General features: G+C 71.0%; 101 protein-coding genes, 4 tRNA genes and 1 pseudogene (2 of these 106 cut by a window edge). 55 read left to right on the top strand and 51 right to left on the bottom strand.

Annotation, left to right across the window (positions count from 1 at the left end; translation table 11 throughout):
• The 6 genes from ABD817_RS14720 to ABD817_RS14695 form a co-directional block, all read left to right on the top strand.
• On the top strand, positions 1–589 hold the 3' portion of the coding sequence (locus ABD817_RS14720) for an AAA family ATPase (protein WP_344918442.1). The gene continues 1775 nt to the left of window position 1, outside the view; 589 of the gene's 2364 nt are visible here — the last part of the coding sequence; the start codon falls outside the window, past its left edge; it ends in the stop codon at positions 587–589.
• A 313-nt stretch (positions 590–902) separates the two neighbouring features.
• Positions 903–1886 carry an ABC transporter permease gene (locus tag ABD817_RS14715; RefSeq protein WP_344918441.1) on the top strand — a complete coding sequence of 328 codons (984 nt, stop codon included), beginning with the start codon at positions 903–905 and terminating at the stop codon, positions 1884–1886.
• Between the two features lie 7 nt (positions 1887–1893).
• Entirely contained in the window at positions 1894–2802 is a 909-nt protein-coding gene (locus tag ABD817_RS14710) for an ABC transporter permease (RefSeq protein ID WP_344918439.1), read from the top strand.
• Between the two features lie 39 nt (positions 2803–2841).
• Complete coding sequence (locus ABD817_RS14705; protein ID WP_344918600.1) at positions 2842–5031, top strand: ABC transporter ATP-binding protein; 2190 nt, start codon at positions 2842–2844, stop codon at positions 5029–5031.
• Between the two features lie 139 nt (positions 5032–5170).
• A complete protein-coding gene (locus ABD817_RS14700; protein WP_344918438.1) occupies positions 5171–6856 on the top strand; it encodes an ABC transporter family substrate-binding protein in 1686 nt (561 codons plus the stop codon).
• 327 nt (positions 6857–7183) lie between these two features.
• Entirely contained in the window at positions 7184–8272 is a 1089-nt protein-coding gene (locus ABD817_RS14695; RefSeq protein WP_344918437.1) for a DNA glycosylase AlkZ-like family protein, read from the top strand.
• A gap of 86 nt (positions 8273–8358) precedes the next feature.
• Here ABD817_RS14695 and ABD817_RS14690 read toward each other — a convergent pair whose 3' ends face one another.
• From ABD817_RS14690 to ABD817_RS14670, 5 genes are all read right to left on the bottom strand, one after another.
• Complete coding sequence (locus ABD817_RS14690) at positions 8359–9360, bottom strand: 5-oxoprolinase subunit C family protein (RefSeq protein WP_344918436.1); 1002 nt, start codon at positions 9358–9360, stop codon at positions 8359–8361.
• A complete protein-coding gene (locus ABD817_RS14685) occupies positions 9357–9983 on the bottom strand; it encodes a 5-oxoprolinase subunit B family protein (RefSeq protein WP_344918435.1) in 627 nt (208 codons plus the stop codon). The genes ABD817_RS14690 and ABD817_RS14685 overlap by 4 nt, the downstream gene beginning before the upstream one ends.
• Positions 9980–10735, bottom strand: coding sequence for a LamB/YcsF family protein (locus ABD817_RS14680; RefSeq protein WP_344918434.1), 756 nt, complete (start codon positions 10733–10735; stop codon positions 9980–9982). The genes ABD817_RS14685 and ABD817_RS14680 overlap by 4 nt, the downstream gene beginning before the upstream one ends.
• A 7-nt stretch (positions 10736–10742) precedes the next feature.
• Positions 10743–12254 carry a hypothetical protein gene (locus ABD817_RS14675; RefSeq protein ID WP_344918599.1) on the bottom strand — a complete coding sequence of 504 codons (1512 nt, stop codon included), beginning with the start codon at positions 12252–12254 and terminating at the stop codon, positions 10743–10745.
• A 206-nt stretch (positions 12255–12460) separates the two neighbouring features.
• Complete coding sequence (locus ABD817_RS14670; protein WP_344918433.1) at positions 12461–12745, bottom strand: hypothetical protein; 285 nt, start codon at positions 12743–12745, stop codon at positions 12461–12463.
• Between the two features lie 554 nt (positions 12746–13299).
• Here ABD817_RS14670 and ABD817_RS14665 point away from each other — a divergent pair.
• The 3 genes from ABD817_RS14665 (at position 13300) to ABD817_RS14655 (ending at position 18374) form a co-directional block, all read left to right on the top strand.
• The gene (locus ABD817_RS14665; protein WP_344918432.1) at positions 13300–15393 is read left to right on the top strand and encodes a SpoIIE family protein phosphatase; all 2094 of its coding nucleotides are present in this window, start codon (positions 13300–13302) and stop codon (positions 15391–15393) included.
• 244 nt (positions 15394–15637) lie between these two features.
• Positions 15638–17299 carry an RNA polymerase sigma factor gene (locus ABD817_RS14660; RefSeq protein ID WP_344918431.1) on the top strand — a complete coding sequence of 554 codons (1662 nt, stop codon included), beginning with the start codon at positions 15638–15640 and terminating at the stop codon, positions 17297–17299.
• Between the two features lie 109 nt (positions 17300–17408).
• On the top strand, positions 17409–18374 hold the full coding sequence (locus tag ABD817_RS14655) for a hypothetical protein (RefSeq protein WP_344918430.1): 966 nt from the start codon (positions 17409–17411) through the stop codon (positions 18372–18374).
• A gap of 36 nt (positions 18375–18410) precedes the next feature.
• Here ABD817_RS14655 and ABD817_RS14650 read toward each other — a convergent pair whose 3' ends face one another.
• A complete protein-coding gene (locus ABD817_RS14650) occupies positions 18411–19151 on the bottom strand; it encodes a YaaA family protein (RefSeq protein WP_344918429.1) in 741 nt (246 codons plus the stop codon).
• Positions 19152–19197: 46 nt separating this feature from the next.
• Here ABD817_RS14650 and ABD817_RS14645 point away from each other — a divergent pair, with 46 nt between their 5' ends.
• Positions 19198–19929, top strand: a complete 732-nt coding sequence (locus ABD817_RS14645) for a GNAT family N-acetyltransferase (RefSeq protein WP_344918428.1) — start codon at positions 19198–19200, stop codon at positions 19927–19929.
• A gap of 17 nt (positions 19930–19946) precedes the next feature.
• On the opposite strand, the gene ABD817_RS14640 is transcribed toward ABD817_RS14645, so the two are convergent.
• The gene (locus tag ABD817_RS14640) at positions 19947–20177 is read right to left on the bottom strand and encodes a DUF7455 domain-containing protein (protein ID WP_344918427.1); all 231 of its coding nucleotides are present in this window, start codon (positions 20175–20177) and stop codon (positions 19947–19949) included.
• Between the two features lie 240 nt (positions 20178–20417).
• Between ABD817_RS14640 and ABD817_RS14635 the strand changes: the two genes are divergently transcribed.
• Complete coding sequence (locus ABD817_RS14635) at positions 20418–22490, top strand: DNA gyrase/topoisomerase IV subunit B (RefSeq protein ID WP_344918426.1); 2073 nt, start codon at positions 20418–20420, stop codon at positions 22488–22490.
• Positions 22491–22636: 146 nt separating this feature from the next.
• Here the strand turns inward: ABD817_RS14635 and ABD817_RS14630 are convergent, their stop codons facing one another.
• A complete protein-coding gene (locus ABD817_RS14630; protein ID WP_344918425.1) occupies positions 22637–23131 on the bottom strand; it encodes a beta-class carbonic anhydrase in 495 nt (164 codons plus the stop codon).
• Positions 23132–23296: 165 nt separating this feature from the next.
• On the opposite strand from ABD817_RS14630, the gene ABD817_RS14625 reads away from it, so the two are divergent.
• Both ABD817_RS14625 and ABD817_RS14620 read left to right on the top strand, forming a co-directional pair.
• Complete coding sequence (locus ABD817_RS14625; protein WP_344918423.1) at positions 23297–23614, top strand: hypothetical protein; 318 nt, start codon at positions 23297–23299, stop codon at positions 23612–23614.
• A gap of 167 nt (positions 23615–23781) precedes the next feature.
• Positions 23782–24147, top strand: coding sequence for a VOC family protein (locus ABD817_RS14620; RefSeq protein WP_344918422.1), 366 nt, complete (start codon positions 23782–23784; stop codon positions 24145–24147).
• A 314-nt stretch (positions 24148–24461) separates the two neighbouring features.
• On the opposite strand, the gene ABD817_RS14615 is transcribed toward ABD817_RS14620, so the two are convergent.
• Positions 24462–26954 (bottom strand): DNA gyrase/topoisomerase IV subunit A, encoded by a 2493-nt coding sequence (locus tag ABD817_RS14615; protein ID WP_344918421.1) that lies wholly within the window; start codon positions 26952–26954, stop codon positions 24462–24464.
• Positions 26955–27222: 268 nt separating this feature from the next.
• Positions 27223–27837 carry a GNAT family N-acetyltransferase gene (locus ABD817_RS14610; RefSeq protein ID WP_344918420.1) on the bottom strand — a complete coding sequence of 205 codons (615 nt, stop codon included), beginning with the start codon at positions 27835–27837 and terminating at the stop codon, positions 27223–27225.
• 177 nt (positions 27838–28014) lie between these two features.
• On the opposite strand from ABD817_RS14610, the gene ABD817_RS14605 reads away from it, so the two are divergent.
• Positions 28015–30084: a RecQ family ATP-dependent DNA helicase gene (locus tag ABD817_RS14605; RefSeq protein ID WP_344918598.1), complete on the top strand. Its 2070-nt coding sequence runs from the start codon at positions 28015–28017 to the stop codon at positions 30082–30084.
• A 177-nt stretch (positions 30085–30261) separates the two neighbouring features.
• On the opposite strand, the gene ABD817_RS14600 is transcribed toward ABD817_RS14605, so the two are convergent.
• Positions 30262–33066, bottom strand: coding sequence for an ABC transporter substrate-binding protein (locus ABD817_RS14600; protein ID WP_344918419.1), 2805 nt, complete (start codon positions 33064–33066; stop codon positions 30262–30264).
• 96 nt (positions 33067–33162) lie between these two features.
• On the bottom strand, positions 33163–34056 hold the full coding sequence (locus ABD817_RS14595; RefSeq protein WP_344918418.1) for a carbohydrate kinase family protein: 894 nt from the start codon (positions 34054–34056) through the stop codon (positions 33163–33165).
• A gap of 211 nt (positions 34057–34267) precedes the next feature.
• Here ABD817_RS14595 and ABD817_RS14590 point away from each other — a divergent pair, with 211 nt between their 5' ends.
• Positions 34268–36886 (top strand): bifunctional acetate--CoA ligase family protein/GNAT family N-acetyltransferase, encoded by a 2619-nt coding sequence (locus ABD817_RS14590; protein ID WP_344918417.1) that lies wholly within the window; start codon positions 34268–34270, stop codon positions 36884–36886.
• On the opposite strand, the gene ABD817_RS14585 is transcribed toward ABD817_RS14590, so the two are convergent.
• On the bottom strand, positions 36883–37431 hold the full coding sequence (locus ABD817_RS14585) for a hypothetical protein (protein ID WP_344918416.1): 549 nt from the start codon (positions 37429–37431) through the stop codon (positions 36883–36885). The two genes, ABD817_RS14590 and ABD817_RS14585, sit on opposite strands and share 4 nt — an antisense overlap.
• Positions 37432–37910: 479 nt before the next feature.
• Between ABD817_RS14585 and ABD817_RS14580 the strand changes: the two genes are divergently transcribed.
• Genes ABD817_RS14580 through ABD817_RS14570 form a run of 3 tightly spaced genes read left to right on the top strand, consistent with a single transcriptional unit; the run spans position 37911 to position 40497 of the window.
• Positions 37911–38501 (top strand): DUF5998 family protein, encoded by a 591-nt coding sequence (locus tag ABD817_RS14580; protein ID WP_344918415.1) that lies wholly within the window; start codon positions 37911–37913, stop codon positions 38499–38501.
• On the top strand, positions 38498–39613 hold the full coding sequence (locus ABD817_RS14575) for an alkaline phosphatase family protein (protein ID WP_344918414.1): 1116 nt from the start codon (positions 38498–38500) through the stop codon (positions 39611–39613). Before ABD817_RS14580 ends, ABD817_RS14575 begins: the two co-directional genes overlap by 4 nt.
• Before the next feature lie 47 nt (positions 39614–39660).
• Positions 39661–40497, top strand: coding sequence for a sulfurtransferase (locus ABD817_RS14570; RefSeq protein ID WP_344918413.1), 837 nt, complete (start codon positions 39661–39663; stop codon positions 40495–40497).
• A gap of 60 nt (positions 40498–40557) precedes the next feature.
• On the opposite strand, the gene ABD817_RS14565 is transcribed toward ABD817_RS14570, so the two are convergent.
• The 4 genes from ABD817_RS14565 to ABD817_RS14550 are packed head-to-tail and all read right to left on the bottom strand — an operon-like array spanning position 40558 to position 45210.
• The gene (locus ABD817_RS14565; protein ID WP_344918412.1) at positions 40558–43038 is read right to left on the bottom strand and encodes a CHAT domain-containing protein; all 2481 of its coding nucleotides are present in this window, start codon (positions 43036–43038) and stop codon (positions 40558–40560) included.
• Positions 43039–43503, bottom strand: coding sequence for a hypothetical protein (locus ABD817_RS14560; protein WP_344918411.1), 465 nt, complete (start codon positions 43501–43503; stop codon positions 43039–43041).
• The gene (locus ABD817_RS14555) at positions 43500–44099 is read right to left on the bottom strand and encodes an RNA polymerase sigma factor (protein WP_344918410.1); all 600 of its coding nucleotides are present in this window, start codon (positions 44097–44099) and stop codon (positions 43500–43502) included. The genes ABD817_RS14560 and ABD817_RS14555 overlap by 4 nt, the downstream gene beginning before the upstream one ends.
• 43 nt (positions 44100–44142) lie before the next feature.
• Positions 44143–45210 carry a S8 family peptidase gene (locus ABD817_RS14550; RefSeq protein WP_344918408.1) on the bottom strand — a complete coding sequence of 356 codons (1068 nt, stop codon included), beginning with the start codon at positions 45208–45210 and terminating at the stop codon, positions 44143–44145.
• Between the two features lie 205 nt (positions 45211–45415).
• On the opposite strand from ABD817_RS14550, the gene ABD817_RS14545 reads away from it, so the two are divergent.
• Complete coding sequence (locus ABD817_RS14545) at positions 45416–45910, top strand: DUF3145 domain-containing protein (protein WP_344918407.1); 495 nt, start codon at positions 45416–45418, stop codon at positions 45908–45910.
• Positions 45911–46386: 476 nt separating this feature from the next.
• Here ABD817_RS14545 and ABD817_RS14540 read toward each other — a convergent pair whose 3' ends face one another.
• The 15 genes from ABD817_RS14540 to ABD817_RS14470 all read right to left on the bottom strand — a co-directional run bounded on the left by ABD817_RS14540 (position 46387) and on the right by ABD817_RS14470 (position 60625).
• Positions 46387–47808, bottom strand: a complete 1422-nt coding sequence (locus ABD817_RS14540) for an acyl-CoA carboxylase subunit beta (RefSeq protein WP_344918406.1) — start codon at positions 47806–47808, stop codon at positions 46387–46389.
• Between the two features lie 12 nt (positions 47809–47820).
• Positions 47821–49053, bottom strand: coding sequence for a beta-ketoacyl-ACP synthase II (gene fabF / locus ABD817_RS14535; RefSeq protein WP_344918404.1), 1233 nt, complete (start codon positions 49051–49053; stop codon positions 47821–47823).
• A gap of 57 nt (positions 49054–49110) precedes the next feature.
• Positions 49111–49350, bottom strand: a complete 240-nt coding sequence (locus tag ABD817_RS14530) for an acyl carrier protein (RefSeq protein ID WP_329084217.1) — start codon at positions 49348–49350, stop codon at positions 49111–49113.
• 73 nt (positions 49351–49423) lie between these two features.
• On the bottom strand, positions 49424–50380 hold the full coding sequence (locus ABD817_RS14525; protein WP_344918403.1) for a beta-ketoacyl-ACP synthase III: 957 nt from the start codon (positions 50378–50380) through the stop codon (positions 49424–49426).
• A 7-nt stretch (positions 50381–50387) separates the two neighbouring features.
• A complete protein-coding gene (locus ABD817_RS14520) occupies positions 50388–51299 on the bottom strand; it encodes an ACP S-malonyltransferase (RefSeq protein WP_344918402.1) in 912 nt (303 codons plus the stop codon).
• A 117-nt stretch (positions 51300–51416) separates the two neighbouring features.
• Positions 51417–52526, bottom strand: a complete 1110-nt coding sequence (locus tag ABD817_RS14515; RefSeq protein ID WP_344918597.1) for a PucR family transcriptional regulator — start codon at positions 52524–52526, stop codon at positions 51417–51419.
• A 346-nt stretch (positions 52527–52872) separates the two neighbouring features.
• The gene (locus tag ABD817_RS14510) at positions 52873–53355 is read right to left on the bottom strand and encodes a DUF350 domain-containing protein (protein WP_344918401.1); all 483 of its coding nucleotides are present in this window, start codon (positions 53353–53355) and stop codon (positions 52873–52875) included.
• Between the two features lie 22 nt (positions 53356–53377).
• Positions 53378–54538 (bottom strand): glutathionylspermidine synthase family protein, encoded by a 1161-nt coding sequence (locus tag ABD817_RS14505; protein ID WP_344918400.1) that lies wholly within the window; start codon positions 54536–54538, stop codon positions 53378–53380.
• 44 nt (positions 54539–54582) lie between these two features.
• On the bottom strand, positions 54583–54990 hold the full coding sequence (locus ABD817_RS14500) for a hypothetical protein (RefSeq protein ID WP_344918399.1): 408 nt from the start codon (positions 54988–54990) through the stop codon (positions 54583–54585).
• A gap of 142 nt (positions 54991–55132) precedes the next feature.
• On the bottom strand, positions 55133–56269 hold the full coding sequence (locus tag ABD817_RS14495; protein ID WP_344918398.1) for a sensor histidine kinase: 1137 nt from the start codon (positions 56267–56269) through the stop codon (positions 55133–55135).
• Positions 56266–56919, bottom strand: a complete 654-nt coding sequence (locus ABD817_RS14490) for a response regulator transcription factor (protein WP_344918397.1) — start codon at positions 56917–56919, stop codon at positions 56266–56268. The genes ABD817_RS14495 and ABD817_RS14490 overlap by 4 nt, the downstream gene beginning before the upstream one ends.
• A gap of 205 nt (positions 56920–57124) precedes the next feature.
• A complete protein-coding gene (locus tag ABD817_RS14485) occupies positions 57125–58330 on the bottom strand; it encodes an ABC transporter permease (protein WP_344918396.1) in 1206 nt (401 codons plus the stop codon).
• Complete coding sequence (locus ABD817_RS14480; RefSeq protein ID WP_344918596.1) at positions 58327–59007, bottom strand: ABC transporter ATP-binding protein; 681 nt, start codon at positions 59005–59007, stop codon at positions 58327–58329. The genes ABD817_RS14485 and ABD817_RS14480 overlap by 4 nt, the downstream gene beginning before the upstream one ends.
• A gap of 68 nt (positions 59008–59075) precedes the next feature.
• Positions 59076–60122: a peptidoglycan-binding protein gene (locus tag ABD817_RS14475; RefSeq protein ID WP_344918395.1), complete on the bottom strand. Its 1047-nt coding sequence runs from the start codon at positions 60120–60122 to the stop codon at positions 59076–59078.
• Positions 60119–60625 (bottom strand): hypothetical protein, encoded by a 507-nt coding sequence (locus tag ABD817_RS14470; RefSeq protein WP_344918394.1) that lies wholly within the window; start codon positions 60623–60625, stop codon positions 60119–60121. The genes ABD817_RS14475 and ABD817_RS14470 overlap by 4 nt, the downstream gene beginning before the upstream one ends.
• 178 nt (positions 60626–60803) lie before the next feature.
• Between ABD817_RS14470 and ABD817_RS14465 the strand changes: the two genes are divergently transcribed.
• A complete protein-coding gene (locus ABD817_RS14465; RefSeq protein ID WP_344918393.1) occupies positions 60804–62624 on the top strand; it encodes a bifunctional serine/threonine-protein kinase/glutamate ABC transporter substrate-binding protein in 1821 nt (606 codons plus the stop codon).
• A 117-nt stretch (positions 62625–62741) separates the two neighbouring features.
• Here ABD817_RS14465 and ABD817_RS14460 read toward each other — a convergent pair whose 3' ends face one another.
• The gene (locus ABD817_RS14460; protein ID WP_344918392.1) at positions 62742–64328 is read right to left on the bottom strand and encodes an alpha/beta hydrolase; all 1587 of its coding nucleotides are present in this window, start codon (positions 64326–64328) and stop codon (positions 62742–62744) included.
• A gap of 93 nt (positions 64329–64421) precedes the next feature.
• Positions 64422–67169 (bottom strand): pyruvate dehydrogenase (acetyl-transferring), homodimeric type, encoded by a 2748-nt coding sequence (gene aceE, locus ABD817_RS14455; RefSeq protein ID WP_344918391.1) that lies wholly within the window; start codon positions 67167–67169, stop codon positions 64422–64424.
• Positions 67170–68358: 1189 nt separating this feature from the next.
• Between aceE and ABD817_RS14450 the strand changes: the two genes are divergently transcribed.
• The 8 genes from ABD817_RS14450 to ABD817_RS14415 all read left to right on the top strand — a co-directional run bounded on the left by ABD817_RS14450 (position 68359) and on the right by ABD817_RS14415 (position 72848).
• The gene (locus ABD817_RS14450; RefSeq protein ID WP_344918390.1) at positions 68359–68766 is read left to right on the top strand and encodes a secondary thiamine-phosphate synthase enzyme YjbQ; all 408 of its coding nucleotides are present in this window, start codon (positions 68359–68361) and stop codon (positions 68764–68766) included.
• 123 nt (positions 68767–68889) lie between these two features.
• Positions 68890–69318: a DUF3052 domain-containing protein gene (locus ABD817_RS14445; protein WP_329084203.1), complete on the top strand. Its 429-nt coding sequence runs from the start codon at positions 68890–68892 to the stop codon at positions 69316–69318.
• 83 nt (positions 69319–69401) lie between these two features.
• A complete protein-coding gene (locus ABD817_RS14440) occupies positions 69402–69860 on the top strand; it encodes a peroxiredoxin (RefSeq protein WP_344918389.1) in 459 nt (152 codons plus the stop codon).
• A 62-nt stretch (positions 69861–69922) separates the two neighbouring features.
• On the top strand, positions 69923–70234 hold the full coding sequence (locus ABD817_RS14435; RefSeq protein WP_344918388.1) for a hypothetical protein: 312 nt from the start codon (positions 69923–69925) through the stop codon (positions 70232–70234).
• 469 nt (positions 70235–70703) lie between these two features.
• Positions 70704–71825 carry an ROK family protein gene (locus ABD817_RS14430; protein WP_344918387.1) on the top strand — a complete coding sequence of 374 codons (1122 nt, stop codon included), beginning with the start codon at positions 70704–70706 and terminating at the stop codon, positions 71823–71825.
• A gap of 32 nt (positions 71826–71857) precedes the next feature.
• Positions 71858–71932, top strand: a tRNA-Val gene (locus ABD817_RS14425).
• A 242-nt stretch (positions 71933–72174) separates the two neighbouring features.
• Positions 72175–72540 (top strand): type II toxin-antitoxin system RelE/ParE family toxin, encoded by a 366-nt coding sequence (locus ABD817_RS14420; RefSeq protein ID WP_344918386.1) that lies wholly within the window; start codon positions 72175–72177, stop codon positions 72538–72540.
• Entirely contained in the window at positions 72540–72848 is a 309-nt protein-coding gene (locus tag ABD817_RS14415) for a helix-turn-helix domain-containing protein (protein WP_093890583.1), read from the top strand. The genes ABD817_RS14420 and ABD817_RS14415 overlap by 1 nt, the downstream gene beginning before the upstream one ends.
• A 407-nt stretch (positions 72849–73255) precedes the next feature.
• Here the strand turns inward: ABD817_RS14415 and ABD817_RS14410 are convergent, their stop codons facing one another.
• Together ABD817_RS14410 and ABD817_RS14405 are read right to left on the bottom strand one after the other, a co-directional pair.
• Positions 73256–73585 carry a helix-turn-helix domain-containing protein gene (locus tag ABD817_RS14410; RefSeq protein WP_344918385.1) on the bottom strand — a complete coding sequence of 110 codons (330 nt, stop codon included), beginning with the start codon at positions 73583–73585 and terminating at the stop codon, positions 73256–73258.
• A pseudogene (locus tag ABD817_RS14405) lies at positions 73582–73890 on the bottom strand (type II toxin-antitoxin system RelE/ParE family toxin); the annotation flags it as partial. The gene ABD817_RS14410 and the pseudogene ABD817_RS14405, both read right to left, overlap by 4 nt.
• A gap of 252 nt (positions 73891–74142) precedes the next feature.
• Between ABD817_RS14405 and ABD817_RS14400 the strand changes: the two are divergent.
• Together ABD817_RS14400 and ABD817_RS14395 are read left to right on the top strand one after the other, a co-directional pair.
• Positions 74143–74634, top strand: a complete 492-nt coding sequence (locus ABD817_RS14400) for a DUF2975 domain-containing protein (RefSeq protein WP_344918384.1) — start codon at positions 74143–74145, stop codon at positions 74632–74634.
• Positions 74634–74879, top strand: coding sequence for a helix-turn-helix domain-containing protein (locus tag ABD817_RS14395; protein ID WP_344918383.1), 246 nt, complete (start codon positions 74634–74636; stop codon positions 74877–74879). Before ABD817_RS14400 ends, ABD817_RS14395 begins: the two co-directional genes overlap by 1 nt.
• A gap of 413 nt (positions 74880–75292) precedes the next feature.
• Here ABD817_RS14395 and ABD817_RS14390 read toward each other — a convergent pair whose 3' ends face one another.
• A complete protein-coding gene (locus ABD817_RS14390; protein WP_344918382.1) occupies positions 75293–76303 on the bottom strand; it encodes a glycoside hydrolase family 113 protein in 1011 nt (336 codons plus the stop codon).
• 116 nt (positions 76304–76419) lie between these two features.
• Here ABD817_RS14390 and ABD817_RS14385 point away from each other — a divergent pair, with 116 nt between their 5' ends.
• From ABD817_RS14385 to ABD817_RS14370, 4 genes are all read left to right on the top strand, one after another.
• Positions 76420–77052, top strand: a complete 633-nt coding sequence (locus ABD817_RS14385; RefSeq protein ID WP_344918381.1) for a TetR/AcrR family transcriptional regulator — start codon at positions 76420–76422, stop codon at positions 77050–77052.
• Positions 77053–77335: 283 nt separating this feature from the next.
• Positions 77336–77935: a hypothetical protein gene (locus ABD817_RS14380; protein WP_344918380.1), complete on the top strand. Its 600-nt coding sequence runs from the start codon at positions 77336–77338 to the stop codon at positions 77933–77935.
• Between the two features lie 404 nt (positions 77936–78339).
• Entirely contained in the window at positions 78340–78966 is a 627-nt protein-coding gene (locus ABD817_RS14375; RefSeq protein ID WP_344918379.1) for a ClpP family protease, read from the top strand.
• Complete coding sequence (locus ABD817_RS14370; RefSeq protein ID WP_344918378.1) at positions 78963–79553, top strand: ClpP family protease; 591 nt, start codon at positions 78963–78965, stop codon at positions 79551–79553. Before ABD817_RS14375 ends, ABD817_RS14370 begins: the two co-directional genes overlap by 4 nt.
• 27 nt (positions 79554–79580) lie before the next feature.
• On the opposite strand, the gene ABD817_RS14365 is transcribed toward ABD817_RS14370, so the two are convergent.
• Together ABD817_RS14365 and ABD817_RS14360 are read right to left on the bottom strand one after the other, a co-directional pair.
• On the bottom strand, positions 79581–79937 hold the full coding sequence (locus ABD817_RS14365; protein WP_344918377.1) for a helix-turn-helix domain-containing protein: 357 nt from the start codon (positions 79935–79937) through the stop codon (positions 79581–79583).
• Between the two features lie 152 nt (positions 79938–80089).
• Complete coding sequence (locus ABD817_RS14360; RefSeq protein WP_344918376.1) at positions 80090–80818, bottom strand: LysR family substrate-binding domain-containing protein; 729 nt, start codon at positions 80816–80818, stop codon at positions 80090–80092.
• Positions 80819–80884: 66 nt separating this feature from the next.
• On the opposite strand from ABD817_RS14360, the gene ABD817_RS14355 reads away from it, so the two are divergent.
• From ABD817_RS14355 to ABD817_RS14345, 3 genes are all read left to right on the top strand, one after another.
• Positions 80885–81256, top strand: a complete 372-nt coding sequence (locus ABD817_RS14355; protein WP_344918375.1) for a DUF5997 family protein — start codon at positions 80885–80887, stop codon at positions 81254–81256.
• Positions 81257–81750: 494 nt separating this feature from the next.
• A complete protein-coding gene (locus tag ABD817_RS14350; RefSeq protein WP_344918374.1) occupies positions 81751–82341 on the top strand; it encodes a TetR/AcrR family transcriptional regulator in 591 nt (196 codons plus the stop codon).
• A 50-nt stretch (positions 82342–82391) separates the two neighbouring features.
• Positions 82392–83360 (top strand): TAXI family TRAP transporter solute-binding subunit, encoded by a 969-nt coding sequence (locus ABD817_RS14345; protein ID WP_344918373.1) that lies wholly within the window; start codon positions 82392–82394, stop codon positions 83358–83360.
• A gap of 83 nt (positions 83361–83443) precedes the next feature.
• Here ABD817_RS14345 and ABD817_RS14340 read toward each other — a convergent pair whose 3' ends face one another.
• The gene (locus tag ABD817_RS14340) at positions 83444–84925 is read right to left on the bottom strand and encodes a sensor histidine kinase (protein WP_344918372.1); all 1482 of its coding nucleotides are present in this window, start codon (positions 84923–84925) and stop codon (positions 83444–83446) included.
• A gap of 6 nt (positions 84926–84931) precedes the next feature.
• Positions 84932–85615, bottom strand: a complete 684-nt coding sequence (locus ABD817_RS14335) for a response regulator transcription factor (RefSeq protein ID WP_344918371.1) — start codon at positions 85613–85615, stop codon at positions 84932–84934.
• Between the two features lie 173 nt (positions 85616–85788).
• Here ABD817_RS14335 and ABD817_RS14330 point away from each other — a divergent pair, with 173 nt between their 5' ends.
• Genes ABD817_RS14330 through ABD817_RS14320 form a run of 3 tightly spaced genes read left to right on the top strand, consistent with a single transcriptional unit; the run spans position 85789 to position 88815 of the window.
• On the top strand, positions 85789–86826 hold the full coding sequence (locus tag ABD817_RS14330) for a tripartite tricarboxylate transporter substrate-binding protein (protein WP_344918370.1): 1038 nt from the start codon (positions 85789–85791) through the stop codon (positions 86824–86826).
• Position 86827: 1 nt separating this feature from the next.
• A complete protein-coding gene (locus tag ABD817_RS14325; RefSeq protein ID WP_344918369.1) occupies positions 86828–87289 on the top strand; it encodes a tripartite tricarboxylate transporter TctB family protein in 462 nt (153 codons plus the stop codon).
• Positions 87290–87309: 20 nt separating this feature from the next.
• The gene (locus tag ABD817_RS14320; protein ID WP_344918368.1) at positions 87310–88815 is read left to right on the top strand and encodes a tripartite tricarboxylate transporter permease; all 1506 of its coding nucleotides are present in this window, start codon (positions 87310–87312) and stop codon (positions 88813–88815) included.
• Positions 88816–88855: 40 nt separating this feature from the next.
• Here ABD817_RS14320 and ABD817_RS14315 read toward each other — a convergent pair whose 3' ends face one another.
• Positions 88856–89689: a hypothetical protein gene (locus tag ABD817_RS14315; RefSeq protein WP_344918367.1), complete on the bottom strand. Its 834-nt coding sequence runs from the start codon at positions 89687–89689 to the stop codon at positions 88856–88858.
• Between the two features lie 801 nt (positions 89690–90490).
• Here ABD817_RS14315 and ABD817_RS14310 point away from each other — a divergent pair.
• A complete protein-coding gene (locus ABD817_RS14310) occupies positions 90491–90868 on the top strand; it encodes a CU044_2847 family protein (RefSeq protein WP_344918366.1) in 378 nt (125 codons plus the stop codon).
• Positions 90865–94452, top strand: coding sequence for a trypsin-like peptidase domain-containing protein (locus ABD817_RS14305; protein WP_344918365.1), 3588 nt, complete (start codon positions 90865–90867; stop codon positions 94450–94452). The genes ABD817_RS14310 and ABD817_RS14305 overlap by 4 nt, the downstream gene beginning before the upstream one ends.
• Before the next feature lie 103 nt (positions 94453–94555).
• Here the strand turns inward: ABD817_RS14305 and ABD817_RS14300 are convergent, their stop codons facing one another.
• On the bottom strand, positions 94556–95125 hold the full coding sequence (locus tag ABD817_RS14300; RefSeq protein WP_344918364.1) for a chloramphenicol phosphotransferase CPT family protein: 570 nt from the start codon (positions 95123–95125) through the stop codon (positions 94556–94558).
• A 192-nt stretch (positions 95126–95317) separates the two neighbouring features.
• Here ABD817_RS14300 and ABD817_RS14295 point away from each other — a divergent pair, with 192 nt between their 5' ends.
• From ABD817_RS14295 to ABD817_RS14285, 3 genes are all read left to right on the top strand, one after another.
• A complete protein-coding gene (locus ABD817_RS14295; RefSeq protein ID WP_344918363.1) occupies positions 95318–95758 on the top strand; it encodes a helix-turn-helix transcriptional regulator in 441 nt (146 codons plus the stop codon).
• A 10-nt stretch (positions 95759–95768) separates the two neighbouring features.
• On the top strand, positions 95769–96179 hold the full coding sequence (locus ABD817_RS14290) for a VOC family protein (protein ID WP_344918362.1): 411 nt from the start codon (positions 95769–95771) through the stop codon (positions 96177–96179).
• Positions 96180–96392: 213 nt separating this feature from the next.
• Positions 96393–96707 carry a hypothetical protein gene (locus tag ABD817_RS14285; RefSeq protein WP_344918361.1) on the top strand — a complete coding sequence of 105 codons (315 nt, stop codon included), beginning with the start codon at positions 96393–96395 and terminating at the stop codon, positions 96705–96707.
• 312 nt (positions 96708–97019) lie between these two features.
• Here the strand turns inward: ABD817_RS14285 and ABD817_RS14280 are convergent, their stop codons facing one another.
• Both ABD817_RS14280 and ABD817_RS14275 read right to left on the bottom strand, forming a co-directional pair.
• A complete protein-coding gene (locus ABD817_RS14280; RefSeq protein WP_344918360.1) occupies positions 97020–97958 on the bottom strand; it encodes a MerR family transcriptional regulator in 939 nt (312 codons plus the stop codon).
• Positions 97959–98015: 57 nt separating this feature from the next.
• Positions 98016–98168 (bottom strand): hypothetical protein, encoded by a 153-nt coding sequence (locus ABD817_RS14275; RefSeq protein ID WP_344918358.1) that lies wholly within the window; start codon positions 98166–98168, stop codon positions 98016–98018.
• A 196-nt stretch (positions 98169–98364) separates the two neighbouring features.
• Here ABD817_RS14275 and ABD817_RS14270 point away from each other — a divergent pair, with 196 nt between their 5' ends.
• Both ABD817_RS14270 and ABD817_RS14265 read left to right on the top strand, forming a co-directional pair.
• Positions 98365–100620 (top strand): alkaline phosphatase family protein, encoded by a 2256-nt coding sequence (locus ABD817_RS14270; RefSeq protein ID WP_344918357.1) that lies wholly within the window; start codon positions 98365–98367, stop codon positions 100618–100620.
• A 272-nt stretch (positions 100621–100892) separates the two neighbouring features.
• Positions 100893–101237 carry an MmcQ/YjbR family DNA-binding protein gene (locus ABD817_RS14265; RefSeq protein ID WP_344918356.1) on the top strand — a complete coding sequence of 115 codons (345 nt, stop codon included), beginning with the start codon at positions 100893–100895 and terminating at the stop codon, positions 101235–101237.
• A 415-nt stretch (positions 101238–101652) separates the two neighbouring features.
• Here ABD817_RS14265 and ABD817_RS14260 read toward each other — a convergent pair whose 3' ends face one another.
• The 4 genes from ABD817_RS14260 to ABD817_RS14245 form a co-directional block, all read right to left on the bottom strand.
• The gene (locus ABD817_RS14260; RefSeq protein ID WP_344918355.1) at positions 101653–102102 is read right to left on the bottom strand and encodes a hypothetical protein; all 450 of its coding nucleotides are present in this window, start codon (positions 102100–102102) and stop codon (positions 101653–101655) included.
• Positions 102103–102558: 456 nt separating this feature from the next.
• Positions 102559–102813, bottom strand: coding sequence for a hypothetical protein (locus tag ABD817_RS14255; RefSeq protein ID WP_344918354.1), 255 nt, complete (start codon positions 102811–102813; stop codon positions 102559–102561).
• A gap of 344 nt (positions 102814–103157) precedes the next feature.
• A complete protein-coding gene (locus tag ABD817_RS14250; RefSeq protein ID WP_344918353.1) occupies positions 103158–104606 on the bottom strand; it encodes a pyridoxal phosphate-dependent decarboxylase family protein in 1449 nt (482 codons plus the stop codon).
• Between the two features lie 38 nt (positions 104607–104644).
• Positions 104645–104902 carry a hypothetical protein gene (locus ABD817_RS14245; RefSeq protein WP_344918352.1) on the bottom strand — a complete coding sequence of 86 codons (258 nt, stop codon included), beginning with the start codon at positions 104900–104902 and terminating at the stop codon, positions 104645–104647.
• A gap of 317 nt (positions 104903–105219) precedes the next feature.
• Here ABD817_RS14245 and ABD817_RS14240 point away from each other — a divergent pair.
• The 5 genes from ABD817_RS14240 (at position 105220) to ABD817_RS14220 (ending at position 109102) form a co-directional block, all read left to right on the top strand.
• Positions 105220–105288, top strand: a tRNA-Gly gene (locus ABD817_RS14240).
• Between the two features lie 87 nt (positions 105289–105375).
• Positions 105376–105445, top strand: a tRNA-OTHER gene (locus tag ABD817_RS14235).
• Positions 105446–105656: 211 nt separating this feature from the next.
• Positions 105657–105734, top strand: a tRNA-Asn gene (locus ABD817_RS14230).
• A gap of 186 nt (positions 105735–105920) precedes the next feature.
• Positions 105921–107501, top strand: a complete 1581-nt coding sequence (locus ABD817_RS14225) for a TROVE domain-containing protein (protein ID WP_344918351.1) — start codon at positions 105921–105923, stop codon at positions 107499–107501.
• A gap of 344 nt (positions 107502–107845) precedes the next feature.
• Positions 107846–109102, top strand: a complete 1257-nt coding sequence (locus ABD817_RS14220) for a hypothetical protein (RefSeq protein ID WP_344918350.1) — start codon at positions 107846–107848, stop codon at positions 109100–109102.
• Positions 109103–109254: 152 nt separating this feature from the next.
• Here the strand turns inward: ABD817_RS14220 and ABD817_RS14215 are convergent, their stop codons facing one another.
• The gene (locus ABD817_RS14215) at positions 109255–110118 is read right to left on the bottom strand and encodes an NAD(+)/NADH kinase (protein WP_344918348.1); all 864 of its coding nucleotides are present in this window, start codon (positions 110116–110118) and stop codon (positions 109255–109257) included.
• Positions 110119–110250: 132 nt separating this feature from the next.
• On the bottom strand, positions 110251–110685 hold the full coding sequence (locus ABD817_RS14210) for a hypothetical protein (protein WP_344918347.1): 435 nt from the start codon (positions 110683–110685) through the stop codon (positions 110251–110253).
• A 317-nt stretch (positions 110686–111002) separates the two neighbouring features.
• On the opposite strand from ABD817_RS14210, the gene ABD817_RS14205 reads away from it, so the two are divergent.
• The 3 genes from ABD817_RS14205 to ABD817_RS14195 all read left to right on the top strand — a co-directional run.
• Positions 111003–111803, top strand: a complete 801-nt coding sequence (locus ABD817_RS14205) for a sulfotransferase family protein (protein WP_344918345.1) — start codon at positions 111003–111005, stop codon at positions 111801–111803.
• A gap of 77 nt (positions 111804–111880) precedes the next feature.
• Positions 111881–113044 (top strand): glycosyltransferase family 4 protein, encoded by a 1164-nt coding sequence (locus tag ABD817_RS14200; RefSeq protein ID WP_344918344.1) that lies wholly within the window; start codon positions 111881–111883, stop codon positions 113042–113044.
• A 477-nt stretch (positions 113045–113521) separates the two neighbouring features.
• A protein-coding gene (locus tag ABD817_RS14195) for a family 2B encapsulin nanocompartment shell protein (RefSeq protein WP_344918343.1) crosses the window boundary here: on the top strand, positions 113522–114814 show its 5' portion. It continues 93 nt past the right edge of the window; only the first 1293 of its 1386 coding nucleotides appear in the window; the start codon lies at positions 113522–113524; its stop codon lies beyond the right edge, outside the window.

Below are 114814 nucleotides of genomic sequence, written 5' to 3'. Positions count from 1 at the left end.
GGCCGACCTGGTCGGCCAGCACCTCGGCGCCACCGCGATCAAGACGAACGAGCTGGTCGACCGGGCGCTCGGCGGGGTGCTGTTCGTCGACGAGGCGTACAGCCTGGTCAACTCCGGCTACAGCGGCGGCGACGCCTTCGGCGCCGAGGCCGTGCAGACGCTGCTCAAGCGGGCCGAGGACGACCGCGACCGGCTGGTGATCATCCTGGCCGGATACGAGAAGGAGATGAGCGCCTTCCTGTCGTCCAATCCCGGCCTGGGCAGCAGGTTCAACCAGCGGGTGCTGTTCCCCTCGTACGCGCCGGGGGAGCTCACCGAGATCGCGGTGCTGCTCGCCGACTCCTCGGGCGACAGGTTCGACGACGACGCCCGCCGCGACCTGGCCGAGGTCTTCACCTGGGTCTGCGACGAGGGCCTGATCGACGGCCTCGGCAACGGCAGGTTCGCGCGCTCGCTCTTCGAGCGCGCCGCGATGCGCAGGGACGTCCGCCTGGCCGCCCTCGGCGGCGCCACCGCCAGCGCCGCCGACCTGACCACCATCACCAGCGCCGACCTGCGCGCCGCCGTCGACGAGCTCGCCGGGAAGTGACCCCGGCTCCCGGGAAGGCGCCCCCGGCCGCGCGGGCGGTGTCTTCGCGGTTCTCCGGAAAAGGCTCCCGGTCCTCCGGGAGGGGCTCCCGGTTCTCCGGGACGTGACCGCGGGCCCGCCCGGCCGTCTCCAACGCCCGCGCGGCCGTCCCCGGTGCGCGGCCGGTCGTCCTCCGGGCCGGGTCGGCTGACCCGCGGGCCCAGCGGCGCCGTCTCTCACCGAGATCCCTCCGATTCGGTACGCTATGCAGCCCACCGGTCGCCGAGTGTAGCAAGATGGTCACTGACAGCGGCGGGGCTCCGGAGGAGGAAAGATGGCGGGATTCCTTGCCCGCAGGCTGCTCAACTACCTGGTGCTGATCGCCGTGGCCACCAGCCTGGCCTACATGCTGGCCGCCTCGGCCCTCAACCCGCGATCCAACTACGAGGGCCGCAACCCTCCGCTCCCCCCGGCCGTCGTCGACGCGCGCCTCACCGAGCTCAACCTCAACGACCGCACCCCGCTGTTCGAGCGCTACCTGACCTGGGCGGGTGGCGTCGCGCGCGGCGACTTCGGCAAGACGGCGGCCGGAGGCTCGGTCAACGACGACCTCGGGCGCCGCGTCGGCGTCACCCTGCGCCTGATCACGAGCGGGCTGGTCCTCGGCAGCGTCGCCGGTGTGCTCATCGGCGCCTACGCCGCGGTCAGGCAGTACGGCCTCTTCGACCGGGTGGCGACCGGCCTGTCCTTCGTGGTGCTCGCGATCCCCACGGTGGTGCTGGCCAACGTCCTGATCATCGCCGCGATCCGGCTCAACGAGGCGGCAGGCACCCAGATCCTCCTCGTCAGCGGCGAGGCGACCCCCGGCCTCCCGGGAGGGTTCGCCGCCGCAGCGCTCGACCGGATCCGGCACCTGGTGCTGCCCACGCTGTCGCTGTCGCTCGGGCTGGTCGCCGTCTACAGCCGCTACCAGCGCAACATGATGCTCGACGTGCTCGGCGCCGACTTCATCCGCACGGCCATGGCCAAGGGGCTGAGCCGCCGCGCCGCGCTGACCCGGCACGCGCTGCGCACCGCGCTCATCCCGGCGGTCACCTACTTCGCCTTCACTTTCGGGGCACTGCTGGTCGGCACCACCTTCACCGAGAAGATCTTTGGCTGGCACGGCATGGGGGAGCAGCTGGTCGACTCGATCTCCACCAACGACGTCAACACCGTCGCCGCGATCAGCTGCTTCGCCGCGCTGGCCGTGCTGCTGGCCGCGCTCGCCTCCGACGTGCTCCACGCCGTCCTCGACCCTCGCGTCCGGGTGGGGTGAGCCGGAGATGACCATCGCCGACGAGGAGCTCGCCGAACAGCGGGCGTCCGTCGACAGGATCAAGGCGCCCTCGCGGCTGCGGGTGGTCATGGGCCGCCTCCTGCGCTCGGGCCGGGGCAGGACCGGCTTCACGCTGCTCGTGCTGATCTTCCTGCTGGCCTTCGCCGGGCCGTACCTCACCCGCTGGACGTACGTCTCGAAGGACTTCACGGCCTTCATGGCGCCGCCCTCCACCGAGCACTGGTGGGGGACCCTGCAGACCGGCGCCGACGTGTACGCGGTCACGCTGCGCGGCCTGCAGCGGTCCCTGATCGTCGGCCTGCTCGCCGCGGTGGTCGGCACCGCGCTCGCGGCCGTGGTGGGGGCCTTCGCCGGATACTTCGGAGGCTGGACCGACCGGGGGCTGACCTGGCTGACCGACCTGCTCCTGGTGCTCCCGGCCTTCCTGATCCTGGCGATCATGTCCCCGCTCTTCGTCGGGGGACAGTGGCCGGTGTTCGTGCTGGTGCTGGCGCTCTTCCTCTGGATGGTCACCTCGAAGATCGTCCGGAGTATGACCATCTCGCTCAGGGAGCGGGAGTTCATCCACGCGGCCAGGTTCATGGGCGTGCCCCCGACGAGGATCATCTTCCGGCACGTGATCCCCAACATGTCCTCGCTGCTGGTCGTCGACGCCACCCTCAACGTCAGCGCCGCGATCCTCACCGAGACGTCCCTGTCCTACTTCGGCTTCGGTATCCAGCCGCCCGACGTCTCGCTGGGCAGCCTCATCGCCGACGGCGCGCGGACGGCCCTCTACGCCCCCTGGACGTTCTGGTTCTGCGCGGGCCTGCTGATCGTCACCGTGCTCGCGGTGAACCTGGTCGGCGACTCCCTGCGCGACGCCTTCGACCCCACGTCCCACAGGGGTGGGTGACCGGTGAAGAGCGAGTGGCCCTCGGGCGCGACACCCCGGATCGGCCGGACCGGCGGGCACGCGCCCGCGCCGGACCCGGTCGCCCCCGTGCTCGAGGTGCGCGACCTCGACGTCACCTTCGGCTCGGGCCCCGGCGCGGTCCGCGCGGTCAGGGGCATGGGCTACGCGGTCCGCCCCGGCGAGGTGCTCGGCGTGGTCGGGGAGTCCGGCTCCGGCAAGTCGGTCACCTCGCTGGCCGTGATGGGCCTGCTCCCGGCGCACGCCCGCGTCACCGGCTCGGTGCGGCTGCTCGGGCAGGAGATCCTGGGGGCTCCGGAGAAGACGCTCACCGCGTTCCGCGGCAAGACCGTCTCGATGGTCTTCCAGGACCCGCTCTCCGCGCTCACCCCCGTCTACCGGGTCGGCGACCAGGTCGCCGAGGCGATCCGCGTGCACCAGCGGGTGAGCGCGGCCCAGGCCGCCAGGCGCGCCGTCGAGCTGCTCGACCTGGTCGGCATCCCCAACGCCGCGCAGCGGGCCAGGGCGTTCCCGCACGAGTTCTCCGGCGGCATGCGCCAGCGCGCGGTGATCGCGATGGCGATCGCCAACGACCCCGACGTGATCCTCTGCGACGAGCCGACCACCGCGCTCGACGTGACCATCCAGGCGCAGGTGCTGGAGGTGCTGAAGACGGCGCAGCGCGAGACCGGCGCGGCGATCGTCATCATCACCCACGACCTGGGGGTGGTGGCCGGGTTCGTCGACCGGGTCCTCGTCATGTACGCCGGGCGCCCCGTCGAGGTCGGCTCGGTGGACGAGGTCTACTACCGCAGCCGCATGCCGTACACCATGGGCCTGCTCGGCTCGGTCCCGCGCCTCGACCGAGGCCGGGAGCAGCCGCTGGTGCCGATCGGGGGCAGCCCGCCGTCACCGGCGGCGCTGCCGCCCGGCTGCCCGTTCGAGCCGCGCTGCCCGATCGCCGTACCGGCGTGCGCCGAGGCCGAGCCGGAGCCGGAGCCGGAGCCGGTGGGCTCGCCCGGCCACCTCGCGGCGTGCGTGCGCTCCGGCGAGATCGAGGCGGCGGGCTGGTCGCCCGCCCAGCTCTACGGCGTACGCGGCCCCTCAGGGGGCGCGGCCACGCGTGCCGAGGCCGGTCCCGCCCGGCGCCCGGCAGGCCCCGCCGACTCCACCGGTTCCACCGGCCTCGCCGCCCCCGCCGTCGAGGAGCCGCCGCGCCCGCGCGACGAGCGCGACGTGGTCCTGGCGGTCGAGGACCTGGTCAGGCACTACCCCCTGGTCAAGGGGACGCTCCTGCGGCGGCGGGTCGGCACGGTCCGCGCGGTGGACGGCGTCAGCCTCGACGTCCGCGAGGGCGAGACGCTCGGCCTGGTCGGCGAGTCGGGCTGCGGCAAGACGACCACCCTGATGGAGATCCTCGAACTGGCCGCACCGCAGCACGGCAGGATCACGGTGCTGGGCCACGACACCTCGGGGATGAGCGCCCGCGACCGGATGGCCGTGCGGCGCGACATGCAGATCGTCTTCCAGGACCCGCTCGCCTCGCTCGACCCGAGGATGACCGTCTACGACATCCTCGCCGAGCCGCTGCGCGCGCACGGCGCCCGGAGGCCGGGGCCGAGGATCGGCGAGCTGCTCGACCTGGTCGGCCTGGAACCCGGCCACGCCGCCCGCTACCCGCAGGATTTCTCCGGGGGCCAGCGCCAGCGCATCGGCATCGCCCGCGCCCTCGCGCTGGAGCCCCGGCTGGTCGTGCTGGACGAACCGGTCTCGGCGCTCGACGTGTCCATCCAGGCGGGGGTGCTCAACCTGCTGGAGGAGCTGAGGACCCGCCTGGGCCTGTCGTACCTGTTCGTGGCGCACGACCTGGCCGTGGTCCGGCACATCGCCGACCGGGTCGCGGTCATGTACCTGGGAAGGATCGCCGAGATCGGCCGGGTCGGCGGGGTCTACGACAGCCCGATGCACCCCTACACGCGGGCCCTGCTGTCGGCGATCCCGCTGCCGGACCCGGTGCTGGAGCGCTCCAGAAGGCGGATCCTGCTGGAGGGAGACCTGCCCAGCCCGGCCGACCCTCCCTCGGGGTGCCGCTTCCGCACCCGCTGTCCCCTGTTCAAGGCCCTCGGTGAGACCGACAGGCGACGCTGCGTGGACGAGGAGCCCCAGGTGCGGCGGCTCGGGGACGACCACGGCGTCTCGTGCCACTTCGCCGAGAGGATCGACGCCGTATGACCCGGCCGTTCGTCCAGACACGCGCCCGGACACAGGCACGGACGCAAGCCCGGAGCAGGTCGGCCGTACGCCGTTCGCACGCCCAGCCGCACGTCCAGTCGTATGCCCCGGGAGGAACACCGTGATATCAATCCGGCGCGTGGGCGCGCTCGCCGCCGCGCTGGCCATGGCCGTCGCACCGGGTCTCGTCGGATGCGGGCAGGAGAGGGGCGTGAAACCGGGCGGGCCCGTACCGGCGGTCAAGGCCTACGACGTCAACCCGGTCGCCCGAGACCGGATCGCGGACGGGGGCGTGCTCCGCTGGGGGATCAACGAGTATCCGTCCAACTGGAACCTCAACCACATCGACGGCAACCTGGCGACGGTCAAGAGGGTCATGGACGGCCTCATGCCCTCCCCCTTCCGCTCCGACGCCAAGGGGAAGATCTCCCCGAACACCGACTATCTGTCCGAGGGCAGGGTCACCGCGCACGAGCCCAGGCAGGTCGTCACGCTGACCCTCAACCCGCGCGCCAGGTGGTCCGACGGCACACCGATCACCTGGGAGGACTACCGCGCCCAGTGGCAGGCGTTGAACGGCCGCGACGCCGGCTACCGGGTGGCGAGCACCACCGGCTACCAGAACATCGAGAAGGTCGCCAGGGGCCGGGACGACCACCAGGTCGTGGTGACCTTCGCCAAACCCTTCGGCGACTGGCAGTCGCTGTTCGCGCCGCTGTACCCCCGGAGCACCAACGCCACCGCCGAGGCGTTCAACACCGCCTGGCTGAACCGCGTCCCGGTGACGGCGGGGCCGTTCGAGTTCGTCGCGTTCGACCCGACCGCCAAGACCGTCACCATCGCGCGGGACGACCGCTGGTGGGGTGAGCGGGCCAAGCTGGACCGGATCATCTACCGCTCCCTGCAGAGCGACGCGCTGGTCGGCGCCTTCAGCAACGGCGAGCTCGACACCTTCGACATCGGCCCGTCCGCGCCCGACTACGCGCGGGCCAAGAGCACCCCGGACGCGATCGTGCGGCAGGCGGCCGGACCTGACTTCCGGCACATCACGATGAACGGTGAGAGCGCGGTCCTGTCCGACCCGAAGGTCCGCAGAGCCGTCGCGATGGGCATCAACCGCCAGGCCATCGCCCAGTCGGACCTCCAGGGCCTCGACTGGCCGATCGTGCTGCTCAACAACCACTTCTTCATGAACACCCAGGAGGGTTACCAGGACAACGCCGGTGAGATCGGCACGTATGACCCCGGCAGGGCCGGGAGGGAGCTGGAGGCCGCGGGCTGGAAGCTGGAGGGCCGGACCCGCAGGAAGGGGGGAAAGGAGCTGAACCTGCGCTTCGTCCTGCCCTCGGGCCTGCAGATCGGCAAATCCGAGGCCGAGCTCGTCCAGGACATGCTCGGCCAGATCGGTGTCGGGGTCACCCTGCAGTCGGTGCCCACGGACGACTACTTCACCAAATACATAATTCCCGGCAATTACGACATCACCGCGTTCGCGTATGTGGGCACCCCCTTTCCCGTCTCCAGCGCCTACGGCCAGTACGCCGACGCCGTCAGGCGCCCCGACGGCACCAAGCAGTGGAACGCCAACCTCGGCCGCATCGGCTCCCCGCAGATCGACGCCGCCATGAACAAGGCGACCGCCGATCTCGACGACGCCAGGGCCATCGCCGACACCAACGCCGCGGACAAGCTCATCTGGCAGGCGGTCAACGTGGTGACGCTCTACCAGCGACCACAGAACGTCGCGGTCAAGAGCAACCTCGCCAACTTCGGCGCCCGGGGCTTCTACGACCTGAGATACCAGGACATCGGCTTCGTCCGTTGACGTGCGCTCTTCCCCGGAAACCGGAGACTCCCGAAGACCCCGAGCGGCACGAGGCGGTAGCTCGGGTCTTCGTTGCCGGGTCGAGGGCGTCGGCTCGTGGTGTGGTGGTTGGTCAAGCGGCACGGTCAATCGGTTCAGAGCATGCTCGGGTCTTCGCCGCCGGGCCGAGGGCGTCGGCCTGTGGTGGTTGGTCAAGCGGCACGACCACCCGGCCCGGGGGCGGTGCTCGGGTCTTCGTCCCCGGGCTCGAAGGCCGGAGTGCCGGTCCGCGTCGCGGTGGTCACGGGTGGGTCATGTTCTGTCGGGGGCGGGGTGTAGAAGTTGGCCATGGCTATCTCGGTGACCTGGCCCCAGGTGCTCGCCTGGCGGCTGAAGCGGCAGTTCGTCGACCCGGCCGACGGGCCCGACGCGGTGTCCGTCGTGCGGAGGCTCACCGGGGTGCAGGCGCAGCTGGCCTCCGCCGCCGCCCTGGCGGTGGCCGTGCGGAGCGCGCGGCCGGATCCCGGTGAGATCGACCGTGCCCTGTGGCGAGATCGCAGCCTGGTCAAGACCTGGACGGCACGCGGCACCCTGCATCTCGTCCCCGCCGACGAGCTGGTTTCCTACGCCGCCGTTCTCGGCTCGTTGCGCAACTGGGAGAAGGGCTCCTGGCAGCGCGGCCACGGTGTCACCGCCGCCGAGGTCGCCGCCATCCTCGACGCCGTGCCCAAGGCGCTCGCGGGCCGCGTCCTCACCCGCGAGGAGCTGGTCGACAGGGTCATCGAGGTCACCGGCGACGCCCACCTGAGGGAGGCGCTGACCTCCGGCTGGGGCGCCCTGCTCAAGCCGCTGAGCTTCCTCGGCGAGCTCTGCTACGGCCCGCCGCGCGAGGGCCGGGTGACGTTCGCCGCTCCCCGCGACCAGGTGCCCGGCTGGCCCGACGCGCTTCCCTCGGTGGAGGAGGGCGGTGTGCGCCTGCTCCGCTCCTTCCTCGGCGCCCACGGCCCCGGCGTCCCCGAGACGTTCGACGGCTGGCTCTGCCGGGGGACCACTCGCAAGGCGACACTGCGCGGCTGGTTCCGCGACCTCACCCCCGAGCTGGCCGAGATCGAGGTGGACGGCCGGCCGATGGTCATGCTCGCCGAGCACCTCGACGACCTGGCCGCGGCCCGGCCCGCCACCGGAGTCCACCTCCTGCCCGGCTTCGACCAGTACGTCCTGGCCGCTCCGCGCGACCTGGAGCCCCTCCTGCCCGCCGAGGCGAAGGCGAAGGTCAGCCGGGCCGCGGGCTGGATCTCCCCGGTCGTCATCCACGAGGGCAGGGTGGCCGGGGTCTGGGAGGCGAGGGACGGGAAGATCACCGTCGACCTCCTGGAGGAGGTTCCCGTCGCAGCCCTCGCCGCCGAGATCGAGCGGGTGTCCGCGCTCCCGCGCTGAGGGGCGCCGTGTCGGCCCACCGGCCTCGTTTCCCGGGGGTGTCCGTCGCCGTACGTGTCCGCGACGGCCGGGCCGCCGTGGGCACGTCAGGCGCGGTGGAAACGTATCCGGTCGCCGGGGCGGAGCTGGGCGGCCCCGGCGAGGCTCGCCGAGGTCAGGACGGCGATGACCGGATAGCCGCCGGTCGGCGGGTGGTCGGTGAGAAACACGATCGGCTGGCCGCTGGGCGGCACCTGGACGGCCCCCGCCACCATGCCCTCGCTGGGCAGCTCCCCGTTCCTGGCCCGCTCCAGGCAGGCGCCGCGCATCCGCACGCCCACCCGGTTGCTGTCCTGGCTGACCTCGTACGGCCCCGCGCACAGGGTGGCCAGGGCTTCGGGGACGAACCAGTCGTCCCGGGGCCCCGGCAGGACCCGCAGGACGCCCGCCCCGGACTCCGGCGGAGGCGCCGCGTCCACGGTGATCGGAGGCAGGTCCCCGGTCGGTCCCACGGGCAGGACCGTCCCGGCGCGCAGCGGGGGAGGCCCGAGCCCGGACAGCGAGTCGGCCGACCGGCTCCCCATCGTGACGGGCACGTCGACACCGCCCCGGACGGCGACGTAGGTGCGCAGGCCGGTCCCGGGCGTCCCCAGGCACAACTCACCACCCGCGGGGACCCAGAAGGGCGCGCACATCCCCTGTGAGACCGTCACGCGCCGGATCACCCCGCCCGGAGAGGCACCGCCAGAAGCACCGCCCGGAAAAGCACCACCCGGAGAAATACCGTCCGCGGATTCCCCGCCCACGGACGCCCCGCCCGGCGCGGCCGGGGCCGTCCCGCCGGAGACCGCCTCGCGCGCTCGTACGACGTCCAGGGGGCAGGGGGCGCCGGTGACGGCGACCCAGGCGCCGGCGGTGAGGCGCAGCCGGGCGCCGCCGAAGGTCAGCTCGATCCCTGCGGCGTTCTCCGGGTTGCCGACCAGGCGGTTGGCAAGCCGCAGGCTCGGCTCGTCCGCCGCACCCGAGCGGGGCACCCCGAGGTGGGCGTACCCCGGCCGGCCGAGATCCTGCACGGTGGCGTACGGCCCCGGCGCGATCACCTCGATCATGGTTCGCCGACCGCCAGGAACCGCACCCGCGTCCCCGGGGTGAGCAGGGCGGGCGGGTCGGCGGCCACGTCCCACACCGCCGTCGCGGAGCGGCCGAGCAGCCGCCAGCCGCCGGGGGAGGCCGAGGGATAGACCGCCGAGTAGGGGCCGGCGATCGCCACCGCCCCGGCGGGCACCGAGGTCCTCGGGGTGTCCAGCCGGGGGACGTGCAGCGCCGGGTCCAGCCCCGTGAGGTAGGCGAACCCGGGGGCGAAGCCCAGCCAGCCCACCACCAGCTCCCGCCCGGTGTGCCGCTCGACCACCTCCCCCGGGGAGAGCCCGCTCAGCGCGGCGACGCCATCGAGGTCGGCGCCGTCGTACACGACGGGAAGGGTCACCTCCGGCGCGGGCGCGGTCACCGTGGCGTCCGCGGCGGACGCCGTGTCCAGCAGGCGGGAGAGCTCGTCGCGCAGGCGCGCCGGGTCGGCCCCCGGTGCGGTGACGAGGACCGTGACGGGGCCGGGCACGATCTCGACCACCCCGGGGGGCCGATCGGCCCGCAGCAGGGCGTCCAGCCGGTGGGAGATCTCCAGTGAGCCGGTCTCCACCAGCAGCGCGTGCTCCCCGGCCCGCCGGACGCTCACGCGAAGGACCTCAGCGTCACTCCGGCGCCCACCAGGCCCTCGCGGACGGCACGGGCCATCAGCACGGCGCCGGGGGTGTCGCCGTGCACGCAGATCGAGCGCGCCTCGACGGGGACCAGCGAGCCGTCCACCGCCCCGACCACCCGCTCGGTCGCCATCCGCACGGCCCGGTGCGCGACCGTGCCGGGGTCGTGCAGCACCGCGCCGGGGGAGCGGCGGGAGAGCAGCGTTCCCGAGCCGGTGTACGCGCGGTCGGCGAAGGCCTCGACGACGGTGGCGACCCCCTCCCCGGCGGCGATCTCGTGGACGACGGAACCGGGCAGGGTCAGCAGCGGCAGATCCCGGTCGTAGTCGGCGACCGCCGCCACGACGGCCCCGGCCTGCTCGGGGTCGCGGCAGATCCGGTTGTACAGCGCGCCGTGCGGCTTGACGTAGGAGACCCGGCCGCCCATCGCCCTGGCGATGCCGTCCACCGCCCCCAGCTGGTAGAGGACCTCGGCGCAGAGCTCCTCGGGATCGACGTCCATCTCGCGGCGGCCGAACCCGGCCAGGTCCCGGTAGGACACCTGGGCGCCGATCGCCACCCCCCGGTCGATCGCCGCCGCGCACGTGCGGCGGATGATCAGCGGGTCGCCCGCGTGGAATCCGCAGGCGACGTTGGCGCTGGTCACGACGTCGAGGAGGGCCTCGTCGTCGCCCAGCCGCCAGATCCCGAAGCCTTCGCCCAGATCGGCGTTGAGATCGATCACCATGGCTCACCTACACCGGAGGTTCGTCGGGAATGTCCGCGATGTCATCAAGGGCGATGGCCAGCTCCTCGGGGTCGTCCCCGATGCGCTCGGCGATCTCGATCAGCACGTGCAGCACGTCGTGCCGGTCGTGGCCCAGGTCCAGCAGCCGCTGCGCCGCCTCCCAGAGCTGCGGAGGGTCGCCCTCCCAGAGCCGGGCGGCGATCTCCTCGTGCCAGGCGAGGTGCTCGTCATAGTCGCGCCGGTCGAGCTCCCCCGCGTGGTCGATGCCCAGCAGGATCCGCCGGTCGGTGTCGTCGGCCGGGTTGAGCAGGCTGAGCTTGATCTCGCCGTGCGTCCCCTGGAGGAAGGGGAACGCGAACACCCGCCTGGCCAGCGCCGACAGGTCGCCGTCCGGCAGCAGCCGGGCGAGCAGGTCGCGGTCGAGCCCGAAGGTCGTCGGGTCGCGGTAGGACTCGGCGAACTTGCCCGTCGCCTCCCAGACCGCGTCGAGCGTGGCCCGCAGACCCTCGTCGGGCAGGCAGGTCCTGCCGGCGGCGAACCGCGCCCACGCGCCCAGCACGTGCGGCACCGCCTCCTGCTCGGCGGTGCTGAGCATCACCTTGCGCGGCAGCCAGTCGAGGAGGAACGTCTCGCACTTGGTCGGGCTCACCCGGAGCGGGCGGCCGAAATCCTGGTCACAGCCGTAGTCGATGATGTGGTCGGCGCACCGGGAGGCCGCCGAGGGATCGGACAGGTGCTCGGCCGCGTCCGAGGAGAGGAACTCGGCCGCCAGCATCGCCCGGCGGTCACGGCTGTAGGGGGCCTCGCTGTGCAGCGGGGCCGGCCGCTTCCTGCCGGGCGGCAGTGCCTTGATCCGGGACCTGGCGAAGGCGTGGTAGGCGCTGTAGCTGTCGCTGACCGGCACGGCCGTCCTGCGCTGGCCGTACTCGGCGGTGGCCTTCATGGCCGATTCGAGCAGCGCCCTGGCCTGCTGCGGCTCGATCTCCCCGAACCTGAGCATCGGGTTGCCCTCGGCCTCGGCCCTGGCCTGCTCCAGCAGCTTGTCGACGTGCGAGGAGACCCAGGCGTCACGGGCGATGCCGCGCATGTTGTAGTCGACGATCACCACCAGCGCGTGCCGGTCCTCGACGCTGTCGGCGCCCCGGTAGCCGAAGGTGCACACCACGGTGTCCTGGTCGCCGTACGCGTCGCGGGAGACGAAGCAGCCGGTCGTCTTGACCACGCCCAGCCGGTCGGCCCAGCGGGGCCTGGCCACGTCGCGCTCCATGAGCGCCAGCGCGGCGCCCTCCGCCTTGGCGGCCTGGCGGGCCGTGCCGAGGTAGGCGAGCGCGATCAGCAGGGTGAGCGCGGCGGGCGAGCCCGCCTTGGCCGCGTAGTCGACCAGGCCCTCGCCGAGGACCTGCTCGGCGTCCCCGCGGCGCAGCCGGCGCCCCCACCAGGCTCCGATCATGTCGGAGACCATGAGCTCGGCGTCCAGCGGGCTGCGTACGGCCAGTAGCTCGCGAGCGGCGAGCAACATCTCGGAGAAGACCGCCTCGGGGGACTGGCTCTCCCTGGGGTCTCGACGATGTCGCCGGCTCAAGCAGCCTCCCCCGTCGGGCGCGCGAGCCCATCACGGACGGCGGCGCCGCGCTGATTGGCCCGCTCGCTTCCCTCGCTCACGTCCCAACCTTCTCGCATTCCCGGTCCAAACGGTGCGTAGAAGACGGCCGGGTGCTCCCGATGCTACCGGGGACCGCGGGGCGGCGGCGCGGAGTTGACAAGGGCGAGCAAATGCTCGCGGGCGACGCGCTCGACGATCTCGGCTGTCGGCTCGATGCCGAGATGCTCGGCGCGGGCGCGGACCTCGGCCACGCATCTGTCGACGGTGTCGAGGGGGACCGTCAGGAACTCCTCGGCCAGGTGAGAGGTCACCGGCTCGTGGAGGGCAGCCAAAGGCGCCGAGGGCGCTGAGGGGGCGGCGAAGGTCGTCACGGAAAGCCCGGCGAGGCGGGTGGCGAGAACGGGCATGGATGTCGCATTCCTCCGGAGTTTCCCGGGGGCATCCCCCGGATGTGTCGGCGAGGACGTGCGTTTTCATTCCACAACTTATCTCGGGAGTGTCAACCCTCGGCGCCGTGATATGGAAAGCTGGCCCCGTGTCTTGACTGAATCCTGCAACAGTGGAGTAAGCGAGTGTCCCCGAACAGGGAGCCGAATTGACGGCGAGTCAGTAGCCTGATCTCGCCTGCAAGCCCGACGGAGATGAGGTGGGCAGTTGCCGGGACGGTCCGGCCCGATCCTGCTATGGTCCTGGCCGCAAACGTTCGGAGGCGCGACGCCGGCCGGTCGGCGCCCGTGCGGGAGCCCCCTCGCGCCGGCGCGAGGGTTCCGGTCATCGGAGCGGCGGTGCTCCCCGGGTTCCCGGGGTGCGCGGACCGCATCCTGGGCGGGGCTTCCGTCCGCACCTGCCCATCGCCGATGATGTACTCCAGGATCCGGTCCCCCGGAGCCGCGCTACACCAATTCGCAAGTTTGGAGATGTGCCTCGTGGGAGACCCTGGCACGCGACGGAGGTGCCGACCATGAGCGCCGAAACCTCCGTGCCCCGTCCCCGGGAGTCGGGTGTGGACATCTCAGACTCCGGCCTGCTGCAGGGCCTGCTGTCACAGTCGCCGTTCGCCTTCGCGTTCTTCGACCCGGGCGGCCGCTTCGAGCGCGTCGACGAGGTCTTCGCCGACGTGGTCGGCCTGCCCGCCGAGCGCCTGGTCGGCCACGCCCCCGGCGAGCTGCTCTCCGCCGACCTGACCGCCCTGATCGAGGGGTCGGTCCGCGGCATCGTGGCGGGGGCCGAGGTCGAGGGCGACCAGCGGATCCGCGTGCGCACCGCCGACGGCGAGACCCACCACTGGTCGCTGACCTTCTCCCCGATCCACGACGACAAGGGCGCGCTCCGCGCTATCTGCCTGGTCGGCGTCGACATCACCGACAGCAGGCAGGTCGAGGAGGACCTCAGGCGCAGCGAGGAGCGCTACCGCTCGCTGGTCGAGGCCCAGTCCCAGCTCGTGTGGATCACCGCGCCCAACGGCGCCGTGGAGGAGGACGCGCCGCAGTGGCGGGCCATCACCGGCCAGGGACTCGAGGAATACCTCACCCACGGCTGGCTGGAGGCCGTCCATCCCGACGACCGCCCGCACACCGAGGAGGCGTGGCGCGAGGCGCTGCGCGGCCGGATCATGTTCGAGTGGAGCTACCGGGTCCGCACCCGGGCCAGCGGCTACCGGCACTTCGAGGTGCGCGCCGTCCCGATCATCCGGCACAACCGGGTCGTCGAGTGGGTGGGCGCCAACACCGACGTCACCCCGCAGCGCGAGGCCGAGGAGATGCGCGGCCGGCTGACCGACCAGCTCGGCGCCGCCGCCCTGCGGACCGCGCGGCTGCAGGGCGCCACGGCGATGCTCGCCGAGGCGCTCACCGTCGAGCAGGTGGTCCAGGTGATCATCGACGTGGGTCGTACGGCGCTGGCGGCCGACCGCTCGGCCGTGGCGCTGCTCGACGTCGACCGGGCCGCGCTGAAGCTGGTCAACAGCGGAGGCATCCCCGACGTCCCCGGCGCGCCCGGCGAGGAGATCCCGCTGTCGCACTCCAGCGTGATGACCATGGCCGTCAACAGCCGGCGCCCGGTCTTCGCCGAGTCGCCGGAGAGCCTGAAGTCCCAGCTGGTCGACGCGGGCGGCGACAACGAGGCGATCACCGGGTTCATCGCCCACAGCGACGAGCGGGCCTGGGTGGGTCTGCCGCTGCTGGCCGCGGGGCGCGCGCTCGGCGCGCTGAGGTTCTCCTTCACCCGCCCGCAGAAGATCTCCCAGGAGGACGGGGTCTTCCTGGAGGCGCTCGCGGGGCAGTGCGCCCTCGCCGTGGAGCGGGCCACCCTGTTCGAGCGCGAGCACCGCACGGCCGAGACGCTCCAGCGCAGCCTGCTGCCCGACCGCCTGCCGGTGGTCCGGGGCCTGGTCCTGGCCCAGCGGTTCCGCTCGGGAAGCCGCCACGTGCAGGTCGGCGGCGACTGGTACGACGCGTTCGTGCTCCAGGACGGCCGGGTCGCGGCGGTGGTCGGCGACGTCATGGGCAAGGGCGTCAAGGCCGCGGCCGGGATGGGCCGCATCCGCAACGCGATGCGGGCCCTGGCGCTGACCAACCCGCCGCCCGCGGCGGTGCTCACCGGTCTCGACAGGGTCTTCGAGGCCACCGAGGAGGAAGAGCAGGTCACGACCCTCGCGTACATGGTCGTCGAGCCGGGCACCGGGGAGGGCACGCTGGCGCTCGCCGGTCACCCGCCGCCGCTGCTGGTCTCCCCGCAGGGCGTGCCGCTGCTGTGCGACGGCGAGCCGGGCACCCCGCTGGGCTGGCCCACGAGCCGCCGGCAGTTCAGGTTCTGCGTCCCGCCTGGCCACACCGCTGTCCTGTATTCGGATGGTCTGGTGGAGAACCGCAAGCGTGGCCTCGATGCCGGGCTTGCCGATCTTTGTTCTGTTGTGACCGAAGCGCCGGCCGAAGTGGTGGGAAGCCCCCACATGTTGCTAGATTTTCTTGTCGACCGCATGCTGTCCGGATATGAGCAGGATGACGACGTCACGGTGCTCGCGATCCACGTTCCCCTCGCCACGAAGAGTGACTGAATGAAACAGTCATAACGGTTGCTTTCGGGTATCGGTGCCTCGCTTACGTACGCACTACTCTCTTGGTCGGCCTAGGGTGGAGGGCAACCGCCAGGAGGCGGCCGTATGGACCACGGTGTCATGCCACAATGCTGGACAGGTACGTCGCGGTTCGCGCGGCCTTGTTAATCACAACTAGAGGTAAAACTGCCCCTAGTTGGGCATCTGGGTCCATTCTCGTCACGCTTTCCTTCGAGAGGTGTTCGTGTCGCCTGCAAGTTCGACTCGCTCGAAGCCATCCGAGCTGAACGAGCCCGTCATTCAGCAGCTGATGGAGCGGGGGCGCTCGCAGGGGTTCCTCGAGTCCGAGGATGTCCGCAAGGCCGTCGAGGAAGCGGACATTCCGATGGCGCAGGTCGCTGGAATCCTGCGAAGCCTCAGCAAAGAGGGCATCACAGTACGGCTGACCGCCGAGGATTCCGCGGCTCCCAAGAAGCCCCGCACTCCCGCCAAGCGCCGCACTGCCCCGGCCGCGCCCGCCGCCGTCAAGAAGACCAAGACCGCCGCCGCGGCCAAGGAGCAGCCGGAGACCGTCACCGCGGTCGTCAGCGGCTCCGAGCCCGCCGCTGCCGCGGCCAAGAAGCCGGCGGCTCCGGCCAAGGCGGCCCCGGCCAAGAAGGCCGCCCCGGCCGCCAAGAAGCCGGTTCCCGCCCCGCCGCCGAAGAAGGCCGGCCCCACGGCCGCCGTCCCGGCTCCCGCGCCGAAGCCGGTCACCGGTGACGACGACGAGGTCATCGATCTTGAGGACGTCGAGATCGAGGACTTCGACCTGGAGGCCGTGGCCGAGGTCGAAGCCGAGGTGGAGGTGGAGGGCGAAGCCGAGGTCGAGGTGGAGGCCGAGGCCGAGGAGGAGCCCAAGGCCGAGGCCGAGGCCGTCGAGGTGAACGAGGACGAGGTCCTCATCCTCACCGACGACGACGATGACGCCCCGGTGCCTCAGGTCGCCGCGGCCGGTGCCACCGCCGACCCGGTCAAGGACTATCTCAAGCAGATCGGCAAGGTCCCCCTGCTCAACGCCGAGCAGGAGGTCGAGCTCGCCAAGCGCATCGAGGCCGGCCTGTTCGCCGAGGAGCAGCTCGGCACCGACGGTGAGAAGCTCCCGGTCGACGTCCGCGCCGAGCTGGAGTGGATCGCCGAGGACGGCCGCCGGGCCAAGAACCACCTGCTGGAGGCGAACCTCCGCCTGGTGGTCTCGCTGGCCAAGCGCTACACGGGGCGCGGGATGCTCTTCCTGGACCTGATCCAGGAGGGCAACCTGGGCCTGATCCGCGCGGTCGAGAAGTTCGACTACACCAAGGGTTACAAGTTCTCCACCTACGCCACGTGGTGGATCCGGCAGGCGATCACCCGCGCCATGGCCGACCAGGCGCGGACCATCCGCATCCCGGTCCACATGGTCGAAGTGATCAACAAGCTGGCCCGCGTCCAGCGGCAGATGCTCCAGGACCTGGGTCGCGAGCCCACCCCGGAGGAGCTGGCGCGCGAGCTCGACATGACCCCCGAGAAGGTCGTCGAGGTCCAGAAGTACGGTCGCGAGCCGATCTCCCTGCACACCCCGCTGGGTGAGGAGGGGGACAGCGAGTTCGGTGACCTCATCGAGGACTCCGAGGCCATCGTTCCCGCGGACGCGGTCAGTTTCACGCTTCTGCAGGAGCAGCTCCACTCCGTTCTGGACACGCTGTCCGAGCGCGAGGCGGGCGTGGTCTCGATGCGTTTCGGCCTGACCGACGGTCAGCCGAAGACGCTGGACGAGATCGGCAAGGTCTACGGGGTGACGCGCGAGCGCATCCGGCAGATCGAGTCCAAGACGATGTCCAAGCTCCGCCACCCGTCCAGGTCCCAGGTCCTGCGCGACTACCTTGACTAAGGCTTCCTGACAAAGGGTCCGCACCATATGGTGCGGACCCTTTGTCGTTAACGCGGGTGTAACAGGTCGGTAGCACGCCATGTGAAACGGGCTCCTAGGCTGCCGCCTCATGGGTGTGGCCGAAGCTGACAGGATTCGCGCCCGAGGGCTGCGGGTGATCGCCGATCGTCCGTGGGCGGACGCGATGCTCGACGAGGCGGTCGCCGCGGTACGCCGGAAGGTGTTCGAAGCCGGCACGATGACGATCGGCGCGGCCCGTGGCGATCCGGAGAGCCGCGCGCTCAGGGTCGAGGCGCTGGCCAGGGCGGCCGTCGGTCACAGCCATGCCATAGAGGCGCTGACGGCCCGTGACCAGGCCAATCCCGACCTCTGGCTCTGGCTCGGGCGCACCCGCGTCGAGGAAGCCTGGACGATCAAGCCGGACGTCAGGGCGCGGGCCGTGCAGGCACGGCGGGTGCAGGCGTTCCAGGAGGCCATGGAGTCGGCCGGGACGCCGCTCTTCACCGCCGCGTCCCTCGCGCCCTCCGATCCGGTGCCCTGGGAATCGATCATGTGGCTCTACCTCGGTCTCGACCGGCCGCGCAAGGAGAAGGACGCGGTCTGGTACGAGGCCGTTCGCCGTTATCCGACGCTGTTCCCGGCCCACGTGGCCCGGCTCATGACGTTGTCCCCCGGCTGGGGTGGCAGTGCCCAGGAGATGCTGGAGTTCGCCAGGCAGGCCGTCTCGCGGGCGCCCGACGGGGACCCGATGGCGTCCCTGGTGCCGCTGGCCCACTTCGAGCAGGTGTCCGCCGAACGGTCGCCGATGTCGCGCGGCGGCTGGTTCTCCGACGGGGCGCTGCGCGAGGTCGTCTCGCACTCGGGCCGCTGGCTGGGCAGCGACGGCCATCCCCGGTCGATCGAGGCGCACAACCTGTTCGGGGCCGCCTTCTACCTGGCCGATCTGCGGCGGCCCGCGCGCGGGCACCTGATGCGGACGGGAGGCAGGGTGAGCAGGTTGCCGTGGTCCTATCTCGGTGATCCCGCCCAGCAGTTCCAGCGGGCCTGCGGGCGGCTCCACCTCGTCGCGGCGTGAACCGGCCGGGGGGCTCCCCGGTGTGTCCGCTCGACGTCACACCGTGACGTCGAGCGTCCAGGGCCGTTTTCCCGTGGGCGGCGCGCAGAGGGCGACGGAGTGGCCGAGGTGGTCCAGGATCTTGGCGAGTTCCTCGGGATCCTCGGGATCCGCACCCCCCTCCAGCAGGGAGCGGGCGATCACGCCTCGGGTGGCCTTGGCCATGTGGCTGACCACCTTCCCGTCCTTGAGCACCCGTACCGCCACCGCCCGGCCGCCCGGGTGCCACGCCGCCGCGTACGTGCTGGAGCGCAGGTCCACGACCAGGCCGGGCTCGGCGTCGAGCAGGGGGGTGATCGACCGGCGCCAGAAGGCGCCCAGGCCACCGAGCGGCGGCAGCCGCACCCCCATCGACAGCCGGTACGGCGGCACGCGGTCGCCGATCCGCAGCAGGCCCCAGAGGCCGGAGAAGATCAGCAGCCTCTCCGAGGCCCGCGCCGCGGCCTCGGGAGACAGCGAGGCCAGGCCGAGGTTGTCGTAGAGCACGCCGGTGTACAGGTCGGCCGCGGCCAGCGTCGGCGCGGTCCGCAGGAGCAGGTTCGCGCCGATCTCACCGGCCTGCCCCGGCGACAGGCCGAGGACGTCCCGCGCGGCCGGTTCCCGGCACAGCGCGGTGAGCGCGTCCAGGACGATCTCCCTGGGCGAGCCGAGGGCGGGAAAGCTCAGCCGGGGCAGGTCGAGGGCGGGGCCGTCGCCCCGCGCGGCCTTCCCCTCGGACGGAGGCAGCAGAATCAGCACAGTCGCCGAGCGTAGTGGGGCGATCGGGGGGTTAGGATCCTTCAGCATGATCGATGAGGTCTTCGACCGGCTGGTCGACCGGGCCTGGCCGGCGCTCCACCGGGTGGACGCCGGGGGCTGGACGCTGCGCGCCGCGGACGGGGTGACCAAGCGGGCCAACTCCGTGCTGCCGCTGGGCGAGCCGGAGGACCTGGAGGCGGCCGTCGAGGGAGCCGAGAGGTTCTACGCCAATCGCGGGCTGCCCTGCGTCTTCTCCATGGGAGGCGGTGCCGCGCCCGGCCTGGACGCGTCGCTGGCGGCGCGCGGCTACCGGGTGGTGGATCCCACATTGATCATGACGGCGTGCCTCGTCCCCGGGGACGAGGTGCCGGAGGTGCCTGGGGAGTCAGGTGGGAAGGTCGAGCTCGCTGAGGCGCCCTCACAGGCGTGGTTGGACGCCTGGTGGAGCGTGGACGGGAGGTTCGGTGGCGACGGTCTGGTGACGGCCGCGCGAATCCTCACCGGCGTGCCCGCCGTCTACGCCTCGCTCGGCCGGGAGGCCGTCGGGCGGGGCGTGGTCCAGGGGGAGTGGTTCGGGATCTACTCCATGGCCGTGAGACCGCACGCGCGGCGCGGGGGCCATGGACGGAGGGTGTTGCGTGCCCTGCTCTCGCATGCGCGGGCGCAGGGCACACAGCGGGCATATTTAGTCGTAGTGGAGTCGAACACCGCTGCCAGGGCGCTCTACGAGCGTGAGGGCTTCACGGTGGCGGGCCGATATCACTATCGGATCCGATGATGGCTCCATTCGTCTGGTTATCGTTCGTCGTTGCCTGCCGTTGCCGGGGTGTCGCTGAGACGAGCGGACTCGTCCTGGATGCTGGCGCCCTTGTCTCTCAGCACGGCCACGTGCTGCCGCCCGTGGTGAGCGCAGAACAGCAGCTCCCCACCTACGGGCAGGGTCGCGCGGATGTAAGCCTGGGCGCCGCACCGGTCACAGCGGTCAGCAGCTGTGAGCTGCTTGGCGGGGGCGAGGGTTCCAGTCACGTATCGCCTTTCAGGTCATCCCCTGAGGTGGAGGATCTGGCGTCAGTCACTTGAGAGAACATCTAACCCGATACGAACGTTCCCAACCGACCCCCTGCTACGCCCAGAGCGGAAAGTGGCCGAAAGTAACGATGATCACGCCGGATGTAACGCCCGTGCCCGCCGGATGGCAAGCTTGTACGCGTCGTGGTGGGAAGAACGGTAAGCTGCGCACACGTGTTCGACAGAGTGGGAGTGGGCGTGACCGCAGTTAGCGCGGAGACGGGTTATACGGCCCGCCACCTGTCGGTGCTGGAGGGTCTCGAAGCCGTCCGCAAGCGTCCAGGCATGTACATCGGGTCGACCGACAGCCGCGGTCTCATGCACTGCCTCTGGGAGATCGTGGACAACGGGGTCGACGAGGCCCTGGCCGGTTACTGCAGCCGCATCGAGGTCGAGCTGCACCCCGACGGCTCCATCGAGGTCCGCGACGACGGCCGGGGCATCCCGGTCGACGTCGAGCCCAAGAGCGGCCTGGCGGGCGTGGAGCTGGTCTACACCAAGCTCCACGCGGGCGGGAAGTTCGGCGGCGGCTCCTACGGCGCCTCGGGCGGCCTGCACGGCGTCGGCGCCTCCGTCGTCAACGCCCTGTCCTCGCGGCTGGACGTCGAGGTCGACCGCGACGGCCGGATCCACGAGATCAGCTTCCGCAGGGGCGTGCCCGGCGTCTTCGACGGCGACGGCCCCAAGGCCAAGTTCAAGAAGAAGTCCGGGCTGCGCGACGGCGGCGCCGCGGCGAAGAACGTCACCGGCACCCGCGTACGCTTCTGGGTCGACCACCAGATCTTCCTCCCCGACGCCGAGGTCTCCCTCGACGAGATCCACGTCCGCCTCCGCCAGACCGCGTTCCTGGTCCCCGGCCTCACCCTGGCCGTGCGCGACAGCCGCGGCGAGGAGTCCGTCGAGGAGGAGTTCCACTTCGACGGCGGCATCTCGGAGTTCACCGAGTTCCTCGCCCGTGACGAGGCCGTCTGCGACGTGATGCGCCTGCGGGGCACCGGCCACTTCCACGAGACCGTCCCGGTCCTCGACGACCTGGGGCACATGACCCCGACCGAGGTCCAGCGGGAGCTCACCGTCGACGTGGCGGTGCGCTGGGGCAAGGGCTACGACAACACCGTCCGCTCCTTCGTCAACGTGATCGCCACCCCCAAGGGCGGCACCCACGTCAACGGCTTCGAGCGCGCCCTCGTCCGCACCCTGAACGAGCAGCTGCGCGAGACCCGCCTGCTCAAGAACGGCGACGCCCCGGTGACCCGTGAGGACATCATGGAGGGCCTCACCGCCGTGGTGACCGTCCGGGTGCCCGAGCCGCAGTTCGAGGGCCAGACCAAGGAGGTCCTGGGCACCTCGGCGGCCTCCAGGATCGTCGCCCACGTCGTCTCGCGAGAGCTCAAGGAGCTGCTCGCCAACCCGTCGCGCAACGCCAAGCCGCAGCTCCGCGCGGTCCTGGAGAAGATCGTCGCGGCGGCCAAGGCCCGCATCGCCGCCCGGGAGCACCGCGACAACCAGCGCCGCAAGACCGCCCTGGAGAACTCGGCGCTCCCCGCCAAGCTGGTCGACTGCCGCAGCGACGAGGTCGACCGCAGCGAGCTGTTCATCGTCGAGGGCGACTCGGCGCTGGGCACCGCCCGCGCGGCCAGAAACTCGGAGTTCCAGGCGCTGCTGCCGATCCGGGGCAAGATCCTGAACGTGCAGAAGGCGTCCGTCGCCGACATGCTCAAGAACGCCGAGTGCGCCGCGATCATCCAGGTCATCGGCGCGGGCTCGGGCCGCTCCTTCGACATCGAGGCCGCCCGCTACGGCAAGGTCATCCTGATGGCCGACGCCGACGTCGACGGGGCGCACATCCGCTGCCTCCTGCTGACCCTCTTCCACCGCTACATGAAGCCGATGGTCGAGGCCGGGCGGGTCTTCGCCGCCGTGCCGCCGCTGCACCGCATCGAGGTCACCAACCCCACGCGCGGTCACGGCAAGTACGTCTACTGCTACTCCGACGCCGAGCTGCAGCGGGTGCTGCGCGACCTGGAGCGCCGGGGCAAGCGCTGGAAGGACCCGATCCAGCGCTACAAGGGCCTGGGCGAGATGGACGCCGACCAGCTGGCCGAGACGACCATGGAGCCCCGCCACCGCACCCTGCGCCGGGTCCGCATTGAGGACATCGAGGAGGCCGAGCGCATCTTCGCCCTCCTGATGGGCAGCGACGTGGCCCCGCGCCGGGAGTTCATCGTGAGCAGCGCGGCCGAGATCGACCGCGACCACATCGACGCGTGATCACCCCCGCCGGACGACCTTCCGGCGGGGACGGGCGCGGGCGGGCCCGGAGCGCCGGCCGGGTGATCGGGCCGCCTCCGGCGAACGCGGCGGGATCGTGAAACCGGGATCCGGCCCCGGCCGGTGCCGGGGCCGGATCCCGGCGTTCAGACCTCGACCGGCATCAGCTTGCCGGTGCGCACGTCGTAGACGGCCCCGCCGACCGGCATCCCCACGGGCAGGAACGGGCTGGTCCTGATCCGTACGAGGTCGTGGCGCAGCGCCGCGTCCTGGTCGGGGACGGTGTGGAAGTCCAGGCTGCGGGTGTCGACGCCACGCTGGGCGGCGAGCGCGTGCACCTCCTCGTCGGTGACCTTGTTCATGCCGCAGTCGGTGTGCGGCATGACCAGCACCCGCTCCACCCCCAGCAGGGTGACCGCCAGGACGAGCGTGCGCAGGACGTCGTCGGTCACCCGGGCCCCGGCGTTACGGAGGATCTTGGCGTCCCCCGGGTTCAGGCCGAAGAGCCCCAGCGGATCGATCCGCGAGTCCATGCAGGTGACCACGGCGAGACCGCGGGCGGCCCGGCCGGTCAGCTCGGCATTGGTGAACGTGGCGGAGAACTCCTCGTTGGCGGCCAGCAGGTCGTCGAAAGCACTCACGTACGCATCCCTCGGTCGAAGCGAACAACGGACTAATAATGCTTCATGCCCGTTTCCAGGGCGTTGCCGGGGCTCGCCGGGTGACGACTTCACCAAGATCCCACCACCGCCTCTCTCCCTGGGTCATCATGTCGTCACCCAGAGTACGGAAGTGTGGAGAGGCTGATGAGCAGGACCGAATCGCTGGCCGACTATCTTCGCGACCAGGGCAGGCGGAAGCTGGACCGGGTCGAGGCCAGGGACGGGGGGCGCAACGCGCGCTCGGCGCTGGCCCTGCTCGACGCGGCGGTCTACACCCGGTCGCTGAAGGACGACGACCCGTTCGTGGCCGTCCTCGTGGAGGCGGGGTGTTTCGGCCCGCAGGGGACCGGCGAGTTCGAGCCGACCGACCGGGTGGCGAAGGTCGTCCGTTTCTGGGAGACGGGCGAGCCCTGGCAACTGTTGATGGCGATCCGGTTCGCGCTCCAGGGCGCGCTCACCTGAGGGGGCCGGGTTTCAGCCCGTCTCCCCGGGAAAGGCGGACCGGGCCGCGGCCGTGGCACCGGGCCGGGGCGCCCCGTGTGCCCCGGGCCCGATCGGCGCGCGACGCCGTTGAAGCTCCCGGTGACACCGCCATAGGATCTTCATCGGTGCCGAGTTTGGGAGGAAGCATGGGAATCGCGCAGCTGAGGTCGATCGTCCTCGACTGTCCAGACCCCAGGCGACTGGCCGGCTTCTACAGCGCCCTCCTGGGCTGGAGGATCGCCAGCGCCGAGGACGACTGGGTGGTGGTCACCGGGGGCAGGCCCGGACGGCTCTGCTTCCAGCTGGTCCCCGACTACCGGCCGCCGGAGTGGCCGACCACCGAACGGCCCCAGCAGTTCCACCTCGACCTGACGGTTGAGAACCTCGACGAGGCCGAGAAGGAGGCGCTGGCGCTCGGCGCGTCCAAACACCCGTACCAGCCGGGCGAGGAAGACGGTTTCCGGGTCTTTCTCGACCCCGCCGGACACCCGTTCTGCCTGTGCGTCGACTGACCGTCCTGCGCGATCTCAGGGCCTTGGTGCCGATCGGTGTCTCCCCGTGATCCCGGCTTCGCGGTCGGGCGGCCTCCGGGTGACGTCAGGGCGCCACGGCCCGGCCGGAAGTCCCACGACACGGGATCTCACGGCCTGAGGTTTCCCGAGGGCCCCGTGTGACGCCAGGGGGCTCAGGTAATGGGCCTTCGGCCGGAGGTCTCACGAGGACCCCGTGGGCCGCTGACCGCCTCGCGTGATTCAGGGCCCGCCGTACCCGGCCCCGGGAGCCCTTGCCGTCCTGGCGGGGGCTCCCGGGGTCTCGTTCGCGAAGGTCACTCCTCCGGGGCGGGAGCTCCGGGGCCCCGCTCGCCGTCTCCGGCGCCGAGGGCGCCGCCCACGGCCGACACGGTGTGGGTGAGCCGTACGCCGGAGCCGTCACGGCGGCCCAGCTCCTCCGGGAGAGGCACGGGCTTGCCGACGGCCGAGACCGCGCGGGCCGGGCCGGGACCCGCCCAGGCGAGCAGCAGGACGTCCTCGCCCTTGAGGAACCGCTGGACGCGGACCCCGCCGGTGGCCCGGCCCTTCGGCGGGTATTCGGCGAAGTCGGAGACCTTGGCGCCGCCGACCTGGGTGCCGGGCAGTGCCGTCGAGGAACCGGCGATCGTCACGACCTGCGACTCGCGGGCGGGATCGACCGCGCCGAACCAGATCACCGTGGCGTCGCCGTCCAGCCGCACACCGGCCATGCCGCCCGCGGGGCGGCCCTGCGGGCGGACGACGGAGGCGGAGTAGCGCAGCAGCTGGGCCTCGGAGGTGATGAAGACGAGATCGTGCTCCTCGCTCTCCAGCTCCACCGCGCCCACCACGGTGTCGCCCTCCTTGAGGGTGATCACCTCGAAGTCGTCGCGGTTGGCCGGGTAGTCGGGGACGACCCGCTTGACCACCCCCTGCGCCGTGCCCAGCGCCAGACCGGGCCCGTCGGAATCGAGCGAGCCGATGCCGACGACCGTCTCGCCCGGGTTGACGGTGACGTACTCCGAGACCGGGTGGCCACCGGACAGCGACGGCGGGTTGGCCGAGCGGGGCAGCGTGGGCAGGTCGACCACCTGGACCCGGATCATCCGCCCCTGGTTGGTGACCACGCCCACCTCGCCCCTGACGGTGCTCCGCACGGCGGAGACCAGCACGTCGTGGGCCGAGCGGTCGCCCTCACCGGCGAGCGGCGAGGCGTCGGACGTGCGGGCCAGCAGGCCGGTGGAGGAGAACAGCACCAGGCAGGGGTCGTCGGCCACCTCCAGGGGGACCGAGACGTTCCTCGCGACCCCCGAGGACTCCAGCAGCACCGTGCGGCGCGGGGTGCCGAAGGTCTTGGAGACCTGGGCGAGCTCGTCGGAGACGACCTTGCGGAGCCTGTCGTCGGAGGACAGGATCGCGGTCAGCTCGGCGATCTCGTCGCGCAGGGTCTGGCTCTCGCGGTCGAGCTCCAGCTTGTCGTAGCGGGTCAGGCGGCGCAGCGGGGTGTCGAGGATGTAGTTGGCCTGGATCTCCGACAGCTCGAAGATCTCCGTCAGGCGCTCGCGGGCCTGGGCGGAGTTGTCGGAGGAGCGGATGACCTGGATGACCTCGTCGATGTTGAGCAGGGCGACGATGAGGCCCTCGACGAGGTGCAGGCGCTCCTCGCGCTTGCGGCGGCGGTAGAGCGAGCGGCGGCGGACCACGTCGACGCGGTGGTCGACGTAGACCTGGAGCAGCTCGCGCAGGCCCAGCGTGCGCGGCTCGCCGTCGACCAGGGCGACGTTGTTGATGCCGAAGGTCTCCTCCATCGGCGTGAGCCGGTAGAGCTCCTCCAGCACGGCCTCGGGGATGAAGCCGTTCTTGATCTCGATGACCAGGCTGAGGCCCTTGTGCCGGTCGCTGAGGTCCTTGAGGTCGGAGATGCCCTGGAGCTTCTTGGCGGTGACCAGCTCCCTGATCTTGGTGACCACGCGCTCGGGGCCGACGTTGAAGGGCAGCTCGGTGACGACGATGCCCTTGCGGCGGGGGCTGACCTGCTCGATGGCGCACTTGGCGCGCATCCGGAAGGTGCCCCGGCCCTTGGCGTACGCGTCGCGGACGCCGTCGAGGCCGATGATCGTGCCGCCGGTGGGCAGGTCGGGGCCGGGGACGAACCGCATCAGGTCGTCGAGCGTGGCGTCCGGCTTCTTGATCAGATGGCGGGCGGCGGCGACGACCTCCACCAGATTGTGCGGCGCCATGTTGGTGGCCATGCCGACCGCGATGCCGGTGGCACCGTTGACCAGCAGGTTGGGGAAGGCCGACGGCATGACCGTGGGCTCTGTCTCCTGGCCGTCGTAGTTGGGCTTGAAGTCGACCGTGTCCTCGTCGATCGACTGGACCACGGCCATCGCCGCCGAGGCCAGCCGGGCCTCGGTGTAGCGCATCGCGGCGGGCAGGTCGTCGGGGGAGCCGAAGTTGCCGTGCCCGTCGATGAGCGGCAGGCGCATCGAGAACGGCTGGGCCATGCGGACCAGCGCGTCGTAGATGGCGGTGTCACCGTGCGGATGGAGCTTGCCCATCACGTCGCCGACGACGCGCGACGACTTGACGTGGCCCCGGTCGGGCCGCAGGCCCATCTCGCTCATCGAGTAGAGGATCCGGCGCTGGACCGGCTTGAGGCCGTCCCTGGCATCCGGCAGCGCCCGCTGGTAGATGACCGAGTATGCGTATTCGAGGAAGCTGGTGCGCATCTCGGTGGAAACGTCGATGTCGACGATCCGCTCCTCGAAGCCCTCGTCGGTCGGGGGTGTGGTCGTCCGTCGAGCCATCTGATTTCCTGCGCGCGCGCCCCGGCCGTCAGGCCGGGGGGAGGCGCATCCTCCTTCTGTCTTCGTGGTCCAACCGTTGGCGCCGGCTCCCCGGGGAGCCGTGGCCGGGATGTCCGGCGGGAGACCGGTGACGGGGGCGACCGGGCATCGTACCGAGACTCGATACCATACCCAGCCCATCCGACACTTCCGGGCCTTCCGGCCTGCCCGCGGATGCCAGGGCCCGTTTTGTGGATCCTCGCAACGGCGAGGATCCACAAAACGGGCCCTAGGGCCGCTTCGGCGGGGTGCCGGAGGCGGCGGTGAATCCCCGGGTCCGGGGACCCGCTCCCGGCCAGGGGCCGGGGGTCTCGCCCTCGTGCTCGTCGCCGGGCACGTTCACCTTGGTGTCGTAGACCCTGAAACCGCGCGCCCGGTAGTTGGCGAGCGCCACCGGGCTGTCCAGGGAGCAGGTGTGCAGCCACACCCGCCGGGTCGGCTCCCGCTCCGGCTGCCGGTCGGCCAGATCCCAGGCCCTCGCCGCGCCGAACTCCAGCAGGTGACCACCGACGCCCTTGCCGATCGCCCACGCCAGGAGACCGAAGGAGTTGATCTCGACCGCCGCGTCCTCCTGGGGGACGAGCTCGACGAAGCCCGCGGGGGTGCCTCGGTGGTAGGCCACCCAGGTCTCCACGCCGCCGGCCAGCCAGTCCGCCCACTCGTCCCAGGTCCACGGCAGCTTGTTGGTCCAGTGCCAGTCTCCGCCGACGGCCGTGGTGAGGAACCGGCTGAACTCGGGCGAGGGCAGCTCCGCGCGCACGATGTCGACCTCGACCGACGGCGGCTTGGCGGGCAGCAGGTCCGAACGGGAGGTCTGTTCGAGGTACCAGGTGGTGACGTCCATAGTGGATGCATCAAATCACGGCGCGGAGCCCATCATGTCCCCAGCTCTCCCCCCTCGCGGTGAGGGCGCGCCGGGCTCCACCCCCTTCCCGGTACGGCACGTGCGGCACGTGTGTGCCGTACCGGGGGAAAACAGTCGGCGAGACCTGGTACCAATGACCGGGTGAGCGAAGAGCTGATGTTGCGCGAAGAGGCCGCCGACCGGCTGCGGGCGCTCGCCGGGGAGCACGCCCGGCTGCGCGAGGACCAGTGGGCGGCCATCAAGGCGCTGGTCATGGACCGGCGCCGGGTGCTCGTGGTGCAGCGCACCGGCTGGGGCAAGTCGGCTGTTTACTTCATCGCCACCGCGCTCCTGCGCGAGCTGGGCGAGGGGCCGACCGTGATCGTGTCGCCGCTGCTGGCCCTGATGCGCAACCAGATCGCCGCCGCCGAGCGCGCCGGGATCACCGCGGTCACGGTCAACTCGGCCAACCCCGAGGAGTGGGAGCAGGTCTACAACCAGGTCGCCGAGGGCGCGGTCGACGTGCTGCTCGTCAGCCCCGAGCGGCTCAACAACCCCGACTTCCGCGACCACGTGCTGCCCGAGCTGGCCGAGAGCGCGGGCCTGATCGTGGTCGACGAGGCACACTGCATCTCCGACTGGGGTCACGACTTCCGCCCCGACTACCGGCGGCTGCGCACGCTGTTCGAGGAGCTCACCGAGGGCGTGCCGATCCTCGCGACCACCGCCACGGCCAACGCCAGGGTCACCCGCGACGTCGCCGAGCAGATGGGCGAGGAGACGCTCGTGCTGCGCGGCGCGCTGGAGCGCGACAGCCTCCATCTCGGGGTCGTGCGCCTGCGCGGCGCCGAGCAGCGCCTGGCCTGGCTCGCCCAGGCGCTGCACGAGCTCCCCGGTTCCGGCATCGTCTACACGCTCACCGTGGCCGCCGCCCAGGAGATCGCCGCCTACCTGCGCGAGCAGGGCCACGAGGTGATCGCCTACTCCGGGCAGACCGAGCAGGCCGAGCGGCTCGCCGCCGAGCAGGCGCTGCTCGACAACAAGATCAAGGCGCTGGTCGCCACCTCCGCGCTGGGCATGGGCTACGACAAGCCCGACCTGGGCTTCGTCGTGCACGTCGGCGCCCCCCAGTCCCCGGTGGCCTACTACCAGCAGGTCGGCCGTGCGGGCCGAGGGGTCAAGCGGGCCGAGGTGATCCTGCTGCCCGGCGCGGAGGACCGCGACATCTGGGCCTACTTCGCCTCGCTGGCCTTCCCGCCCGAGCCCGTCGTGCGTGCCGTGCTGGCCGCGCTGGAGGAGGGCGGCGTGATGTCCACGGCCGCCCTGGAGAACCGGGTGGACCTCAGCCGGAGCCGCCTGGAGACCATGCTGAAGGTCCTCGACGTCGACGGCGCGGTGCGCCGGGTCAAGGGCGGCTGGGAGTCCACCGGTGAGCCCTGGGCGTACGACGCCCCGCGCTACGCCAGGGTCGCCGCCGAGCGGGAGGCCGAGCAGCGGGCCATGCTCGATTACCTCGACACCACCGGCTGCCGCGAGGAGTTCCTGCGCCGCCGTCTCGACGACGACACCGCCGCCCCCTGCGGGCGCTGCGACAACTGCACCGGCACCCACCGCTCACCCGAGGTGGACGAGCGGGCCGTACGGTCGGCCGCCGACCGGCTCCAGCGGCCCGGGGTGGACATCGAGGCCCGCAGGCAGTGGCCGACCGGGCTGGCCGACCTCAAGGGCCGGATCAAGCCGGAGCTGGGCGCCGAGCCGGGGAGGGTGCTGGGCAGGCTCACCGACATCGGCTGGGGCAACCGCCTGCGCGGCCTCCTCGCCGACGGCGCCCCCGACGGGCCGGTCCCCGACGACGTCTTCGCCGCCGTGATCAAGGTGTTGTCGTCCTGGGAGTGGGCCCAGCGCCCGGTCGGCGTCGTCGCGGTGCCCTCGGGAAGCCGCCCTCAGCTCGTCCGCGGCCTGGCCGAGCGGCTGGCCCAGGTGGGGCGCCTGACCTATCTGGGCGACCTCGGTTACCGGTCGGGCCCGCCCGGACGGCAGTTCAACAGCGCGCAGCGCGTCCAGGCGATCCGGGGCACCCTCGCCATGCCCGCCGCCCTGGGCGCGGCCGTCGCCGAGGCGGGCGGCCCGGTCCTGCTCGTCGACGACCTGGTCGACACCGGCTGGACGATGACGCTGGGAGCCGCGATGCTCCGCCACGCCGGGGCCCCGGCCGTGCTGCCCCTCGCCCTCGCGGTCACCAGCTAGGGACGACCGCCTGGCGGATGGGTTCGGCACGACGCGCGGGGGCCGCGCGGCGAGAGGATCCGCGTGCACGGGCCCCCGAACGGGGGCTTCCGGAGAAGCGCGGGGTTTCCGGGAAGGTACGGGCCTCAGGAAGGTACGGGCCTCAGGAGGGTGCGGGCCTCGGGAAGACGCGGGTTCTCAGGAGAGCCCGAGGCCGACGTAGTCGTAGTCGGAGAAGGCGTGGCTGACGTGCACGTTGGTCAGGCGCGTGCCGCGGAGCAGGACGCGGGTGTCCCACTGCACGGGCAGCACGAGGGCCTGTTCCATGACCGTGCGGTCGACCCGCGCCCACAGCTCCTCGCGCCGGGCGGGGTCGAGCTCGGCCCCGGCCTGGTCGATGAGGTGGTCGGCCTCGGGCAGGCGCACGTTCACGTTGGAGGACAGGCCGTCCTCCAGGATCTTCCGGCTGTCCGTCAGATAGGGCAGGTAGCTGGCGCCCTCCGGCCAGTCGGCGGTCCAGGCCCGGATGGACAGGCCGATCTTCTCCTTCCTCAGATAGGCGGGGCTGCCGCCACGGTGGGCCGCGTTGCCGGCCTGGGACAGGCCCTTGAGCGTGAGCCGGATCCCGGCGCGTCCCAGGGCCGTCCTCAGGGCCTCGGCCGCCTTCCGCTCCCTGGACTGCTCGGCACGGAAGACGATCGTGGCCGCGAAGCCGCCGGGCCGCCCGCACGCGGCCAGCTGCCCGCGAGCCGCGGCCACGTCGCCCTTGCCGGTCTGGTACAGGTTCAGCGAGCGGTGTCCGGAGATGGTCGGCGGGAGCAGCCCGGTGGCGATCGTGCCCGCCCGCAGGCCACGGCCGTAGGCGTCGCGCAGGGCCTCCCGGTCCGCCGCGGCGAACACCGCCCTGCGGCAGGCCACGTTGTCGAAGGGCAGGACCTGCGGGTTGATCGCGACGTACCGCAGCCAGCCGATCGTGGGCGCGTCGGCCCGCGCCCTGAGCGCGGGATCGGCCGCGATCCGCTCGGGCAGGTTCTCGCTCGCGCCCGAGTCGAGGTCCAGGTCGAGGTCACCGGACAGGAGGCCCTTGTCGACGGCGTCCTGCTCCATGTCGAAGGTGATCTGGTAGCGGTCGGGGAGTGCCCGGCGGTTCGGGTCGGTCGCCGGAGACCAGTGGGGGTTGCGGACCAGGACGAGCCGTTTGCCCCGCTCCGCGCTCTCGAACATGTAGGGGCCCGAGGAGAGCACGTGCTTCTCGTACGCCGCGCCGGTGTCCTTCGCCTCGGGGACCGGCATGGTCTGGGGGACCTGGGCGACGTGGTCGAAGGCCCCGTGGGGCCTCCTGAGGTGGAACACGACGGTCCGGTCGTCCGGGGTGCGGATCGCCGCGTCGGTGTCCGCCTTCGGCGACGCGAAGTAGCCCCGGTAGCCCGAGGGCAGGTTCAGCAGCTCCTCGAAGTGGTACGGGCCCCGGGTGAGGGTGTCCTTGCCGATCGCGCGGAGCACGGCGTGCTTGACGTCCGCGGCGACGATCGGCGTGCCGTCCTCGTACTTCAGGCCCGCCCTGAGCCGGTACGTCCACGTCCTGCCGCCGTCACTGGGCACGCCGGGGCCCTCCGCCAGGTCGCCCACCGGTTCCCTGCCCGCGGCGCCGGGGACGGGCCGGTACATCGTCAGCGAGCGTCCGTAGAGCCGTGCGACGTTCCACATCGACGGGTAGTAGGTGTTGGCGGGGTCGAAGGAGTCGGCGACGAACCCGGCGCCGAACCTCATCGTCCCGCCCCTGCGCGCCGACGGGTTGACGACCGAGGCCGAGGCCGCGTCGAAACCGGTCGGCGCGGGCTTCGGTGTCGCCCGCGAGACGACGCCCGGCTCGCCGGAGGGCAGGACCAGCCAGGTGGCGACGCCCAGCGCGCAGGCGGTCGCCAGGGCCGAGGCGACGGCCAGGACCCTGCGGCTTCTCACCGTACCGGCGAGCCGGGAGAGGCGGCCGGGTGACGGCGGGGAGAGCCCGGCGGGAGGCATGGTGGAAGGCGTCGTGTGGGACGGCGCCGGGGACGGAACGGAGGACCGTTCCCGGAACGGAGAGACGGATCGCGGCGGGGAGGGAACGGGGGGCGGCGCCGGTGAGGGGAAAGAGGGCCGGGCCGGGGACGGCGCGCGGGGTGGCGGGGGAGACGCGACCGCCGCGGGGCCGCCGTCCGCGTTCAGCAGCATGTCGAGCACGTCGGCCGAGCCGGGGCGCGACCGGGGATCCTTGGTGAGGGCCGCGCCCAGCAGCGGGCGCAGCGACTCCGGCACGCCGGACAGGTCCGGTTCCGTGACGAGGATCCGGCGCATCACCACGGCCAGGTTGCCCAGCCCGAACGGCGGCTGCCCGGTCGCCGCGAACACCATGGTCCCGGCCCAGGCGAACACGTCGCCCGCCGGTCCCACCTCCTGCTCGTGGAACTGCTCGGGCGCCATGTAGGCGGGCGTGCCGACCAGGTCCGTGGTCAGGCTGTACGCGGAGTCCAGGGCCTTGGCGATGCCGAAGTCGATGACGCGGGGGCCGTCCGGGCCGAGCAGGACGTTGCTGGGCTTGAGGTCGCGGTGCACGATCCCGGCGCGGTGGATCGCGGCCAGCGCGGTGGCGGTGGCGACGGCCAGCCTGACCAGCGCGTACCTCTCGCGCGGGCCCTCCCTGGACACCACCTGCTGCAGCGACTCGCCGTCGACGTACTCGCTCAGGATGTACGGCCGGTCGCCGGTGGCGTCGGCCTCCAGCACCCGGGCGGTGCAGAACGGGGCGACCCGGCGGGCGGCGTCGGCCTCCCGCTGGAAGCGCCGCTTGGCCTGCGCGTCGTCCGAGAGCCTGGCGTGCAGCACCTTGAGCGCGACGCGTTCTCCCCCGGGCGTGCGCGCCAGGTAGACCACGCCCTGGCCGCCCTCGCCGAGGAATCCGACCAGCCGGTGCGGGCCGATCCGCTCCGGGTCACCCGGCCGCAGAGGGCGGGGCTCCGGCATGCGTCACTCCAGGGGGTCGCCGCGAACGTGGTCCGGCCACAGTATTGGATCTCCTACTGAAGCGGAGAATCCGGGGATACACCCCGCGCGGGCGGGTCAGAGGCGCGGCCGGGCGCCCAGGTGCGAGATGGCCCGGGAGGCCAGGTGGCAGCCGGAGGCGAGGGCCTCGGCCGGGGGCTTGCCGCCCAGCCAGGCGGGCAGGAAGCCCGCGGTGAAGGCGTCACCGGCACCGGTGCCGTCGACCACGCGCTCCACGGTCTCGGCGGGGACCTTGATCGGGTCGGGGCGGTTGTTGGCGTACCAGAGCGCGCCCTCGTCGCGGAGCTTCACGACGACCTGCGGGAACCAGGCGGTGAGGACCTTGGCGGCGGCGGCCGGGTCGTCGCGGCCGGTCAGGACCTTCGCCTGGTCGGCGTTGGCGAACAGCAGCTTGGCGCTCTGCGTCCACTCCAGGAAGGGCTCGGCGCCGGTGCGCTCCAGTGGGGCGGAGGAGGAGCAGTCGACCGAGACGGACATCCCCGAGCGGCGGGCCATCTCCAGGGCGGCCATACCGGCGTCGCGGGAACCCTCGTTGATCAGGGTGTAGCCGGACAGGTGCAGGTGCCCGCCCTGGGAGAACAGGTCGCGGGGCAGGTCCTCGGGGGACAGCGCCGCGTTCGCGCCGGGGTCGGACAGCATGGTCCGCTCGCCCTTGTGGGTGACGAGCACCACGCAGGTGCCGGTCGGGCGCTCGGGATCCATGACGAGGCGGGCGTCGACGCCGTACCCCATCAGCTCCATGTCGCGGTTACGGCCCGTGATGTCGGCGCCGCGCCGCCCGATGAAGGCGACCTCGGTGCCCTCGACGGCGAGCCAGGAGGCGATGTTGGCGCCCGAACCACCGCCGTGCATGGTGACGATCGCCGGTGTGTCGCTGGCGCGGGCCAGCGGGTAGCGAGCCCGCGCGACCGCGTCGGTCATGAGATCGCCCACCACGACCACCCGCGTCATGATGTCACCACCTTGCTGCCTTCGATGCCGACGTGCCTCTAGACATGCTTCAAGCCATACCTCTGGCCGTGCCTCTAACCGCGAAAAACTTAACAGCTTCCGGCCAGCGTATGGGGTCTTGACCGGACACCGGACCATAGTCGATGCACAAGCGTTGCGTGAATTCGTCCAGGTGGTCTGTCATGTGAGATTCGCGTCTACTCTCGGGACTGTGGAGGCTGCTCAGTACCCCGCTCACTGGGAGGCGGACGTCGTCCTGTCGGACGGCGGCACCGCCCATGTACGCCCGATCCGGCCCGCCGACGCCGACCGGTTGCGTTCCTTCTACGGCCGGTTGTCCGACGAGTCGATCTACTTCCGTTTCTTCGGTCCCCGGCCGAGGCTGTCGGAGCGGGAGATCACCTGGTTCACCAACGTCGACTACGAGAGCCGCGTGGCGCTGATCGCCACGATCGGCACCGAGATGGTGGCGGTCATCCGCTACGACCGGATCGAGCCCGGTGAGGCCGAGGTCGCCTTCCTCGTCGAGGACGCCCACCAGGGCCGCGGGGTCGCCTCCGTGCTCCTCGAACACCTGGCCGCCACCGCCAGGGAGAAGGGCATCGCCCGCTTCGTCGCCGACGTGCTGCCCGCCAACCAGAAGATGATGGCGGTGCTCAAGCAGGTCGGCTACACCGCGCAGAGCCGCTTCGCCGACGGCGTGGTCAGGATGACCCTCGACCTCACCCCGACCGAGACCGCCCAGGAGGTGACCGCCTCCCGCGAGCACCGCGCCGAGTCCCGCTCCATCGAGCGGCTGCTCTCCCCGGGTTCGGTGGCGGTCGTGGGAGCGGGCCGCGAACCGGGCGGCGTCGGCCAGACCGTGCTGCGCAACCTGCTCGGCGCCGACTTCACCGGCCCGGTCTACCCCGTGCACCGCGAGGCGCGGGCCGTCGCGGGGGTGCGGGCCTACCCGAGCGTGACGGCCATCGACGGGGAGGTGGACCTCGCCGTGCTCGCCGTACCCGCCGACGGGGTGATCGACGTGGTCAAGGAGTGCGCGGAGAAGGGCGTGCGCGGGCTGATCGTGGTCTCCTCGGGGTTCGGCGAGACCGGCGCCGAGGGCCGGGCCAGGCAGGACGAGCTGGTGCGCATCGCCCGCGCGTACGGCCTGCGGGTCGTCGGCCCCAACTGCCTCGGCGTCGCCAACACCGACCCCGCGGTACGGCTGAACGCCACGCTCGCCGCCACCCTCCCCGGGCTCGGCCGGGTCGGCTTCTTCAGCCAGTCGGGCGCCCTGGGCACCGCGTTGCTGCAGCGGGTGGCCCAGCGCGGCATGGGCATCTCCTCGTTCGTCTCGGCGGGCAACCGCGCCGACGTGTCGGGCAACGACCTGCTCCAGTACTGGGAGGAGGACCCTCGGACCGACGTGATCCTGCTCTACCTGGAGTCGCTGGGAAACCCCCGCAAGTTCGCCCGCCTCGCGCGGCGCATCTCGCGCCGCAAGCCGATCGTGGTCGTCAAGAGCGGCGGCACCACCCAGGACGTGCCCACCGGCCACGCCGCGCCCGTGCTCGGCCTGCCCGACACCGCGCTCAGCGCGCTGTTCGAGCAGGCCGGGGTGATCAGGGTCGATGACCTGATCCAGCAGTTCGACGTGGCGCAGCTGCTGGCCTACCAGCCGCTGCCGGCCGGGCCCAGGGTCGGCCTGGTCGGCAACTCCGACGCGATGGCGCTGCTGGCGGCCGACGCCTGCGTGCGGGTGGGCCTGGAGCCCCGGCCGCCGGTCAACCTCGGCGCGCGGGCCCGCGCGGAGGAGTTCGGCGCGGCGCTGGCCTCGGTGATCCCGGACGTGGACGCCGTGGTCGCGATCTACATGCCGCCCATCCCCGGCGACGGGGCCGAGGTCGCCGCCGAGTTGCTGCGCGCCTCCCGCGACTGCGGCAAACCGGTGCTGGCCACCTTCGAGGGCAGGTTCGGCATGCTCGACGAGCTGCGGGTCGGCGCCCTGCCCGGCCGGGGTTCCATCCCCTCGTACGCGGCGCCGGAGGAGGCGGTCCGCGCGCTCGCCCACGTCGTGCGGCACGCGCGCTGGCTGGAGCGGCCCGCGGGAGTGCCCGAGGAGCTCACCGGCGTCGACGCCGGCGCCGCGCGGGACCTCGTGCTCGCGACGCTCGCGGACGCCCCGGCCGAGATCGACGCCTCGGGACTGCTCGCCTGCTACGGGGTGGAGGTCTGGCCGTCGGAGACGGTGGGGTCACCGGAGGAGGCCGTCGAGGCGGCGTCGCGGCTCGGCTGGCCGGTCGTGCTGAAGGCCGCGGGCCCCGAGGCGGCCAAGCGCGCCGGGACCGTACGCCTCGGGCTGTCGGGTCCCGACGGGGTGCGCGACGCCTACGCCGACCTGACGCGCCAGCTCGAACCCGAGGCCGTGCTCGCGGTGCAGCGCATGGCGCCGCAGCCCGCGGTGCCGACCGTGGCGGGGGTGATGGACGACCCCGCCTTCGGCGCGGTGGTCTCCTTCGGGCTCGGCGAGATCACCGCGCGGCTGCTGCGCGACGAGGCGTACCGTCTGGCCCCGCTGACCAGGGAGGACGCCGTGGCGCTGGTGAGGTCGCCGCGCGCCGCGCCTCTCCTCCTCGGCGAGTACGGCTACCCGCCGGTCGCCGTCGAGGCGCTGGAGGACCTGCTGATCCGGCTCGGGCGGCTGGCCGACGACCTCCCCGAGGTGGCGCGGCTCACCCTCGACCCGGTGCTGGTGGGGGAGTCGGGGGCGATCGTGCTGGGCGCCCGCGCCGTACTGCGCAGCCACGAGGGCCCGCGCCCCGACGGCGGTCCCCGGCGCCTCGGCTAACCCGTCCGCGGGGCCGCGGGGACGATCTGGACCGTGCTGGCGACGGTGGCGGGCGCGGGACCGGTCTCCATCGCGGTTCCGACGGCCCCCGGGCCGGTCTCCGCGCCCGGGTCGATCGCGTCCGCGGCGTCCCGGGCGGCGTGGGCGGCGTGGACGGCTCTGCCGGACGCGGTCAGTGTCCCCGACGCGGTCGGCGACACGGCCACGCCGACCGTGATCCGGGGAAGCTGGAATCCGGGGGCGGCCAGGTCGCGCGTGTCGCAGTCGACGATCCCGGCCGCGATCCGGCATCTCCAGCCCGTGCCCCAGGCGCGTACCGGGGTGAGGCCCGAGGGGAAGTAGTAGGTGACCCGGGTCGGACGGGTGATCCCGGTGGAGCCGGGGCTCGCGGTGACGTCGATGGAGAACGTGCCGGTGCCGCCCGCCTCGAACGGGCCGTCGTGGACCGTGGTGAGGACCAGGTCGCCGGGGAAGCCCGCCCCCGAGGTGAGCGGGCCCGCGGCGGTCGCCGCCGCGGTCGTCATGGCGACCGTCACGATGGTCACCGGGAGGGCCGCCGCGAGGCGCGAGAGGCCGGTCCGCCGTGCCGGCCCCGTCTCACCCGGTGAGCCCGGTCGCCCCGGCCCCGCCCGTCCCGTCGAATCCGGATCCTCACCGGCCATATTCCCTCGCCCCCGATTCCGGTAGGAATTCACCGTTTCCAATTCGTTCGGAGGCGGTGAAAAGCATTCCGAGATATGTGAAACAAAGCGGGAAATGCGCGGAATCGCCCGTTGCCGCTGCCCGGGACGCCACGCGCCCGCCACCCCCATCACTGCTCCCGGTAACCCGGAAAGGATCGCGCCAAACCGATCGGAGGGGAAAGTCACCGGCAGGAACGGACCTCAGCGGGCCCCGGACCGCCCCCGATGGCGCTTTCGCGGCCGGAAGAAGGCGATGGTGGACCGCGTCACGATTTGCGCCACCGGCTGAAGCTCTGCCGCTCCCGGTGAAAGCGCTGCCCCGGACAGGGCAGGATGGACCCATGAGGGAAACCCGACTCTCGTCCGCCGGCCTGCGCGACGCCATCGACCGCAGTGGCTACTATCCCGACCTGGTCGCCGACGCGGTTGAGTCCGCGCTCGGCAAGGAGCAGGTGGACGCCTACGTCGTGCATCACGAGGCCACCTTCGACCCGGCCATGGAGGTGCGCAGGCACGTCACCGTGCTGGTGCTCTCCCCCACCCGGCTGCTCGTCTGCCACACCGACGAGCACCCCCCGGTGGAGGGGGTGTCGGCGTCGCACGCCTCCACGACCACCGAGGCCGTGCGCCTCAGCCGGATCCAGTCGGTCGCGGTCACCCGGGTCGTCCCCGACCCCGCCTCCTACGTGCCCGGAGTGCCGCCCACGGAGGTCACGCTCACCATCGGCTGGGGAGCCATCTCCCACGTCGACCTGGAGCCGGCCACCTGCGGCGACGAGAACTGCGAGGCCGACCACGGATACACCGGCGCGATCACGGCCGACGACCTCTCCCTGCGGGTGAGCGAGGCGGCCGACGGGCCGGAGGCCGTCTCCCACGTGCTGGCCTTCGCCAAGGCACTGTCGGAGGCCACCGCCCGCACCGCCTCGTGAACCCGCTGATCCCCGCGTACGGGACGGCCTCGCTCGCGGACCTCTCCTCCTCGCTGCTCGCCGCGGTCGGGATGGACGGCGACAACCCGCTGGATCTCGCCCCGGCCGGGCGGGTCCTGCTGTTCCTCGTCGACGGCATGGGCGCCGAGCTGCTCCGCGCCCACCCCGGCGTCGCGCCGTTCCTGTCCGCCATGCCCGGCGGGGTGCTCACCGCGGGCTTCCCCGCCACGACCGTGACCAGCCTGGCCAGCCTCGGCACCGGCCTGCCGCCGGGCGGGCACGGCATGCTCGGCTACCAGCTCGCCGTGCCCGGCACCGGTCACCTGCTCAACTGCCTGCGCTGGACCACCCCCGGCCCCCTCGTCGAGCCCGGCGAGTGGCAGCCGACCCCGACCGTCTACGAGCGCGCCGCGGCGGCAGGCATCCCGGTCAGCTACGTCGGCCCGGCCAAGTTCGAGACCACCGGTTTCAACAGGGCCGTCTACCGGGGCGTGCGCTTCGTCGGGGCCGACGAGGTCGACGACCGGATCGCCGGGGTCCGCCACGCGCTGGCCGAGCCCCGGGCCCACGTCTCTGTCTACTACGGAGACCTCGACTCCACCGGCCACGTCACCGGCTGGGGCTCCCCGGCCTGGCTCGACCAGCTCGCCCTGGTCGACCGGATGGCCGAGCGGCTGGCGGAGACGCTCCCGCCGGGTTCGGCGATGTACGTCACCGCCGACCACGGCATGATCAACGTCACCGACCGCGTTGACGTCGACGCCCTGCCCGCGCTGCGCGAGGGCCTCGCCCTGCTCGGCGGGGAGAGCAGGGCCCGCCACCTCTACACCGTCCCCGGCGCCTCGGCCGCGGTCCTCGACACCTGGCGCGACGTCCTCGCCGGAAGGGCCTGGGTGGTCTCCAGGAAGGAGGCGGTCGAGTCCGGCTGGTTCGGGCCGTCGGTCCGCCGGGAATGGCTGCCCAGGATCGGTGATGTCCTCGCCGTCCCGTACACCGACTGCGCCATCGTCGCCTCCGTCGCCGAGCCGCACGAGGCGGGGTTCCTCGGCTGCCACGGCTCGCTGACACCCGCCGAGCAGTACGTCCCTCTCCTGGAGACGAGCACCCGTTGACATCCTCCCCACGGCCGAAGCCGGGGGCTCCACGCTGGAGGTATCCGATGAACCCGCTGATCACTCCCGCCGAGCTGGCGGGCCTGGACGGGGTGAGCGTCCTCGACGTGCGCTGGAAGCTCGCCGTCGCGCCCACGGGACCGGCCGGGATCGACTCCTACCGCGAGGGGCACCTACCCGGCGCCGTCTTCTGTGACCTGGAGACCGACCTGGCGGCCCACGCCGGGGAGGGGGGCCGGGGAGGCCGCCACCCGCTGCCCTCCGCCGAGGCGTTCCAGGAGGCGATGCGCAGGCTCGGAGTGTCCGGCTCCCGGGGTGTCGTCGTCTACGACGGGGCCGACTCCACCGCGGCCGCCGCCCGCGCCTGGTGGCTCCTGCGCTACTTCGGCCACCCCGACGTGCGGGTCCTCGACGGCGGCCTGCGCGCCTGGGTCGCCGAGGGACGGCCGGTCTCCGTCGAGGAGAGCCGTCCCGAGCCCGGCGACTTCGAGGCGCGGCCGGGCGGGATGCCGGTGCTCGACGCCGGGCGGGCCGGTGAGCTCGCCGCCGACGGGGTGCTGCTCGACGCCCGCGCCGCCGAACGCTACCGGGGCGAGGTCGAGCCGATCGACCCGGTCGCCGGGCACATCCCGGGCGCGGTCAGCGCCCCCACCGGTGAGAACGTCGACCCCTCGGGCCGCTTCCACCTGCCCGACTTCCTGCGCGAACGCTTCAACACCCGGGGCGTCGTCCCCGGGGTGGAGGTCGGCGCCTACTGCGGATCCGGCGTGACGGCCGCGCACGAGGTGCTCGCCCTGGAGGTGGCCGGCATCCCGGCCGCGCTCTACGTCGGGTCGTGGTCCGACTGGGTGAGTGACCCCTCCCGGCCGGTCGCCACGGGCTGACCGCCCCGGGCGATCTGCGTACTCCCGACCTGACACTCCCGGCCGGCACCCGCCGGCCGGTCACTCGCGGCCGGTCACCGGTGGCCGGTCCCCGCAGCCGAAGCAGACGAAGCCCGCCACGCCGGTCCTCCCGCTCGCGACGGCGAGCGCCCGCGCGGGCGGGTCACCGGCGGCCAGCGCCCGGTGGAAGGCGGTCATCAGCGTCAGCGTCTCCTCGTCGCGCACCGGCACCAGGCTCGCCACCACGCACCGCGTCCCCAGCGACAGGAACGTGCCCGCCAGCCCCAGGGGCGCCCCGTCCGCGGGGGCGTGCGCCATCCCCGCGTCGCACGCCGACAGCACCACCAACCCGGGCGGGGTGCGCAGCCGCAGCAGGTCGTACGCCATCAGCGGGCCGTCGTCGAGGTCGATGCTCGACAGCAGGGGGCTGCGCGGCGAGAACATCCCGTGCGTGGCCAGGTGGGCCACGTCGGCCCGCTCCAGCGCCGCCATCACCTCCGCCCGCCGCGCCGCCACCCGCTCGGTACCCCGATGGCACCCGCCGACCATGCGGGCCTCGGCCTCGGCGTACCGCAGCCCCGGCCCGGCCACCGCCACCGGCACCGCCGTGCCCCTCCCGTCCCGTACGGCCGGCACCCGCCGCCCGGCCAGCCAGGCGGCGGCGCTCGCCGCCACGGTCACCGGCCGGTCGGCGTTCATCGGCAGCAGCGGCCAGGGCAGGGTGTGCAGCGTCCCGGTCGGCACGATCACCAGCGGCCGGTCGCCCAGCCGGTCACGCAGCGGGCCGAAGAGGAGCCGCTCCAGCTCCGCGGCCTCCGTGCCGGGCTCGGGGGCATTCCCGTCGAGCAGGTGCGCCCTGCGCAGCCCGTACCGGAGGCGGACGGTGGCCTCGGCGACGACGGGGAACGGGCCGAGGCGGCGCAGCGTCACCCGGTCCCGGGTGACCACGACGGCGACCAGGTCGCCCTCGTGGCGGACGAACTCCACCAGGACCGACTCCCCGAGCGCCGCCCGCAGCGCGGCCGGGCGGGGCGCGAGCGGCCGGCCCGCACCCCCGGTGACCGCCCGCCACCGCTCGGCCCAGGCCAGGACCGCGCGGCCCCGCCCGGTCCGCATGGCGAGGGCGAGCCCGAACCCGGCCAGCGGCTCGCCCGCCCTGGCGGCGTGCGCGCGGACCACCGGATCCTCGAACGTCCTCGTCCCGGCGCCCACCTCCGCCAGACCGGCCAGCACCGCGGCGAACGCCCCCCGCCGGTCTCCCGCCAGGGAGCGCAGCAGCGCCGTCGCCTGGAGGGCGACCACCCCTCGGCCCGAGCGGGCGAGCAGGGCGAGCTGGTGCTCGGCGGCCGGCCGGTCGCCCAGACTGAGCGAGACCTCGGCGGAGGTGAGCCTGAGCGCCGCCGAGGTGTCCCCGTGCCCGGCGGCGTCGAGGGCGTCGGCACACGAGAGCATCGCCGCGGGCAGCTCCGCCGTGGGCGGCTCCAGCGCGAGCCGGGCCCGCAGGAGGATCTCCTCGGCGACCGGCGCCAGGACCGCCCGCCCCTGCGCGGCCAGCTCGCGGGCGGCCAGTTCCGCGCTCTCCCGGGCGCGGCGCGGGTCACCGGTGCGCAGCTCGACCCTGGCGAGCAGCAGGAGGGCCTCGGCCAGCGCCGTCCCGGCGCCCGCCGCCGCCAGCTCGGGAACCGCCATCTCCAGCAGGACCCGCGCCTCGCCGGGCAGGTGGGCGGAGATCAGGGCCTCGGCCAGGTCGCAGCGCACCGTCGCGAGCCGCTCGGGATAGCCGACCAGGACGTCCTCGGCGCGCCGGTAGGCGCTGAACGCGGCGGCCAGGTCACCGCGCCGCGCGGCCAGGAACGGCAGGTTGCCCTCGGCGAGCGCGAGGACGTGTTCCAGGCCCGCGTCCCTCGCCAGCTCCGCGCACCGGCTCAGGTCGGCCTCCGCCGCCCCGAACTCCCCGAGGAACACCCGGGCGAGCCCGCGGTTCAGCATCGCCCCGGCCAGGAACCTGACGTCGCCGCCGAGGACGGGCACCGCCCGGTCGCAGTGGTCGACGGCCTCGCGGTAGCGGCCGAGCCGCGCCAGGGCCACGGCCCGGTGCACGCCCAGCTTGCCCACCTCCGCCGGGGTGAGGCCGGGCTCGGCGTCCGCGGCGACGGCGAGCGCCTGCTCCGGGTGGCCCAGCTCCGTACGGACGTGGACCAGCGACAGCCGCGCCTGGGCCGCCCGGTGCGGCAGCCCCGCCGAGAGCGCGATCCGCACCGCCCGGCGCAGCCGCTCCTCGGCGAACGGCAGGTCGCCCAGCTCGCGCGCCGCCACCGCCAGCGCCCGGTGCGCCACCGCCTCGGCCTCGCAGTGCCCGCACCCCGCGAGGCGCGCCGCCGCGCCGCCCTCCGGGGCACCCGCCCGGCAGGACGCGGGGAGCGAGGGGAGCGCCGCCAGCGCGGCCAGCACGGTGCGGGCGAGAGCGAGGGCGCGGGCCGGGTCGCTGCCCGAGAGGTCGACCGCGTGCTCGGCGTCGGCGAGTGCCTCGTCGAGGGTCACCTACGGGCGGATCCGGGTCCAGCTGGTGACCACGGGGGAGTCACCGGGCCGGTGGCACACCACGCTGAACCAGCCCGGCGGCAGACCGGTGACCGCGAACTGGCCCGCCGGGGACAGCGCGCGCGACTCGGTGAGGTGCGGGGTGCGGATCTCCACCAGCGCGCCTGCCTCGGGGCAGGGGGAGACCTGGCCCGCGAGGTCGACCAGGCCGTCCAGGGAGGTGATCTCCAGCTCCACCGTGAGCTCGGCGGCGGTGAACCTCAGCAGCCGGGGCTCCTCGGCGGACCGGACACCTCGCGGCGCGGGCGTGGCCACGGGGCGGGCCGTGGTGGCGCCGGGCAGCCGCAGGCCGAAGGCCGCGCGGGCGGCGGCCGTCACCCGCGCGGGCACCGGGTCGCTCCCCGAGGCCAGACGCAGCGCGGCTATCAGGGACTCGTCGTCGATCGCCGTCGGATGTCGCGTCACGGTGTCGCCTCCCGGGCGGTGAGCATGGTGCGGAGTCGGTTCAGGCAGCGGCCCCGGGTGGGGCCGTAGCTGCCGCTGGGCATGCCCAGGCGCCCGGCCAGCTGGTGGACGCCCGCGTCGGGGGCCGTGGCCATCAGCCGGAACAGCGACCGGCACGGCTCCTGCATCTCGTCGACGGCCTGCCACAGGCGGCGGGCCTCGTCGGCGCTCAGCACGGTCAGCGCGGGGTCGGCGTGGGCGTGCCCGGCGCCGGCCGGGGCGAGCCGCGCGTGCTCGGCGCCGGTGTGCTCGGCGGGGTCGGCGACCAGCCGCTCGCCCCGGTGCCGCCGGCTCAGGAGGGACGCCTCGCGCTTGGCCGTGGTGAACAGCCAGGGACCGATCCTGTCGAGGTCGCGGATGGTGTGCAGGCTCTCCAGCAGCCGCAGCCAGGTGCCCTGCACCGCGTCGGCGGCGTCCGCCGGGCTCAGGTCGTAGGCGCGCACGGCCGACCACAGCAGCCCCGTGAAACGGGTGACCAGCGCGTCCCAGGCCGCCTGGTCGTCCACCGGGACGGCGTCGATCGTGCGCTGGTCGCTCACCGGCACCTCCAGAGCCACGGAGAACACTCTGCGTGTCCGTGTGAAGACTTTGGGTGAGACTTTAGCCGGGCATGGGCACGACGACTCCCAAATCGGGGATCCGCCTGGTCCCCGCCGGGTCGAGGACGTGCTTCACGGCCTCGGGGGAGGGCCGGTCCGCGCACGCCGCGGCGATCGCCCCGCTCACCAGGGCGGTGGCGAAGGAGGTCCCGCTCCAGCGCGCGTAGCCGTCGAACGCCCCGTGTTCGAGGAAGGTGCTGGACAGCCACTCGCCGGGGGCGCACGCGTCCACCCACGGGCCGTACGCCGAGAACGGGGCCCTCGTCCTCCCCTCCGCGTCCAGTGCTCCGACGGCGATCACCCCGGGTGACGCGGCGGGCCAGAAGGGGCGGTCGGAGGCGGTGTTACCCGCGCAGGCCACCGTGACCGTACCGGCCAGTCCCTCCAGGGCGGCCTCCAGGAGCGGGGAGGGTTGGTCGTCGAAGGTGTGCCCGCCGAAGGACAGGTTGAGCACCTGGGGCGGGTCGGCCCGCAGCCGCTCCAGGAGGCGCAGCAGTCCGGCCTCGTCCCCGACACCGTGGCCGTCCAGCACCCGGATCGGCCGCAGCCGCGCCAGCGGGGCGGACCGCAGGATCAGCCCGGCGATGAACGTGCCGTGCCCCGCCTGGAGGTCCATCTCGCCGTCGCCGTCGGAGTCGGGCACCTCGTCGGTCTCCCGGCCCCGCTCCAGGAACCACGGGCTCTCCCGCCACCACGGGTGTTCCGCGAGGCCGGTGTCGGCCAGCGCCACCGTCACGGCGTCCGCCGCGCGCCCGGCCGGGACGGGCTCGGGCGCCGGGAGGGCGGCGCGGGGGAAGGGCCGGGAGGCCGGGCCCCCGAAGTAGAGCGGCTGGCCCGTCAGGACGTGGTTGGGGGAGGCGCGCACGCCCCGCGCCCGTACCGACGCCACCAGGTCGCAGACGTCCACGCCCGGCGAGAGCCGCACCCGGTAGATTCCCCCGATCTCGGTGACCGCGTCGGCCCAGCGGGCGGTGGTCGCGAGGCCCGAGGCGTCGGTCAGCATCTGGCCCTTCCTGATCAGGGCGGGCGAACCGGGGATGGGTTCGACCCGTTCGATACCGGTATTCATCTGGTCCTCCGGGGGCGCTCACCAGTTCACGGGGTTTTCTTCATTCCCGAGGATGCCCTGGCCAAGTGCCCGCGGCACAACATCTCGGTATGACCCCCCTCTGGTGCGACGTCACGACCGACGGTAGTCTCTCCTTCAGTCACTTGTGATCATCCTGGTACGAGGCCGTTGGGGAAGGCGCACCTCGTACGAAACGGGAGGTCCGGTGTCTGCTCGTGGCGTGCTTTACGTCCACTCGGCTCAGCCTGCGCTATGCCCTCATATTGAATGGGCGGTCGCAGGTGTCCTTGGCGTGCCCGTAGATCTGACCTGGACTCCGCAGCCCGCCGCGCCCGGTCACGTGCGCGCGCAGGCCGAGTGGGAGGCCCGTGTCGGTACCGCGGCGGCCATCACCTCGTCGCTGATGGGCTGGCAGCGGATCCGCTTCGAGATCACCGAGGACGCCTCGCCGGGTGCCGACGGGACCAGGCACGCCTACACCCCCTCCCTCGGCGCCTTCACGGCAGTGGTCGGGGCCAACGGCGACATCCTGATCCCGGAGGACCGGCTGCGCTCGGCCATGCTGATGGCCCGCCAGGGCCGCGTGGTGCTGGAGGAGGAGCTCGACCGCCTGCTGGGCAAGCAGTGGGACGCCGAGCTTGAGTCGTTCCGCTACGCGGGCGAGGGCGCTCCGGTCCGCTGGCTGCACGCCGCCGTCTGATCGGGCGTGCCCCGCGGGGCACGCCCGATCCCTCGCGCTGTACGGACGTCCCGGACCCGGGTTTGGAACGTGCCCGCCCGGCCGCTCCGCCCCGGGCGAGGTGCCCGCGGCGGTGTCCTCACAGGCCGTCGAGTCCTTCGGCTCCTCGCGCTTTTCGTACGCGGGGCCTCCGCCTGGTCCAATGCGGCGTGAAGACCCCGCGCCTCTCGTACGCCGGGCCTCCGCGGGCTTCCGGCGTCCCTGACCGTCCGGCCCCGGGGGACGGCGTCACCGCGTCGAGGATTCCCTCCGCGGGGGAAGAGCGGAGGATTTCCCGGCGGTGAGGACTCCCGGGCGGAGGTTCCCGAGGAGGGATTCTCGAAGGGAGATTTCCGAGGAGATTTCCGAAGGGGAGGTTCCCGGCGGGGGAGAGGGCGGCGGAAAAGCGGGCGAGCCCCCGCCGGCGACCGGTGGGGGCTCGTCGGAAGGCCGGGGTGTCAGAGGGGGATGTTGCCGTGGGCACCCCTGGCGGGGGTCGCCTGGGCCAGGACCCTGGCGATGGCGCCCCTGGTCTCCTCGGGCTTGACGACCTCGTCGACCACGCCGAGCTCGATGGCCCGGTCGAGGCCACCGGCGAGGATCTCGTGCTCCGCGGCGAGCCTGGCCTCCAGGTCGGCGCGCTCCTCCTCGGGGGCGGCGGCGAGCTCGCGGCGCTTGAGGACGCGGACCGCGGCGACCGCGCCCATGACCGCGATCTGGGCCGTCGGCCAGCCGAACACCCTGGTCGCGCCCAGTGAGCGGGAGTTCATCGCGACGTAGGCGCCGCCGTAGGCCTTCCTGGTCACCAGGGTGATCCGCGGCACGGATGCCTCGGCGAAGGCGTGCAGGAGTTTGGCGCCTCGGCGGACCACGCCGTCGTGCTCCTGCCCGACGCCCGGCAGGTAGCCGGGCACGTCCACCAGCACGACCAGTGGCACCCCGAAGGCATCGCACATCCGGACGAACCGTGCTGCCTTCTCCGCCGAGGCGGAGTCGAGGCAGCCGCCCAGGCGCAGCGGGTTGTTGGCCACCACGCCCACGGTCCGGCCCCCGAGGCGGCCCAGGGTGGTGACGACGTTGGGCGCCCACTTGGCGTGCAGCTCCACGCCCGGCTCGTCGAGCAGGCCCGTGACGAGCGGCTTCACGTCGTAGGCGCGGCGCACGTTGTCGGGCAGCAGGCCGGAGAAGTCGACCTCCTCGACGTCGGCGCGCACCCGGCCCTGGTGGCCGAGGAGCACCGCGAGCCGGCGGGCCTGCACGTAGGCGTCCGTCTCGGTCTTGGTGACCACGTGCACGACGCCGCTGCGCTTGCTGTGCGGCTCGGGGCCGCCCAGGGCGGCCATGTCGATCTGCTCGCCGGTGACGCTGCGGACCACGTCGGGGCCGGTGACGAAGATGCGGCCCGCGTCGGCCAGGATCACGATGTCGGTCAGCGCCGGGCCGTACGCGGCACCGCCCGCGGCGGGGCCGACGACCACGGACAGCTGCGGGACCACGCCGGAGGCGCGGGTCATCGCGGCGAAGACGCGGCCGACCGCGTGCAGCGACTCCACGCCCTCGGCGAGGCGGGCGCCGCCGGAGTGCCAGACGCCGATGACGGGAATCCGCTCGCGGACCGCGACGTCGTAGGCGTGCACGATGTGCTCGCACCCCTCGCCGCCCATCGCACCGCCCTGGACCCGGGGGTCACTGACGAACGCGACGACCGGCACACCCTCCACGCGGCCCGTCGCGGAGAGGACGCCGCTGCGGTCGACCGGCGAGATCAGACGTAGCGAGCCCTCGTCGAGCAGAGCGGAGAGACGCACCTGGGGGTCACGGGGATCAAGAGGCTCCTGGTCGGAGTCCTCGCTCACCCCCCTGTTGTCGAGCACGGTCATCACGAGCTCCTGTCAGATGCTGGTGAAGGCCACGGCGACGTCGTGCCCGCCGAACCCGAAGGAGTTGTTGATCGCGGCGATCTGGCCGTCGGGCAGGGCGCGGGGCTCGCCGCGCACGATGTCGACCTCGATGCCGTCGTCAAGGTCGTCCACGTTGATCGTTCCGGGCGCGCGGCGCTCGTGCAGGGCGAGGACGGTGAAGACGGACTCGATGCCACCGGCGCCGCCGAGCAGGTGACCGGTCATCGACTTGGTGCCGCTGACCAGCGGGTGGTCGCCGATGACCTCCTTGATCGCCATCGTCTCCACGACGTCGCCCGCGGGGGTGGAGGTGGCGTGCGCGTTCACGTGCTTGATGTCCTGGCCGGTGAGGCCGGAGTCCTCCAGGACGCGGCGCATGGCGAGGATGACCCCGGCGCCGGTCGGCTCGGGCTGCGCGATGTGGTGGGCGTCGGCCGAGTAGCCGACACCGGCGGCCACGGCGTAGATCGTGGCGCCGCGCGCGCGGGCGTGCTCCTCGGACTCCAGGACGAGGATCCCGGCGCCCTCGCCGAGGACGAAGCCGTCGCGGCCCTTGTCCCACGGCCTGGAGGCGCGCTGCGGCTCGTCGTTGCGGGTGGACATGGCGCGCATGGCCGCGAAGGACCCGATGTTCAGCGGGTGGATGGCCGCCTCGGTGCCGCCGGCCACGACGACGTCGGCCCGGCCGGAGCGGATCATCTCGATGGCGTACCCGATCGACTCGGCGCCGGTGGCGCAGGCGCTCACCGTGGCGTGGACGCCGGCGCGCGCGCCGACCTCGATGCCGATCCAGCCCGCCGAGCCGTTCGGCATCAGCATGGGGACGGTGAACGGTGAGAGCCGCTGCCAGCCCTTCTCCTTGAAGGTGTCGTAGGCGGCGAGGATCGTGGTGATGCCCCCGATACCGCTGCCCACGACGACGCCGAGCCGCTCGGGGTCGACCTTGTCGATCGCGGCGTGCGCCCACGCCTCACGGGCCGCGACCAGGGCGAACTGCTCGGCCCGGTCCAGCCGCCGGGACTCCGGCCGGGGCAGGACCTCGGTCGGGTCCACGGCGGAGAAGGCGGCGAACTTCACCGGGACGGAGTCCACCCAGTCGGCCGTGATGTCGCTGACCCCCGACTGACCGGCGAGGAGCGCCGACCAGGTCGAGGCGACGTCTCCACCGAGGGGCGTGGTCGCGCCGAGCCCGGTGACGACGACGCGTACCTGGTCTGTACTCACTGCTGCGCTCCTTGTGAATCGCTGGTCAAACTGGTTTGGGGAAAGAGCCGGGACGTCTCAGTTCTGGATGAAGTTGATGACGTCCTTGACGGTCTTGAGGTGCTTGAGCTGGTCGTCCGGGATCTCGACGCCGAACTCGTCCTGAGCGGCGACGGCGATCTCGACCATGGACAGCGAGTCGATGTCGAGGTCGTCGACGAAGCTCTTCTCCGGGGTGACCTCGGTGGCCGGGATCCCGGTGATCTCGTTGATGATCTTGCCGACGCCGGCGAGGATCTCCTGCTCGGTCAGAGCCATGTCGGGTGTTCTCCTTGGAATCTTGGAATCGTGGTTCTTCTGGTATCCCGTGCGGCGGGGCCGCACGGAAGCTTCAGGGGATCTCGACGACCTGGCCCGCGTAGGTCAGGCCCGCGCCGAAGCCCAGCAGCAGGGCGAGCCCGCCCGACTGGACCTCGCCGCGCTCGATCATCCGCGACAGGGCCAGCGGGATCGAGGCGGCGGAGGTGTTGCCCGCCAGGACGATGTCCTTGGCGATGACGGCGTTGTCCGCGCCGAGCCTGCGGGCGATCGTCTCGATGATGCGGAGGTTGGCCTGGTGGGGGACGAAGGCCGCGAGGTCGGCCGGGTCCACCCCGGCACGGTCGCAGATCTCCTTGGCGACGGGGTGAAGCGCGGTGGTCGCCCAGCGGAACACCGTCTGGCCCTCCTGGTGCAGGAAGGAGTCGCGGTCCTTGATGATGATCGCGTCGAACTTGTCGCCGGCGCTGCCCCACACCACGGGACCGATGCCCGGGGTGTCGGAGGGGCCGACGACCGCGGCGCCCGCGCCGTCGGCGAAGATCACCGCGGTGGCCCGGTCGGTCCAGTCGATCCACTGGGAGAGCTTCTCGGTGCCGACGACGAGCACGTTGGTCGCCGAGCCGGCGCGGATCGCGTCGTTGGCGAGCGCGAGCGCGTAGCAGAAGCCCGAGCAGGCGGTGTTGACGTCGAACGCGCCGGGGGCGTCGATGCCCAGCCGGGTGGCCACCCGGCCGGCGGCGTTGGGGATCTGTGTCTCCAGCGTGCAGGTGGCGACGATCACCAGGTCGATGTCGGAGACCGCCAGGCCGCTCGCGGCGAGGGCCTTGCCGCCCGCCTGCACGGCCAGGTCGATCTCGGACTCGTTGTCCGGGGCGATCCGGCGCTCCTTGATGCCGACGCGGCTCTGGATCCACTCGTCGTTGGTCTCCATGGTCGCCGACAGGTCGTGGTTGGTGACCACGTTGGAAGGCTGGTAGTGGCCGAAGGCCAGGATCTTCGCGCCGGGCGCGCCCTGTGAGGTCTTCATTCGTCGATCACCGCTCCTCAGGTGACTCAAGGGCGGCTCGCGCGGCCTCCAGGTCGTCGGGGGTCTTCAGGGCGACGGTCCTCACCCCGCGCAGAGCGCGCTTGGCCAGGCCGGTGAGCGTGCCGCCGGGGACGAGCTCGATCATCGTGGTGACGCCGCGCTCGGCCATCGTGGTCATGCAGGCGTCCCAGCGCACCGGGTTGGCGACCTGGGTGACCAGGCGCTCCATGAACTCGGCGCCGCTCGTGACCGCCGAGCCGTCGCTGTTGGACAGCAGCGTGACGACGGGGTCGGCCGGGGTGAGACCCGCGGTGGCCTCGCGCAGGCGGCTGGCCGCGGAGGCCATGTGCGCGGTGTGGAACGCGCCGGCGACCGACAGCGCGATCACCCGGGCCCGCGCGGGCGGCTCGGCCTTGAAGGCCGCGAGCTGCTCCAGCGTGCCGCCGACCACGATCTGCCCGGCGCCGTTGATGTTGGCGGGGGTGAGCCCCTTGTCGGCGATGGCCGCGAGGACCTCCTCCTCGACGCCGCCGAGGACGGCGGACATGCCGGTCTCGGTGATGGTCGCGGCCTTGGCCATGGCCTGGCCGCGCTCGCGGACGAGGCCGACGGCCTGTTCGGGGGTGATCACCCCGGCCAGCGCGGCGGCGGTGAACTCACCCACGCTGTGCCCGGCGACGAGGTCGGGGGAGGCCCCGAGCACCTCGGCGACGGCGAGCCCGGCGGCTACGAGGAGTGGTTGCGCGACGGCGGTGTCACGGATCTCGTCCGCGTCGGCGGTGGTCCCGTAGGCGATCAAATCGAGGCCGGCCAGCTCCGACCACGCGGTCAGCCGATCGGCCACGCCCGGTAGTTCGAGCCATGGACTGAGAAAGCCTGGTGTCTGGGCACCCTGGCCCGGAGCGACGATGACGAGCACAAAATCCAGCCTGCCCTGTAGAGGTTCAATACATGGATAGAGATCCAGACGAAGTTTGTCCCCACTTCTTTGTAGGGAACCTACAGTGGGAGTTTCACAAAGGTTAAGTAAAGGACTTTAGGTCACCGGCGTTTCGGACAGACGCCCGAGAATCAGCCCCACCTGGAGAGTGAAGGCGGATCGCCCCTCGGTCGGCTGGTAGCCGGTCAACTCCGTGATCTTACGCAGACGGTAGCGCACCGTGTTCGGGTGGACAAACAGCAGGCGGGCCGTCGCCTCCAGGGACGTGCCCTGCTCCAGGTAGGTCGCGAGGGTGTCGAGAAGCGGCGTGCCGATCAGCGGCAGATAGACGTTCTCGATCAGCTGTGCCCTGGCGTCGCCGTCGCCGTCGATGGCCCGTTCGGCGAGCAGGTCCTCGGCGAGGACCGGCCTGGGCGCGTCCGGCCACCCCGCGGCGGCCCGCAGCCCGGCCATCGCCGCCCGCGCCGAACTGGCGGCCGAGTGCAGGTCGGCCACCTCGGGCCCGATCACGATCGGACCGGCGCCGAAGCGCGGCACCACGTGCCTGGCCGCCGCGGCGACGCTGTCGGCCCCGCCCACGATCACGATCAGCCGGTCGCCCTGCACCCCGGCCAGCATGTCCAGGCCCGACCTGCGACCCCGGTCGCGCAGCGCGTCGATGACCGCCTGCGGGTCGTCGTCCGGGGTCTGCCCGGCCAGCACCACGACGGGGGCGGAGGTCCAGCCGAGCGCGGCGGCCCACGAGTGCAGGCCGTCGTCGACCTCGCCCCTGACCAGGGCGTCCACGATCAGCGCCTCCAGCCGCGCGTCCCACGCCCCGCGGGCCTCGGCCTCCCGCGCGTACACCTGCGCGGCGGCGAACGCGACGTCGCGGGTGTAGCGGAGCATCGCCTGCTGGAGCTGGTCCTCCCCGCCGGGCGCGGCCAGCTCCCCGGTCTGCGCCTCGACCACCTCGACCACGACCCGCACGATGTCGACGGTCTGCTGCAGCGAGATGGACCGCTTCAGCTCCCTGGGCGCGGTGCCGAAGAACTCGATGCTGGGCGTCGGGCGGCCCTCGCCGGCGTGCTGGAACCACTCCACGAACGCGGCGATCCCGGCCTGGGCGACGAGCCCGACCCAGGACCTGTCCTCGGCCGACAGGGCGCGGAACCACATCAGCCGGTCGTCCATGCGGGACATGGCGGCCGTGCCCAGCGTGCCCATGGCCCGCTCCAGCCGGCGCGTGGTGTCCTCCCGGACCCGGTCGGAGTCGGGATCCCTCCCGTCCTCCCCGGTCACGACGTCGCTGTGCCTGAACGCTCGCTCGCTCCGTTCCCTCACGCCACTAAGAGTGCCAGGTCGCGGGAGATGCGCCAGCCGCGGTTCCGGACAGCGCGCGCCCTCCGATGCTGTACGTCCCGCACGACCGGGTCCCGTGTGTCCGGCCGTGCTCTGTCTCGTACGCTCGTATCCCGCGTGTCCTGTCACGTCCCGTCTTGTGATCCCGTATCCCGCGTGTCCGTCGAGACGCGGGCGCGCGGGACGCGCCAGGGGTGGCCGGCGTGCGGGCTCAGACGACCGCGACGGCGGTGATCAGCCCGATGGCCAGGTGGGTGACCGCGAGCAGCCGGGCGCCCGGCTGGAGCTCCGTCTCCGTGACCAGCTCGCGCACCGAGATGCCCGCCACCTTGTCGAACGCGACCATCGCCACCGTCTGCACGGCGATGCCGACCAGGCCGAAGACCAGCGTCGCGAGCAGGCCCTCGTGCAGGGCGCCGCCCGAGGACCAGATGGAGGCCGCCACGATCAGCCCGACGGCCGCGAGCCCGGAGCCGGTGAGCAGGGTCGCGTTGGGGTTGCGCTCCTCCTTGATGAGCCTGCTGAGCTTGCCGGGGATGACCAGGTCGATCACGTAGAAGCCGATGATGAGCAGGATCACGCCGAGGGCGGCGTACGAGACGATCGCGAGCGCGCCGCGCCCGAGGATCTCGGCGAGCGAGAGCGTCACGTCGGGCAGCGCGGGCGGCGTGGGCGGCAGGGGGGTGGGACTCATGTGTTGTTTCTCTTTCCGGGACTCAGAGTTCGATGCGGTGCGGGACGAATGACGACGTGTCGTCGGTGATGAACCCCGAGGTCTCGCGGATGCCGACACCCGCCGCCTCGTCGTGGACGACCCAGGCGCCGAGCACCGGACGCCAGCCCTCGAAGAGGGGCAGCGCCTGGAACTCCTGGTAGACGTATCCCTCGGCGCCGTAGCCGCCGGAGGTCTCGACGTGCTCGCCGGGGCTGACGATCCTCATGTTGGCGCCCTCGCGGCCGAGCAGCGGCTTGACGATGTACGAGGACAGGTCGCGGGGGCCGTCGAGGTAGGCGGGCAGCAGGTTCGGGTGCCCCGGGTACAGCTCCCAGAGCACCGCGAGCAGCGCCTTGTTGGACAGCAGCATCTTCCACAGCGGCTCGATCCAGGTCGTGGAGACCTGCTGGCGCACCGCCCGCGTCCCGAACGGGTCGGCGACGGCCCACTCCCACGGGTACAGCTTGCAGAGCGAGCGGATCACCCTGCGCTCCATGTCGACGAAGCGGAGGTTGAGGTCGTCCCAGCCGATGTCCTCCATGGCCACCGCGACGGTCTTGAGCCCGGCCTGGTCGGCGGTCTCCTGCAGGTAGGCGAGGGTCATCACCTCCTCGCCTGACTCGTCCATGTTGGTCCAGGCGAAGTGCGTGGGCCCGGTGGGCAGGCCGGTCGAGATCTGCTGCCACCTGGCGATCAGCCGCTCGTGGATGGAGTTCCACTGGTCGTCGTCGGGGTAGCGGTCGCGCAGCCAGAACCACTGCACCACCGAGCTCTCCAGGAGGCTGGTGGGGGTGTCGGCGTTGTACTCCAGCAGCTTGGCGGGGCCGGTCCCGTCGTAGCGCAGGTCGAAGCGGCCGAACAGGTGCGGGTCGTTCCGCTCCCAGGAGGCGGCGATCTCCGGGGCCACCCACCGCGGGATCGCGAAGTCGGCGTAGCGGTCCCTGGTGACGACGTGCTCCACGGCGTGCAGGCACATCCGGTGCAGCTCCTCGACCTGGTTCTCCAGGTCGAGGACCTCGTCCATGGAGAAGACGTACTGGACGGCCTCGTCCCAGTACGGGCGGTCGAGGCCCTCGGGGTGCGCGGAACGGTGGTAGGCCAGGCCGTGGCCCTCGATGACGCTCTCCCAGTCGTCGCGGGGGAGCGAGGTCTCGCGTCTCATCTCCTGCTCACCTGTTGCTCATCGGCTTGCTCATCGGCGCCGGATCAGCTCCCGCCGCCCGATCCGCTACGCCCGCCGAAGCCGCCCCGCTGGATCACCGTGCCCTTACGGCTGGTGATCTGGACGTCCGAGGGACGCACGGTGGTGCCCTGCCGGATGTGGGCGCCGGACCTGACGCCGCCGTAGTACCAGCCGTAGGCGCCTCGCGCCCCGTAGTAGTGCCGGTCGTCGTCGCAGTAGTCCTCGTCCATGACCGTGTAGGTGCCGTCCGGCTGGCGGCTGTTGAGGTCGACGCACTCGGCGCCCACCTCCTCGTAGTCCTCCCGCGCGGAGCAGTAGCCGACCAGGAGCAGCGACACGACACCGATCCCGGTGATGGCGACCGCCCTGGAGGCCTTGAAACCCGAGGACTTGGGGGGCGTCTTGCCGGAGGGGTTCTGCGGTGCGGCCATCGAGCTCCAATGAGATACGTCGCCACAGGGTATCGATGCGGTTTTGTCTGTTCAACCGGTCATCCAGATCTTTCGGGGGAATCGCCGTGCCCGCGCGGGGTGGCGGGACGGGCCGCACCGTCCCGCCCCGGCGCCGCCGGGTTCACAGCCGTACGGTGACCACCAGCCCCCCGCCGGGCCGGGGGCTGGCCTCGGCGGAGCCTCGGTGGGCCTGGGCGATCGCGCGGACGATGGACAGGCCGAGACCGGCGCCCCCGGACGAGCCGGTGCGGTCGCGGTCGAGACGGCGGAACGGCTCGAAGAGGTCCTCGACCCGGCCCGAGGGGACGACGCGGCCGGTGTTCTCCACGGTGACGACGCTTCCCCACCGGTCCCTGTGGGTGCGCAGGACGACCAGGGCGCGCTCGTCGTTGTACTTCACGGCGTTGTCCAGCAGGTTGCCGATCATCCGTTCCAGCAGCACCGGGTCACCCTCCACCGGGGCCGGGCGCAGGTCGGCGGTGGTCTCGGGGGCCGAGGTCATGGCGCTCTCCGCGAGCTCGGCGAGGTCCACGGGCAGGCGTTCCGCGGGCTCGCGCTCGCTCTGCGCCAGCAGGAGCAGCCCTTCGATCAGCCGCTCCTGGCGGGCGTTGGCGTTCAGCAGCTCGGCGCCGACCGTCCTGACCTGCCGGGGCAGGCCGGGGTCGGTCATGGAGACCTGGAGCAGCGCCCGGTTGATCGCCAGGGGGGTACGTAACTCGTGGGAGGCGTTGGCGACGAACCTGCGCTGGCTGTCGAAGGCGCGGCTGAGGCGTTCCAGCATGGAGTCGAAGGTGTCGGCCAGGTCCCGGATCTCGTCGCGGGGACCTCCCAGGGCGATCCGCTCGTGCAGGGTGCTCTCCGACAGGCGGCGGGCCGCCTCGGTCATCGTCTGCAGCGGGGCCATCGCCCGGCGGGCCACGATCCAGCCGATCGCCAGCCCGGCCACCCCGACGACGGCGACCGCCAGCAGGGACCACTGGAGCATCGATCCCATCACGTCCTCGCGGTACCGGGCCCTCACGTCGCTGATGGCCCGCAGGAAGACCGTGTCCTTGGGCGGCGACACCACTGACGGCTGTGTCGCCTTCAGACCCGCCACCGCCTCGGGGAGCCCGTGGACGACCGCCTCCGAGGGCCGGGAGAGCACGTCCCGCACGAACAGGTAGTTGACCCCGACGAGCACGACCCCCACCCCGAAGAACAGGCTGCCGTAGACCAGGGTCAGGCGCAGCCGCACCGAGATGCGCCGCGAGGTCAAAGCCGGTATCCCGATCCGGTCACCGTCTCCACCACCGGAGGGGTGCCGAGCTTCTTGCGCAGGGTCATCACGGTGACCCTGACCGAGTTGGTGAAGTAGCTGATGTTCTCGTCCCATGCCTTCTCCAGCAGGTCCTCGGCGCTGACCAGGCCGCCGTCGGCGCGCATCAGGATTTCCAGCACCGCGAACTCCTTGGGGCTCAGCGCCACGTACCGGCCGTCACGGAAGACCTCGCGGCGGCCGGGGTCCAGGGTGATGCCCGCCCTGCTCAGCACGGGCGGCACCGACTGGGGCGACCGGCGGGCCAGCGCGCGCAGCCGGGCGACCAGCTCGGGGAAGTCGAAGGGCTTGGTGAGGTAGTCGTCGGCGCCGATCGACAGGCCCTCGACCTTCGAGCGCGAGTCACCGGCGGCGGTCAGCATGATGATCCTGGCGGGGATCCGGCCGGCGACCAGGCGGCGGCAGACCTCGTCGCCGTGCAGCACCGGCAGGTCCCGGTCCAGCACGATCACGTCGTAGTCGTTGACCGCCGCCCGCTCCAGCGCCGCGTCGCCGTCGTAGACGACGTCCACGGCCATGGTCTCCCGCCGCAGGCCGGTCGCCACGATGTCGGCGAGCACCCGCTCGTCCTCCGCAATGAGCACTCGCATGGGCGTCATCCTGCTTTCCCACGGCTAAACAACGGATAAAGGGCCCCGGCCCGCGCCCCAGCCCGTCCCCTGCCGATTCCCGGCCGCCCCTCCCCGCCGCGCCTCTCGTCCCCTGCCGATTCCCGGCCGCGTTCCTCCCCGGCGCCGCCCCTCTTCCCCCGGCCCCGAGGCGCGGACGCGGGACGCGGGGGAGGGAGCGCGGCGCTCAGGCGGTGCCGAGGGCGAGGGTCGGCGACATGCGGGCCGCGCGCATCGCGGGGTAGATCCCCGCGACGGTCCCGACCAGCAGGGCCGCTCCGGCGCCGCCCGCCAGGGACCAGGGGGGAACCACCGAGGGCAGGTCACCCACGGCCGCGTACCCGATCGTCACCAGTGTCCCCAGCGTCGCCCCCGCGGCGCCGCCCGCGCCGGACAGCAGCAGCGACTCGGCCAGGAACTGGGCGCGCACCTGGCCCCTGGTGGCGCCGAGCGAGCGCCGCAGGCCGATCTCCCCCCGGCGCTCCAGCACCGAGATGACCATGGTGTTGGCCACGCCCACCCCGCCGACCAGCAGCGCCACCCCGCCGAGGCCGAGCAGCAGGCCGGTGAACGCCCCGTCGGCCGCCGCCCTGGCCACGAGCGCGTCGGACGGCCGGCTGACCTCCACCTCCTCGGGGTTCTCCGGGTTGACGGTCCTGGGCAGCACCTCCCGTACGTCGTCGACGGCCTCGTCGGCCGAGCGGGTGTAGAGCGTGGTCGGGTGGCCGTCGAAGCCGAGGTGGGTACGGGCGGCCTCGAAGCCGGTCAGCACGGACCTGTCGATCTCCGGGGCGAGCGGCGAGGGAGCCAGGACGCCGACGACCGTCCACCACTGCCCGCCGATCCAGACCTGCTCGCCCACGTTCCCCACGCCCAGTCGCCGCGCCGCCACCGCTCCGAGCACCACCGCCCGCCGCGCGCCCGTCGCCCGGTTGAGCCAGACGCCGCGCTCGACCCGGGTCTGGAGCGTGACCGGCAGGTCCGGCGAGGCCGCCCGGACGGCGAGGCCGCCGGTGCGCTCCCGGGGGATCGCGTCGGTTCGCCGTACGCTCTCGCCGGTGTCGCCCGTGGCGCTCGCGCTGGTCACGGGGCCGATCCCGGCGACCATCGCGACCGACCTCTCGGGCAGCGCGGCCGTGGCGCCGAAGAGGGTCTGGCCGGGGGTGACGGTGAGCAGGTTCGTGCCGAGCCGGTCGAGCTCGTCGAGGAGCCTGGCCCTGCTGGAGGAGGAGATCCCGACGACCGAGACCATGGTGGCGACGCCGAGCGCGATGCCCAGCGCCGACAGCACCGCCCGCCCCGGCCGGGTCCGCGGCCCGGACGCCCCCACCCGCAGCAGGTCCGCCCAGGCGAGCCGTCCGGGCACCAGGTCACGTCCGCTCCCGGCGCTCATGCCGTACCCCCCTCGCGGCGCTCGTCGGCGACGATCACGCCGTCGCGCAGCCTGACGCGGCGCGGGGCCGCGGCGGCCACCTCCTCGTCGTGGGTGATGATCGCCACGGTGGTGCCGGAGGCGTTGAGCTCGCGCAGGATCGCCAGCACGTCCCGGCCCGAGGAGCTGTCGAGGTTTCCCGTCGGCTCGTCGGCCAGCAGCAGCGACGGTCCTCCGGCCACGGCCCTGGCCACCGCGACCCGCTGGCGCTCGCCGCCGGACAGCTCGTGCGGCCGGTGGGCCAGCCGGTGCCCGAGGCCGACGCGCCCGAGCGCGTCGGCGGCCCGTTCCCGCCGTTCCCGGCGCGGGGTGCCGCCGTACAGCATCCCGTCGGCGACGTTGTCGAGCGCGCTCACCCCGGCGGCCAGGTGGAAGCGCTGGAAGACGAATCCGATGTGCCGGGCGCGCAGCGCGGACAGTTCCCTGTCGGGGAGCGTCCCGGCGTCGTGCCCGGCGATGCGGACGGTTCCCGCCGAGGGGCGGTCGAGCGTGCCGATCAGGTGGAGCATGGTCGACTTCCCCGACCCCGAGGGGCCGGCGATCGCGACGAGCTCGCCCGCGTCCACGCGCAGGTCCACGCCCCGCAGGGCGCGGACCCCGCCCGGGTAGCTCTTCTCCGCCCCCGACAGCTCGATCACCGGCCGTCGCCCGGCCCGTACGGCGGGGATGTGGTCCGCGTTGAGGGAGGGGTGTTCGAGGTTCCGGCTCACGATCGCGGGACCTCGACCTTCGCGCCCTCGGCGAGCCCGGTCCCCGAGACCTCGACGCGGCCCGCCGCGAACAGGCCGGTCTCGGCCCGGACGATCCGGCCGCCCGCCAGCCGCAGGCCGTACCCGCCCTCGCGCAGGGCGAGCAGGGCCTCGACCGGCACCGAGAGCACGTCCGCGCGCCGCTCGCTGCGGAGGTTCACCGTCACGGGGGCCTGGTCGAGGCGGCCGAGGTCGCCGGGGTCGTCCAGGGTGACGTCGAGGTCGATCGTGGACTCGCCGGTCGGCTGCCCGTTCTCCCGTACGGGCTCGGCGACCGTGCCGACCGAGGTGATCCGGCCCCTGCCCCGGCCGCCGCCCGGCAGGTCCACCGTCGCCGTGGCGCCGATCCTGGCGAGCCGCTGGTCGCCGGAGTCGAGGTCGACGTGGACGACCCTGCGGGTGCTCGTCGTGGTCACCACGGACCGTCCGGCCGAGGTCCCGGTCTCGGCGGCCACCTCCGCGATCCTGACCGGACCCGAGGCGACCGCGACCTGCGCCGCGCCGACCGTGCCGGTCTCGGCCAAGCCCGCCTCCTCCTGCCACTCCCGTACGGCCCGCTCGGTCCGCCAGGAGAAGTCGCCGTCGACCGTTCCCGGGTCGTGGCCGAGGGCTTCGAGGTTGCGTTCCAGCTGTTCGACGTCCTTGCCGCCCGTTCCAGAGAACAGAGTGCGATATATCGGTATATCGCCGTACATGAGGATCACCGGTCGGCCATCCACCCGGTAGAGCCAGCCGCCCCGGCGTACGACGACGCCCGTCTTCCGCACCCGGGTCACCGTTCCGGGGGCGTGGTTGGGCAGTTCCCTGCGGCCCGCGTAGCCGAGCGTGCCGTCCACCGCCTTGGTGTCCACCAGATCCGAGCGGGTGATCTCGGCCAGCGGCGCCGGGGCCGCCGAGGCGGCCGCCGGGACGCCGTCCCGGCCGGTCAGCGCGACCGCCGTCACGCCCCCCGCGCCGAGCAGGACCGCCACGGCCGTCCCGGCGAGGACCCCGCCCCGCCTCACGGCCGCTTCCCCAGGCCGCCGGGCAGGTGCTCCTGACAGGACTCCATGGCCTTTCTCGTCCGCGGCGACTCCGGGTCCATCCCCTCCCCGCCGATGCGGACCGGGCCCCCCGAGAAGTCGGGGTCCTTCATGTCGACCCCGTTCTCCCGCATGCACCGGGCGAACCTCAGGAGGGCGTCCTGGGTCTTCGGGTCGCTCAGCGTTTTCTTTCCCGAACCGATCGGATTGTATTTCCGGCAGACCTCGGACGCCTTTTCCAGGACCTCGGTGTCGGTTTTTCCGCGCAGCCTCACATTGTTGCCGCCCGGCTCGGGATCGGGCATGTCGACCCCGTTCTCCCGCATGCACTGGGCGAACTTCAGCCCGTCGGCCTGCGACGACGCGGAGGGGGTGGCCGAGGCGGCCGATTCTCCGGCGGAGGCGACCTTCGCGCCCCCGTTCTGCCCGCACCCGGCCAGCGCCACCAAGGAGATCGCCGCCGCCGCTGTCACGCATTTTTTCATCGCCATTCCCTTCGTATGGGAACAGGTATAGCGGAGACCCTGTTAAACACTCTTTAAGGGAATTCGCTTAACTCGTCTTTACGGCCGTCTTTACGGCCGCCGCCCGGCGGAGGGGGACGATCGCCGCCCTCCCTGGTGTGTAATGTTCTGGCAAAGCACAGTGAACGAGGGGTCCGCGGTGCCGGAGATCAGACCGTTGCGGCCGGGGGATCCGCCGCGGCTGGGGAAGTACGCGCTCAGGGGCAGGCTGGGGGAGGGCGGGCAGGGGGTCGTCTACCTCGGCGAGTCCGAGGACGGCGAGCGGGCGGCCGTCAAGCTGCTGCACGTGCGCTTCACCGAGGAGACCCAGGCGCGCTCCCGCTTCGCCCGCGAACTGGCGGCGGCCCGCCGGGTGGCCGCCTTCTGCACCGCCCGGGTGCTCGGCGCCGACCTCGACGGCGAGGCGCCCTACATCGCGAGCGAGCTGATCGAGGGCCCCTCGCTGCGCGAGGTCGTCGAGCGCGAGGGAGCGCTGGCCGGAGAGGCGCTCGAACGCCTCGCCGTCGGCACCGCCACCGCTCTGACGGCGATCCACCACGCGGGCATCGCGCACCGCGACTTCAAACCCGACAACGTCCTGCTCGCCACCGACGGCCCCCGGGTCGTCGACTTCGGCATCGCGAAGATCATTGACGAGAGCGGGACGATCACCACCCGCGCGGTCGGCACCCCCGCCTACATGGCGCCCGAGCAGATCGCCGGAGAGCGGGTGGGTTTCCCCGCCGACGTGTTCGCCTGGGGCTCGACCATCGTCTTCACCGCCACCGGCAGGGCTCCCTTCGGGAGCGACACGATCGTGGCGACGCTCAACCGGGTCATCAACCACGAGGCCGACCTGAGCGGCCTGCCCGACGGGCTGCGCGAGATCGTCGCCGCCTGCCTGAACAAGGACCAGAGGCTCAGGCCCACCTCGGACGTGCTGCTCAAACGCCTGCTCGGCCACCCGGTGGACGAGGCGGAGGCCCCGGAGGTATCGGAGGAGGAGCTGGCCGAGGGCGCGCGGGCCGCCACCGGGGACCTGACGCGGCCGGAGGAGCCGTCCGGGCGCCCTCGGCGCCGGTCCGCGGTCGTCGCCGCGATCGCCGCCGGGGTCGCGGTCCTCGGCGTGGCCGGTGCCCTGCTGGCACTTGACTTCGGTGTCGCGCCGGGCGGGCGGGCCGAGCCCACCCGCCCACCGGCGTCCAGCCCGCCGACGCCGGTCCAGGAGGTCTCCACCGGCTCGCCCCTGCTCGACCGGATCAGGAAGACCGGCAGGCTCCGCGTGGGGTTCAGGGAGGGCCTGCCGGGCATCTCGCTGGGCGACCCGCCCCGGGGATTCGAGGCCGACGTGGCCGCCCACATCGCCAGGGCCCTGAAGGTGCCCGAGGGCGGGCTCAGGTTCGTGCCCGTGGGGTACGACGAGCGCGAGGAGGCGGTGGAGAAGGGCAGGGTCGACCTCGTGATCGCCAACTTCTCGATCGACACCGCCGACCGCCGCCGCGTCGCCTTCGCCGGACCGTACTACCTCGCCCACCGCGACGTGCTCGTCCGCACCGGCGCGAAGATCGACAAGCTGAAGGAACTGCGCGGCAGGAGGATCTGCGTGCCGTCGGGCCAGACCACGGGCACGATGATCCGCGACAGGGGCGTCGACTTCGTCGCCGTACCGGCGCAGAACTGGGCGGAGTGCGCGTTCCAGCTGGCCGACGGCCGCGCCGACGCCATGGTCGGCGACGACCTGCTGATCGCCGGTTTCGGCGCCCGCCTGCGCGACGTCAAGGTCGAGGTCGCCGGGCTCAGGCTCACCTCCGAGCGGTACGGCGTCGCGCTCAGGCCCGGAGACCCGGTGGCCTGCCGGAAGATCAACGAAGTGATCACGTCGATGTACGCGGACGGGACCGTGAAGGAGCTGCTCCAGGACCACCTGGGCAGGGTCGGCTTCCGCTTCGAGACCGCGCGGCCCCGCCTGGAGACCTGCTGAGCCCCCGTCATGAGCACTCGTCCTGAGCATTCACCTTGGCCCCGGTCCTGAACCTCCGCCCTGAGCACTCACCTTGAGCCCTTGGTCCTGAGCCCCCGGTTTTGAGCACCCGCCGTGTCATGAGCCGGTGCAGACGATGCCCCTGTCCGGGACCTTCCCGTCGATCAGGTAGGCGTCGGTCAGCTTCTTGACGCACGTGTCACCGGACAGGTAGGCGCCGTGCCCCTCACCCTTGTAGGTCACCAGCACGCCCGTCCTGAGCTCCCCCGCCAGCTTCGGAGCCCACTCGTACGGCGTGGCGGGGTCGCCGGTGCCGCCGATCACCAGGATCGGCGCCGAGCCCGTGGCGTTGATCTGCCTGGCCGCGTCGCTGCCGCGGACCGGCCACATCGAGCAGATCAGGCCCATCCCCGCGCCGCCGAACAGCGGGGAGACCTTCAGCGTCTCGTTCTCCAGCGCGGTCAGCTGCTCGGGGGTGGGCCGCTCCGCGGTGTCCACGCAGCTGATCGCGGGGAAGCTGCTCATGAGCGTCGTGTAGTTCCCGTCGGGCTGGCGGCCGTTGTAGCTGTCGGCCAGCGCGAGCAAAATCCGCCCGTCGCCCTTCATCGCCTGGCTCAGCGCCTGGTCCAGCAGCGGCCAGGTCATCTTCGAGTACAGCGCGGCGGCGATGCCGATACCCGCCAGCCCCTGCGTCAGGAGGCGCCCGCCGACCTTGAGGGGCTTGTCGTTCAGCTCGTCCATGAGCTTCATGACGTTCTTGTTGGCGATCGTCGCGTCGCTGCCGATCTCGCACTCGCGGGGCTGCTTCGCGCAGTCCTTCAGGAAGGCGTCGTAGGCGTGCTGGAACCCCTTCGTCTGGACCATCGTGCGCGTCGCCATGGTGACGCTCGGGTCCAGCGGGGCGTCCAGCACGAACCGGCCCACGTTCCGCGGGAACCTGGTCGCGTAGACCGCGCCGAGTTGCGTCCCGTACGAGATGCCGAAGTAGTTCAGCTGCTTCTCGCCCAGGGCCGCGCGGAGGCGGTCCATGTCCGCGGCGGCGTTCACGGTGCCGACGTAGGGCAGCAGCCTGCCCGAGGTCTGCCCGCAGGCCGTCACGAACTCCCTGGTGATCTGCCGGCTCCTGGCGCGCTCGGTCTCGTTGGCGGGCAGGGTGTCCATCGAGGTGAACCTGTCCATCACCGCGTTGTCGCCGCACCGGACGCCGTCGCTGCGGCCGACCCCCCGAGGGTCGAAGCTGACCAGGTCGAAGCGGCCGTTCAGGGTGGTGAAGGCCTTGGCCGCCTGGGCCATGGTGTCGACGCCCGAGGCGCCGGGGCCGCCGAAGTTGAAGACCAGCGAGCCGATCCGCCTGCCGGGGTTCGTGGCCTTGACGCGGATGACGGCTATCTCGATGGACTCGCCGTCCGGTCTGGCGTAGTCAAGCGGGACCTTGAGCTTCCCGCACTGCTGCGCGGGTTCCGGTTTCGCGGGGGCCTCGCCGCCGGGCCGCTTGATGTCGGTGCACGGGCCCCAGGCGATCGCCTCCCCTGGGGTGGCGGTCGAGGTGGTCGAGGTGACGGTCGGCTGGGAGGTGCCCGAGACGACCTCGCCGCCGACAAGGCCGCCTCCGGAGGAGGCGTTCCCGCCGGGGCCACCACCGCAGGCGGAGAGCACGGTCGACAGGGCCGTGGCCGTCGCGGCCGCCCTAAGGATTCTTGTCATGAAACGCTCTCCCCCTGGATTCGGTGATCGGGGGGAGCGATTAACACTAACCGGGCGGGCTCTCCGTGAAAAGGAGAACCCGCCCGGGGACGATCAAACTCCCATGGACTGGGTGTCGTTGCTCTCGGCGCCCGCGGCCTCGGTCACGCCGTTCTTCAGGTGGTACATGGAGATGGCGTCGCCCAGCACCTCCTGGTCGAGCTCGTTCCGGTTGACCAGCTGGGTGAGCACGGCCAGGGTGATCGAGGCCGCGTCCACGTGGAAGTGGCGACGCAGCGCCGACCGGGTGTCCGACAGGCCGAAGCCGTCGGTGCCGAGCGAGCTCCAGTCACCGGGAACCCACTGGGCGATCTGGTCCTGGACCGCCCGCATGTAGTCGCTCACGCCCACGAACGGCCCCTGGGCCGCCGACAGCGCCTGCGTGACGTACGGCACGCGCTTCTCGGAGTCGGGGTTGAGCATGTTGTGCTCCTCGGCGGCGAGCGCGTCGCGGCGCAGCTCCGCCCAGGAGGTGGCCGACCAGACCTCGGCCGCCACGCCCCAGTCCTCGGCCAGCATCCGCTGGGCCTCCATGGCCCACGGCCCGGCCACGCCGGACGCGAGGATGTTGGCCTTCGGCCCGGACACGGCCGGAGCCGGGGCGAACCTGTACAGACCCTTGAGCAGGCCCGTCACGTCCAGGTCCGAGGGCTCGGCGGGCTGGGGATAGGGCTCGTTGTAGACGGTGAGGTAGTAGAAGACGCTCTCCGGCTGCTCGCCGTACATCCTCCGCAGGCCGTCCTGGATGATGTGGGCCACCTCGAACCCCCACGACGGGTCGTACGAGACCGCCGCCGGGTTCGTCGAGGCGATCAGCGGGGTGTGACCGTCCTCGTGCTGCAGGCCCTCGCCGTTCAGCGTGGTGCGGCCGGCGGTGGCGCCGAGCAGGAAGCCCCGGCCCATCTGGTCGGCGAGCTGCCACATCTGGTCGGCGGTGCGCTGCCAGCCGAACATCGAGTAGAAGATGTAGATCGGGATCATGTGCTCGCCGTGCGTGGCGTACGACGAGCCGACCGCGATCGTGGAGGCCATCGAGCCCGACTCGCTGATGCCCTCGTGCAGGATCTGACCCTCGGTCGACTCCTTGTACGACAGCAGCAGCTCGCGGTCGACCGCCTCGTACGTCTGGCCGTGCGGCGAGTAGATCTTCGCCGTCGGGAAGATCGCGTCGAGACCGAAGGTGCGCGCCTCGTCCGGGATGATCGGCACGAACCTGTGGCCGATCTCCTTGTCGCGCATGAGGTCCTTGAGCAGGCGGACGAACGCCATGGTGGTGGCGACGTTCTGCTTGCCGGAGCCCTTCTTCAGCTGCGCGTAGGCGGCGTCGCCGGGAAGCTTGACCGGCTTGGCACGCGTCACGCGCTTGGGCAGGAAACCGCCCAGAGCCGCGCGCCGCTCCTTCATGTACTGGATCTCGGGGTCGTTCTCGCCCGGGTGGAAATACGGGGGAAGGTCGCCTTCGAGGGCGGAGTCGGGAATCGGCAGGTAGAGCCGGTCGCGGAACTCCTTCAGGTCGGCCTTGGACATCTTCTTCATCTGGTGCGTCGCGTTGCGCGCCTCGAAGTCCTTGCCGAGGGTCCAGCCCTTGATGGTCTGGGCGAGGATCACCGTCGGCTGGCCGACGTGCTCGCGGGCCGCCTTGTAGGCCGCGTACACCTTGCGGTAGTCGTGGCCGCCGCGCGACAGCTTGCGGATGTCCTCGTCCGACAGGTGCTCGACCATCTTGCGCAGGCGCGGGTCGTCACCGAAGAAGTTCTCGCGGATGTATCCGCCGGTCTCGACGGAGTAGGTCTGGAACTGGCCGTCGGGGACGGTGTTCATCTTGTTGACCAGCACGCCGTCGACGTCGGCCGCGAGCAGCGGGTCCCAGTCGCGGCCCCAGACGACCTTGATGACGTTCCAGCCGGCGCCCCTGAAGTAGGACTCCAGCTCCTGGATGATCTTGCCGTTGCCGCGCACCGGGCCGTCGAGACGCTGCAGGTTGCAGTTGATGACGAAGGTGAGGTTGTCGAGCTCCTCGCGGGCGGCCAGGCCGATCGCGCCGAGAGACTCGGGCTCGTCCATCTCGCCGTCGCCCAGGTAACACCAGACGTGGCTCCGGCTGGTGTCCTTGATCTTCCGGTTCAGCAGGTAGCGGTTGAACCGGGCCTGGTAGATCGCCCCGATCGGGCCGAGACCCATGGAGACCGTGGGGAACTCCCAGAAGTCGGGCATCAGGCGCGGGTGGGGGTAGGACGGCAGGCCCTTGAACCCGTGCGAGAGCTCCTGGCGGAAGGCGTCGAGCTGGGCCTCGTTGAGACGGCCCTCCAGGAAGGCGCGGGCGTAGATGCCCGGTGCGGCGTGGCCCTGGAAGAAGACCTGGTCTCCGGACTCGCCGTGGTCCTTGCCGCGGAAGAAGTGGTTGAAGCCCACCTCGTAGAGCGACGCGGCGGAGGCGTAGGTGGCGATGTGCCCACCGACGTTGGTGCGGGCGTTGGCCCGGGTCACCATCACGGCCGCGTTCCAGCGCGTGTAGGCGCGGATCCGGCGCTCGACGTACTCGTCGCCGGGGAACCAGGGCTCGCGCTCCGGCGGGATGGTGTTGATGTAGTCGGTGCTGCGCAGGCCGGGCACCCCGACCTGGTGTTCGCGGGCGCGCTCCAACAGCCGGAGCATCAGATAACGGGCCCGAGTGCGACCTTCCGTCTTGATGACGTTGTCGAGCGACTCGAGCCACTCCTGGGTTTCGCTGGGGTCGACATCAGGAAGCTGGCTGGGTAGGCCGTCGCTGATGATCGAGAAACGCTGGCGTCCGGAAGCCACTGGGTCTCGCCTTCCGAGGATGGACTTTTGTCTGGTGTAGGTCGTCTTCCATCCTGGTCGCTTACCCCGGAAAGTGCATCTCTACTTACCGGTAACCAGGAGATCCCTGCTGGCAGTGATACGAAAGTGGCCTAGACCACCGATGGTAGGACGAATCGCCACCAAAGGTTACATCGAGGTTCCCTCTTTTTTACAGGTTCCCTCCCTGGGAATCTGGGACCCGCCGTCTCACCTGCCTTCGGAAGACCCTCCGAGGACCTTCGGAGGTCCCGCGAGGGGGGCGTCGGGTCCTCTCGGAGAGGGACTTCGGAGGTCGTCCCCCCGAGTGCCCTCCCGTCTCCGCCCGGCGTGCCCGGGTGGGCGCGGTCGGGTGGCGTGGTCGGGACCCTCACCGTATACAACGCATGATCCTCCCCGAAGGTGCCCTCCGGGGCGTCCCACGTACCGCTTTTCGCCCTGTTTCTCGCTGCTTTCCCGTCATCTTTCGCACCGTTTCTCCTGCTGAGTCTCCTGCCGCGCCCTCCGCGGGCCCTCCGTCGTGTCTCCGGGTGGGAAACAGGGCGTCCGTCCCGCGCTGCTCCGTGCCGAACTGGTAACGATTCGCACGCCAACCGTGAGCGGTACCGGGACCGGAGGGAGGCGAACGGTCCCGGGCCGCTCGCGATCACGACGAAGCCCCCGCCGGTCGGGGCCAGTCGAGGTCGATCGGGGCAGGCCGGGCTTGTCACCGCGAGGTGCAAAATTTGCGAATCGGTGGCCCCGGTCCGCCGGGACCCGCCGGGACCCGTCGGGCAAGGGAAATCTCGGCCAAGGCCGCGCCGAGCCCCTCCGCGTCGTGACCGCCCCGCTCCCGTGCCGGTCCAGCGATCCGGCCCGGTGAACGCCGGGACGAGGAGGACGATTTCCACGATCGCCGATACCCAGGCGGGAGCCGACACGTACGAGGCCGACATCCGGCCCCGCGGCCCGGACACGCGTCACATTCGGCCGGCGCGTCCGACGCCCCGCCCCGGCGTTTCCGGGTGCCTTTCCCAGCGGGGGAACGGTCCAGGGGAGGACATTCCGGGAGCCGTACGCGTCGATCTTGACCCCGTGCCGGAGGAAGATCGGGTGATGGCGAGGGCCGCCCGCGTCTCCGGGACCGGGTGCGGTCGTCATCGCAGCTCACGATGGATCGTAGGATCGGTATGTGAGATCTCAGACGATCGAGGTGGTAACGGGTTCCCGGGACCGGGTGCACGACATCACCTCCGAGTGCGAGAGCTTCGTCCGGTCATGTGGGGGCGACGGCCTGTTGAACGTCTTCGTGCCCCATGCGACCGCGGGGGTCGCGCTGCTGGAGCTGGGCTCAGGCAGCGATGACGATCTGCTCGCGGCCCTGGAGGGTCTGCTTCCGGCCGACGACAGATGGAGGCATGCGCACGGATCACGAGGGCATGGACGGTCGCATGTCATGCCCGCCCTCATTCCGCCGTACGCCACCGTCCCGGTTCTCTCGGGACGGCTCGCGCTGGGAACCTGGCAATCCATCGCCGTGGTGGATCTCAACGTCGACAATCTGGAACGCCAGGTCCGTTTGTCATTTTTGTCGGACTAATTCATACGTAGCCCAGTCGTTGCCGTGGCGACCGTTGACGACTGAGGGTCACAGCGTGTGGACTGTGCCGAAGCACTCTGAGCACCGTGTGATTGCGGGGCCATTCAAGCAGGAGGGACAAACGTGAGCGCGACCGCGGGTCAGGCGCAGGGCGAACGCGGCCTGGCCGAACGACTCGGCCTCAAGCCGGGTCAGGTGGTGCAGGAGGTCGGATGGGACGAGGACACCGACGACGATCTGCGCGACTCCATCGAGGAGCTGACCGGTAACGAGCTGGTCGATGAAGACTTCGAGGACGTCGTCGACGTCGTGCTGCTCTGGTGGCGTGATGGTGACGGCGATCTTTTCGACGCCCTGAGCAGCGTGGTGACCAACCTCACCGACGGTGGCCAGATCTGGCTGCTCACTCCCAAAGCCGGCCGGGACGGGCACGTGGAGCCGAGCGACATCGGGGAAGACGCCACCACTGCGGGTCTCTCGCAGACCAGCAGCATCAGTGCCGCTCCCGACTGGTCGGGGACGCGTCTGGCGACGCCCAAGGCGCGCCGCTAAGGGTCCGCCCTGCCGTACGGCTCGCGCGGGCCGTACGGCAGGATAATGACGCCTGTCGTCAGTCGAGGAAGGATCCCCGATCAATGGCGATCGAGGTGGGTGACCAGGCTCCCGACTTCGAGCTGAGGGACCAGCACGGCACCCCGGTCAAGCTTTCCGAGCACCGGGGCAAAAAGATCGTGCTGATTTTCTACCCTCTGGCGTTCAGCGGCGTCTGCGGCAACGAGCTGGACGCCGTTCGCGACGAGCTCGGCGCCGACGTGCCCGAAGACGTTAAAATTATTACGATCTCAGTTGACTCAATCTTCGCCCACCGTGCGTGGGCGGATCAGAAGAACTACGCTTTCTCGCTGCTCTCCGACTTCTGGCCACACGGACAGGTCGCGCGGGCGTACGGTGTGTTCGATGACGAGAAGGGCTACGCGGGACGCGGGACCTTCATCGTCGACGGCGAGGGCGTGGTCCGCTGGCGCGTCGTGAACCCGATTTCGCGGGCCCGCGATGTCGCCGAGTACCGCAAGGTGCTCGCCGACCTTCCCTAAGCGGTGATCCGGCGGACGCCCGCTCGCGAGGTGCCCGCCGGTCCGACCTCTCGGAGGCGATCATGCCCTGCTTCTCCTGCGGGGCCAGGCAGACCGACCCGATCCGTGGTTCCAGCCCGTGGACGCGCGGAGTGCGCCACGAGGCGCAGGTGCTGATCTGCCCGGACTGCCGGCGCACCCACGAAGCCGACCTCGACACCTGCTCCCTGTGCGGCTCCGTCGCCCTCATCTGCCGGTTGGGCGAGGTGGAGTGCCGGTCCTGCGGCTCGGTACGGCTCGCGCGTGGCAACGGCGGCCTGGCCGCCTCCCACGCGCCCGGCCTGGCCGACGAGGTGGAAGCCGCCCTGGCCAGAGTCCTACGCCGGGTCCCCTGACAATCCCAGCGGGCCTGGCCGTTCCCGGAGCCGTCCAGTCGCGAACGCCGGGCACGGACGGGTCGGGCATGGCTGCGTCGAGAGTACGGCTGCATTGGGCAGGACCGCATCGAGCATGGACGGGTCGGTACGGCTGAGTCGGGCACGGAGGCGTCGGACACAGGCGGGTCAGGCACGGACGCGTCCCGGTCACGCGCGGCTGAGTCGGGTACGGAGGCGTCAGGCACGGGCGGGTCGGGCACGGACGCGCGCGCCCCGGTCACGCGCGGAAGATCCCTTCGGGCGGTGCGCGGTCTGCCGTTTCGTACGCAGGTCTCCCGGCCGTGAGGGAGAGATCCCCAGGTGACGCGCGGTCCGCGGGTCTCGCACGGACGTCCCGGTCATACGGGGGAGATCCCTCCATTCCGGCGCGCCTGGCGTGCGCTAGGGTCGGGCTCGGTCCCGCCCCTTCGACCCGCTGGATGGGTGCATGAGCTCCTTCGTTGTTGCCCTTGACGTCGGTGGAACGTCGATGAAAGGCGGCCTCGTCACCCGTTCCGGCGAGATCGTCCGTACCGACCGCCGCGCCACCCCGCGCGACAGGGGCCCGGCGGCCGTCATCGCGACGATCCGGTCCTTCATCGACGACCTCGCCACCGCGGGAGGCGGCACTCCCGAGGGGGTCGGCCTCGCCGTACCCGGCCTGGTCACCGCCGAGACGGCTCTGTACTCCGCCAACATCGGCTGGCGCGACGTCCCGGCGACGGACCTCGTCCCGCTGGACGTCCCCGTCATGCTCGGACACGACGTCCGTACCGGCGGTCTCGCCGAGAGCGTCCTCGGCGCCGGCCGTGAGCTCTCCGATTTCCTGTTCCTGCCCATCGGTACCGGCATCGCGGGTGCCACGATCGTGCACGGCGAGCCGTACGGCGGAAGCGCCGGCTGGGGCGGCGAGATCGGCCACATCCCGGTCTTCCCGGCGGGCGAACCGTGCGCCTGCGGCCAGCTCGGCTGCCTGGAGACCTATGCCTCCGCCTCCGCCGTAGCCCGCCGCTACTCCACCCGCGCCCTCTCCGCCTCTCCCTCTTCTTCCTCTCCTCCCGCTTCCTCCTTCCCACGCGGCACCTCCTCGGCCACCACTTTGCCCGCCACGAAGGCCGACCCCGCCCCCGCCACGGAGGCCGCGCCCGTCCACTTCCCTGTCCCGGTCCCCGCCGTGGAGGCCGCACCTGTCCCCGCCGCTGCGGCCACCATCACTGCCGAGCAGGTCGCCGCCCTGACCGCCTCCGGTGACCCTCTCGCCACGGAGATCTGGGGCGACGCGGTCGAGGCACTCTCCCTCGCCCTGGCCACGTACACGCTTCTCCTCGACCCCTCCGCCATCGTCCTCGGCGGCGGCCTCGCGGAAGCGGGTCCCCTCCTCTCCGACCCGCTGGCCGAGCGGCTCCAGAAACGCCTCGCCTTCCGCGACGCCCCGCCCCTGCGCCAGGCCGCCCTCGGAATGTCCGCAGGCATGCTCGGCGCCGCCCTCCTCGGCTGGCGCGCCGCCGGCTTCGCCGACGCGGGAACCACGTGGTCTCTCGATGTGCTGAAGTCCCCCCGCGTGGCGTAAAGTGTTATCCCGTCTGTCCGACGGGATTCCCCGGGCGCTTAGCTCAGCGGTAGAGCGCTCGCCTTACAAGCGAGATGTCACTGGTTCGAACCCAGTAGTGCCCACCACAAGCCCTTGACCTGCCAAAACAGGTCAAAAGTTTTGTTTTTCGTCTGAGTCCGCTCGGCTGCATCGTTCGGTCACACCTCGCTTAAACAGCCGGGCCGTGTGAGCACGCACCTGTGCTGTTCTGCCTTTGGCGATGCAAACAGGGTGAAGTGGGTTCCGTGCACGCGATTTCATCCTCGCCCGTCGCCATCGGTGATGACTCGCTACCCTCGGTAAGGTGCGTGTGTGGGGGGAGTCTCAGTTGCGCAAACTGTACGGCTTTGAGATCGAGCCGGAGGTTCGAGAGTGGCTCGACAATTTAAGTGACAGTGACTTCAAACGCGTTGACGAAGTGGCCGGTCTGCTGGCGGGAAAAGGGACCGAGCTTGGCGGTCCGTGGTCGGATCACCTGGAGGGGCCAGTCTGGGAACTGCGTATTCGGTTGCGTGATGTTGCAGCTCGGGTGACGTACTGGTGTACTCCGGGTAGGACGATCGTGCTGCTCACGGTTTTTCGTAAGACGAAGCAGCATGATCAGCGGCAGATCGACAGGGCGGTCCGGGCGCAGAAGATCTGTGAACGCGACCATCACGGGCCGGTGGCCGAGATCTATGAGAGGCAGGCGTGATGACTGGCTATCACACCCGCTGGGTGCGGCCTGAACCCTCGGTTGAGGATCCCGAACGGATCATGATTCGAGAGGCGCTGGCCTTCGGTAAGGCGTTGTACGACCGGCGTAGCGCACTTGGGCTGACCGTGGCGGAACTGGCTGAGCGCGCGGGCATGACCGAGGATGAAATCGAGTGCATCGAGGAGGGCGGGACTGCGCCGACGATCGCCTTGCTGCGACATCTGGCCGCGGCGCTGAACGCCGACGTTCGTCTTACCTCCGGTCATGATCTGGGTTCGGTCTGGTTCGAGCCGCATGCGGCCTGATCGACGGACGCCGGTTACCTGGTGCACAGGAATCCCGCTCGCTGTTGGTGTGTCGTGGGGCATCGAAATCAGCCTGATGGGAGGACGTGCAGAGAGCGCGGGTTTCGGGTGACTATCTGAGTGACAACGCCCCCGGACGGGGGGCGAACGCTGGTGGACGGTCGTGGACCGTACGCCCAGGTCAGGGCCGGTATCGGCGCTGGTAGTGTCCCTGCTCGGATGCCTTACAAGCGAGATGTCACTGGTTCGAACCCAGTAGTGCCCATCACAAGCCCTTGATCTGCTGAAATAGGTCAAGAGCTTCTCTTTTTGCCCGCTACGTGCATCACAGCGTTGGTTAGACAGATGTCGCCTTCACGCGCGAGATGTCCCCGTTGGGTAGTTGTCTTGAATGGGCTCGGCCAATTTCAGGCGACTTTGACGGAGTGTGGGCCGACACTGATCGTCACCTCGACGTGTCCGCCCAGCGCGGCCGCGTAGGCCCGGAGAGTCTCCAGCTCCATGGCGTCGAGGTCGCCGTTTTCGATTTGGGAGACCCGTGACTGGGAGATGCCGAGCGCGGCAGCGACCTCGACCTGAGTTTTGCCCAGCGACTTACGTAGCTCTTTCAGGTGATACCCCGCCACGTACGCATCCAGTTCGGCTTCAGCGGCAGCCTGTCGCTCGGGAGTGGCCAGCTCGGGATGAAGCCGGTGGGCCTCAGCCTTGACCTCCTGCCAGCGGCGCGCAGGGCTCATCGCCTGTCCTCCTTGGTCTGCTCGGCCTTCTTCTCCGCGCGGTATTCCATGTAGCGGGACTTGGCCAGCGGGATCGCTTCGTCATACCAGCGTGACCACTTGCCTGCCTTGTCTCCGGCCACGAGGAAGACCACTTCTCTGTCGGGATCGAAGATGAAGATGATTCTAATCTCAGAACGCCCTCGCGAGCCTGGACGGAGTTCCTTCAGGTTGTTCAGGTCGTCGTCCTCCAACGTGTCCACCAAGGGGCGCCCGAGGGCGGGGCCGACCTCGGAGAGCCGGTCGATCGCCTTCTCGACGAGGGCCGCAGAGCTCGGATCACTCTCACAGAGTTTGAGGAATCAGGACTCTACGGGTTCCAGTAGGACGATCTCCCATGCCATCTTCAGAATATAACCTCTAGCTCATATTCAGGAAGGAGCTTCGGTCAGGTCGGAGAGCCTCGTTCGCAAGGTCGACTGCACGGTGCGAAACCGCTGTCGGCCCTCCCCCTCAGCCCTTGCTTAACCTATCGAGATTCGATAGCTTCTCATCGTGAATCGATAGAAGGATGGGTCATGGGAAAGCTGACAGTGCGTGCGCTTCGCGCCGTGCTCGTGGTGGTGCTCGTCGGCACCGTGTTCGTACAGGCATTGACGGTGTGGGCGTTGGTCAGCGGGAGTGACCCGGAGGGCGGGTCGCTCCCGCTGACCCCGCTGCGCGTGATCACGGTCCTGGGCATGGTGTCGGCCCAGGTCGCCCTGGTCAGCGTATGGCGGCTGGTGACGATGGTCCGACGCAAAACCGTGTTCTCTTCCGCCGCCTTCCGGTACGTGGACGCCGTGATCGGCGCGATCGTGGCGGCTGCCCTCCTGTGGTTCGCGGTCACGGCCCTCAACGCGCCGGGCCAGCGGGCCGACCCGGGCGTCACCGTCATCATGGGCGGCGTCGGCCTGGCCATCTTGGGGGTCGCGCTCATCGTGCTCGTGCTGCGGATGCTGCTCGCCCAGGCCATCACGCGCGACGTCGAAGCGGCACAGATGCAGGCCGAGCTGGACGAGACGATCTGATGCCGATCGTCGTCGACATCGACGTGATGCTGGCCAAGCGGAAGATGTCCGTGGGCGACCTCGCGGACCGCGTCGGGATCACCCCCGCCAACCTGGCGGTGCTCAAGAACGGTCGCGCCAAGGCGGTGCGCTTCACGACACTCGCCGCGCTCTGCGAGGCACTCAACTGCCAACCGGGCGACCTGCTGCGCTGGGAGGCCGAAGACGCCGTGAGCGATGACATCGCGGGGGTTGACATGAAGTGAGCGTCATTTCATGTGTTGAGTGACGAACCCGCCGCGTTCCAGAAACGTCCTAACGTCCTCGCTCCACGAGGTGCGCCGTGGCCAATGTCCCCTTACGCCGTGCCATGCTCGATGCGAAGCTGAGCAGCCAGAATCTGACGGATCGCTGCGAGGTGGATGTCAAGACGGTGGAACGCCGGTTACAGGACGAGGCACGAGTTCCGCACCTCCGGCACCAGTTGGCCGCCGCCGAGGCATCAGTAACCCGCGCGGGTACAACACGCCGTTGGCCCGCAGGTCGCGGCGGCGGTAGACCGGCGCGAGGTCTGCGGTGAGGTCTGCGGTGAGCTCGGCGAATACCGCTTCCACCTGCTCGGGATCCGCACTGCGCCGCAGTGCAGACCCCGAGCCGTGGTCATCGTGCGCGGGGCCTGTCACATCCGATACCGCTGTGCCACTGCCGCGAAGGCGGCCTTGGGTTCCCATTCCATGTCGGGGTAGGTCTGCCCCCGGCGCCCTGCGAGTAGTTTGACGACGCCCAGGCTGGCCCGGTCCAAGTCGTCCCTGGGGTCGCCGTCGGGGCGGTGCGGGTAGCCAGGCAAGGCGAACAGGAACACGAACGCGCTGTCCACGCCCTCGGTTTCGAAGATTTCCAGTAGTTCGCTCAGATACGCGGCCTGACCGGCCTCGTCGCGCTCGTATACGTCGTTCAGCCGCACAGGGGCCCTGGTCTCTGGGTCGTGCTCGACCACTTCCAGCACCCGCCCGCCCCGGTCCCCCGCGCCGCGGTAGGCCGCGGTGCCGAACCCGGTGATGGCGAGCGGCTTCGGGCCTTGGGCCAGAGTACGCACCGCGTCCCGGAACCGGTCGGCGACCTCGGCGGAGCGGATCAGCTCGAACGTCACGAAGTCGAAGGGAGTCCAGTCCACCTGCTCGAACTGGATGGATGCGTAAGTGAGCCTCCCCTGATAACGCTCGCGGACCGTGGCCGCGGCGTCGCGGAGGAATGCGTTGATGCGCACACCGAGCTCGCGTATCGCGTCGGCCCGCCGCTCGGGTTGGCTCATCAGCTGCTTGACCCGCTCCTCCGGGCTCTCTCCGGGCAGGAACCCGCGGTTCATCACGCTCAGCTCCACACCTGCGACGAACACGACCTCGGCCCCATTTCGCCGGAGTCGTTCCGCCCGCTCGGCGCAGTCGCGGAAGAGCGTAAGGATCTGCTCCGGGTCCAGCTCCAGTGGATAGGGCGAGAACCAGACCTCCAGGCCGAGTTCGGCGGCGGCGCCGGCGGTCAGCTCCAGTCGGTCCGGGTCGCCGCCGATGATCTGGATCGCGTTGCAGTGCAGGTCGTCGCGGATGATGGCGAGCTCGCGCCGGACGACCTCTGGGTCGAAGCTCTCGCGGGATATCTGGCCGTGCACGACGAACCCGGTGTCGTAGGTCATTCCTCTTGCTCGCATGGTGCCGTCCTCTCCGTCGGTCTCGGTGGGGTCGAGGCTGACAGGAAAAGTGCGTACACGCAAGTTTGCGTGCACGCAGTCCTGTGTGGCACGCTGGCACCGTGAGGACACCACCGCCAGGGCTGCGGGAGCGGAAGAAGCAGGCCACGCGCGAGGCGCTGCGCGAGGCGGCCCTGCGCCTGGCGGTGGAACGTGGACCGGACCAGGTGCGGGTCGAGGACATCGCCGAGGCGGCCGGGGTCTCACCGCGCACCTACAACAACTACTTCGCCAGCCGCGAGCAGGCGATCGTCGCCGCCGTCACCGCGGACCGGGAGGCGCGGATCGCAGCGGCGGTCGCGGCCCGGCCCGCAGGAGTGCGTCTGGCTGACGCCGTCACCGAGGCGGTGATCGAGCAGTACACGAACACCGGTGAGCGCGAACACGAGGCGCTGCTGCTGATCACCACCCGGACCGCGCTGCGCGACGCGTTCCTCGACACCGCCGCAGGAATCGAGCCCCCTCTCACAGCGGTGATCGCCGAACGCCTTGGTGACGCCGGAGCGCGCACAGCCCGTGTCCTCGCGGCGAGTGTGGCCGCGGCGGTGCGCATCGCGTTGGAAGGCTGGCTCCAGCCGGGCGGGAGCTTCGGCGCCGGAGGGCTGGTCGTGCCCTCCGGCTCGCTACCCGACCAACTCCGCGCGGCGCTGGCCCCGCTCGCGCCCGCGTTCGACGCCGCCGAAAGGCACACCTAGCCGTGAAGTTCGCCCAACTGGGGCACCCGCCAGACAAACAGTAGATACCAAACATGCTGATGCGCCTGGCCGTCGATTCTCAATGATCTGTCGCGACGACGTAAGAGCGGCAAATCCGTGAGAGGACAGCAGGTCACGTGACGGCCTGCAATCCCTTGCAGCACAACGAAGACGAATAGACGGCATTCACCCTGCGTAGAACTCCGAGTTTCCGGCGCTCTGCGCTTACCGGGGTCCATGGATAGGATTCGAGCGGATCTGATCGACCCTGATGGGAGTTGCCGTGACTCTGCAAGAGCGGCCCCCGAGAAGTTCGATCGGCGCACCGGGTCTGCCTCTGATTGGCTCGCTGACGGTCCTGAGCATCCTGCTTCTGTACGCGGAGAGTTTTCCTGGTACTGGTCCTCTGTGGATACTGCCCGTTCTTCTGGCGTTTTTCGTGCTTGGCGTGGTCTGGTTTGTGCGCCTCGCTGTGGAACTCTTCGCTCCAGAGCGGCGACCGGGAGTCAGGCGAAACCTGCTGCGCTGGGCGGCGCCACTGATCATCGTAATCCCGCTGTTGGCGCTGGGTAGCCAGGGAGAACCGGAGAGATCCAGGTTCGCGTTGTCCGAGGGGAGTTTCGAGAAGGCCGCACGGTCGGCGGTGGCGGGAAGCACAGACTGGAAGATGGGGCCTGTAACGCTCGGACTGTTCGACGTCTCCTGGGCCGAACGGTATGGAAACACCGTGCGCTTCGCACTGGCCGCTGGGGGAGACGGTATCCATCAGCGTGGCGTCATATGGAGCCCGCAGGGGAAGCCTCAGTTGCCCGAGGAGGAAGAATACGAAGCCGACGTCGAGCACTATCAGGGTTCCTGGTATCTGTGGAGCGAAAACTTCTGAATCGATGAGTGACCGACTGAGTGACAACGACCTCGGATGGGGGCGGACGTCGCCGGCCGCGCTGCGGCTCTCCGGCCGGTCACGGTCGCGCCGCCCACGCGCATGACTATCGCCACGAAGGACCCGAGACGGCGAAGCTCAGCTCTCGTTACTTTCGACAATTAATCGCTACCCTCGGTAAGGCGTATGCGTGGATCGTACGCCCAGGTCAGTGCCGGTACCGGTCCTGGTCGCGCCCCCACTTCGGAGATGTACCCGGTAGTGCCCGCCGATGGCAACAGCCCCATCCGATCCCGGCCGCAATGGTATGAACCGGGCTGGAAGCCGAGTCTCGCTGCTCAGAGCAGATCTGCCCCAGGCGGATCGTGTCGACGCCGTTCCGGGTCGCCCCACATGATGGACGCATGGGTGAAGAATCGAAACTTCCACTGTTCAGCGCGCGGGTAAGACATGAGCTTTACGAGCAGCGTGTTCTCGTTCTCGACGGCCCTCTCGATGACGACAACGGGACGTTACTCGCCACGCAATTGATAGCACTCGCCGCGCAGGATTCGTCGACCGATATCGCATTGTGGATTCACTCCCCGGGCGGCTCGGTTCCATCGATGCTCGCGATCCGTGACATCATGCGGCTCATTCCCTGTGACGTATCGACCCTCGTGCTGGGCATCGCCTACAGCGCCGGGCAATTCCTGCTGTCTTCGGGCACCCGGGGGAAGCGCCGTGCCCTGCCACACTCACGTGTCCTGATGCACCAGGGCTCGGCCGGAATCGGTGGCACCGCGGTCGACATCGAGTTGCAGGCCGGCGACCTTCGGCATACTCGCGACACGGTGCTCGGTCTCATCGCCGAGGACACGGGGCAGTCCGTGGAGCGCATATTCGAGGATTCTCTGCATGATCGCTGGTACACGGCGCAAGAGGCGCTGGACTACGGCTTCATAGACGCGATCGTCCAGGACTTCGACGAAATCGCGCCACACCATCGCCCACGGCTCGGATTCGGCGTCGCAGAAGGAGTCGGCCAGTGACCACGTACACGATCCCCAATGTCATCGCCCGGAACTCTCGTGGCGAGCGGATCATGGATGTCTACTCGCACCTGCTCACCGAGCGAATCGTCTATCTGGGAACCGCGATTGACGCGGGCGTCGCGAACGCGCTCATCGCGCAGCTTATTTTTCTGGAGTCAGACAACCCCGATGCCAGCATACAGTTCTATATAAACTGTGAAGGCGGGGACCCGAGTGCGATGCTCGCGATATACGACACCATGCGCTATATCCGCCCGCGGGTTGAGACAACCTGTATTGGACAGGCCATCGCGGTGGGTGCCGTCCTTCTCGCCGCGGGGGCCGAGGGGAAACGTGCCGCCCTCCCGCACGCACGAGTGATCCTGCACCAACCGGCCGCTCAGGGGCGCGGAGCGATCCCCGATCTCATCCTGCAGGCCGACGAGGTCGTACGCGTCCGCGCGGACATCGAGCGCATCCTGTCACGGCACACGGGCCAGACCATCGAGACCCTGCGCGCCGACACCGATCACGATCGCGTGTTCACCGCGACCGCGGCCTTGGAGTACGGGCTTCTCGACGAGATCATCGAGAAGCACTCGTAGGCTCGCGGATGATTCGGGCAGGCCACGCTACGCGGCCAGAGCGTACGCCGCCGAGCAGGTAGCACCTCTCGACGTGCTGCTTTGAATGGACCGCAGGCTCTCGGCGACGGCGAGGGTCAGGTCGACCAGGGTGACATCCAGCGCGCCGGCGACCGCGGCGATCATTTCGCTCGATGGCTCTTTGACGCCTCGTTCCATCTCGGAGAGATACTGCGGCGAGACTCCGGCGCGACGCGCCGTCTCGCTCAGCTTCTCGCCCCGCTCGTGGCGAAGACCTCTGAGGCACCCACCGAGCGCGTGCCGCCACAGCGGCTCGTGAGCCGGAGACGGCTTGGGATCGGTCCGATCGATCGCCGGGCGGAGCGGCGGGACAGAGGAGGCCATGCCTCACCATAGGTAGATGGCGCGTTCGAGTTCTGCCGGCTTCGCGCAGAGCGGAACGTCCCCGCCTCCTCCGTCCCGCCCCTCGGGGCCGGTGGGGGGCGACTCGAATTCCTGCGTGTGCGCGGCATCACATCGGCGCATCTGTCCGCAGGTCACCGAGGCCGGTTGCCCTTCCTCCTACGGCCGGTCGGCACGGTCCGGCGACCGGAGCCGTTCTGTGCGGGCCTTTGTGCTTGCCGCTGCGCCGGTTTCTGTACGGAGGAGGCCGGGGTACGGCCCCGCGAGCTGTTCACCGTCCGGCCGCGGACGATGCCGATGAAATCTTCCACCAGGTCAGTGGTCGCCTCCGTGGGCCAGGTCAGCGCGACCTGAGACCGCGGCGCGTCCGTCACCGGCCGGTAGGTGAGATCCCTGCGGTGGTGGAGGCGGGCCAGCGACAGCGGAACCAGGAGGATTCCGGTGCCGGCCGCTACAAGCTCGACCGCGTCCGCCGTCGTGGCCGGGCGGGTGAACGCGGGCAGCCCCGGCCGGGCCGTCCACTCGATGCTGTCGTCCAGAGGATGGAACACCTCGTCGTCGATGAGGTCGGCGACGGACACCTCGTCAGCGGCGGCCACCGCGTGGTCCTTGGGAACCACGACCACCGTGGTCTCCACGTAGAGAGGAATCACGCTGAGCCCGTCCCGGTCGATCGGCAGCCTGACGAGTCCGGCGTCGGCACCGCCGTTCCGCAGGAGCCCCACCGCGTCGGCGGCGGGAACCGCGACCAGGGTGACCGGCACGCCGGGCATTCTCTCGGTCCAGACGTTGACCCATTTCGCGGGTGTCACCCCGGGCACGTACGCCAGTCGAAACATCCCGCCGGTCTCTCCATCAGTCACTTCCTCAGGGTACCGACAGGGTGCCGATGTCAAGGGAACCTGTTCCGGCTGACTACCCTTGACCCCATGACCTCGTCCAAACCGAAGACCATCCAGACGATGAAGCCCGCGACCGCGGCCAAGAAGCTGGGTGTCCCCCTCTCGGCCACTCCCGCCGAGTTCCAGGCGGGTGTCGTCTCCAGGGACGAGCTGAACGAGTTGCAGTCGACGCCACCCGCCTGGCTCGTCGACCTGCGCCGCAACGGCCCGCACACCAAGCAGGTCATCGCCGCGAAGCTCAGGGTCTCCGTCGCCGGCCTGCTCAGAGGCGGGATCACCGAGCCGCTCACCACCGCTGAGATCGATGCGCTGAAGGCGGAAAACCCGGCGTGGCTGGAGCGCGAGCGGTCCCTCCAGGTCGAGGTCCGCAAGGAAGCACTCCGCCTCAAGCAACGCTAGACGGCTGAGATCCTGTACGTTCTCGACCCCGGACGCGTCTTCAGGACGCCGCCGGCCATGCGGGATCTCGTGGCGACTCCGCCGCGTGGCTCCTGGAAGCTCCCGCCGGGAGTCAGCCTTACCGGTCCCACAAGCCTGGCGAGGTGTCCGAGTACGACGTGTACGAGATCGCGGAGTGGACCGACACGGAGCCGAACTGACATGTCCGGACCCCGGTCGGCTTAGGCTCGGTCCTTCCTGAGGCTTGTTGGGGCGGGTGGCGGCCCAACAAGCCGGTATTTTCGGCGGGTCGGCCGTCCGCGAAAGCCTCCCGCGATTCCGCCCGCTGGTTCGCCCGACCTCGGTCCTACGGGATGGATCGGGCGCCGCGACCTCGGTGACACCGGCTCCGACCATGTCGACGACACCCGCGACCTCGTTTCCGAGGCGCGCGGGGAAGACGGCGGGGTCGTACCGGGCCCCGCCGGCACCGCACTCCAGGGGGGCGTGACCGGATGGCCGAGCGAACACGGCAGAAGATCCTCGACGCGGCCGCGGTCGAGTTCGGCGCCAAGGGCTACTCCGGCGCCCGGACCGCGGGCATCGCGGCCCGAGCCGGTGTCAACCAGCAACTGATCGCCTACTACTTCGGCGGGAAGCAGGGCCTGCTCGACGAGCTCAGACGGCGCTGGTCCACCCGGCAGGAGACGCTGGTGCCTCCGGAGGTCGCCTTCGCCGAGTCGCTGCAGGCGTACCTCGACATGACCCTCGATCACCTGGACCTGGCGCGGCTGGTCGTGTGGCAGGCCCTCGGCGACGATCCCGGCCAGGGGGCCGAGGAGGCCAGGAGCGAACAGAAGCGGCGAATCGAAGACGGCGTGCGCCGCATCCGTGATCGTCAGCGCGCGGGCGAGCTCACCGACTCGGTCAGCGCCGAGTTCATCGTGCTGCTCATGCACATGGCCGCCTTCGCCCCGGTGGCCATGCCGCGGATGGTGCGGAGTGTCCTGGGCGTCGCCCCCGGCTCCGCGGACTATCGCCGACTGTGCCGAGAGCAGCTCACCACCCTGCTCAGCCGGGGAGGTGGCACGGAGGCGGTGCGTTGACGAGACGCGTGCCGTCGGCGATCGGCGGCCGCTGTCCGTATCATCTCGGCATGGCGCCGAACCCGAAGCCGAGTCTCAGCCGGCGGGCGGTGATCCTGGCCGCCGGAGGGCTGCTCGCCGGTTGCTCCCGGCGGCCCGAGGCCGACCAGGTCCACCTGCGACTGGCCACCGGGCCGGCGGGGGCGGTGTACCGGCGCATCGGCGGCGCGCTGGCCGAACACATCTCCGCGCGGGTGCCGGGGGTCACCCTGGTCACCGTGCCGAGCGGGGCGTCCACCGACAACATCCGGATGCTGCGGGCCGGTGAGGTGCACCTCGGGCTGACGAGCCTGGACGCGCTGATCACGACCGACGGCAGCGTGCCCGAGGGGCTCTCGGCGATCTGCCGTCTCTACGACAGCCACCTGCACCTCGTCGTCATGGCCGGTTCGGCGATCGACGGGTTCCGGGACCTCAGGGGCAGGCGCGTATCCCTCGGCGCCCGCGACTCGGGCACGGAGTTCACGTCGCTGCGGGTGCTCGAACTCGGCCTGGTGAACGCCGACGGCCGGTATCTCAGCCAGGCCGAATCGGCGGCGGCACTGCGCGACGGCGAGATCGACGCGATGTTCTCCCTGACCGGCGTCCCGACACCCGCCATCACGGAACTGGCGCAGCGGCACCGGATCCGGCTGATCCCGTTGGAGGCGCAGGCGGACGCGCTCTTCACGGCGTTCCCGGGTCCGTACGCTCCGGCCATGATCCCCGCGACCGCCTACGCCGGTGTCCCGGCCACCCGTACCGTCGCCGTGCCGAACGTGCTTCTCGTGCGCAACGACCTGCTCGACGACCTGGTCTACGCCATCACCGACACGATCTTCACGCACACCGGCGCGATCATCTCCGCCAGCCGTGACGCCGAGGCCGTTCCCGAGGCCGTCCCCGAAGCGTGGCAGATCAACGTGCGGACCGGGATCTCCACCGCGTCGATCCCGCTCCATCCGGGCGCGGCCGCCTGGTTCCGCGACCGCAAGCAGTGACCCGGGACAGCGACCACCCCCGCGACAGCGACACCCCCACGGCGGAGCCGGGTTTTCCACGCTTACGACCGAATCCGGGCCTCTCAGTCCTGCGGGGGAGCCGGGGTCCCGGATGACGACGCCGCCCGCGGGACGACCGGCAACGCGACCACCGCGGCGAATCCGTGCCCGGACCCGTCCGGACGCGGCAGGCCATCCTCCAGCCGCAGCTCGCCCCCGGCCGCCCCGGCCAGGTCGGCGCAGATCGCCAGTCCCAGGCCGGTTCCGGGCACGTTCTGGTGCCTCGGCGACCGCCAGAACCGCCGTAGCGCCTGGGCCCGCTCGGCCGCGTCCATCCCCTGGCCGTCGTCGCGGACAGCGATCGTGACCACGCCGCCGGTCGAGGAGGAGCCGCCGTCCCCGGTGCCCGCGCCGCCGGGGACGACCCGGGCGGTCACCTCCACCACCCGCGCGTCCGACAGCCGTAACGCGTTGCTGATCAGCTCGTCCAGGATGCTGCCCAGCCCGCCCGGCGGCTCCAGCAACCGCAGCCCCGGCGGCACGTCGACCACCAGCGTCTGCCCCGCCGTCGCCGTCAACGCCCGCCACCGGTCCACCCGGGTCGCCAGCACCGCGTCGAGATCCACCGGCGACGCCGTCCGGATGCTCTCCATCCGCGCACTGGCCTGCAGCGAGTTCAGCATTCGCTGCATCGCCTTCAGCTCGTCGACGGCGACGTCGTAGACCTGCCGCCCGTCGCCGTCCGCGCGCAGATGCGGTTCCAGGCTCTCCACGGCGAGCCGGAGGCTGGTCAGCGGATTGCGTAACTGATGCGACGCGTCGGACACGAACGCCCGCTGCCGCTGCACGGCGTTCTCGACCGCGTCCATCATGGTGTTGAACGACCCCGCCAGCCGCCGCAGCTCGACCGGGCCGGCCTCGGCGTCCGCCCGGATCGTGAGGTCGCCCCGCGAGATCCGCGAGCTCGCCGCGTCCAGCTCCCGCACCGGCCGCAGCACCCACGCCGACACCGGCCAGGCGACGGCCACCAGCGCGATCAACGGCAGCAGCCCGAGCCCGGCGAGCTGGGTCCATCGCACGAGGATGCGATAGCGCGTCCTCGACAGGTCGGAGATCGTCACGACGGTGCCGATGACCTCGCTGTCCCGGCCCACCGGCTCCGCGACCACGAGCGCGGAGTCGTCCCACGGCGCCCACGCCCCGGACGGTTCGGACCTCGCCCCGGCCAGCGCCGCGGTCACGATCCGGGGCAACGCCGGCTCGGCCCGCGCCGCCTCCCGGTACGCGCCGGCCGGCCCGAGCAGCACCGTACCCGACATGTCGATCACCGCGACCGGGATGCCGTACAGCTCGTGGTAGCGCGCGAGCTCCTGGCGGAGCGCCTCGGTCCGCCTGGTCGACAGCGCGGTCTCGGCCAGCGACGCGAACCGGCCGACGTCGTTGAGCCGGTCGACGTAGGTCTCCTGCATCTCCCGTTCGGCCACGGTGACGCTGAGCGGCACCCCGAGCGCCGCGACGAGCAGCACCGCGAGGGGCACCAGGACGACGAGCAGCCGACGGTGCACGGCGCGTCAGCCGATCAGCTCCGGCTGGTCGGCCATGAGCCGATAGCCGACCCCGTGGATCGTGCGGATGAGCACGGCCGGTCCGAGCTTGTGCCGCAACGCCGCGATGTGGGTGTCGAGGGTGCGGCTGGAGGACTCCCAGGTCGCGCCCCAGATCTGGTCGAGGATGACGTCGCGGCTCACCACGTTCGGCGCCCTCCGGGCCAGCAGCAGGAGCAGCTCGAACTCCTTGCGGGTCAGCGTCACGGGTGTGCCGCCGATGACGACCTCGCGGGTGCCGACGCCGATCCGCATCGGGCCGAGGACGAGTGGCTCGTCCGGGTGGCTCAGGGCGCGGGCCACCCGGGTGCGCCGCAGGACGGCGTCGATCCGGGCCAGCAGCTCCGGGATGCCGAACGGTTTCACGATGTAGTCGTCCGCGCCGGCGCGCAGGCCACGGACCCGCTCGTGTTCCTCGGAGCGTGCCGTCACGGCGATGACGGCGGTCTCCGGGCGGTCGCGCAGCTTGCGGATCACGTCGAGCCCGTCGCCGTCGGGCAGCCCCAGGTCGACGAGGACCACGTCGGACGGGGCGGCGCGCACGGCCTCCGCGGCGGTGGCGATGCGGTGGACCTCGAAGCCCGCCTGGGCCAGGACGGTCACCAGACCCCGCGCCACGCGGTCGTCATCCTCGATGATGGTGATCCGCATACCGGATTGTACGCTGCGAATCATCGCTTTTGTTAGCCCTTATGGTTCTTGGGATTTCTCTGACATTCAGCGCATTCTTGGGATTTCTCTGACACCATCCGCGTCCCCGCCAGCCGAGACTGAGGCCGCGCACTCACCGACAAACGCGCGTGCGCAGAGGAGGAGGCCGCGATATGAGAGCGACCAGCAGGTACCGGGCCGTCGCACGGATGGTCGCCGCGATCGGCGTCGTCTCGCTTGTCGCCGCCTGTTCCGGTAACGGGGGCGTCCCCGGCGGAGGCGCCACCGGCGCGAGCGCCGCCGGGGGCTACCCGGACAAGAACATCACGTTCGTCGTGCCGTTCAGCGCTGGCGGCCCGACGGACACCGTCACCCGCATGATCGCCGAGCCGATGGCCGCCAAGCTCGGCGCCAAGATCGTCGTCCAGAACGCCGAGGGCGCGGGCGGCACGGTCGGCGCCGGGGAGGTCGCGCGGGCCGAGCCCGACGGCCACACCGTGCTCATGCACCACATCGGCATGTCGACGGCGCCCGCCCTGTACCAGAACCTGGGCTACAAGCCGCTGGAGGACTTCGAGATGGTCGGGCTCGTCACCGAGGTGCCGATGACGGTCGTCGCCCGCAAGGACTTCGCGCCCGCGACGCTCCAGGACCTCGTGACCCACGTGAAGGCGAACGCCGGCAAGGTCACGCTGGCCAACGCCGGCATCGGCGCCGCGTCCCACCTGTGCGGCCTGCTGTTCCAGACCGCCGCCGGTGTCAAGCTCCAGGAGGTCCCGTACGAGGGCACCGGCCCCGCGCTGACCGACCTCGTCGGCGGCCAGGTCGACTTCATGTGCGACCAGACGACCAACACCAGCGGCCAGATCTCCGCGGGCGAGGTGAAGGCGTACGCGGTCACCACGCCGGAGCGGGTGAAGAGCCTGCCCGACCTGCCCACCACGACCGAGGCCGGGCTACCCCAGCTCCAGGTCAGCGTGTGGCACGGCCTCTACGTCCCGAAGGGCACGCCGCAGGAGATCGTCCAGAAGCTGTCCGAGGCGCTGAAGGTGGCGCTGGCCGACCAGGGGGTCGTCGACCAGATGGCCAAGCTCGGCACCGCGCCGGTTCCGGCCGGGGACGCGACCCCGCAGGCGCTCCGGACCAAACTCGAAGAACAACTCGGCACCTGGGCGAAGGTCATCGCCGACGCCGGCGTCAAGGCCTCCTGAGGTGGAGCGCCGCCGGTCCCTCCCGGACGTCCTCGCCGGGGGAGTGTTCGTCCTGATCGGTGGCGCGTTCGCGGCAGGGGCGCTCGGCTACGAGCTGGGCACCCCGCTGCGGATGGGCCCCGGAGCCTTCCCACTGCTGGTCGGCGCGATCGTGGCCGCCCTGGGCCTGGCGATCGTCGTCAAGGGACTCGTCGCCGGCGAGATGGTCTCGTTCGGGCCGATCCCCTGGCGCGCGGTCGCCGCCATCGTGCTCGCGGTCCTGTTCTTCGGACTCACCGTCCGGGGTCTCGGGTTCGTGCCGGCGTCGGCGGTGACCGCCCTGCTCGCCGCGCTGGCCAGTTCGCGCGTACGGCCGCTCACGGCCGTCGCGGTGGCCGCCGGGCTGACGGTGGCCGGCACGCTCATCTTCGTCGTCGGACTTCAGCTGCGGATCCCGCTATGGGGCCCGTGGCTGGGGTTCTGACGCGGCATCCGGATTGAGGCATGGAACTTCTCGACAACCTCGCGCTGGGCTTCTCGACCGCCCTCCTGATCCAGAACGTCCTCTACTGCTTCGTGGGAGTGCTGCTCGGGACGGCGGTGGGCGTACTGCCCGGCATCGGGCCGACGGCGACGGTGGCGATGCTGCTGCCGATCACGTTCGGCTTCGAGCCGGTGACGGCGCTGATCATGCTGGCCGGCATCTACTACGGCGCGCAGTACGGCGGATCGACGACCGCCATCCTGATCAACCTGCCCGGTGAGTCGTCGGCGGCGGTCACCGCGCTGGACGGGCACGAGATGGCCCGGCAGGGCCGGGCCGGCGCGGCACTGGCCGCCGCCGCGATCGGGTCCTTCGTCGCGGGTACGGTGGCCACCGTCGTGCTGGCCGTCGCCGCCCCGCCGCTGGCCCGCGTCGCGCTGAGGTTCGGCCCGGCCGAGTACTTCTCGCTGGTGCTGCTCGGCCTGATCGTGTCGATCGCGCTGGCGCGCGGCACGGCGCTCAAGGCACTGGCGATGATCGCGCTCGGTGTCCTGTTCGGCACGGTCGGCCAGGACCTCTACACCGGCACGCCCCGCTTCGTGTTCGACCAGCGCGAGCTGTACGGCGGCATCGACTTCGTCTCGGTCGCCGTCGGCATGTTCGGGGTGGCCGAGATCCTGCGCAACCTGGAGAACGAGCAGACTCGCACGGCGATCGTCGGCAAGGTGCGGAACCTCTGGCCGACCCGCGAGGACCGGCGCCGGATCGTCGGCCCGATCCTGCGGGGTACCGGCCTGGGCGCCGCGCTCGGCGTCCTGCCCGGCGGTGGCCACGTGCTGGCCTCGTTCACCTCCTACGCCGTCGAGAAGCGGATCTCCAAGCGGCAGGGGGAGTTCGGGCACGGCGCGATCGAGGGCGTCGCCGGCCCCGAGTCGGCGAACAACGCCGCCGCGCAGACGTCGTTCATCCCGCTGCTCACCCTGGGGCTGCCCGCCCACCCGGTGATGGCACTGATGGTCGGCGCGTTCATCGTCCACGGCATCACCCCGGGCCCGAACGTCATCACCGACGAACCGGCGCTGTTCTGGGGCCTGATCGCGTCGATGTGGATCGGCAACGTGCTGCTCGTGCTGCTGAACCTGCCGCTGATCGGCCTGTGGGTGCGCATGCTGCGCATCCCGTACCAGGTGCTGTTCCCCATGATCATCCTGTTCGCAGCGATCGGCACCTACTCCCTGGAGTTCAACGCGTACGACGTCTACGCGATCGTCTTCTTCGGGCTCCTGGGCTACATCCTGATCAAGTGCGGCTGCGAGCCGGCGCCACTGCTGCTCGGCTTCGTCCTCGGCCCCCTGCTCGAGGAGAACCTGCGGCGGGCGCTCATCATCTCCCGCGGCGACGCGTCGATCTTCCTGACCAGGCCGATCTCCGCGGTGCTCCTGGCCCTGGCCGTGGCGGCACTCGTCGTCACCGTCCTCCCGGCGATCCGCAGGCGCCGCGAGATCGTGTTCACCGAGGACGAGTAGACGGGGCCGGGGTTCGTCGTCGCCGGTCGCGACCGGCCGGTCAGCAGTTCCAGGTGTTCCACCGCCGAGGGTTCTTCACCGAAACGATGTCTCCGCTCCGAAGGCTCCAAATGTGATCGTAGGAGACGTGTCCGAAGACCTTCCTGCCATTCCCGCCGGTGCGGCCGCGGTCGGTGCAGTTGAGGGAAGTGATCGCGAAGGGGCGTCCCCGGTCGGTGATGACGATGTGGCGAGACTCTCCACCGATGCGATAGTCGATGCGGATCTTGAAGGTCACCGCTTCCCGGGGGCCGGTCATGGAAATACTGAGCGTGTCTTCCTTGCCGTCCCTAATGGTGATTTTGTTACCGCGGAAGTACTGCTGCCCAGGCTTGAGAGGTGTGCCGTCAACACCGCCCTTGGTCGTACGCGCGCTAGGGGTGTGCTCGTTGAAATCGAACATCATCTGAAGGATCCGCCCTCCATCCTGCGGTGGAATGTTGACCCATGTCCCGTCGTAAGGGGGGACACGCTGTACGTCTACCGGGTAGATGGCGTCTACGTGGATGTCCTGGTGGCGTTTGCCCTCCAGCGCCACCACGATGTGCATTTGGTCAGTGCGAGTGGCGGCCCCGGCGGTGCGGAGTTCACGTACCAGATCCTTGAGGCCATACGACGTGTCATCACCCATGTTCTCGTAGCTCCATTTTCGGAGAAAGGCCTTCTGTCTGGCGGTCAACTCCACTCTGGAGGGCAAGATCATCTCGAATCCGGGATCTTCGTAGCGGATGCTGTATTCGATGTCGTCGGGCTCCTTGAAGGCGGCGCGTGTGGAGTCTCGGACCGCTGGAACGTCGATGACATCGAGTCCAAGACCGTTGATGAACGTGATCAATATCGCTCCGAGCAAGGGGAAGGCGATACCGACGACCCATGCTCCCGGGGATCTGACCCAGTTCGGCCACCGCGACGGCGGGGCTTCGCTGCCGGTGCCCGATCGGGCCGGTTCCTGTGGCGGCGGTTGCCGAGGTGGTTCGGGAGCCGGTTCGCGCGTTCTCGATCCCGGCGCGACGGTGGCGCGGGACATTTTCTTACGGCGTTTGCTCGACATTGGGAGTTCTCCGGGAATCGAATGGAAGAAGCCGGTCAGATGGACAGGCCGGCCGAGGGGATTCGGATATGGCCGCGTGACCTCAGCGGAGGATTCCCGCGCGGCGTAGTCTTCTCGTCGGAGCGCGGAGCATCCCGCGAAACCAGTCGAATACGCCATGAGGGCGAGGACTTCACCGGCATGGCTGCACCGTAGGGCCGACCCGCCGGTAACCATCCCGGAGTCATAAAACCGATATCAACCCCCTTACCGTCAAGGGCACCTGTCGCCGACCGACTGTCCGCCGGAGCGGCGGGGAGCGGCGGTCACGGTTCCTCTCGGCCGTCTGACGTACCCCGAGTTCGGTGGAGTCGGGTACGCCACACCCATTAGGGGCTCCCGGAGCATGCCGGTTTCACGGGCGAGTGTTCTTTGAAATCCGGCGAAGCCCGTCAACACGCTGCGCTTGAGAACGCTACTGAAAGTGTGACGTTATTGCCGGGCAGCCCTGTCGCGTCAGCGCCCACGCCTGCCTATCGTGTGAATTCTCAGGCGTACGCCCCTCCGATCGCGGATCATGGGCTCTGAGAAACGGAAGGGGTGCGGATGGGGACGATTCAAATGCGGATCGGGCAGGTGACCGTGCTCGTCGAGACCGCGGCCGTGGGCGGGTCGGAGTTCACCTCGCGGAATGCGAACCCGGCGGAACACCTTCAAGACCTCTGGCCCCGAGCGCAGGCGGCCATTGTCGAGATCGCCTCGTCGACCGCCGAGATGATCCGGGACACCGCGCGGCGGGCCGCGGCCCCGTCGGCCGTGGAGGTGGAGTTCGGGCTGAAGTTCTCGGCCAAGGGCGGCATCATCTTGTCCGAGGCCTCGGGTGAGGCGTCCCTCAAGGTGAAACTGGTGTACGGGCAGGTCACGCCCGTACCCGAATCGCCCGAGTCAGAGTCCCAGGAGGACGCCGGGGCGGCACGGGCGTGAAGGTCCCCGCTTTCCTCGGACGGATTCTGGACGGCGGCGGCCTCGCACGGGGAACCTGTTTCCAGTTCACCCCGAGGATCATCGTCACCGCCTGGCATGTGCTGGCCGAACTCGGCTGCGACGAGCCGGAGGCCGAGATCGAGGTCGGCGCGCTCGACGGCTCCTCGCCGACGTTCGGGGCACGGGTCGTCGCCGGAGATCCCGCCCGCGATCTGGCCGTGCTGCGCGCGGAACGGCCGTTCGACAGGTCGGTCCCCGGCCTCGCCGCGTCGGCCGGTGTACGGCTGCGCACCGACGGCTACGTGATGGGCGTCCCTCAAATCGACGATCCCGGCCACGAGTACGAGCTACTGACCGCCACCGGGCACTGGGAGGGACCCGTTCACCGCGACGGCGTCGACCTGGCCCGGTTCAGTAGCAGTGCCGTGCTCAAAGGCATGAGCGGCGCCCCCCTGCTGCGCACCGCCGACGACGCGGTGCTCGGCGTCGTGTCGGGCCGCTACAACAGCAGGGACCGGTGGCTGCGCGACTCGGTGTGGATCAGCTGTGCCGAGCATCTGGCCGAGCTGCTGTCCGCCGTGCCGGGGCTGCGCCTGCACGATGAGATCGTCCTCATCGGCGGTGCCGCGGGCTCGGTCCTGGCGCCCGCCCTGCCCGCGGACACGACGGAACTCGGGAACCCTTCCGTCACGGGTCCGGGCGAGGCCGCGTTCGAGGCCGCGACGGTCCTGCATGATCTCGACCGGTCATGCAGCGGGCCCGGCGGTCTCGGCGCCGTCGTCGACCGGCTGGCCGTCGAGACGGCCCTGGCCGCGCGTCAGGACTCTGTCTGGGCGCTGGAACTGCGCGAGCGCCTGCGGCGCCATGGTCTGGACGCCCGGATTCTGCTCCCCGGCCTGCCCGGCCACGACCGGGCCGTTGACCTGTGGTGCGCCCCGCTGGGCGACGGCGTGGTGCAGCCCAGGGAGGCTTGGGAGACGCTGGTCCACGTGGTCGGGGAGCAGATCCGTGGCGCTCTGTTCCGGCACGTGTCCGCCGGTTGCCGCGACCACCTGACGGCCGCGCTGGCGGGATCCACGGCCGCCGGGACCCGGCGCTTCCTCGGCCATCTCGAAGCGCTGCTGCCCCTCCCGGCCTCGACCGAGGTCGCGGTGGTGGAGCGCACGTCCGAGGCGGCGGACCTGGCGCAGGCGCCGCGCCGATCCGACCGGGCCGGCCATCGGGAGCTGATCGGGGCGACCGCGCAGCGCATGTGCTGGCTCCCGCCGTCCGACCCGTATTTCATCGGACGGGACGAGCTGCTCTCCCAGGTTTGCGACGGACTGGTGCGGACCCTGGCGTCCCGTGGTAGCGCCGTCACGCATCTGTCGGGACAGCCGGGGGCGGGGACCTCCGCCACGGCCGTCGAGGTGGCCAGGCGGCTGGCCGATCGTTTCTCCGGAGGGGTCTACTACCTCGATCTGTTCGGGCTGGATCCACAGCGGCGGCGCGGGCCGCGCACGGCCGTGCGGATCCTGTCCGAGGCACTCGGGATCGGCCTCAGTGAGACGGCCACCGACGAGGCCGCGGCGCTGGATCTGTTCCTGACCGCACTGGAGGATCGGAACGTCCTGCTGTTGTTCGACAACGTCCTCGACGCCGCTCATGTCGCGCCGCTCGTACGGCGGGCCGCCTCGTGCGCCGTCATCGTCACCTCCCGGGACCGCCTGCAGGATCTCGCTGACCCCGGCCTGTCGTTCGGGGTCGAACCGATGTTCCGGGCGGAGTCGGTGGCGCTGCTGCGGATGTACGCGGGCGAGCGTGGCGGCGACGGGGTCACGCTGGGCGACATCGCCGAACTGTGTGCCGACATTCCGCTGGCCCTGCGCGTTGTCGGGTCCTGGCTGGCGGCCGGCCCCGAGGTCGATCCGGGGCATCTACGGGACATCCTGGCCAACGAGGTCACCCGGCTGCAGTACCTGGACACCGGCGCCCGGCCGGTGGGGGCGGCGATCGCTCTCAGCTACGCGCTCCTGTCCGACGACGGCCGCCGGGCCCTGCGACTGATGACGGCGTTTCCCGGTGCCGCCGTGACGGCGCGGGCGTACAGCCACGCCTCTGATCTCGACCCGTTCCGACAGGCTCTCGTCCTCCACCGCCTGGCTGATCAGAACCTGAGCGGACGTACCTTGACCGTCGATCTGCAGGGCGCCAAGGAGAGCAGCTTCACCCTGTACGAGCTGATCCGGCTGTTCGCGCTCAAACGGCGCGACTCCGAGGAGGACCCCGGCGTCCTGCGCGCGTTTCAGGAGCGCGCGGTGCGGTTCCTTCGCGACCGGTTGCGCGAGATCACCGATCTGTCCCCCGAGGCCGAGTTCTCCGGCGAACTGGACCCCGAGATCTTCCATGCGGCGGAGGAGCTCGCCGAGCGCCTGGCCCTGGTGGCGACGGCCACCGATCTCGCTCTCGATCTCTGGCTTCTCTACTCCGGGCGCAAGGAGATCGACGGAGTCGCCCGCATGAACCAGGTCCGGATCCGCCTCTTGCTACGGAACGGCGAACCGGAACGGGCCGTCACCGCCTGCCACGACACTGCCGAGCAACTGGAGAAGATGGGAGCGGCCGGGCTCGCCGCGGACTCCTACCGCGAGGCACTCCAGATCAGCTCCGCCTACCGGCTGCCGGTGCCGGAGGCGCGGACCCATTTCAAGCTGAGTACCCTGTTCGGCCGGCAGCGGGAGTGGCGCCAGGCCCTCGACCACGGGCGGACGGCCGCCGATCTGTTCGCACGGCTCGGTCTGCACCCGGACGCCCTGTCGGCGGTTCTCAACAACGTTCTTCTCTGCCGCTGGCTGAACGAGCAGGCCGACCGGCTGTTCTGGTGCAGGCAGGCCTTGGCCTCCCCCTCGATCCATGCGGATCAGGACAAACTATCGCTCGCCAAGTACGAAGCCGGCTGTACGTACCTCGCGATGGGCGAGCTCGCGACCTCTCTTCCCCTGATCCGCGAGACCGAGGAGATCGACGTCCGGATCGAGGCTTGGTTCAACGCCGGCGTCACCGCCACCATGCTGGCCGAGGTCCTGAACGATCTCGGTCACCGCGAGGAGGTGTCCGAGGCATTGTCCCGGGCGGTCGAGCACCATTCGCGGCACGAGCACAGGGAACGTTTCGTCGCCGCGCTGATCAAGCTGAGCTCCTGGCAGGTTCACGCGGACGATTACGCGGACGCGAGCGCGACCCTGGCCCGCGCGGTCCACGCCGTCGAGGACCACCAGGACCCCGGCGTCGCCGCACCTCTCAGGCGGGAGACACGGATTCGCGCCCTCCTGTTGCGCGAGCTCCTCGGCGAGGACGACCCCGGCGGCTCCTCTTTCCTAGCCCTGCCGGACGACGACGGCGCCGAGGACACCGCCGAAGATCTGGACAACGCCCTGGAGCTCGTCACCCGCTGGAGGACGGGACGGGTATCGGGCGACGAGGCGCGGGACGTCCTGCGGGAGTTGCTGTGCCGGCCGAGCCTCACCTACCGACCCGACGACCAGCCCTGGTTCTACGAGAACCTCACACCGGATCATGGGCGGCGAGCGGCACTCGGCAACTGATCCGGTCGGGTGCCGACCCATGTCACAGGTCTGGTCCTGCCCGGTCCGTCGTCCTCGGCCGATCCTGGTCCGTGCCAGACGCGGCTTCAGCCACCAGCTGAGCTCAGCTCAGGGCACGCTGTTCGCCCCGGGCACGCCAGGCGGTCAGCACCGCTTCCGCCAGCGCGTCCGACACCCCGGCGCTGGTGTCCACCTCGTAGTCGTACGGGCCGAACGTGTGGATGCCGTCAACCTCCACGTGCGAGCGACCCTTGCCAATACGGTGGTTCTTGCGCGCGTGCTCCCGGCGATCGATCTCCGCTAGATCGCAGTGCACGCCGACAAGGAACACGTCGAAACCTTCCAGGCAACGGGCAAGCTCCTCGCGCCAGGCCCGGAACTCGATGACGTGCTCCACGATCAGGTTGTTGCCCATGACGGCCAGGCTGGGCAGGCACTGGTGAAAGCCCTTGAAGAATCGCGGCCGCATCTCCGTCCACCATGCGAACGGACCTTCGGCATCTCGCGGCTCGGGCAGCATCCCGCTTGCCACGAGATGATCGGAGGAGACGTGCAGGAACGGTTCATCCAACCGGTGCTGCAGCAGCTTGGCCAGGGTCGACTTCCCCGAACTCGACGCGCCGTTGAGGAATATGATCCGCCCCAGACCTCGGTCCGGCGGCATGGGCTCCATGCTCGCCCTCATGTCAGGATCACCCGCCACCTCGGATCGTTGGAAACAGTCTTCCCGATCCGCCGGTTTCCGGCCTGATCCCGCGATCGCGGGACCCGGGCGGTCCGTCGGCCCGAACCGCACGTCACGGGCACGGGCCTGACCGCTCGCCTTGTCGGGAGTGCTGTCGGAGCGGGAAGGTACCCTCGTCCCATGGATCGGCTACACCTTGCCAACCTCGCGCACCTGCGCCGGGCGCGGGATCTGATCGACAGGGAGTACGCACGCCCGCTCGACGTGCCGACCATGGCCCGCCACGCGCTGATGTCGCCGGGACACTTCTCCCGGGAGTTCCGGGCGGCCTACGGTGAGTCGCCGTACAGCTACCTCATGACCCGGCGGGTCGAGCGGGCGATGGCGCTGCTGCGCGCGGGCATGAGCGTGACCGACGCGTGCATGGCGGTCGGGTGTACCTCCCTCGGCTCGTTCAGCTCGCGATTCACCGAGCTCGTGGGGATGACGCCGAGCGCGTACCGGGCCCGGGAGCACCGCGCCGTGCTGGCGATGCCCGCGTGCGTGGCCAAGATCCACACCCGGCCGACCAGGGACCAACCGGTCAGGATCGGAGAAGTGGTCCGCGATGCCCTCCTCTAGCGTTGGCCACATGAACATTTCTCTCCAGTACTGCCACATCACCGTCAACGACCTGGACGAATCGCTCGCCTTCTACCGCGACGCGCTCGGCCTCGAGGTGCGCAACGACGTCGCCTCGGACGGCTTCCGCTGGGTCACCCTCGGCAGCGCGTCCCAGCCGGACCTTGAGATCGTGCTCTCCGAGCCGCACGCCGGCCGGTCCCAGGCCGACGGCGACGCCCTGCAGGAGCTGCTCACCAAGGGAGTCCTGCCGATGACCGTGTTCCGCACCGGCGATGTCGACGCGGCCTTCGAGCACGTGCGGGCCTTCGGCGCCGAGGTGCTGCAGGAGCCCATCGACCAGCCCTGGGGCCCGCGCGACTGCGCCTTCCGGGACCCCTCGGGCAACATGGTGCGCATCTCGCAGGCACCCAAGGCATAACCGCGCGGGCCCTCGGCTCCCGCACGCCGGAATATCTGCACCGTATTCTCACATCCCCTGCGCCCAGCAATCACAGGGATCTGTTTTGATTGCGCCGTGACTGAGCGGAATGCGTCAGGGGAGAGTGATGCGCTCTGGGCCATGGGGTGTGGGGCATCGGCTGTTGTCGCGTCGGCGTGCGCGGCTTTGGGGACTTTTCTGGACGCTTTTCTGGTGGCCAGAACGCAATGCTACTGCCTCGGTGGCACAAATGCGGGGGAGAGCTTCGCCGGCCTGGTCTGGGTGGCGAGTCGGCTTATTGTATTCCCCGTCATTTCTTTCATCTCGCTGCTCGCCGCGTTTCCTGTCGTTCTCCTCGCCCACCTGTCGTGGTTCGCGGATCACGGCTGGCTGAAGGCGATCCTGACGACTCTCGCCACCATTGTCTCGATCACCGGGCCAGTGGTGACGATCGTCTACGACGTCGCCACCGAGGGGATCACGGGCGACTGCGACCCGCCCTGGTGGCCGTCCTGGCTCCCCTCGTGACGTGACCGTGGAGAGGTCTCGCGGCGTGGTCCCGGGACCAGGCCGGTCGGACCGGCGGCGCGGGACCGGGACGGCTGCCGCGCCGGTCGAGGCACGCCCGCGGCACGCGTTCTGAGTTGGCGTCCGCGACCGGGCTGGCCGGACGAACCCGTGACCTCGTCGGCGACGAGGAACGCGCCCGCGTCTCGGTCGGCAAGGCCGTCCGGCGCGCCGTCGCCGACCCGCTCCTCGGCGAGGAACCGCGTCTGACCATCCAGACCGGCCGGCTCTGCTCCTACCAGCCGAAACAGCAGCACCGGCCGGGAGCGTCCGCTACGCCGGTATCCGGGCACGCAGGGCCTGGATGAACCAGTCGAGCACCGGCGTCAGGCTTTCCGGAGCCAACCAGCCGTTGATCACCGCGAGCAGCCGGAGATACGACTCCCTGCGGGGATCGTTCGCGCTCTCCAGCCGGATCAGCAACCGGCGCCGGAGGTCGGCGTCGTCGGGGCGGCCGACGGCGTGCGCGTACCGGGCCGTGACCGCCGCGACGACCGGATCGGCCTGGGGCGAGACCGGGTCGATACCGGACACCAGGGCTGGACCGGCCTGGTCGCGGACCATCGCGACGGGATCGCGGCGCGGGCCCGTGACACCGCCCTGGGCGCGCTCGGCCGTGTGTTGCCCGGTCAGACGGCGCATGACGGCGCGAAAGTCCGGGTCCTGCGACAGTTCGGCCAACTCCACCCACGCCTCGACCTGCTCGGGTTCGGGGTCGTCGGGCAACTCGGGGGTCATCGAGCGCCTGACCCCCGCGAACTCGGGGTTGGCGTCCGGGGAACCGAAGGCGGTGTCGAGGAAGTCGTCGATCAGACGTCGGCGCTCGTCCTCGGAGAGCCTGGCCAGTTTGTGCATGAGATCCATCTCCTTGGGGGTGGACCCGCGCCTGGTCACCGCCGTCAGCACCGCGCGCCGCAGGCGCAGCGTCCGGATCTGCACCGCCAGTGCCTCGGCGTGCGCCGCGGCGACCTCGGGAAGCGAGATCTCCTGGTCCACGACCCTGCGGATCGTGGGAAGGTCCACTCCCAGGTCGCGCAGCGTCCGTACGAGGTCAAGGCGTGCGACGGCGTCGATGCCGTAGAGGCGGTGACCGGCCGGGCTGCGACCGGTCGGCGGCACGATCCCGCGGTCGGAGTAGAACCGGACGGTCTTGACCGTCAGCCCGGTCCGCCGGGCCAGATCACCGATCGAGTGGAGCGTGTCGCCGTTCATGCCCCCAGCCTGGCGCCTCCCTCTACAGGAGGTGCAAGCCTGTTCGCCCGCGTGGCGTCAGCGGGTCGTGGCGGCCATGCGCAGGCCCAGGACGATGAGAACGGTGCCGCTGACGGCCTCCAGGCGGCGACGGATCACGCGCCCGCGCCTCCCATCACCGCCGCCAGGGCGAGGTACGACGAAGGCGGGCAGGGAGGCGGCGAGATCCACGAGCCGATCATGCTCGCGCCCGTCGCCGCCGCTCAACCCTTTTTCCCGGCGTGGGAGGGGCCCTCACCTCCGTCCGGATCGGCTGCCCGGCCGGGCCGGTACCGGGCCGTCTACCAGGGAGGGTGTCGGGTGTGGAGGGTAGGAGCCGGGTTGTTAGGTTGAGGCTTGCTCGAAATGCCGTTATAGGGATGCGTCAATGTCGGCTTCGTCCGCCCTTCCCCCTTCTCTGACGCGCCTGCTGGCGCGGCCCGCCCCTCCCGGAACCCTCTCCGACATCAAGCACGTCGTCTTCGTCATGCAGGAGAACCGGTCGTTCGACCACTACTTCGGCCGGATGCGCGGAGTGCGCGGCTACGGGGACCGCAACGCGGTGTCCACCCGGGCCCTCCGGCCGGTCTTCGAGCAGGACGGGATCCTGCCCTTCCCGGTACGGGAGGCCGCAGAGCGCGCGGGAGCCGACCCGATGCTGCTCGACACCCACGACCACACCTGGCTCGGCACGCAGAACGCCTGGGCGATGGGCTGGAACGACGCCTGGGTGCCCAACAAGGGCCCGTCCACCATGGCGTACTACGACCGCGAGGACCTCCCGTTCCACTACGGGCTGGCGGACGCGTTCACGATCTGCGACGCCTACCACTGCTCTGTGCTGAGCTCCACGACCCCGAACCGCAACTACCACGTCTCCGGGCACACGGGTCACGAGCCCGGTACCGAACAGCGAGCCGTCGACAACGGCGCCTGCGAGGAGGACGGGCACCCGGGCTACTCCTGGACCACGGTGCCCGAGCTGCTGACCCGGGCCGGGCACTCCTGGCAGGTCTACCAGGAGTGGGACAACTACCAGTGCAACAACCTGGAGTTCTTCGCCGCGTTCAAGGCGGTCATGGCGAAACTGGGGCAGAGCAGCATGCACTCCTTCTACGAGAAGGTGCGCGCCTCCGAGGATCCCGCGCCGATGCTCGCCGAGCTGGAGGAGAGGGCGGCACGACTCGGCCCGGCCGACCGCGTGCTCTACGACCGGGCGCTGCGCCGCACCCGGACAGGCGGGCTGGGGGAGTGGTTCGCCGCCGACGTGGCGGCGGGACGCCTGCCCGCGGTCTCCTACGTCGTGACCTCGCTCGCCGACTCCGAACACCCGGAGGGGTCCTCGGCCGTGGAGAGCGGAAGGGTCGTCTATCGGATTCTCGACGCGCTGGCGTCGAGTCCGGAGGTGTGGGCGAGCACCGCGGTCCTCGTCACCTACGACGAGAACGACGGCTTCTTCGACCACGTTCCCCCGCCCGTCCCGCCCGACGGAACCCCTGGGGAGTTCGTCGGCGGGCGGCCCATCGGGCTGGGCATGCGCGTCCCGATGATCGTCGTGTCGCCGTGGAGCGTGGGGGGTCACGTCTGCTCGCAGACGTTCGACCACAGCTCGATGGTCCGCTTCCTGGAGACCTGGCTCGGCATCAGGGCCCCCGACATCAGCGACTGGCGGCGGACCGTCGTCGGGGATCTCACCTCCGCCTTCGACTTCGCCCGCCCGGAGGCGTGGCCCGCGCCGGAAACACCGGTTCCCGGCGGCCCGGAGAGCACCTCGTCCGCCCGGAGCGCCCCGCCTGGCCAGGACACCTCACCCGTCCGGGACGTCTCATTCGCCCAGGGCACTCCGCCCGACCAGAGCGTGCTGTCCGGCCAGGACATCTCGACCGGCCAGGACATCTCGACCGGCCAGGACATCTCGACCGGCCAGGACATCTCGACCGGCCAGGACATCTCGACCGGCCAGGACATCTCGCCGGGCCGGGACGTGTCAGCCCTCCTGAGCGTCCCGGCCACCCAGGGCGCCCTCATCGGCGAGGACGTCCCACCCGGCCGCTGGTACCCCGAGGTTCCCGCCGAGCAGCGGATGCCCGTCGGGGAGCCGGGAGTCAGGCCCGCCCGCGCGCTGCCGTACCGGCCCGACGCCTCGGCGCGGACCAGCGGCCGTGCCGTCGAGATCACGATGAGCAACACCGGTACCGAGAGCGCGCACCTGGCGCTGTACGGCTACATGGGGGAACTCGTCCGTCCGATGCACTTCGACGTGCTCGGCCACGCCCGCGAGGCGGTCTACTTCCCGTGCCCCACGTACGCACTCGTCCTCACCGGGCCGAACGGTTTCCGCCGGGAGTTCCGGGGCGGGACGGACGATCCGGTGGAGACGTCCAGTGTGATCGACGCGGTCGCGCGGACGATCGAGATCGCCGTCGTCAACCTCGGTGACGAACCGGCCGACGTGACGATCTCGCCCCTGGCCTACGGCGGGACGGCGCGGACGCTGCGAGTCGCGCCCCGGGACACCGCGCGGGTGCCGTGGCGGGCCGCGACCGGATGGTACGACCTGTGGATCACCGTCGCCGGGGACACCACCTTCGCCCGCCGCCTGATGGGACACATCGAGAACGGCGAGCCCGGCGTCACGGGCTGACGGCCGCCGGGACTCAGGCCACACCACACCACGCCCGGTCAGCCGGACCTCCTCCTCCTCGACGTCGGCGCTGGACATCCCCGGTCCATGCCGGGGATCACCGCGGTCGCGCCGGAAGCGGTGCGTGTCGGCCAGAGGCGTGCCGGGGCCGCCTCCGGTGCGGTGGCTCCGTCCGGTAAGTCGTGGGCGAGTCGCGCGGCGTGGCGCCGTACCGCCACGATCCGGGACGAATGCCGGAGAGAAATGTCGGTGCGTTCTGGTAGAGGTGACCCATGGGTGTGAGCGTGGATGAGTTCCTGGAGATGTTGAAGAAGCTGCCGGAGGTCAAGCAGAGCGACGGCGGCGAGTGGGTCTCGTTGAAGGTGCATGACAAGGGCTTCGGCTACCTGTGGGAGAAGACGGAGACCGTGGGGCTCAAGTCGACGATCGACGAGCAGATCGCGCTGGTGGCGGAGCGGCCGGAGGTGTTCGAGGTCCAGTTCACCGCGGGCCGGTTCGGCTGGGTCGTGGTGCACCTCGCGAAGATCGACGCGGAGGAGCTGTTCGAGCTGGTCACCGAGGCGTGGTGCCTGACGGCTCCCAAGCGGCTCGTCGACGCTCACGAAGCCGCGCGTTAGTCCGGCCCCCTCTCACGTACGGGGGAAGTCGGCGACGTCATCGAGGTGCGCCGCAAGAACGAGCCCTCTCGCGCACGGGGCCGCTGGTGATGTCATTGAGGCGCGCCGCAAGGACGGGCTGTCCTCCCACGCGTACGGGGCGCGGGGATCCCACGACGGCCGGTGTCGTTTCACGGGGGCGGGCGCGCGTGGGTGGTTCCGTCGCGCGGTGACGGGCGCACGTTGGAGAGCTCGCCGGACGACGAGCGGCCCGACCCGGATGCTCGGTGGGTCGGGCCGCCCATCGTGAGACGGATCCTCCGCGAGCCTGGCCTGGGCCTGCTCCACAGGGGGAGGAGCGTGGCTCGCGCTCACAGTGGCGCTCTTCCGGCCTCCTGACCGCCGGTGGCCGTGTCAGTCGTCCGTCGGGCACCTGTCAGTTGTTGATCCCGCGGCCGGTACCGGTACCGCCGACGCTGTCGCTGATGCGGCCGCCGACACCGGCGCCCCTGTCGATGCGCCCGCGCTCGTTCGTGTCGCGCCGACGCTCGCTCATGTCGCGCCCGCGCTCGCTCATGTCGCGCCGACGCTCGTTCATGTCCCGCCTGCGTTCGCTTCTGTCGCGTCCGCGTTCGCTTCTGTACTCGCGCTCGCCCCTGTAGTCGCGGCCGTGTTCGCGCCTGTACTCGCGCTCGTACTCGCGCCGGGCACGGCACCTGTCGGGGTTCCTGTGCTCGCGGCAGGGCTTCAGGGCGGAGGTGAGAGTTTCCGGGGTGGTCAGGGCCATGGTGTCCGCGGCGGCGAACGAGGCCGGCATCGCCGCGGGGACGATGAGAGCGGAGGCCATCATGGCTCCGGCTGCGAGGGCGTTCCTGATTTTGGTCATGGCAGATCACTCCACGTCGAATCGGTGTCGAATCGGTCGAGCCCCGGGCGATGCCCCGGGCTGGCGGAGCGCCGTGCGACGTCGAGGACGCCGACACGATGCGTAACCTACCCTCACGGTAAGTGGAGGGGGCCGCAGGAGTCTGCTAGTGGAACTCAAAGCCTTGGGGCGGTCAGATTACCCGGAGGTAGCGGAAAGGAGCGGAAAAGAGGCGATCGGTAACGCTCGGCTACCGGCCTCCGTCGGAGACTCGTGTCCCGACAGGATGCCATCCGCGGCCGGACCGCCAGAGTTCAGTAGATCATCTCCGCCCGGGGGCCTGTTTTTCCGGGGAAATTCCGCAGATCCGGGCCCGCCGCAGCGCCCGGACGCCGCTTCCCCGCCGTCCCGCACGAGCAGGTCGTCCGCTTCCCGGACAAGCGCGGTGATGGCGAGCCTCGCCGCGATCGCCGCCTGTCAGCGCATCCAGCCGCGGTCCTCCTCGCGGGACTCGCCGCTGGGTCGGTCGAACCACTGCTTGCCGAGCCGGATGTTCTGGTCGACGAGCCCCGGCATCAGGGTGATGACCGTTGAAGTGTCCCGGTCGGCCGCCGCCCGCGTGGCCTTGGCTACCTCCGGCCATTGAGTGAAATATCGCTGGATCATGCGATCGGCGATGAGCTTGCAGAAGACCGCCTGCTCCATGCAGAAATGGGGGTAGTCGACCAGCACCCGCCCATCGACGGCGTACGCGAGCTTCTCGCCCCCACGCGGGTGCCATGAAACGTGCCACAACCTCGCATCCCGGCTCAGCCTGCGCAACCAGTCCGACCGGCGTCGTGCGAGAGAGGATCACCGTTCCAGCGGGATGCAGAACCGCCGCGGAGTTGGCGAGGCCTCGGCCTCCGGCTCAGCCGGGGTGGAGTGAGAAGCGGGTCCACGCGGACCGGCGGAACCACGTCCACGGAAGACCGGCGCGGGCTGGGACGGCACCGGTCCGAGGTCCTTGGACATCGCGGCTGTGGAATCCGCTCCGAGGGTCGACGCGGCCGCCGCGGACGGGCGCGTCGAGCGTTTTACGGCCGGGATGCGACCTCCTGGAGGATTTTCGCGACCCGCTCCACGTCGGCCTCGGTGGTGCGCCAGTTGCTGAACGCGGCGCGTAGCGCGGGCACCCCCTCGTGGACGGTCGGCGTGAGGAAGGCCTCGCCGGACTTGGTGATCGCCGCGGCCACCTCGTCGATCCGGGCCGGAGTCGGGGAGGCGGCGAGGGTGAAGCAGACCACGTTGAGCCGGACGGGGGCGAGCAGCCGGTAGGCGGGCATCGCGGCGATCCGCTCGCCGAGCCCGGCGGCGAGGGCGACACAGCTCCGGACGATCTCCGCGTGCCCCTCGCGCCCGTACGCGGCCAGGGTGAACCAGGCAGGCAGCGCACGCAGGCGCCGCGAGTTCTCCGGCGTCAGATGCACGAAGTCGGGGTCGTCGCCCACCGGGGTGAGGTAGACGGCGGAGTTCTGGAAGACGCGGGCCTGCAGGTCGCGGCGGCGGGTGAAATGGATCGCGCTGTCGTAGGGCACGTTCAGCCACTTGTGCAGGTCCACGCAGACCGAGTCGGCCTCCCCGAGGCCCGCGACGAGGTGGGCGTGCTCGGGGGAGAGCACGGCGAAGGCGCCGAACGCGGCGTCCACGTGCAGCCAGAACGGGTGGTGCTCGCGCAGGGCCGCGACGGCGCGCAGGTCGTCGTAGTCGACGGTGTTCACCGTTCCGGAGTTGGCGACCACGATCGCCGGGGCACCGTCCAGCCGGTCGAGCTCCTCGGCGAGCCGGTCCACGTCCACCGCCTCCCGGCCCGGCAGGAGGCCGACCCGGCGGATCGCCGACCGTCCCAGGCCGAGCATGGACAGCGACTTGACGACGCTGGAGTGCGGGCTTCCCGACAGCACCGTCACCGGCCCGAGCGCGGCGACGCCCTCCTCGGCCGGCGACACGCCGCGCAACTCGCCCAGCCACTCCCTGGCGACCGCCAGGCCCGCGAAGTTGGACATGGTCGCGCCGCTGACGAACGTCCCCTCGTGCTCGGGCGGCAGGCCGAAGAGGTCGCGCAGCCAGGCGGCCGTCTCCCGTTCGAGGTCCGGGGCGAGCGAGTCCAGGCCCGAGGTGGGGTTCTGGTCGAGGGTGCCGGTCAGCCAGTCGCCCGCCAGCGCGGCGGGCGTCACGCCACCCGTGACGAAGCCCAGGTAACGGCCGGAACCGGCCGCGAAGCCCGGCTCCCATCGACGCGCGAACTCCTCCATCGCCCCTTCCGCGCCGATCCCCGCCTCCGGCAGGGGCGCGGGCGCGGGTCTCACCGGTGTCCGCGCCACCGGCCGGTCGCCGAGCCCGGCGAGGAGGCGCACGGCGTACGCGCGGGTGGCCTCCAGCAGCTCGGGGACGCGGTCGTGGTCGGCCCAGAGCGACCGGGGGCCGCCGCCGGTGTGTGACGGTCCGTGGGTGCGCGGAGTGCCCGCGTCGTGTCTGGCGTCCATCCCTCGACGTTACGGGACGGTCCTGCTGGTTACGGGCGTCAGCTCACGAAGGAGATGGACGGGCGGACCCGGACGGCCTCGCCCAGCGCCCAGCGCATCCGGCTCGCGTACGCCTCGGGATGGTCCCCCGCCTCCTGGGCGACGAGGGCCGCGCAATCGGAGAGATCCGCGTGGCGGGCCCGGAGCCGACCTTCGATGATCATGCGCACCTGGTCCGGAGAGGGGTGGTCCGAAGCCTGCAGCGCGGAGACGAAGAGAACCTGTGCCAGATCGGACACGTTCATCGGGGTCGTCATCACGTGATCCTTTCCTGGGAGGCGGGGGAGGTCCTGTGGGACCCCCGCCGCGTCCCCGTCAGTCGTTCACCCCTCCATCATCCCTCCGGGGACCGACATTTTCCCCCCGTCACCGACCCCTGCCACCCCTATTTTCCACACCCCTGTTTTCCGGCGAATAATGAGATGTGACGAGCGGCGGTGGCGGCTACCGTTGGAAACGCCTCGGAGTTCGGAAACGAAACCGGTCGTCCATCGCGGGAAGAGCGCGCCGGAGCCGTCTCCGGAATACGAGGCTCCGACAATACGAGGCTCAGACAACTGGATAACACGCTTCCCCGGTGCGAAGGCAGCGGATACTTCGCTCTTCCAAAGCGAGGGTCCGGGTTCGACTCCCGGCTCCGGCTCAGGGCCGGTGTGGTGTAACGGCAGCACGTCAGAGTCCGCGGCCGACCTTGACCTCGGGGAAGTCCACACATTCACAGAGACCCTCCCGGTGCGAAGGCGACGGTTACTTCGACTCGGGATCGAGCGGACCGGGTTCGATTCCCGGCGCGCCGCCCAGACCCGTGCGGCGCGTGGTGTAAAGGCAGCACGCTTTCGTTCCGTCACCGACTCCGATCTCGGGAAGGTCAGCTGAAACGTCCACGCACCTCCCGGTGCGCCGATCGCGGTTACTTCCAGGTTCGACTCCTGGCGGCTCCACTCAGCGGGGCCGCCGCCCGGCAGGCCGGGCACACCGCGGTCACCTCGATCTCGGGAGGAGCACGGCTTCACACGCGTGCCCGGTGCGCGGGGGAGGGCTACTTCCACTGTTAACGGGGCGGTCGCCGGTTCGAGTCCGGCCGCGGTTCCGGCCGCGTAGCTCAGTCGGGAAGAGCGTCTGTACCTTCCTCGCTTCGACCTCGGACACGCCCACGTGAAGACGGAGCCCTCCCGGCATGCGCGCTCGGCACGATCATCGTGATCGTCGCCTTCCGTGTCCTTCTCGCCCGCGAGGCTCGTGGGGGGCGTACGGAACTCGTAGAAAGGCCCGTCCATGTCCAAGTTCAACACCGCGACCAACCGACCGGCCCTCTCCAGCCCGGTCAGGACCGAGCGCACGCCGTCCGGCCGCACCCACGAGGGCGCTCCCGGATACGCCCGCGACGCCAAGGGCGAGCTCTTCCTCCTCGCGGTGTCGAACATGGTCGGCGAGAACACCTTCTACGAGAAGGCGGGCGACCGCGACGAGCGTTTCCGCGACCTCGTCCACCGGGTCGCGGTCGAGGACGGCGCGTGGATGGCTCGCTTCCTTCCCTGGCTGCGCGGTGAGGCGAACATGCGGACCGCCCCGGTCGTCGCCGCGCTGGAGTCGGTCAGGGCGCGGCTCGCCGCCGGCCTGCACGGCCTCAACCGGCAGCTGGTGGACGGCGTCCTGCAGCGCGCGGACGAGCCCGGCGAGGCCCTCGCCTACTGGACCTCCACGTACGGGCGGGCGATCCCCAAGCCGGTCAAGCGCGGCGTCGCCGACGCCGTCCGGCGCCTGTACACCGAGCGCGGCCTGCTCAAGTACGACACCGGCACCAGGGGTTTCCGCTTCGCCGACGTCATCGACCTCGTCCACCCCGCCCCGGCGGCGGACAAGGCGTGGCAGGGCGAGCTGTTCGCGCACGCCCTGGACCGCAGGCACGACCGCGATCGGCCGATCCACGACTCGCTGGCGACGCTGCGCGCCCGCGCCGGGCTGGCGGCGCTGCCGGTCGAGTCGCGACGCGCGGCCCTGGCCGACCCCGGCCGCCTGCGGGCCGCGGGCATGACCTGGGAGGCGCTCGCCGGATGGCTCCAGGGCCCGATGGACCGCCAGGCGTGGGAGGCGGTCATCCCGTCGATGGGCTACATGGCACTGATCCGTAACCTGAGAAACTTCGACGAGGCCGGTGTCTCCGACGAGGTGGCCGGGCGGGTCGCCGCGAAGCTCACCGACCCCGGTGAGGTCGCCGGGTCGCGGCAGCTGCCGTTCCGGTTCTACTCCGCGTACCGCAACGCCCCGAGCACGCGCTGGGGCCACGCCCTGGACAGGGCGCTGACGCTCGCCACGGGCAACGTGCCGTCGTTCGGCGGGCGCACCCTCGTCCTCGTGGACACGTCGGCGTCGATGACCTCCGGCGCGGTCTCGGAGCGGTCGACCGTCACGCCCGTCCAGGCGGCGGCGCTGTTCGGGGTGACGCTCGCCGCCCGTGGCGAGCGGGTGGACCTGTACGGCTTCGCCGACGGCGTGTTCCGGCACGGGATGGGCCGGGGCGCGTCGGTCCTGAAGGAGATGGACCGGTTCTGCGGGCGCGTCGGCGAGGTCGGCCACGGCACGCGGATCGCCGCCTCGCTCCGGCGGGTCTACCGCGGGCACGACCGGGTCGTCATCCTGTCCGACATGCAGACCATGAACGGCCACGACGGCGCCGAGGTCACCGGCGCGGTGCCGGAGCGCGTCCCGATGTACGGCTTCAACCTCCAGGGTTACCGGCGGGCGGCGATGCCGACCGGCTCGGGACACCGCCACGAGTTCGGCGGCTTCTCCGACGCGTCGTTCCGGCTGATCCCGCTGCTGGAGACGGGCCGCGACGCGAGCTGGCCGTTCTGACCCGTTCTGACCCCGTCTGACCCCGTCTGATCGGGGCGTCCGGCCGGGTCGTCCGTTCCGGGCGCCGCCGGTACGTCCCGGCGGTCATCGGCCGATCCGTGGTCACCGGCCGGTTCCGGCCGGGCCGCTCCGGTGGGCCGGTGGGCCGGTCGGATGCCGGTCAGGGGGAAACCGCCTGGCCGGTACCCGGCCGGGCGGGTGGGTTTGTGATCTTTACTCGTCCTTGTCGCAACTGTGTTCACTTCTGTCACGCTCGTGAGCGCCCGTTTCGCAAACAAGCCGCCGACATTCTGGAATGATCGCTAGATATCCTGTCGGACATCGAGACTGACGGACAGTGACTGATGCCCCCCATCGATCAAATCACCACCTTCGCATCGGACCAGCCGGTTCTGACGGTCATCATCGGAGTGTTCGCCCTCGTCCTCCTGGTCGTGGCGTATTTCGCGCTCCGCGCGACCCGGCGCGTGGCGGTCCGGTTCTACCAGCGCCATATCGCACCCCGTCCGGCGGAGGACATCCTCACCATCGTCGCCGCCAGCATCGCGACGGGTGTCTCCGCCCAGGGCATGTGGCGTTTCTCCGGTGACGTGCTCGGCTTCGACGGCCCTCTGCGGCTGCTGCTCTTCGCGTTCATCGAGGTCGCCGTCATCACCAGCGCCGTCCGGGCGCGCCGCAACATGCGGGAGAACTTCTCCGCGGGCATCGACGGCGTCGCCGTGTGGGCGCTCACCGGCCTGACGGCCGTGCTGTCGAGCATGGACGCCCGCAGCGCCGCCGAGGCCATCTTCCGGCTCGCCGCCCCCCTGGTGGCGGCGTGGCTGTGGGAGCGCGGCATGGCGATCGAACGTCACCGCATCACGGGGCGTTCCCGCATCAACTGGCGGATCACCCCGGAGCGGGCGCTGGTCCGCGTCGGGCTGGCCGAGGTCAGCGACCGTACGGCCAGCGAGGTGGACGCCCACCGCAGGCTGACCCGGGTCGCGCTGGCGGCCAAGCGCGCCCGCGCGCTCCGCGCCTCGGGCGCGTCCGACAGGAAGATGCGCGCGGCCCTCAGCAAGCTGGACCGTGCCATGGACCGGGCGGTGGAGCACAGCGGCCTGGCGGTCGACTCCGCCCGGCAGGAGGCCCTGCTCTCCCAGATCGGTGCCCTCTACAACACCTCGGCCCTGATCGACCTGACCCCGCCCGTGCCGTGGGCACCGGAGGCCGAGGAGCCGCCCGCGCGTCCCGCGGTGGCCGCGGGCCCGTCCGCGCTGCGGCCTCCGATCGACGATGACGACGACGAGCTCCAGGTGCTGGACGTCCCGCCGCCGGTCGTCGACACGGCGCAGCGCGCGGCCCTGATGCGCGCCGCGCGGGAATACTGGGACAAGCAGATCGAGCGGAAGTTCGTGCCCCGCGCGGCCGACATCGCCCACGAGACCGGCGTCTCCCTGGCCACCGCCCGCGAGTACAGGGCCCTGTGGAAGCTGGAGCCCAAGGCTCACGCGTTGCTGGAGGCGGCCTTCCACGAGCACGGGATCATCGACACCGGCACCTTCCCCGCCATCGAGACCGAGCACGTCCTGACCGTGAACGGCTCCTCGCCCGGTCGCTGACCCCGCCGGGTGTTCTGGGCTCGCGAGGGCCGGAACACCCGTGACCGGGCTCCGTGGGGGAGCCCGGTCACCCGGGAACGATGCCCCGCCGGACCCGGGGGCGTCGGTGTTCTCGAAGCGCCCCGCGTACCCGGCCTCTCAGGTCGGTACGCCTAGTCGACCTCGGCGCTGCCGTTGACGCGGAGCTTGCGGCGGGCGCGGTCGTAGAAGCTCTTCGGGCCGAACCGGACCACCCAGGCGGCGGCGCGTATCGCGGTGACGCTGAGCCCGTCCCCGCGGCTCAGGTGCGCGGCCACCGCGCCGTCCACCTCCACGGCCAGCCGCCCGCTCGTCGGCAGCAGGTCGAGCACGACCCGCTCGTCGGCCGACAGCACGAGGGCCCGGTTGAACGACGAGTGCGCCGCGGCGGGGACCACGAGGAACCCCTCGACCGTCGGCGAGACGATGGGACCGCCCGCGGAGAAGCTGTAGGCGGTCGACCCGGTGGGGGTCGCCACGATCACCGCGTCGGCCGCGTAGCGTACGAAGGGGTGGCCCTCCACGGTGATCGACACCGCCGACAGCCCGTCACCCGGTATCCGCACCATGGCGATGTCGTTAAAAGCGGTCACCGCCGTGCCGTCGGGCAGGGTCGCCCGCACCGCCATGCGCGGCTCGACCGTGTAGTCATGGTTGTCGATGGCCGACAGCGCGGGGGGCAGCTCGTCGACGTCGATCTCCGCGAGGAACCCCAGCTTGCCGAGGTTGACGCCGAGGACCGGGGTCCGCCGCTCCGAGATGAGCCGCATGGTGCGCAGCATCGTGCCGTCTCCGCCGAGGCTGACGAGCAGGTCGGCGCGGTCGACCAGGGTGGCGCTGTCGACCGACACCGCGCTGCAGTCGATGCGCCCGACCTCGTCGGGCAGCCCCAGCACCGTGACGTCGCGGGCGCGGGCCCACTCCACGATCGTGTCGATGGCCACCTTCGAATCGCGCTGCGGGTGCAGAACCAGCCCCACGGTCTTGACCATCCCCATGCATCACACTGTACGGGGCGCGCCACCGGGGTCCGTACGCCGGAATCCCGGGTGGGCCGAGGCTGCCGAGGCTTTTCGTACGCCGGAATCCGGGGCGTCGCAGGAGCGCGGGCGGGGGGAGGGGGCGGATGATCAGCCCTGGCGTCGTTTCTTCATCCGGGCCTCGTGGAGGTGGCGGCGCCCGCCGGCCAGCCGCTCCCTGACCCGCCTCTCCACGCCGGTGAAGGCGCTGTGGTAGCCGTCCTCGTACTCCTCCACGATCTGGAAGGTCCACCGGCCGGGGATGACGTTGAGGCCGATCAGCTCGCGGGTCACCAGGTCGGCCATCTCCGGGTGGCCCGCGGCGCGCAGCAGCTTCACGGCCTCGTCGAGCTGCAGGTCGGCGTGGCCGATCAGCTGGTGGAAGGAGTAAAGGTGCCCGCGAGCCCTCTCGGTCGTCTCCAGCGCCTCGGAGAGCTTGCCCAGGGCCTCTGCGGTGGCGTCGTCGACGTCGCGGGACGGGGGCCGGGGAGAGGTGCCGGGCGGGGTCTGGGAGGAGGCCGTCTCCGGCCGTATGTCGCGAATCACTCGATCTCCTCCTCAAGGGTGTGGCGTGCTCGGCGAGGTGCGCCCGATCCTGATCGCCGCCGGTCGCATGCCGCCTGAGCTGTGGGAACGTGTCCCTACCCCGCGTAGGGAATGAATCACCGGCTTTGCCCCGCCTTTACCACCGACGGGAAGAAGGCGCGCCCGCGGACGGAGAGGTGTTCTTGAGTGAACACACAGTTAAATGCCAGGAAAGGTGGCTACCCTCCCTGGGCATGGACTGGCAGCGCAAGGCAAACGACGCCCTTGTCAAGCTTACCGGATTCCAGCTTAACCGAGTAGGGAAAGTTGGTACACCGGTGACCGTACGGGCACCCGCGGCCGTGGAGGAGTCGTTCAGGCCGCCCGCGGACCCGGAGGCCGACCGGCTGCTGGACGCCCCGATCTTCATCCTCTCGCCGGTGAGATCCGGCTCCACGCTCCTGAGGGCACTGCTCAACGCCCACTCGATGCTGCACGCCCCGCACGAGCTGCACGTACGCAGGCTCCGGGTGGAGTTCGGCACCTCGCTGGCGGAGAAGGCGATGGGAGCCCTCGGGCACGACCGGGCCGACCTGGAACACCTGCTGTGGGATCGGGTGCTCCACCGCGAGCTGGTCAGGAGCGGCAAGACGTTCGTCGTGGACAAGACCCCGGCCAACGCCTTCGCGTACCGGCGCATCGCCGCGTGCTGGCCGGACGCCCGCTTCGTCTTCCTGCTGCGCCACCCGGCGTCCATCGCGAGCTCGTGGTACGAGGCGGGCGCGGGCAAGAGGACGCCCGAGGAGGCGGCGCTCGACGCCCTGCGCTACATGAAGGCCGTGCAGCGGGCGCGGGGGGCGCTCAGCGGGTGCACCGTGCGCTACGAGGACCTGACCGCCGATCCCGAGGCCGAGGCGCGCCGCCTCTGCGACTTCCTCGGCGTCCCCTGGGAGCCGGAGATGCTGACGTACGGGGAACAGACAGTGCTGGAGAAGGGGCTCGGCGACTGGAAGGACAAGATCCGCTCGGGGAGCGTGCAGCCCGCGCGCGACCTGCCGGGGGTGGGGGAGATCCCCGAGTCGCTCAGGCCGATGTGCGAGAGCTGGGGATACCTGCCGCACGCCGCGGAGCCCGCGTGACGGCGCCCGGGGCGCCCGGGGCTCCCAGCGCTTCCGGGGCTCCCAGCGTTTCTGGGGCTTCCGGCGCTTCCGGTGTGATGAAGATCCGCTACATGCTCCTGCACGCGTACGGCATGGGCGGGACGATCCGCACGGTGATCAACCAGGCGAACGCGATGGCCGCCGCCGGGCACGAGGTCGAGATCGTCAGCGTGGTGCGCCGGAGGGAGAAGCCCCAGTTCACGATCGACGAGCGCGTCCGCCTCCTGGCGCTGTCGGACCAGCGTGACGGCAGGCCCGTCGACTCGGTGGGGCGCAAGGCCTGGCGGCGGATCCGCGGCAAGATCGTGCCCGCGGGGGAGTTCGCGGCCTCCTACTTCACCGAACGCGTGGAGCGGGCCGTCATCGACTACGTCTCCGCGCTCCAGGACGGCATCCTGGTCACCACCCGTCCCGCGCTGAACCTCATCTCCGCCCGGCGCACCCCCGCGAGCGTCGTGAGGATCGCCCAGGAACACATGAACCTGGCGACCCACCCCGAGACGGTCCGGTCGGCGATCGCCCGCCACTACGGCGACCTGGACGCGGTGGCCGTGCTCACCGGGACCGACAGGAGGGAGTACCAGGCGCTCCTGCCCGGCACTCCCGTCGTGCGCATCCCCAACGCGGTCGGCTCCGTACGGCGCCCACCCGCCCGGCAGGAGGACAGGCTCGTGGTCGCGGCCGGGCGGCTCGTCGGGCAGAAGGGCTTCGACCTGCTGATCCCCGCGTTCCGGCAGGTCGTCGACCACCACCCCGACTGGCGGCTGCGCATCTACGGCACCGGCCCGAAGAAGGACGCGCTGAGCGGGCTCCTGAAGAAGCACGGGCTGCGTGACAACGTCACCCTGATGGGACGCACCGACCGCCTCGACGAGGAGCTGGCCAGGTCCTCCTTCTACGTGCTCAGCTCGCGGTTCGAGGGGCTGCCGATGGTGATGATCGAGGCGATGACCCAGGCGCTGCCCGTCGTCGCCTTCGACTGCCCGACCGGTCCGGCCGACGTGCTCACCCCCGAGATCGACGGGCTGCTCGTCCCACCCCGGGACGTCGACGCCCTGGCGGCGGCGATGATCCGGCTCATCGAGGACCGGGGGCTGCGGGAGCGGATGGGGGCCGCCGCGGCCGTCACCGCGCGCGACTACACGCCCGACGTGATCATGCCGCTCTGGGAGAACCTGTTCGCCGAACTCCTGGGCGGCGCGCCGGACCGGGCACGCTGACCGGCTCTGCCGAACTTTCCGTTTTTTACGGTAAATCGGGAAATGTAGCCTTCGCTGTTGTCCCGCAGTGCCTTCGCGTGAAGCCGAGGCGGCCGGGGATTCTCCGCGCCGTGCGACGGGGTTTCCCGCGTCGCGATGTCGTCCGCCGGGGATACGCGGTGCGATGTCTGGTATGACGGATATCCCCAGCTCATAAAGCCCACCATGCGCATGAAGCGCTGAGATGAATAAGACATTCAATCTTTTTCGGGCATTTAGCGATGGCGGCTTTGTCAATTGTCGGCCAGGTCGTATCCAATGCTTGACGGGATATTTAAGGGCGACCCAAAATTGAGCCGTCCACGGTGGCGGGCCATATCCGGCTCCGCGCATCGGGGGGTCAACGATTCTGCCGTTTCTGTCGCGGGTAATTGGCGTTCCCCCTGGTTGTTCCATGGCTTCTCCCCTGTCAGTACGAGTACGGATCGGTGGTGTGTTGTGACGGAGTTCGAGGCTGGCCGGTCGCAGCTGAGTCTGAGTACGGACGCCGCGCGTAACCTGGCGACGACGACCAAGTCGACTCCCCAGATGCAGGAGATCACCTCACGGTGGCTGCTGCGGATGCTCCCCTGGACGCAGGTCTCGGGCGGCACCTACCGCGTCAACCGGCGGCTGACCTACACCATCGGCGACGGGCGGGTGAGCTTCACCAACTCCGGGGCGCAGGTGGCGGTCATCCCTGCCGAGCTGTGCGAGCTGCCCCTGCTGCGCGGGTTCGACGACTCCGACGTCCTCGACGCGTTGGCGGGCCGGTTCGTCCAGCGGGAGTTCAGGGCCGGTGACGTGCTCGCGGAGGCGGGGCAGCCGGCCGATGAGGTCGTGCTCATCGCGCACGGCAAGGTCAACAAGGTCGGCACCGGGCCGTACGGCGACGAGATCGTGCTGACCGTGCTGGCCGCGGGCGACCACTTCGGCGACGACGCGCTGGTCGGCGACGAGGGCGAGTGGCCGTTCACCGCCAAGGCGGTCACCAGCGGCACGGCGATGGTCCTGCCCCGGCACGCCTTCCTGGAGCTGGCCGACCAGGCGGAGGCGCTCCAGACCCATCTGCGGCAGCGCGAGACGGCCTCCCGCGGACCACAGAACAAGTACGGCGAGGCCGCCGTCGAGGTGGCCGCCGGGCACCGGGGAGAGGCCGACCTGCCGGGCACGTTCGTCGACTACGAGCTCACCCCGCGCGAATACCAGCTGAGCGTCGCGCAGACGGTCCTGCGGGTGCACAGCCGGGTGGCCGACCTCTACAACGACCCGATGGACCAGATCGAGCAGCAGCTCCGGCTGACGATCGAGGTGCTGCGCGAGCGGCAGGAGCACGAGCTGATCAACAACCGCGAGTTCGGGCTGCTGCACAACGCCGACCTCAAGCAGCGGATCCACACCCGCACCGGCCCGCCCACCCCCGACGACCTCGACGAGCTGCTCAGCCGCCGCAGGAGCACGAGCTTCTTCCTCGCCCACCCGCACGCCATCGCCGCCTTCGGCCGCGAGTGCAACGCGCGCGGGCTCTACCCGCAGGGCGTCGACGTCGGCGGCAGCGGGGTGCCCGCCTGGCGCGGCGTCCCCATCCTCTCCTGCAGCAAGATCCCCATCACCGGCACCCGGACCACCTCGATCCTGGCCCTGCGCGTCGGCGAGGACAACCAGGGGGTGATCGGCCTGCACCAGACCGGCATCCCCGACGAGTACCAGCCCAGCCTCTCGGTCCGCTTCATGGGCATCAGCGAGAAGGCG

Origin of the sequence: Streptosporangium oxazolinicum (assembly GCF_039537505.1) — a bacterium.
GTDB classification, from domain to species: domain Bacteria; phylum Actinomycetota; class Actinomycetes; order Streptosporangiales; family Streptosporangiaceae; genus Streptosporangium; species Streptosporangium oxazolinicum.
Note: the sequence above shows the minus strand (reverse complement) of the source record. Positions and strands in the feature narration are given on the sequence as shown.

Bases quoted from the DNA above. Each gene is read 5' to 3' on its own strand.
- ABD817_RS14390 (WP_344918382.1), bottom strand. From the start codon at position 76,303: ATGACCTACGACACCGGGTTCGTCGTGCACGGCCAGATATCCCGCGAG.
- ABD817_RS14655 (WP_344918430.1), top strand. From the start codon at position 17,409: ATGGGTGTGGCCGAAGCTGACAGGATTCGCGCCCGAGGGCTGCGGGTG.
- ABD817_RS14605 (WP_344918598.1), top strand. From the start codon at position 28,015: ATGTTGCGCGAAGAGGCCGCCGACCGGCTGCGGGCGCTCGCCGGGGAG.
- ABD817_RS14510 (WP_344918401.1), bottom strand. From the start codon at position 53,355: ATGAGTCCCACCCCCCTGCCGCCCACGCCGCCCGCGCTGCCCGACGTG.
- ABD817_RS14335 (WP_344918371.1), bottom strand. From the start codon at position 85,615: ATGCGGATCACCATCATCGAGGATGACGACCGCGTGGCGCGGGGTCTG.
- ABD817_RS14485 (WP_344918396.1), bottom strand. From the start codon at position 58,330: ATGAGCGCCGGGAGCGGACGTGACCTGGTGCCCGGACGGCTCGCCTGG.
- ABD817_RS14500 (WP_344918399.1), bottom strand. From the start codon at position 54,990: ATGGCCGCACCGCAGAACCCCTCCGGCAAGACGCCCCCCAAGTCCTCG.
- ABD817_RS14600 (WP_344918419.1), bottom strand. From the start codon at position 33,066: ATGCCGGAGCCCCGCCCTCTGCGGCCGGGTGACCCGGAGCGGATCGGC.
- ABD817_RS14515 (WP_344918597.1), bottom strand. From the start codon at position 52,526: ATGGGCACGCTGGGCACGGCCGCCATGTCCCGCATGGACGACCGGCTG.
- ABD817_RS14365 (WP_344918377.1), bottom strand. From the start codon at position 79,937: ATGGCCTCCTCTGTCCCGCCGCTCCGCCCGGCGATCGATCGGACCGAT.
- ABD817_RS14550 (WP_344918408.1), bottom strand. From the start codon at position 45,210: ATGAATACCGGTATCGAACGGGTCGAACCCATCCCCGGTTCGCCCGCC.
- ABD817_RS14290 (WP_344918362.1), top strand. From the start codon at position 95,769: ATGAACATTTCTCTCCAGTACTGCCACATCACCGTCAACGACCTGGAC.
- ABD817_RS14540 (WP_344918406.1), bottom strand. From the start codon at position 47,808: ATGACCGTGCTCGACAACAGGGGGGTGAGCGAGGACTCCGACCAGGAG.
- ABD817_RS14645 (WP_344918428.1), top strand. From the start codon at position 19,198: ATGATCGATGAGGTCTTCGACCGGCTGGTCGACCGGGCCTGGCCGGCG.
- ABD817_RS14440 (WP_344918389.1), top strand. From the start codon at position 69,402: ATGGCGATCGAGGTGGGTGACCAGGCTCCCGACTTCGAGCTGAGGGAC.
- ABD817_RS14400 (WP_344918384.1), top strand. From the start codon at position 74,143: ATGGGAAAGCTGACAGTGCGTGCGCTTCGCGCCGTGCTCGTGGTGGTG.
- ABD817_RS14350 (WP_344918374.1), top strand. From the start codon at position 81,751: ATGGCCGAGCGAACACGGCAGAAGATCCTCGACGCGGCCGCGGTCGAG.
- ABD817_RS14250 (WP_344918353.1), bottom strand. From the start codon at position 104,606: ATGGACGCCAGACACGACGCGGGCACTCCGCGCACCCACGGACCGTCA.
- ABD817_RS14530 (WP_329084217.1), bottom strand. From the start codon at position 49,350: ATGGCTCTGACCGAGCAGGAGATCCTCGCCGGCGTCGGCAAGATCATC.
- ABD817_RS14595 (WP_344918418.1), bottom strand. From the start codon at position 34,056: ATGACGCGGGTGGTCGTGGTGGGCGATCTCATGACCGACGCGGTCGCG.
- ABD817_RS14415 (WP_093890583.1), top strand. From the start codon at position 72,540: ATGACTGGCTATCACACCCGCTGGGTGCGGCCTGAACCCTCGGTTGAG.
- ABD817_RS14260 (WP_344918355.1), bottom strand. From the start codon at position 102,102: ATGACCAAAATCAGGAACGCCCTCGCAGCCGGAGCCATGATGGCCTCC.
- ABD817_RS14265 (WP_344918356.1), top strand. From the start codon at position 100,893: ATGGGTGTGAGCGTGGATGAGTTCCTGGAGATGTTGAAGAAGCTGCCG.
- ABD817_RS14435 (WP_344918388.1), top strand. From the start codon at position 69,923: ATGCCCTGCTTCTCCTGCGGGGCCAGGCAGACCGACCCGATCCGTGGT.
- ABD817_RS14610 (WP_344918420.1), bottom strand. From the start codon at position 27,837: ATGGACGTCACCACCTGGTACCTCGAACAGACCTCCCGTTCGGACCTG.
- ABD817_RS14320 (WP_344918368.1), top strand. From the start codon at position 87,310: ATGGAACTTCTCGACAACCTCGCGCTGGGCTTCTCGACCGCCCTCCTG.
- ABD817_RS14675 (WP_344918599.1), bottom strand. From the start codon at position 12,254: ATGTTGCTCGCCGCTCGCGAGCTACTGGCCGTACGCAGCCCGCTGGAC.
- ABD817_RS14310 (WP_344918366.1), top strand. From the start codon at position 90,491: ATGGGGACGATTCAAATGCGGATCGGGCAGGTGACCGTGCTCGTCGAG.
- ABD817_RS14490 (WP_344918397.1), bottom strand. From the start codon at position 56,919: ATGCGAGTGCTCATTGCGGAGGACGAGCGGGTGCTCGCCGACATCGTG.
- ABD817_RS14375 (WP_344918379.1), top strand. From the start codon at position 78,340: ATGGGTGAAGAATCGAAACTTCCACTGTTCAGCGCGCGGGTAAGACAT.
- ABD817_RS14570 (WP_344918413.1), top strand. From the start codon at position 39,661: ATGAACCCGCTGATCACTCCCGCCGAGCTGGCGGGCCTGGACGGGGTG.
- ABD817_RS14665 (WP_344918432.1), top strand. From the start codon at position 13,300: ATGAGCGCCGAAACCTCCGTGCCCCGTCCCCGGGAGTCGGGTGTGGAC.
- ABD817_RS14670 (WP_344918433.1), bottom strand. From the start codon at position 12,745: ATGCCCGTTCTCGCCACCCGCCTCGCCGGGCTTTCCGTGACGACCTTC.
- ABD817_RS14355 (WP_344918375.1), top strand. From the start codon at position 80,885: ATGACCTCGTCCAAACCGAAGACCATCCAGACGATGAAGCCCGCGACC.
- ABD817_RS14200 (WP_344918344.1), top strand. From the start codon at position 111,881: ATGAAGATCCGCTACATGCTCCTGCACGCGTACGGCATGGGCGGGACG.
- ABD817_RS14300 (WP_344918364.1), bottom strand. From the start codon at position 95,125: ATGGAGCCCATGCCGCCGGACCGAGGTCTGGGGCGGATCATATTCCTC.
- ABD817_RS14680 (WP_344918434.1), bottom strand. From the start codon at position 10,735: ATGGTGATCGATCTCAACGCCGATCTGGGCGAAGGCTTCGGGATCTGG.
- ABD817_RS14690 (WP_344918436.1), bottom strand. From the start codon at position 9,360: ATGATCGAGGTGATCGCGCCGGGGCCGTACGCCACCGTGCAGGATCTC.
- ABD817_RS14270 (WP_344918357.1), top strand. From the start codon at position 98,365: ATGTCGGCTTCGTCCGCCCTTCCCCCTTCTCTGACGCGCCTGCTGGCG.
- ABD817_RS14460 (WP_344918392.1), bottom strand. From the start codon at position 64,328: ATGACAAGAATCCTTAGGGCGGCCGCGACGGCCACGGCCCTGTCGACC.
- ABD817_RS14505 (WP_344918400.1), bottom strand. From the start codon at position 54,538: ATGAGACGCGAGACCTCGCTCCCCCGCGACGACTGGGAGAGCGTCATC.
- ABD817_RS14525 (WP_344918403.1), bottom strand. From the start codon at position 50,380: ATGAAGACCTCACAGGGCGCGCCCGGCGCGAAGATCCTGGCCTTCGGC.
- ABD817_RS14470 (WP_344918394.1), bottom strand. From the start codon at position 60,625: ATGAAAAAATGCGTGACAGCGGCGGCGGCGATCTCCTTGGTGGCGCTG.
- ABD817_RS14625 (WP_344918423.1), top strand. From the start codon at position 23,297: ATGAGCAGGACCGAATCGCTGGCCGACTATCTTCGCGACCAGGGCAGG.
- ABD817_RS14280 (WP_344918360.1), bottom strand. From the start codon at position 97,958: ATGAACGGCGACACGCTCCACTCGATCGGTGATCTGGCCCGGCGGACC.
- ABD817_RS14395 (WP_344918383.1), top strand. From the start codon at position 74,634: ATGCCGATCGTCGTCGACATCGACGTGATGCTGGCCAAGCGGAAGATG.
- ABD817_RS14225 (WP_344918351.1), top strand. From the start codon at position 105,921: ATGTCCAAGTTCAACACCGCGACCAACCGACCGGCCCTCTCCAGCCCG.
- ABD817_RS14615 (WP_344918421.1), bottom strand. From the start codon at position 26,954: ATGGCTCGACGGACGACCACACCCCCGACCGACGAGGGCTTCGAGGAG.
- ABD817_RS14430 (WP_344918387.1), top strand. From the start codon at position 70,704: ATGAGCTCCTTCGTTGTTGCCCTTGACGTCGGTGGAACGTCGATGAAA.
- ABD817_RS14715 (WP_344918441.1), top strand. From the start codon at position 903: ATGGCGGGATTCCTTGCCCGCAGGCTGCTCAACTACCTGGTGCTGATC.
- ABD817_RS14220 (WP_344918350.1), top strand. From the start codon at position 107,846: ATGCCCCCCATCGATCAAATCACCACCTTCGCATCGGACCAGCCGGTT.
- ABD817_RS14245 (WP_344918352.1), bottom strand. From the start codon at position 104,902: ATGACGACCCCGATGAACGTGTCCGATCTGGCACAGGTTCTCTTCGTC.
- ABD817_RS14295 (WP_344918363.1), top strand. From the start codon at position 95,318: ATGGATCGGCTACACCTTGCCAACCTCGCGCACCTGCGCCGGGCGCGG.
- ABD817_RS14215 (WP_344918348.1), bottom strand. From the start codon at position 110,118: ATGGGGATGGTCAAGACCGTGGGGCTGGTTCTGCACCCGCAGCGCGAT.
- ABD817_RS14410 (WP_344918385.1), bottom strand. From the start codon at position 73,585: ATGAGCCCTGCGCGCCGCTGGCAGGAGGTCAAGGCTGAGGCCCACCGG.
- ABD817_RS14710 (WP_344918439.1), top strand. From the start codon at position 1,894: ATGACCATCGCCGACGAGGAGCTCGCCGAACAGCGGGCGTCCGTCGAC.
- ABD817_RS14695 (WP_344918437.1), top strand. From the start codon at position 7,184: ATGGCTATCTCGGTGACCTGGCCCCAGGTGCTCGCCTGGCGGCTGAAG.
- ABD817_RS14330 (WP_344918370.1), top strand. From the start codon at position 85,789: ATGAGAGCGACCAGCAGGTACCGGGCCGTCGCACGGATGGTCGCCGCG.
- ABD817_RS14620 (WP_344918422.1), top strand. From the start codon at position 23,782: ATGGGAATCGCGCAGCTGAGGTCGATCGTCCTCGACTGTCCAGACCCC.
- ABD817_RS14345 (WP_344918373.1), top strand. From the start codon at position 82,392: ATGGCGCCGAACCCGAAGCCGAGTCTCAGCCGGCGGGCGGTGATCCTG.
- ABD817_RS14580 (WP_344918415.1), top strand. From the start codon at position 37,911: ATGAGGGAAACCCGACTCTCGTCCGCCGGCCTGCGCGACGCCATCGAC.